General features: G+C 65.6%; 95 protein-coding genes, 1 tRNA gene and 1 pseudogene (2 of these 97 only partly in view). 46 read left to right on the forward strand and 51 right to left on the reverse strand.

Features of this window, described 5'->3' with window-relative positions; all coding sequences use genetic code 11:
* The 6 genes from V5F74_RS01305 to V5F74_RS01330 all read right to left on the reverse strand — a co-directional run.
* Positions 1-239 carry the start of an acyltransferase family protein gene (locus tag V5F74_RS01305; RefSeq protein WP_394005800.1) on the reverse strand. It extends 1846 nt beyond the left edge of the window, so only the first 239 of its 2085 coding nucleotides appear in the window; its start codon is at positions 237-239; its stop codon lies beyond the left edge, outside the window.
* Positions 240-435: 196 nt separating this feature from the next.
* On the reverse strand, positions 436-3585 hold the full coding sequence (locus V5F74_RS01310; RefSeq protein WP_394005802.1) for an efflux RND transporter permease subunit: 3150 nt from the start codon (positions 3583-3585) through the stop codon (positions 436-438).
* A gap of 4 nt (positions 3586-3589) precedes the next feature.
* On the reverse strand, positions 3590-4765 hold the full coding sequence (locus V5F74_RS01315; protein WP_394005804.1) for an efflux RND transporter periplasmic adaptor subunit: 1176 nt from the start codon (positions 4763-4765) through the stop codon (positions 3590-3592).
* A 174-nt stretch (positions 4766-4939) separates the two neighbouring features.
* Positions 4940-6124 carry an aminotransferase gene (locus V5F74_RS01320; RefSeq protein ID WP_394005805.1) on the reverse strand — a complete coding sequence of 395 codons (1185 nt, stop codon included), beginning with the start codon at positions 6122-6124 and terminating at the stop codon, positions 4940-4942.
* A gap of 50 nt (positions 6125-6174) precedes the next feature.
* On the reverse strand, positions 6175-6498 hold the full coding sequence (locus tag V5F74_RS01325) for a hypothetical protein (RefSeq protein WP_394005807.1): 324 nt from the start codon (positions 6496-6498) through the stop codon (positions 6175-6177).
* 104 nt (positions 6499-6602) lie between these two features.
* On the reverse strand, positions 6603-8381 hold the full coding sequence (locus tag V5F74_RS01330) for a potassium/proton antiporter (RefSeq protein ID WP_029558263.1): 1779 nt from the start codon (positions 8379-8381) through the stop codon (positions 6603-6605).
* A gap of 145 nt (positions 8382-8526) precedes the next feature.
* Here V5F74_RS01330 and V5F74_RS01335 point away from each other — a divergent pair, with 145 nt between their 5' ends.
* Positions 8527-8814 carry a hypothetical protein gene (locus tag V5F74_RS01335; RefSeq protein ID WP_029558262.1) on the forward strand — a complete coding sequence of 96 codons (288 nt, stop codon included), beginning with the start codon at positions 8527-8529 and terminating at the stop codon, positions 8812-8814.
* Between the two features lie 10 nt (positions 8815-8824).
* Here V5F74_RS01335 and V5F74_RS01340 read toward each other — a convergent pair whose 3' ends face one another.
* From V5F74_RS01340 to V5F74_RS01360, 5 genes are all read right to left on the reverse strand, one after another.
* Entirely contained in the window at positions 8825-9070 is a 246-nt protein-coding gene (locus V5F74_RS01340; RefSeq protein ID WP_024279321.1) for a hypothetical protein, read from the reverse strand.
* A gap of 25 nt (positions 9071-9095) precedes the next feature.
* Positions 9096-9278: a hypothetical protein gene (locus V5F74_RS01345; protein ID WP_374251095.1), complete on the reverse strand. Its 183-nt coding sequence runs from the start codon at positions 9276-9278 to the stop codon at positions 9096-9098.
* Positions 9279-9379: 101 nt separating this feature from the next.
* On the reverse strand, positions 9380-10351 hold the full coding sequence (egtD, locus tag V5F74_RS01350) for an L-histidine N(alpha)-methyltransferase (RefSeq protein WP_394005810.1): 972 nt from the start codon (positions 10349-10351) through the stop codon (positions 9380-9382).
* Positions 10351-11661: an ergothioneine biosynthesis protein EgtB gene (gene egtB / locus V5F74_RS01355; RefSeq protein WP_394005811.1), complete on the reverse strand. Its 1311-nt coding sequence runs from the start codon at positions 11659-11661 to the stop codon at positions 10351-10353. Before egtB ends, egtD begins: the two co-directional genes overlap by 1 nt.
* Positions 11662-11823: 162 nt before the next feature.
* Positions 11824-12648 (reverse strand): LysR family transcriptional regulator, encoded by an 825-nt coding sequence (locus V5F74_RS01360; RefSeq protein ID WP_394005813.1) that lies wholly within the window; start codon positions 12646-12648, stop codon positions 11824-11826.
* Positions 12649-12737: 89 nt separating this feature from the next.
* Here V5F74_RS01360 and V5F74_RS01365 point away from each other — a divergent pair, with 89 nt between their 5' ends.
* The 4 genes from V5F74_RS01365 to V5F74_RS01380 all read left to right on the forward strand — a co-directional run bounded on the left by V5F74_RS01365 (position 12738) and on the right by V5F74_RS01380 (position 15459).
* Positions 12738-13868 (forward strand): NAD(P)H-dependent flavin oxidoreductase, encoded by a 1131-nt coding sequence (locus tag V5F74_RS01365; RefSeq protein WP_394005815.1) that lies wholly within the window; start codon positions 12738-12740, stop codon positions 13866-13868.
* A 100-nt stretch (positions 13869-13968) separates the two neighbouring features.
* On the forward strand, positions 13969-14928 hold the full coding sequence (locus tag V5F74_RS01370; protein WP_029558256.1) for a PDR/VanB family oxidoreductase: 960 nt from the start codon (positions 13969-13971) through the stop codon (positions 14926-14928).
* A 49-nt stretch (positions 14929-14977) separates the two neighbouring features.
* Positions 14978-15178 carry a hypothetical protein gene (locus V5F74_RS01375; RefSeq protein WP_029558255.1) on the forward strand — a complete coding sequence of 67 codons (201 nt, stop codon included), beginning with the start codon at positions 14978-14980 and terminating at the stop codon, positions 15176-15178.
* Between the two features lie 204 nt (positions 15179-15382).
* A tRNA-His gene (locus V5F74_RS01380) sits at positions 15383-15459 on the forward strand.
* Positions 15460-15720: 261 nt separating this feature from the next.
* Here V5F74_RS01380 and chrA read toward each other — a convergent pair.
* The 4 genes from chrA to V5F74_RS01400 form a co-directional block, all read right to left on the reverse strand.
* Positions 15721-17109: a chromate efflux transporter gene (gene chrA, locus V5F74_RS01385; protein WP_394005817.1), complete on the reverse strand. Its 1389-nt coding sequence runs from the start codon at positions 17107-17109 to the stop codon at positions 15721-15723.
* 10 nt (positions 17110-17119) lie between these two features.
* Complete coding sequence (locus V5F74_RS01390; RefSeq protein WP_394005819.1) at positions 17120-17941, reverse strand: chromate resistance protein ChrB domain-containing protein; 822 nt, start codon at positions 17939-17941, stop codon at positions 17120-17122.
* 128 nt (positions 17942-18069) lie between these two features.
* Positions 18070-19116, reverse strand: a complete 1047-nt coding sequence (locus V5F74_RS01395; RefSeq protein ID WP_229645496.1) for a DMT family transporter — start codon at positions 19114-19116, stop codon at positions 18070-18072.
* A gap of 859 nt (positions 19117-19975) precedes the next feature.
* On the reverse strand, positions 19976-22279 hold the full coding sequence (locus tag V5F74_RS01400; protein ID WP_394005821.1) for a putative bifunctional diguanylate cyclase/phosphodiesterase: 2304 nt from the start codon (positions 22277-22279) through the stop codon (positions 19976-19978).
* A gap of 532 nt (positions 22280-22811) precedes the next feature.
* Here V5F74_RS01400 and V5F74_RS01405 point away from each other — a divergent pair.
* The gene (locus tag V5F74_RS01405) at positions 22812-24305 is read left to right on the forward strand and encodes a sensor domain-containing diguanylate cyclase (RefSeq protein ID WP_394005823.1); all 1494 of its coding nucleotides are present in this window, start codon (positions 22812-22814) and stop codon (positions 24303-24305) included.
* 84 nt (positions 24306-24389) lie between these two features.
* Here the strand turns inward: V5F74_RS01405 and V5F74_RS01410 are convergent, their stop codons facing one another.
* Together V5F74_RS01410 and V5F74_RS01415 are read right to left on the reverse strand one after the other, a co-directional pair.
* The gene (locus V5F74_RS01410) at positions 24390-24680 is read right to left on the reverse strand and encodes a hypothetical protein (protein ID WP_394005825.1); all 291 of its coding nucleotides are present in this window, start codon (positions 24678-24680) and stop codon (positions 24390-24392) included.
* A 143-nt stretch (positions 24681-24823) separates the two neighbouring features.
* Positions 24824-25576, reverse strand: a complete 753-nt coding sequence (locus V5F74_RS01415; RefSeq protein ID WP_394005827.1) for a carbonic anhydrase — start codon at positions 25574-25576, stop codon at positions 24824-24826.
* A 229-nt stretch (positions 25577-25805) separates the two neighbouring features.
* Here V5F74_RS01415 and V5F74_RS01420 point away from each other — a divergent pair, with 229 nt between their 5' ends.
* The 8 genes from V5F74_RS01420 to V5F74_RS01455 all read left to right on the forward strand — a co-directional run bounded on the left by V5F74_RS01420 (position 25806) and on the right by V5F74_RS01455 (position 33948).
* Positions 25806-26048 (forward strand): hypothetical protein, encoded by a 243-nt coding sequence (locus V5F74_RS01420; RefSeq protein ID WP_394005829.1) that lies wholly within the window; start codon positions 25806-25808, stop codon positions 26046-26048.
* 213 nt (positions 26049-26261) lie between these two features.
* On the forward strand, positions 26262-27188 hold the full coding sequence (locus tag V5F74_RS01425) for a hypothetical protein (protein ID WP_394005831.1): 927 nt from the start codon (positions 26262-26264) through the stop codon (positions 27186-27188).
* Between the two features lie 101 nt (positions 27189-27289).
* Positions 27290-28261, forward strand: coding sequence for a c-type cytochrome (locus tag V5F74_RS01430; RefSeq protein ID WP_394005832.1), 972 nt, complete (start codon positions 27290-27292; stop codon positions 28259-28261).
* 23 nt (positions 28262-28284) lie between these two features.
* Entirely contained in the window at positions 28285-28779 is a 495-nt protein-coding gene (locus tag V5F74_RS01435) for a lipocalin-like domain-containing protein (RefSeq protein WP_394005834.1), read from the forward strand.
* A gap of 1139 nt (positions 28780-29918) precedes the next feature.
* The gene (locus tag V5F74_RS01440) at positions 29919-30551 is read left to right on the forward strand and encodes a hypothetical protein (RefSeq protein ID WP_394005836.1); all 633 of its coding nucleotides are present in this window, start codon (positions 29919-29921) and stop codon (positions 30549-30551) included.
* A complete protein-coding gene (locus V5F74_RS01445) occupies positions 30544-30885 on the forward strand; it encodes a hypothetical protein (protein ID WP_394005838.1) in 342 nt (113 codons plus the stop codon). Before V5F74_RS01440 ends, V5F74_RS01445 begins: the two co-directional genes overlap by 8 nt.
* Positions 30882-31856, forward strand: coding sequence for a hypothetical protein (locus V5F74_RS01450; protein ID WP_394005839.1), 975 nt, complete (start codon positions 30882-30884; stop codon positions 31854-31856). Before V5F74_RS01445 ends, V5F74_RS01450 begins: the two co-directional genes overlap by 4 nt.
* Before the next feature lie 562 nt (positions 31857-32418).
* On the forward strand, positions 32419-33948 hold the full coding sequence (locus tag V5F74_RS01455) for a hypothetical protein (RefSeq protein ID WP_394005841.1): 1530 nt from the start codon (positions 32419-32421) through the stop codon (positions 33946-33948).
* A gap of 407 nt (positions 33949-34355) precedes the next feature.
* On the opposite strand, the gene V5F74_RS01460 is transcribed toward V5F74_RS01455, so the two are convergent.
* From V5F74_RS01460 to V5F74_RS01505, 10 genes are all read right to left on the reverse strand, one after another.
* Complete coding sequence (locus tag V5F74_RS01460) at positions 34356-37478, reverse strand: class I SAM-dependent DNA methyltransferase (RefSeq protein WP_394005842.1); 3123 nt, start codon at positions 37476-37478, stop codon at positions 34356-34358.
* Between the two features lie 125 nt (positions 37479-37603).
* Complete coding sequence (locus tag V5F74_RS01465) at positions 37604-38065, reverse strand: hypothetical protein (RefSeq protein ID WP_394005844.1); 462 nt, start codon at positions 38063-38065, stop codon at positions 37604-37606.
* Between the two features lie 10 nt (positions 38066-38075).
* On the reverse strand, positions 38076-38594 hold the full coding sequence (locus V5F74_RS01470; protein ID WP_394005846.1) for a hypothetical protein: 519 nt from the start codon (positions 38592-38594) through the stop codon (positions 38076-38078).
* Positions 38591-38974 carry a helix-turn-helix domain-containing protein gene (locus V5F74_RS01475; protein ID WP_394005848.1) on the reverse strand — a complete coding sequence of 128 codons (384 nt, stop codon included), beginning with the start codon at positions 38972-38974 and terminating at the stop codon, positions 38591-38593. The genes V5F74_RS01470 and V5F74_RS01475 overlap by 4 nt, the downstream gene beginning before the upstream one ends.
* A gap of 47 nt (positions 38975-39021) precedes the next feature.
* Positions 39022-39378 carry a hypothetical protein gene (locus V5F74_RS01480; protein ID WP_394005850.1) on the reverse strand — a complete coding sequence of 119 codons (357 nt, stop codon included), beginning with the start codon at positions 39376-39378 and terminating at the stop codon, positions 39022-39024.
* Positions 39375-41780, reverse strand: coding sequence for a hypothetical protein (locus V5F74_RS01485; RefSeq protein ID WP_394005852.1), 2406 nt, complete (start codon positions 41778-41780; stop codon positions 39375-39377). Before V5F74_RS01485 ends, V5F74_RS01480 begins: the two co-directional genes overlap by 4 nt.
* Positions 41777-44128 carry a hypothetical protein gene (locus V5F74_RS01490; protein WP_394005854.1) on the reverse strand — a complete coding sequence of 784 codons (2352 nt, stop codon included), beginning with the start codon at positions 44126-44128 and terminating at the stop codon, positions 41777-41779. Before V5F74_RS01490 ends, V5F74_RS01485 begins: the two co-directional genes overlap by 4 nt.
* On the reverse strand, positions 44125-47406 hold the full coding sequence (locus V5F74_RS01495; RefSeq protein WP_394005856.1) for a transglycosylase SLT domain-containing protein: 3282 nt from the start codon (positions 47404-47406) through the stop codon (positions 44125-44127). Before V5F74_RS01495 ends, V5F74_RS01490 begins: the two co-directional genes overlap by 4 nt.
* Before the next feature lie 10 nt (positions 47407-47416).
* The gene (locus V5F74_RS01500; protein ID WP_394005858.1) at positions 47417-47869 is read right to left on the reverse strand and encodes a hypothetical protein; all 453 of its coding nucleotides are present in this window, start codon (positions 47867-47869) and stop codon (positions 47417-47419) included.
* Positions 47869-48066: a hypothetical protein gene (locus V5F74_RS01505; RefSeq protein WP_394005859.1), complete on the reverse strand. Its 198-nt coding sequence runs from the start codon at positions 48064-48066 to the stop codon at positions 47869-47871. The genes V5F74_RS01500 and V5F74_RS01505 overlap by 1 nt, the downstream gene beginning before the upstream one ends.
* Before the next feature lie 302 nt (positions 48067-48368).
* Here V5F74_RS01505 and V5F74_RS01510 point away from each other — a divergent pair, with 302 nt between their 5' ends.
* Positions 48369-49463 (forward strand): patatin-like phospholipase family protein, encoded by a 1095-nt coding sequence (locus V5F74_RS01510; RefSeq protein WP_394005861.1) that lies wholly within the window; start codon positions 48369-48371, stop codon positions 49461-49463.
* Positions 49464-49600: 137 nt separating this feature from the next.
* On the opposite strand, the gene V5F74_RS01515 is transcribed toward V5F74_RS01510, so the two are convergent.
* A complete protein-coding gene (locus V5F74_RS01515) occupies positions 49601-49951 on the reverse strand; it encodes a YccF domain-containing protein (protein ID WP_394007451.1) in 351 nt (116 codons plus the stop codon).
* An 18-nt stretch (positions 49952-49969) separates the two neighbouring features.
* Positions 49970-50095, reverse strand: a pseudogene (locus tag V5F74_RS01520) (YccF domain-containing protein); the annotation flags it as partial.
* Positions 50096-50581: 486 nt separating this feature from the next.
* Here V5F74_RS01520 and V5F74_RS01525 point away from each other — a divergent pair.
* Positions 50582-51262 carry a recombinase family protein gene (locus V5F74_RS01525; protein WP_394005863.1) on the forward strand — a complete coding sequence of 227 codons (681 nt, stop codon included), beginning with the start codon at positions 50582-50584 and terminating at the stop codon, positions 51260-51262.
* Positions 51263-51772: 510 nt separating this feature from the next.
* Here the strand turns inward: V5F74_RS01525 and V5F74_RS01530 are convergent.
* From V5F74_RS01530 to V5F74_RS01555, 6 genes are all read right to left on the reverse strand, one after another.
* On the reverse strand, positions 51773-52876 hold the full coding sequence (locus tag V5F74_RS01530) for an AAA family ATPase (protein WP_394005865.1): 1104 nt from the start codon (positions 52874-52876) through the stop codon (positions 51773-51775).
* Positions 52873-53496 carry a hypothetical protein gene (locus V5F74_RS01535; protein WP_394005866.1) on the reverse strand — a complete coding sequence of 208 codons (624 nt, stop codon included), beginning with the start codon at positions 53494-53496 and terminating at the stop codon, positions 52873-52875. The genes V5F74_RS01530 and V5F74_RS01535 overlap by 4 nt, the downstream gene beginning before the upstream one ends.
* Positions 53493-53795 carry a hypothetical protein gene (locus V5F74_RS01540; RefSeq protein WP_394005868.1) on the reverse strand — a complete coding sequence of 101 codons (303 nt, stop codon included), beginning with the start codon at positions 53793-53795 and terminating at the stop codon, positions 53493-53495. Before V5F74_RS01540 ends, V5F74_RS01535 begins: the two co-directional genes overlap by 4 nt.
* Before the next feature lie 347 nt (positions 53796-54142).
* Positions 54143-54355 (reverse strand): helix-turn-helix transcriptional regulator, encoded by a 213-nt coding sequence (locus V5F74_RS01545; protein ID WP_394005870.1) that lies wholly within the window; start codon positions 54353-54355, stop codon positions 54143-54145.
* Positions 54356-54443: 88 nt separating this feature from the next.
* Positions 54444-55436 carry a hypothetical protein gene (locus V5F74_RS01550; RefSeq protein WP_394005872.1) on the reverse strand — a complete coding sequence of 331 codons (993 nt, stop codon included), beginning with the start codon at positions 55434-55436 and terminating at the stop codon, positions 54444-54446.
* Positions 55437-55439: 3 nt separating this feature from the next.
* Positions 55440-56810 carry a tyrosine-type recombinase/integrase gene (locus tag V5F74_RS01555; RefSeq protein ID WP_394005874.1) on the reverse strand — a complete coding sequence of 457 codons (1371 nt, stop codon included), beginning with the start codon at positions 56808-56810 and terminating at the stop codon, positions 55440-55442.
* 377 nt (positions 56811-57187) lie between these two features.
* On the opposite strand from V5F74_RS01555, the gene V5F74_RS01560 reads away from it, so the two are divergent.
* From V5F74_RS01560 to V5F74_RS01610, 11 genes are all read left to right on the forward strand, one after another.
* Positions 57188-58021, forward strand: coding sequence for a transglutaminase-like domain-containing protein (locus tag V5F74_RS01560; RefSeq protein WP_029558254.1), 834 nt, complete (start codon positions 57188-57190; stop codon positions 58019-58021).
* 214 nt (positions 58022-58235) lie between these two features.
* Positions 58236-59057, forward strand: coding sequence for a GntR family transcriptional regulator (locus V5F74_RS01565; RefSeq protein ID WP_081762645.1), 822 nt, complete (start codon positions 58236-58238; stop codon positions 59055-59057).
* 92 nt (positions 59058-59149) lie between these two features.
* Positions 59150-60340, forward strand: coding sequence for an ABC transporter substrate-binding protein (locus tag V5F74_RS01570; protein WP_051679210.1), 1191 nt, complete (start codon positions 59150-59152; stop codon positions 60338-60340).
* Between the two features lie 28 nt (positions 60341-60368).
* The gene (locus tag V5F74_RS01575; RefSeq protein ID WP_394005877.1) at positions 60369-61322 is read left to right on the forward strand and encodes a hypothetical protein; all 954 of its coding nucleotides are present in this window, start codon (positions 60369-60371) and stop codon (positions 61320-61322) included.
* Between the two features lies 1 nt (position 61323).
* Positions 61324-62259: a hypothetical protein gene (locus V5F74_RS01580; protein WP_394005879.1), complete on the forward strand. Its 936-nt coding sequence runs from the start codon at positions 61324-61326 to the stop codon at positions 62257-62259.
* 181 nt (positions 62260-62440) lie between these two features.
* Complete coding sequence (locus V5F74_RS01585; RefSeq protein WP_394005881.1) at positions 62441-63322, forward strand: branched-chain amino acid ABC transporter permease; 882 nt, start codon at positions 62441-62443, stop codon at positions 63320-63322.
* 4 nt (positions 63323-63326) lie between these two features.
* Positions 63327-64328, forward strand: a complete 1002-nt coding sequence (locus tag V5F74_RS01590; RefSeq protein ID WP_394005883.1) for a branched-chain amino acid ABC transporter permease — start codon at positions 63327-63329, stop codon at positions 64326-64328.
* On the forward strand, positions 64325-65116 hold the full coding sequence (locus V5F74_RS01595) for an ABC transporter ATP-binding protein (RefSeq protein WP_394005885.1): 792 nt from the start codon (positions 64325-64327) through the stop codon (positions 65114-65116). Before V5F74_RS01590 ends, V5F74_RS01595 begins: the two co-directional genes overlap by 4 nt.
* Positions 65109-65822 (forward strand): ABC transporter ATP-binding protein, encoded by a 714-nt coding sequence (locus tag V5F74_RS01600; protein ID WP_394005887.1) that lies wholly within the window; start codon positions 65109-65111, stop codon positions 65820-65822. The genes V5F74_RS01595 and V5F74_RS01600 overlap by 8 nt, the downstream gene beginning before the upstream one ends.
* A 15-nt stretch (positions 65823-65837) precedes the next feature.
* A complete protein-coding gene (locus V5F74_RS01605) occupies positions 65838-66683 on the forward strand; it encodes an alpha/beta hydrolase (protein ID WP_394005889.1) in 846 nt (281 codons plus the stop codon).
* The gene (locus V5F74_RS01610; protein WP_394005891.1) at positions 66684-67076 is read left to right on the forward strand and encodes a RidA family protein; all 393 of its coding nucleotides are present in this window, start codon (positions 66684-66686) and stop codon (positions 67074-67076) included.
* A 3-nt stretch (positions 67077-67079) separates the two neighbouring features.
* Here the strand turns inward: V5F74_RS01610 and V5F74_RS01615 are convergent, their stop codons facing one another.
* Entirely contained in the window at positions 67080-67712 is a 633-nt protein-coding gene (locus tag V5F74_RS01615) for a response regulator (RefSeq protein WP_029558244.1), read from the reverse strand.
* A complete protein-coding gene (locus V5F74_RS01620; protein ID WP_394005893.1) occupies positions 67709-69088 on the reverse strand; it encodes a sensor histidine kinase in 1380 nt (459 codons plus the stop codon). The genes V5F74_RS01615 and V5F74_RS01620 overlap by 4 nt, the downstream gene beginning before the upstream one ends.
* A 183-nt stretch (positions 69089-69271) precedes the next feature.
* Here V5F74_RS01620 and V5F74_RS01625 point away from each other — a divergent pair, with 183 nt between their 5' ends.
* Together V5F74_RS01625 and V5F74_RS01630 are read left to right on the forward strand one after the other, a co-directional pair.
* Positions 69272-69775, forward strand: coding sequence for a DUF2380 domain-containing protein (locus tag V5F74_RS01625; RefSeq protein WP_394005895.1), 504 nt, complete (start codon positions 69272-69274; stop codon positions 69773-69775).
* A 124-nt stretch (positions 69776-69899) separates the two neighbouring features.
* Complete coding sequence (locus V5F74_RS01630; RefSeq protein ID WP_394005897.1) at positions 69900-71555, forward strand: DUF1254 domain-containing protein; 1656 nt, start codon at positions 69900-69902, stop codon at positions 71553-71555.
* Positions 71556-71615: 60 nt separating this feature from the next.
* On the opposite strand, the gene V5F74_RS01635 is transcribed toward V5F74_RS01630, so the two are convergent.
* Positions 71616-71942 (reverse strand): hypothetical protein, encoded by a 327-nt coding sequence (locus tag V5F74_RS01635; RefSeq protein WP_250166073.1) that lies wholly within the window; start codon positions 71940-71942, stop codon positions 71616-71618.
* A 229-nt stretch (positions 71943-72171) separates the two neighbouring features.
* Between V5F74_RS01635 and V5F74_RS01640 the strand changes: the two genes are divergently transcribed.
* On the forward strand, positions 72172-73266 hold the full coding sequence (locus V5F74_RS01640) for an HWE histidine kinase domain-containing protein (protein ID WP_245279387.1): 1095 nt from the start codon (positions 72172-72174) through the stop codon (positions 73264-73266).
* Between the two features lie 48 nt (positions 73267-73314).
* On the opposite strand, the gene V5F74_RS01645 is transcribed toward V5F74_RS01640, so the two are convergent.
* A complete protein-coding gene (locus V5F74_RS01645; protein ID WP_029558239.1) occupies positions 73315-73986 on the reverse strand; it encodes a VIT1/CCC1 transporter family protein in 672 nt (223 codons plus the stop codon).
* 230 nt (positions 73987-74216) lie between these two features.
* Here V5F74_RS01645 and V5F74_RS01650 point away from each other — a divergent pair, with 230 nt between their 5' ends.
* From V5F74_RS01650 to V5F74_RS01665, 4 genes are all read left to right on the forward strand, one after another.
* Positions 74217-75260 carry an ABC transporter substrate-binding protein gene (locus V5F74_RS01650; protein ID WP_394007453.1) on the forward strand — a complete coding sequence of 348 codons (1044 nt, stop codon included), beginning with the start codon at positions 74217-74219 and terminating at the stop codon, positions 75258-75260.
* A 119-nt stretch (positions 75261-75379) separates the two neighbouring features.
* Complete coding sequence (locus V5F74_RS01655) at positions 75380-76249, forward strand: ABC transporter ATP-binding protein (RefSeq protein ID WP_245279386.1); 870 nt, start codon at positions 75380-75382, stop codon at positions 76247-76249.
* A gap of 16 nt (positions 76250-76265) precedes the next feature.
* Positions 76266-77150: an ABC transporter permease gene (locus V5F74_RS01660; protein ID WP_394005900.1), complete on the forward strand. Its 885-nt coding sequence runs from the start codon at positions 76266-76268 to the stop codon at positions 77148-77150.
* Between the two features lie 85 nt (positions 77151-77235).
* Entirely contained in the window at positions 77236-77754 is a 519-nt protein-coding gene (locus V5F74_RS01665; RefSeq protein ID WP_156026391.1) for a hypothetical protein, read from the forward strand.
* Between the two features lie 6 nt (positions 77755-77760).
* Here V5F74_RS01665 and V5F74_RS01670 read toward each other — a convergent pair whose 3' ends face one another.
* Together V5F74_RS01670 and V5F74_RS01675 are read right to left on the reverse strand one after the other, a co-directional pair.
* The gene (locus V5F74_RS01670; protein ID WP_394005903.1) at positions 77761-79137 is read right to left on the reverse strand and encodes a sensor histidine kinase; all 1377 of its coding nucleotides are present in this window, start codon (positions 79135-79137) and stop codon (positions 77761-77763) included.
* Positions 79124-79795, reverse strand: coding sequence for a response regulator (locus V5F74_RS01675; protein ID WP_029558234.1), 672 nt, complete (start codon positions 79793-79795; stop codon positions 79124-79126). The genes V5F74_RS01670 and V5F74_RS01675 overlap by 14 nt, the downstream gene beginning before the upstream one ends.
* 252 nt (positions 79796-80047) lie before the next feature.
* Here V5F74_RS01675 and V5F74_RS01680 point away from each other — a divergent pair, with 252 nt between their 5' ends.
* Both V5F74_RS01680 and V5F74_RS01685 read left to right on the forward strand, forming a co-directional pair.
* Positions 80048-85177 carry an autotransporter domain-containing protein gene (locus V5F74_RS01680; protein ID WP_394005905.1) on the forward strand — a complete coding sequence of 1710 codons (5130 nt, stop codon included), beginning with the start codon at positions 80048-80050 and terminating at the stop codon, positions 85175-85177.
* A gap of 3 nt (positions 85178-85180) precedes the next feature.
* Positions 85181-87274 carry a tetratricopeptide repeat-containing sulfotransferase family protein gene (locus V5F74_RS01685; protein WP_394005907.1) on the forward strand — a complete coding sequence of 698 codons (2094 nt, stop codon included), beginning with the start codon at positions 85181-85183 and terminating at the stop codon, positions 87272-87274.
* Between the two features lie 4 nt (positions 87275-87278).
* Here V5F74_RS01685 and V5F74_RS01690 read toward each other — a convergent pair whose 3' ends face one another.
* Entirely contained in the window at positions 87279-88109 is an 831-nt protein-coding gene (locus V5F74_RS01690; protein ID WP_394005909.1) for an SDR family NAD(P)-dependent oxidoreductase, read from the reverse strand.
* A gap of 323 nt (positions 88110-88432) precedes the next feature.
* Between V5F74_RS01690 and V5F74_RS01695 the strand changes: the two genes are divergently transcribed.
* Positions 88433-89485 (forward strand): polysaccharide biosynthesis/export family protein, encoded by a 1053-nt coding sequence (locus V5F74_RS01695; protein WP_245279385.1) that lies wholly within the window; start codon positions 88433-88435, stop codon positions 89483-89485.
* 7 nt (positions 89486-89492) lie between these two features.
* Positions 89493-90821 (forward strand): hypothetical protein, encoded by a 1329-nt coding sequence (locus tag V5F74_RS01700; protein WP_029558226.1) that lies wholly within the window; start codon positions 89493-89495, stop codon positions 90819-90821.
* Positions 90822-90856: 35 nt separating this feature from the next.
* On the opposite strand, the gene V5F74_RS01705 is transcribed toward V5F74_RS01700, so the two are convergent.
* The 6 genes from V5F74_RS01705 to V5F74_RS01730 all read right to left on the reverse strand — a co-directional run bounded on the left by V5F74_RS01705 (position 90857) and on the right by V5F74_RS01730 (position 98018).
* Positions 90857-91948 carry a hypothetical protein gene (locus V5F74_RS01705; protein ID WP_029558225.1) on the reverse strand — a complete coding sequence of 364 codons (1092 nt, stop codon included), beginning with the start codon at positions 91946-91948 and terminating at the stop codon, positions 90857-90859.
* A 44-nt stretch (positions 91949-91992) separates the two neighbouring features.
* Positions 91993-93273 carry a hypothetical protein gene (locus tag V5F74_RS01710; RefSeq protein WP_394005912.1) on the reverse strand — a complete coding sequence of 427 codons (1281 nt, stop codon included), beginning with the start codon at positions 93271-93273 and terminating at the stop codon, positions 91993-91995.
* Positions 93274-93275: 2 nt separating this feature from the next.
* The gene (locus tag V5F74_RS01715) at positions 93276-94124 is read right to left on the reverse strand and encodes a class I SAM-dependent methyltransferase (RefSeq protein ID WP_374251059.1); all 849 of its coding nucleotides are present in this window, start codon (positions 94122-94124) and stop codon (positions 93276-93278) included.
* Positions 94121-95446 (reverse strand): glycosyltransferase family 4 protein, encoded by a 1326-nt coding sequence (locus V5F74_RS01720; RefSeq protein WP_394005914.1) that lies wholly within the window; start codon positions 95444-95446, stop codon positions 94121-94123. Before V5F74_RS01720 ends, V5F74_RS01715 begins: the two co-directional genes overlap by 4 nt.
* A complete protein-coding gene (locus tag V5F74_RS01725; protein ID WP_394005916.1) occupies positions 95371-96366 on the reverse strand; it encodes an NAD-dependent epimerase/dehydratase family protein in 996 nt (331 codons plus the stop codon). Before V5F74_RS01725 ends, V5F74_RS01720 begins: the two co-directional genes overlap by 76 nt.
* Before the next feature lie 209 nt (positions 96367-96575).
* The gene (locus tag V5F74_RS01730; RefSeq protein WP_394005918.1) at positions 96576-98018 is read right to left on the reverse strand and encodes a glycosyltransferase family 4 protein; all 1443 of its coding nucleotides are present in this window, start codon (positions 98016-98018) and stop codon (positions 96576-96578) included.
* A gap of 280 nt (positions 98019-98298) precedes the next feature.
* Here V5F74_RS01730 and V5F74_RS01735 point away from each other — a divergent pair, with 280 nt between their 5' ends.
* The 5 genes from V5F74_RS01735 to V5F74_RS01755 all read left to right on the forward strand — a co-directional run bounded on the left by V5F74_RS01735 (position 98299) and on the right by V5F74_RS01755 (position 103792).
* On the forward strand, positions 98299-99579 hold the full coding sequence (locus V5F74_RS01735) for a hypothetical protein (RefSeq protein WP_156026390.1): 1281 nt from the start codon (positions 98299-98301) through the stop codon (positions 99577-99579).
* A gap of 7 nt (positions 99580-99586) precedes the next feature.
* Positions 99587-100243, forward strand: coding sequence for an ABC transporter ATP-binding protein (locus V5F74_RS01740; RefSeq protein ID WP_029558217.1), 657 nt, complete (start codon positions 99587-99589; stop codon positions 100241-100243).
* 2 nt (positions 100244-100245) lie between these two features.
* Positions 100246-101061, forward strand: coding sequence for an ABC transporter permease (locus V5F74_RS01745; RefSeq protein WP_394005921.1), 816 nt, complete (start codon positions 100246-100248; stop codon positions 101059-101061).
* 214 nt (positions 101062-101275) lie between these two features.
* Positions 101276-102601 carry a glycosyltransferase family 61 protein gene (locus V5F74_RS01750; protein ID WP_394005923.1) on the forward strand — a complete coding sequence of 442 codons (1326 nt, stop codon included), beginning with the start codon at positions 101276-101278 and terminating at the stop codon, positions 102599-102601.
* 60 nt (positions 102602-102661) lie between these two features.
* Complete coding sequence (locus V5F74_RS01755) at positions 102662-103792, forward strand: UDP-galactopyranose/dTDP-fucopyranose mutase family protein (protein ID WP_394005924.1); 1131 nt, start codon at positions 102662-102664, stop codon at positions 103790-103792.
* Positions 103793-103834: 42 nt separating this feature from the next.
* Here the strand turns inward: V5F74_RS01755 and V5F74_RS01760 are convergent, their stop codons facing one another.
* Both V5F74_RS01760 and V5F74_RS01765 read right to left on the reverse strand, forming a co-directional pair.
* Positions 103835-104428 carry a hypothetical protein gene (locus tag V5F74_RS01760; protein ID WP_029558213.1) on the reverse strand — a complete coding sequence of 198 codons (594 nt, stop codon included), beginning with the start codon at positions 104426-104428 and terminating at the stop codon, positions 103835-103837.
* On the reverse strand, positions 104425-106545 hold the full coding sequence (locus tag V5F74_RS01765; RefSeq protein ID WP_051679200.1) for a glycosyltransferase: 2121 nt from the start codon (positions 106543-106545) through the stop codon (positions 104425-104427). Before V5F74_RS01765 ends, V5F74_RS01760 begins: the two co-directional genes overlap by 4 nt.
* 471 nt (positions 106546-107016) lie before the next feature.
* On the opposite strand from V5F74_RS01765, the gene V5F74_RS01770 reads away from it, so the two are divergent.
* Both V5F74_RS01770 and V5F74_RS01775 read left to right on the forward strand, forming a co-directional pair.
* On the forward strand, positions 107017-109119 hold the full coding sequence (locus tag V5F74_RS01770; protein ID WP_029558211.1) for a glycosyltransferase: 2103 nt from the start codon (positions 107017-107019) through the stop codon (positions 109117-109119).
* Between the two features lie 154 nt (positions 109120-109273).
* Positions 109274-110410, forward strand: a complete 1137-nt coding sequence (locus tag V5F74_RS01775; protein WP_029558210.1) for a hypothetical protein — start codon at positions 109274-109276, stop codon at positions 110408-110410.
* A gap of 80 nt (positions 110411-110490) precedes the next feature.
* Here the strand turns inward: V5F74_RS01775 and galE are convergent, their stop codons facing one another.
* Positions 110491-111504 carry a UDP-glucose 4-epimerase GalE gene (gene galE / locus V5F74_RS01780; protein ID WP_029558209.1) on the reverse strand — a complete coding sequence of 338 codons (1014 nt, stop codon included), beginning with the start codon at positions 111502-111504 and terminating at the stop codon, positions 110491-110493.
* A gap of 654 nt (positions 111505-112158) precedes the next feature.
* Between galE and V5F74_RS01785 the strand changes: the two genes are divergently transcribed.
* On the forward strand, positions 112159-115343 hold the 5' portion of the coding sequence (locus V5F74_RS01785; RefSeq protein WP_394005928.1) for an SDR family NAD(P)-dependent oxidoreductase. Its footprint extends 4156 nt past the window's final position; the window shows 3185 of its 7341 coding nt (coding positions 1-3185); it begins with the start codon at positions 112159-112161; its stop codon lies beyond the right edge, outside the window.

Raw genomic sequence — 115343 nt, forward strand, 5'->3', positions numbered from 1 at the left:
ACGAACAGCGCCGGGAAGATGCGCCGGATGCGGCGGTCGTAGAAATCGACGAGCGAGAACTCGCCCTTCATCATGTCATTATAGAGAATTGAGGTAATCAGGTAGCCGGACAGGACGAAGAAGATATCGACGCCGATGAAGCCGCCGCGAAACGGGGGAATGTGGGCGTGAAACAGCAGCGCCACCACGACCGCGACGGCGCGCAAGCCATCGATATCCGGCCGATACTTCAGATTCATGCCCGCCCCCGGATCATGGCGCGCGGCCGCCCGCGCGCAAACCTCGCCTCAGGCGGGATAACAAAGCGGCGACGTTGGGGCAATTCCTCGCAAGGCGAGGAATGGTCACGGTTCCTTAATCATTTTGTCATGGGGCGCAGGTGCAACACCTGGAGGTAGCGCCTACAGGCATACGCGTGGTGGTCGCAGAAGCCCCCTACTCCGCCGCCATCCGCTCCGGCGGCACGGGATGCGCGGGATGGGCCTTCTCCTCGTGCCGGCCGGAGACGGCGTGGTGCACGATGGCGTCCAGCCGGTCGAGATAGAGATAGACCACCGGCGTGATGAAGAGCGTGAGCAGCTGCGACACCAGAAGGCCGCCCACCACCGCGACGCCCAAAGGCTGGCGCAGCTCGGAGCCGGCGCCGGCGCCGAGCGCGATGGGCAGCACGCCGAAGATGGCGGCGAGCGTGGTCATCATGATGGGCCGGAACCGCAGCAGCGCCGCCTCGCGGATGGCGTCCTGCGCTGCCGCACCGGCGCGCCGACGTTCCAGCGCCACGTCGATCATCATGATGGCGTTCTTCTTCACGATGCCCACCAGCATGATGATGCCGATGATGGCGATCACCGACAGCTCCATGCCTGCCGCCATCAGGGTCAGGAGCGCGCCGATGCCGGCGGAGGGCAGGCCCGAGAGAATGGTGATGGGGTGGATGAAGCTCTCATAGAGCACGCCCAGCACGATGTAGATCACCACCACGGCGGCAAGGATCAGCAGCGGCTGGTTGGAGAGCGAATCCTGGAACACCTGCGCGGTGCCCTGGAAGCCGGTGATGACACTGTCCGGCACCCGCGCCTCGGCGGCCGCCGCATTGATCTCCTCCACCGCCTGCCCCAGCGAGGTGCCCGGCGCGAGGTTGAAGGAGATGGTGACGGACGGCTGCTGCTGCTGGTGCTGCACCGAGAGCGGGCCCACCGTGCGCTTGATGTTCGCCACCGTCTCCAGCGGCACCACATTGCCCGAAGTGGTGCGCAGATAGACGCGGCCGAGGTCGCTCGGGTCGCGCTGGAAGATGGGCTGCACCTCGGCGATGATCGCGAACTGGTTGGTGGGCGTGTAGAGCGTCGCGATCTGGCGGGTGCCGAACTGGGTGTAGAGCGCATCCCGCAGCTGCTGCTCGGTGATGCCGAGCGCCGCCGCCTTGTCCTTGTCCAGATCGATGGTGAGCTGGGGATTGGTGATCTGGAGGTCGGAGGTCACGTCCCTGAGGCCCGGAAGCGTCGCGAGGCGCTGCTCCATCTGCTGGGCAAAGGTGTAGAGCGTCTCGGTATCCGGGCTCTGCAGCGTGTACTGGTACTGGCTCTTGGAGGTGACGCCGCCCACGTTGATGTTCTGCACGGGCTGGAAGAAGACGTTGACGCCAGGCACCTGCGCGACGCGCTTCCGCAGGCTCTGGATCACGTCATTGGCCGAGCCCACGCGCTCGCCCGGCCCGTTGCCCTTGGGCTTCAGGGCGATGAACAGGCGGCCCGTATTGGTGGTGCGGCTGCTGCCGGTGGCGCCGGCGGTGGAGACGATATAGTCCACGGCCGGATCGGCGCGCACCACGTCTGCCACCTGCTTCTGGCGCTCAACCATGGCGGCGAAGGAGCTGTCGGTGGCCGCCTCCACCGTGCCGGTGATGAAGCCGTTGTCCTCCTGCGGGAAGAAGCCCTTGGGGATGACGATGTAGAGATAGACCGACAGGCCGATGGTGGCGAACGTCACCACCAGCATGAAGGGCTTGTGCCGCAGCACGAAATCGAGACTCACCCGGTAGGCGTTCAGCCAGCTGTCGAACATCCGCTCAGTGACGCGGAAGAACCAGCCGGGTTTCTTCGTGTGGTCCACCGGCTTCATCACGCGGGCGCACAGCATGGGCGTGAGCGTGAGGGAGACGAAGCCGGAGACGAGGATGGCCACCGAGATGGTCACCGCGAACTCGCGGAACACCCGGCCCACCACGCCGCCCATGAACAGTACGGGGATGAACACCGCCACCAGCGACAGCGTCATGGAGATGATGGTGAAACCGATCTCGCGCGAGCCGCGCAGGGCGGCGCGGAACGGGCTCTCCCCCGCCTCCACGTGGCGATAGATGTTCTCCAGCACGACGATGGCGTCGTCCACCACGAAGCCGACGCACAGGGTGAGCGCCAGCAGCGTCATGTTGTTGATGGAATAGCCGAAGCCCCACATGGCCGCGAAGGTGGCGATGATGGACAAGGGCAGCGCCAGCGATGGGATGATCGTCGCGCGCACATTTCGCAGGAACAGGAAGATCACCAGCACCACGAGGACGATGGCCTCGAACAGGGTCTTCTGCACGTCCGCCACCGCATCGCGCACGGAGACGGAGCGGTCGTTCAGCACCTCGATCCCCACCGAGCCGGGCAGCTGGGCGCGGAACTGGGGCAGGCGATCGCGCACCTCATTCACCACCTGCACGGTGTTGGCGTCGGGCTGGCGGACCACGGCCAGCACCACCGAGCGGCGATCGTTGAACCAGCTGGCGACGCGCTCGTTCTCCACGCCGTCCGAGACGACGGCGATCTCTTCGAGCCGCACCACCGAGCCGTCGCGCGCCTTCACCACCACCCGGCGGAACTGGGAGGCATCCGCCTTGGGCGTGCCCATGTCGATGGTCTGCGCCTGCTTGGGCCCGGACACGATGCCGAGCGGCGTATTGGAGGCCGCAGCTTCCACCGCCCGCTGGATGTCGTCCGGAGAGATGTTGCGCGCGCCCGCGGCAGCGGGATCGACGCGGATGCGCACCGCATATTTCTGCGAGCCGTAGATCTGCACCTGCGCCACGCCGGGCAGCTGGGAGATCTGCTGGCCGATCAGCGTGTCGGCATATTCGTTCACCGCCGAGAGCGGCAGGGTGTCTGAGGAGATGGCGAGCAGGATCACCGGCGCGTCGGCCGGATTCACCTTCCGGAAGCTCGGCGGGGTGGTCATCTCGTCGGGCAGCTGGCGCTGGGCGACGGAGAGGGCCGACTGCACGTCGAGGGCCGCCGCGTCGATGCTGCGGTTCAGGTCGAACTGGACCGTGATGGAGGTGGAGCCCTGGGTGGATGATGAGGTGAGCGAGGAGATGCCGGCGATGGTGGCGAGCTGGCGCTCGATGGGCGTCGCCACCGAAGTGGACATGGTCTCCGGGCTCGCACCCGGCAGGCTGGCGGAGATGTTGATGGTGGGGAAGTCCACCCGCGGCAGCGCCGCGACGGGAAGCTGGCGATAGGCGAACAGGCCCGCCACCACGAGCGACAGCATCAGGAGCGTCGTCATCACCGGGCGGCGGATGCACAGTTCGGAGAACATGGTCTCAGCTCCCGGTGGCGGGTGCGGAGGCGCGGGTGCGCACGTTCACGCGGCCGCCCTCGCGCAGGGAGAGCTGGCCGTCCGTCACCACCGTCTCGCCGCCATCGAGCCCCTTCGCAATGACCGTGCGCCCGTCCACCGTGCGCGCGACGGTCACAGGCCGCACATGGGCGATGCCGTCGTCCACGATGAAGACGAACGGGCCGTCCTGCCCGTTCTGCACCGCCTCGCTCGGCACCGCGACCACGTTGTCCTCGATGCGCAGCGTCACCGTCACCGCGCCGAGGGCGCCCGGCCAAAGGCGCTCGTCGGCATTGGGGAAGATGGCGCGGGCGGTCAGGGTGCCGGTCTGTGGCTCGATGGTGTTGTCGATGACCGCCACGGTGCCGCCGGAGACGGTCTCGCCCGTGCCCTGGAAGGTGAAGGACACCTTGGCATCCTTCGCCGCCCTGAGGCCGGCGATGTAGCGCTCGGGCAGGCCGAAGGCGACATAGATGGGCGCGAGCTGGCGCACCGTCGCCAGCGTGTCGTCCACCCGGATCACCGTGCCGGGGCGCACCGAGGACACGCCGATGCGGCCGGTGGCGGGGGAACGGATCTCGTAATAGCCGCGCTGAACCTTGAGCACCGTCAGGTTGGCCTCGTCCTGCGCCACGGTCGCCTTCTGCACGTCGGCGGTGGTGCGGGCATCGTCCACCTGCACCTGCGAGACCGCGTTGCGGGTGGCAAGGCCCGCGTAGCGCTCCACGTCGCGCAGGTTCTTTTCCAGCTGAACCTTGTCGCGGTTGAGGGTCGCCTCGGCCTGGAGGATCTGCGCGTCGATCACCCGCGGGTCGAGCTGATAGAGGAGGTCGCCCTCCTTCACGGTCGCGCCGTCGGCGAAGCCCACCTTCTCCACCGCGGCGGCGACGCGCGAGCGCACCGGCACCGTGACCATGGATTCCACCGTGCCCAGCGCCTCGACCCGCACCGGCAGGGAGGTGCGCTCCGCCTTGCCGGCAAGCACCGCGATCACGCGCGGCTGCGGCGCCGCCTTCTGGGCGCCCGTGCCGAGCCATGGCTTCTTGTCCCAGACCCACGCACCGCCGCCGAGGACGGCCAGAAGCAGGACTGCGAGGACAACCTTGCGGCCGGCCGATCCGCCGCTCTTCGCGCTACCCGGTGCATTCTCGGCTGGCATGAACGTCCTCGATACTCCGCAGCGTCAGACCCGTCCGCGCCGCGATGCAACAACAATTCAGCGCTCTGGTCCAATTAAGCTTTTGTCACGCCTTGCGCGATGAACGAGAGCGTAATGACGCATTCGTGAACAGCCAAGACCACGCTTGATTGCCGCGCTTGACTTGACCCTGGGTCAGAACTTGCGCGTGAGGTCGGCCAGATGCGCCAGCGCCCGGTCGATGGTGGCGTCGTGCTTGGCGAAGCAGAAGCGCACCACGCTCTTCACCGCATCCTCCGCGTAGAAGGCGGAAACCGGGATCGCCGCGACCTTCCGGGTCTTCACCAGATCGAGGCAGAAGGCCTCGTCGTCGAAGGCGTTGGCGTGGGCGGCAAGGTCGATGGAGAGGAAATAGGTGCCGCGCGAGGGCAGCACCTCGAAGCCCAGCCGCTTCAGCCCCGCCGCGAGGCGATCGCGGGAGCGCTGGAGGCCGGCGCGCATGGTGGTGAAATAATCGTCCGGCTTGCCGAGCCCGTAGGCCACCGCCGCCTGCAGGTTCGGCGGCGTGGTGAAGGTGAGGAACTGGTGCGCCTTGGACAGCACCTTCATGAGCGGAGGCGCGGCGAAGACGAGGCCGACCTTCCAGCCGGTCATGCCGAAGATCTTGCCGGCGGAGGAGATCTTCACCGTGCGCTCGCGCATCCCCGGCAAAGCCATCAGCGGCTCGAACGTGAGGCCGTCGAACACCACGTGCTCCCACACCTCGTCGCACACCGCATAGGCGTTGAAGCGCACGCAATAGTCGGCGAGGAGCTGCATCTGCGCGCGGTCGTAGACGACGCCGGTGGGGTTCTGGGGATTGTTGAACAGGACGAGCTTGGTGCGCTCGGAGAACACCTGGTCGAGCTTTTCCGGCGTCATGGCCCAGGAGGGCGGCTCCAGCCGCACGAGGCGGGGAATGCCCCCTGCCCTCTGCACCAGCGGCAGATAGGCGTCATAGAGCGGCTGGAACAGCACCACCTCGTCGCCCGGCTCGATGAGCGAGAAGAGCGCGCCGGCCAGCGCCTCGGTGGCGCCCGACGTGACCATGATCTCCGCCTCGGGATCAAGTTCCAGCCCCTGCCAGTGGCGATAGTGCGCGGCGGCGGCGCGGCGCAGCTCGGGCAGGCCCATCATGGGCGGATACTGGTTCCAGCCATCCACCACCGCCTCGGCCGCCTTGCGGCGCACGTCCTCGGGGCCGGGATCGTCCGGGAAGCCCTGGCCGAGGTTCACCGCCTCATGGGTGCGGGCGAGCCCTGACATCACCTCGAAGATGGTGGTGGGCAGCCCGGCATAGATGGGATTGAGCGGACGGGGCGTAAATTGCGGGTGGGACATGGGAAATTCGCGATTTAAAGGGAGCGGACAAAGGGTCTGGCCCGCGCCCTTTAGACCCTTCCGTCTTCCTGCGGAAGTCCGGTTGAGACCGCCGTCTCGCCCGGCATCAGCGGTTTCAGGGCCGCAAGCAATGCCTCCGGCGTCACCTGCCCCATGGGCATCAGCACCTTGGCAGCCTCGGTGCGGCGGCCGGGGCGCATCACCAGCACCACCGTCTCGGCTCCGCCGCAGGCCGGATCACCGCAGGAAATCTCGGAGACAGAGACGGTCGCCTCCTCCTCCAGCGACAGGGTGGTGCGCACCAGGTCCGCGAGGGTCCGCGAGGCATCGAGGGCGGGCCCGGCCTCGCCGCGGCGGCGCATGAACAGTCGCATCCAGTGGATCTCCGTGTACCGACGACTTCAACGGCGGCCCTGTTTCGCCCGCGCTCGCGGCATGAACATGACGGCTGCGCGACTTTGGTGGCGCGACTTGGCCCCTATTCGTCGTCCTCGTCCTGCTCCGGGGGAAAGCCGAGCAGGCGTCGGACACGGGCGATGGAGCGCTTCAGCCGGCCCGCCTCCAGCCGCAGCACGGCATAGCTCACCCGCCCGTCCGTCACGCCGCGCACCTCGATCACCGCATGCCCATAGGCGATGCGCATGCCCGGTGCCGGCTGGTCGTCGGAGCGGTCGGCGAAGGCGTCGGCGATGGTGAGGCCGAGTTCGCTGTCGGGCACGGCGAGGCCGTAGAAGCTGGCGAGATCGCCGAGCCGCACCTCGCCGACGAAGGGGAAGGCGGCGCTGTCGTCGAGTGGCGTGGTCTCCTCGGGACGGAACATGCGGTCGAGCTGGTGGACGCGCTTGGGCGGCGCCAGCAGGTAGCCGTAATCGCCGGCCTTGAGCGTGCCGGCCGCTTCCGGCGTCAGCGTCTCGTTGGCCCGGACCACCATGACGAGGCGCGCCCAGGAGGGCAGCTGTGCCTGCCCCACCGCCGGCGTGCCGGCCATCACGGGATAGGCCACCAGCTCCATTTCCGTCTGCCCCGGCAGGTCGATCTCGAAGCGCCGCACGCCGGGATCGGGATCGGACAGGGCCACGTCGAGCCGCCGCGCCGCATAACCCATGGTCCATCCGTGCAGGATCAGCGAGACGACCACCACCGCGAAGGCGACGTTGAAATAGACCTCGGCCATGGGCAGGTGCGCCAGCATGGGGATGGTCGCAAGGAAGATGGAGACCGCGCCGCGCAGGCCCGCCCAGGAGACGAACAGCTTCTCCTTCAGCGAGAAATGGAACGGCGCGAGGCAGGCGAACACCGCCGCCGGCCGCCCGACGAGGATGAGGAACGCCGCCACCCCCAGCGCCGGCAGCGCGTACTGCATGATCTTGTTGGGGGATACCAGCATGCCCAGCATCACGAACATCACGATCTGGCAGAGCCAGGTGATGGTATCGAGAAACGAGGTGATGGAGGCGATGGCGCGCACCGGCCGGTTTCCCACCACCAGCCCGGCGAGATAGACGGCGAGGAAGCCCGAGCCGTGCAGCAGCGAGGTGAGCGCGAACAGCAGCACCGCCACGCCCACCACCATCACCGGATGGAGGCCGCCCGGCAGGTCCACGCGGTTGAGCATCGCCACCAGCGCATAGCCGCCGGCGACGCCAAGCACCGCGCCCACCACCATCTCGCGCAAGGCGCCGAATACCACTGCAAGGCCAGGGTCGGCCATCTGGCTGGTCAGCAGCTCCACCAGCAGCACGGTCAGGAACACCGCGGCGGGATCGTTGGTGGCCGACTCGATCTCGATCACCGAGCCCACCCGCCGGCCGAGGTGCAGCCCCTGCGCCCGCACGAGGAACAGCACGGCCGCGGCGTCGGTGGAGGCGACGATGGCGCCCACCAGCAACGCCTCCATCCAGCCAAGGCCGAGCAGCGGCGCGGCCACCAGAGCCACCAGCACGGCGGTGAAGGCGACGCCCACCGTCGAAAGGCCCACGGCGGGCAGGATCGCGCCGCGCATGGAGGCGACGCGCATCCTGAGGCCGCCGTCGAACAGGATCACCGCCAGCGCGGCGGACCCCACCATGTAGGTAGCCCAGTAGTCGTCGAAATGGATGCCGCCCGGCCCGCCCTCGCCGGCCGCGACGCCCACGGCGAGGAACACCAGCAGGATGGGCGCGCCGAAACGGGCGGCGAGCAGGCTGGAAAGCGTTCCAACAACAACCAGCGCCGCAACCACGAGGAGGACAATATTAGAGACGACAACCGATCCCATGTGCTTCGAAAAGCCCCACCCCCTCGAATCCAGAACGCCACAGTAGCGCGACGATCGTCTAAGGCGTAAGGTTCCTAGTGTCGCGGTGCCGAATTACCAATTCTGTACTACGGACGGACCGATCCGGGGGCGGAAAGGGACGAGAATGACATCCAGCGGCACCCCCAACGCCTATCTGGTCATGGCGATGGTAAACGAGGAGGGGAACCTCCTCCTGCAGAGCGAAACGATCTGTTTCGATCGCGACCTTGCCTTCTCCATCGCGGATGATGAAGGCGACCATTGCACCTGGGTCGGGGTCTATGCCCTCGATGCCGACGGCCGGAGCATCCAGAACGGCGCCCTCTATTCCAGCGGCTCCCTGCACGCCTTCGGCACGTCCAGCCGTGGCTACGGCATGGGCAGCGCGCAATCGGGCATGACGCTCTCTTAAATCGCTTCGATCAGCCGCCGGATCGATCCGCGGCGAGTCGCCCATTGATAAAGGCCACCGCCTCGAACGGCGAGGCCACGCGCACAAGGCGCACGCGCCGGCTGCCGCACAGGTCGCAGCGCAAGGTGTTTCCCCGGATTTCGCTGGTGTCCTCAAGCCGCCCATCCTCGGACCGTGAGGAGAGGATGGAACGGCGGTGGCAGCGGTCGCATTCGGCGCAGATCATCAGCATGGGATAACCGCCGATCACGGTCACATGATGGCCGCATTTGCGAATGCCCTCACAGCAGCGCGCGGACCTCGAAGAAACGCCGCACCTGCTGCTCGGCGAAGGCCACGTCCTCCGGCCGCCCCGCCTCGGCGGCGCCGATCAGTGCCTTGAGGGCGCTGTCCAGCTCCGGGCCTTGCTCGCCCTCTGAGAAGCGCTGGAGCAGCACGCGGCCGCAATCGCCGAGCGTTGCCATCCACGAGCCGTCGTGGAGCCAGATGGGGCGGAGGAGTTGGGTTTCCCAGAAGCGTGCCATGGTGGAGGACTAACGAGGCCGGAGGCCGTTTGTTTCCCGGCTCAGACCGCTTCCAGCACCGCAACGGCGAACCACCCGCGCGGATCGGTCCAGAGCGCCCCCTGCCGCCATCCGGCCGCCTGCGCCATGCCCATCAAACGCGGCGCGGCGTATTTGTAGGAATTCTCCGTGTGGATGGTCTCGCCCGGGACGAAGGTGAAGCGCGCGTCGTCGAGCCGCACCGTCTGCGCCGCACGGCTCTCCAGATGCATCTCGATCCGGCTCTCCGCTTCATTGAACAAGGCGCGATGGTGAAAGGCGGCGAGGTCGAAATCGGCGCCCAGCTCGCGGTTGATGCGCGTCAGCAGATTGAGGTTGAAGGCGGCGGTGACGCCCTGATGGTCGTCATAGGCGGCTTCCAGCACCGCCCGCTCTTTCGGCAGGTCGAAGCCGAGCACCAGCGCCGCCCCCTCCCCCAGCGACTGCCGCGCATGGGTCAGGAACACGCCCGCCTCGCTCGGGGTGAAATTGCCGATGGTCGAGCCGGGAAAGAAGCCGATGCGGCGCCCTCCCTCGCCGAGGTGGGGCAGCTCCAGCGGCCGGGTGAAGTCACCCTCCACCGGCGTCATGGCCACGGTGGGATAGTCCCGTGCCAGAGCGGCGACGGCGGCGCGCATGTGCGGGCCGGAAATGTCGATGGGCACATAGGCGGCCGGCCGCTCCAGCGCATCGAGCAAGAGGCGCACCTTCACGCTCGATCCCGAGCCAAACTCCACAAGGCTGGCGCCCGGCCCGGCGATGGCGGCGATATCGCCGGCATGGGCCTTGAGCACACCGAGTTCGGTGCGGGTGGGATAGTATTCCGGCAGGCGGCAGATGAGATCGAACAGACGTGAGCCGGCCTCGTCATAGAAATACTTGGGCGAAAGCTGCTTGGGGCTGGCGGACAGCCCCTCGATCACGTCGGCGCGGAAGGCCGCGCGCTCGGGCGTCTCGTGGCTCTCAGCGGCGCACAGAAGGGTCGAAGCGCGCATCAGGCATCCTCGGCAAGGCGCAGGCCGGAGAAGGCCCAGCGCTGGTGGGGATAGAAGAAATTGCGGTAGGTGGCCCGGGCATGGCCTTCGGGCGTGGCGCAACAGCCGCCGCGCAGCACCATCTGCGACGACATGAACTTGCCGTTGTATTCACCGAGCGCGCCGGGCGCGGGGCGATAGCCGGGGTAGGCCACATAGGGACTCTGGGTCCATTCCCAGACATCGCCGAACATCTGCGCGGGCAGATCGTCGGTCGCGGCCGGAAGCGGGCGCAGCGCGCCGCTGTCGAGGAAGTTGCCGGCGACGGGAAGTCCGCGCGCGGCCACTTCCCACTCCGCTTCCGTGGGCAGGCGCTTGCCGGCCCAGCGGGCGAAGGCGTCGGCCTCGTAATAGCTCACATGCACCACCGGCGCGGCGGGATCGAGCGGGTTAAGGCCATTGAGCGTAAAGGCCTGCCAGTCCCCGTCGTGGCGTTCCCAATAGAGCGGCGCCTCATATTCCCCCGCCTTCACCCGCGCCCAGCCGTCCGCCAGCCACAGGTCCGGCCGGCGATAGCCGCCGTCCGCGATGAAGGCGAGCCACTCGCCGTTGGTCACGGCGCGGGAGGCGAGGCGGAAGGGGCGCAGCAGCACCTCGTGGCGCGGGCCCTCATTGTCGTAGGAGAAGCCCTCCCCCGCGTGCCCGATCTCGAAGATGCCGCCAGGATAATCGATGAAGGCGAGCGGCCGGGCCTCGGCTGTCATCGCCAGGCGACCCGGCCGATAGGCGGGGCGCAGGGGATTGGCGGCGAACAGGTTCAGGATGTCCATCAGGATCAGCTCCTGATGCTGCTGCTCGTGGTTGAGGCCGATCTCCACCAGCGGCGCGAGGCGGGCGAAGGTCTCCTCGTCCGCGCCAGCCAGAAGATCGGTCATGGCGTCGGTGACATGCCGGCGATAGTCGGCCACCTCGGCCACGGTCGGGCGGGTGATGAGCCCGCGCGCGAAGCGGGCGTGGCGGGGGCCGGCGGCCTCGTAATAGGAATTGAACAGGAAGGCGAAGTCCGCGTTGGCGACTTCGTAGCCCGGCAAGTGAGGCACCAGCAGGAAGGTCTCGAAGAACCACGAGACATGGGCGAGGTGCCATTTGGTGGGGCTGCAATCCGGCATGGATTGCACGGTCTGGTCCTCGGGATGGAGATCCCGCGCCAGCGCTTCGGTCTGTCCCCGCACCTTGAGAAAGCGAGCGATGGCGGCATCCCGCACGTCCGTATCGCTGGCGTCCGATGGGGATGGACGCGCTGCCGCGTGCGGGTTCCAGGGTTTGTTCATCGTTCCTCGCCCAACCTTGCGGCCCGATCCGCCTCCCACATAAACGCCAGGAGTGGGCCTGCGGTTTCTACGGGCATGTTCGGCTTCCGGACGCCAAACGTTACATCCCGCCTCGCGCGGGCCCGCGCACGATGTCGCGAGGCTGATGTCGGGCGGTACCGTTCAGCCGGCAGCGAGGCCGATGAGCGCGTCGATGGAGCGGCGCGACGCGTTCGACGGCCGGAACATCGCCAGCGTGCGGACGCGACCGAGCGTGCCGTCGAGAGGCCGCGTCTCCACCTCCCCCGCCCGGCGCCAGCGCTCCACCGCCGCTTCAGGCAGGAGCGTGCGTCCCAGCCCGGCGGCGACGCAGCCCATGATGCCGTCCAGCGTCCCAAGCTCCAGCACAGGCAGGTCGCCGAACGTCTCGGCGAAGCGCGCGCGGTAGCAGCAGCCCGCCCGGAACACCACGGCCGCCGCCTCCGAAACGCCGCCCACGGGCAGCACCTCCACCAATTCCTCCTCGAACAGCGGCACGCTGGCGAAACGCGCTTCCGCCGCTTCCTCCGCCACGAAGGCGAGATCGATGTCGCCCCGCCCGAGGGCCGCAACCAGCTCGCCGCTGGTGCCGGTGGTGATGGACAGGCGTAGGTCCGGCAGCTTCGCCCGCGCGGCTTTCAGCAGCGGCGGCAGACGCACGGCGGCGGTGGTCTCCATGGTGCCTAGGCGCAGCGGCGGGAAGGCCTCGGCCGCCGAACGCAGCCGCTTCTCCGCCTCTTCCGACAGGCGGACGATCCGCGCGCCATAGTCGAGAGCCATCACACCGGCGGCGGTGGGCACCATGCGCCCGTCGATGCGCTCCACCAGCTTCTGGCCGAGCCGGTCCTCCAGCTTGCGCAGGCGGGTGGTGACGTTGGACTGCACGCAGCCGAGCCGCCCGGCGGCGCGGGTGACGCTGCCGGTCTCGGCCACCGCTTCGAGGAAGCGGAAATCGCGCAGGTCCATCATCAGAAGTGAACGATAATATCAGAATGTTTCAATTTCAATGATTGGTGGAAGCGCGATAATGGCGGCCACCCTGCGGGAGAACCGACGCCATGACAGACACCCTCGATGACGACGCCGCCGCCCGCTGGCCGGACCGGCGCATCCTCGATCTGTTTGGCATCGCCCATCCGATCCTGCTCGGCCCCCTGGCCGGTCCCGGCTCGCCGGAACTGGCGATCGCCGTGGGTTCGGCCGGCGGCCTCGCGTCCCTGCCCTGCGCCATGTATGGGCCGGACGATCTGAAGGCGGCGGTGGCGAAGATCCGCGCGGGGCTGCCGGGCAAGCCGCTTAACCTCAACTTCTTCTGCCACACCCCGCCGCAGGACGACCCGGCGCGGGCGCTGCGCTGGCGGGCGCGCCTCGCCGACTATTATGTCGAGGCCGGGCTGGACCCCGCCGCCACAACACCCTCCCCCACCCGCGCGCCGTTCGACGCCACCTTCTGCGCGGTGGTGGAGGAGGTGCGCCCCGAGGTGGTGAGCTTCCATTTCGGCCTGCCGGCGCCAAACCTCGTGGACCGGGTGAAGGCAACGGGGGCGAAGATCATCTCCTCCGCCACCACGGTGGCCGAAGCCCGCTGGCTGGAGGACCACGGCTGCGACGCCATCATCGCCATGGGCTTCGAGGCCGGCGGCCATCGCGCCCTCTTCCTCGGCGGCGACTATTCGCAGACACCCATCAGCTGGCAGGACGTGGCGCGACAGGTGGGCACCTTCTCCCTCGTGCCGCAGGTGGCGGATGCGGTGAAGGTGCCGGTGATCGCCGCCGGCGGCATCGCCGATGCGCGAGGCATCGTGGCGGCGCTGGCGCTGGGGGCGTCCGCCGTGCAGATCGGCACCGCCTTCCTGTTCTCGCCGGAAGCGAAGGTGCCCGCCGTCCACCGCGCCGCGCTGGAGGCGGCGACGGACGAGAGCACCGCGCTCACCAACATCTTCACCGGCCGCCCGGCGCGCGGCATCATGAACCGCGTGATGCGCGAGATCGGCCCCATCGCGCCGGAGGCGTCGGCCTTCCCCACTTCCGGCGGCGCCCTCGCGCCGCTGCGCGCCAAGGCCGAAGCCGAGGGCCGGGACGATTTCACCAACCTCTGGTGCGGCCAGTCCGCCGCCCTGAGCCCGCGCCTGCCGGCAGCGGACCTCACCCGCAAGCTCGCCGCGGAGGCGCTGGCGCGGCTCGCCTGAGCCGCGCCACGCGGACACCATCTCCCGCACCGCAGCGAAATTGGCCTCCCGTTTGCACCTCCTCCCTCAGCGTTCCTGTGCGGATGGTTTGGAGGATGCGATGTCGGACGATGCCCTGAGCCCGGTGATCGTGGCCAAGAAGACGATCGAGGCCGAAAACATGGCCTCTTTCGAGCTGATCCCCGCCGAGGGCGGCGAGTTGCCCGCCTTCACCGCCGGCTCCCATGTGGATGTGAGCATCCCCGGCGGCCTCGTGCGGCAGTATTCGCTCATCAACAGCGAGAGCGAGCGCCATCGCTACGTGATCGGCGTGTGGAAGGACGCCAACAGCCGCGGTGGCTCCAAGGCCCTGTTCCAGCAGGTGAACGAGGGTGACCGCCTCGCCGTCGGCACCCCGCGCAACCGCTTCGCCGTGCCGCGCGACACCAAGCGCGCGCTGCTGTTCGCCCGCGGCATCGGCGCGACGCCCATCCTCTCCATCGCCGATCATCTCAAGGCGAAGAACATCCCGTTCGAGTTCCATTACCTCTTCGCGGGCGGCTCGCCGGGCGCGTTCAAGTCCACCATCGAGGCGTCCGCCTTCGCCGCCAATACGAGCTTCTATTTCGAGGCCGCCGAGCCGCGCCTCAACGCCGCGAACCTGCTCGCGGACCGGCCGGACGACACGCACCTGTTCCTGTGCGGCGTGGACTGGTGGCTCGACCCCATCATCGCCAGCGCCCAGCAGAAGGGCTTCGGCGTCAACCGCATCCATGTGGAGCGCTTCACCGGCAAGGCGCCGCCCCCGCTGCTCGACAAGGTTTTCGACGTGAAGATCGCCTCCACCGGCAAGGTCATCAAGATCCCCGGCGACCGCTCCGTCTCCACCGCCATGGAAGAAGCCGGCGTGAAGATCCCCACCTCCTGCGAGCAGGGCGCGTGCGGCACCTGCAAGGTGAAGGTGCTGGAGGGCGAGGTGGACCACCGCGACAAGCGCCTCAAGCCCGAGGAGAAGGAACAGGGCTGGTTCCTGGCCTGCGTCTCGCGTGCCAAAGGCGACCTGCTGGTGTTGGATTTGTGACAATTCCGCTTCGCGCTTGCTGCCCCCGGGCGACGGAAGGACGAGACCCATGGTGACCGAGGAAGATGTCTGGCGCACCGCCTTCATCATCGCCGAGCAATACGGGCCGGAGGGCGTCGCCTTCGCCCACCGCATGGCCGAGAGCTTCGAGATGGGCGGCAAGGTGGAGGCGCATCGCACCTGGGTCTCCATCATGACCAAAGTGGAGGAGCTGGTGCAGGACGAGGACACCCCGTCCCGCGCCAACTGACGACAAGCAGCAGGCCTGCGCCGCGGCAAACCCGGCGCAAGCCGGCACCGACGCTCGGTTTCACCCTTCGCACAATGCCGCTGTGGCCAGCGGCTTTCCCCGTCCACAATGCCGCTGTGGCCAGCGGCTTTCGCCCCCTTGAAATTGCGGAGCACCCCGCGTAGGTTCCGCCCTCTCTTCGGCGCCCCGGTGCGCCGGAGCCGTGCAGGTGTAGCTCAGTTGGTTAGAGCGCCGGTCTGTGGAACCGGAGGTCGGTGGTTCGAGCCCACCCACCTGTACCATCGCAAGCCCTTCAGAAATCTAGATAATCCCGCCCAATGCCCGAGCCCGGATGCGGCATCAGAAGCCGCGAGTCGCCACCGAGTCGCCACGCCACCAAATGCCTGTGCCCTCTGCCGATGCGCAGCCTATCCGGCTCCACCTTGAACTCGACGCAATGATTCCCCCTCCCCTACGGCGCCTTCACCACCCGGTTCGGAATCCGGGCACGACGACCGTGACCTGTTCCGTGGACGACGCCGTCGTACAAATAAGCGGCCGCTTCAGCCCCACATCGAGAGCAACATGCCCGCCAACCCGCAGGCCGCGAGCGTGGGGAGCATTCCGAGCCTGAACCGGAACATTGCGATCATCGCCATCGCGGAGAGCGCGGCCGCCTGCCAGTCCATGGAGGAGAGCACGGGCAGGTCCGGCCCGATGCCGTACCAGTCCACGCTCACCACCTGCCGGAAGACGACGTGGATGGCGAACCACAAGGCGAGGTTCAGGATAACGCCCACCACCGCCGCCGTGATCGCGGAAAGAGCTGCCCCGAGCGCGCGGTTGCCGCGGAGCGCCTCCACATAAGGCGCCCCGAGGAAGATCCAGAAGAAACACGGGACGAAAGTCACCCAGAGCGTCAGAACGGCGCCGAGGCATCCCGCCAGCATCGGATTGAGGACGCCGGGCGCACGGTAGGCGGCGAGGAAGCCGACGAACTGGAGCACCATGACGAGCGGGCCGGGCGTGGTCTCGGCCAAGCCGAGGCCGTCGAGCATCTCGCCCGGCGCGAGCCAGCCGAAGCCGTCCACCGCCGCCTGCGCCACATAGGCGAGCACCGCATAGGCCCCGCCGAAGGTGACGACCGCCATCAGGCTGAAGAAGGAGCCGATCTGCGTCCACACGCTCCCACTGCCGAAGGCCAGCCACAGGGCCACAACTGGGCCGAGCCACAGGGGGAGCCAGACCGCGATGATGCCGGCCGCGCGACGCAGCGATGGCTCGGCATGGGCCAACTCCCCCCGCTCGAACATCTGGTCCACCACACCGTGGGTATCGGCCTTGGCGCCGCCGTGGCCCGCGCTCTGGAACAGCTCCGGCGCCGCCCGGCTGCCCACCCATCCGGCGAGGCCGGCGGCGAGGATGATGAGCGGGAACGGGACATGCAGGACGTAGATGGCCAGGAAGGCGAGGCCGGCAATGCCCACCATGAGGCGGTTCTTCAGCGCGCGGCGGCTGATCCGCAGCAGTGCCTCCACCACCACCGCCAGCACGGCCGCCTTCACGCCGAGGAAAGCGGCATCGATGAGCGGCACATGGCGGTACAGCGCATAGAGGATGCTGAGGGCCAGCATCACGACGGCGCCGGGCAGCACGAACAGCAGGCCGGCCACCAGCCCGCCCGCGGTGCGGTGCATGAGCCAGCCGATATAGGTGGCGAGCTGCTGCGCCTCCGGGCCGGGCAAGAGCATGCAGTAGTTCAGGGCGTGCAGAAACCGCTGCTCGCCGATCCAGTGGCGCTCCTCCACGAGTTCCCGGTGCATGAGGGCGATCTGCCCGGCGGGGCCGCCGAAGCTCAGGCAGCCGATCTTGGCCCAGACTTTCACCGCCTCGCGAAAGGTCGGGCGCGCGGGCGCGACGGCGGAGCCGCTCGTTTCGAACGTGATGGCCATGGCGCGCCCCTCACCCCTGCCTCTGCTGGCCGGCGGGCCAGTTGTGGGTTTCCTCCACGGCGTCACGGCACCAGCGATAGAAGGCGTCGTAGAGCAGCATGCCGGCATCGAGCTGCTGCAGGTCTTCCCGATACATGCGGGAGAGGCCAAGAGAGGCAGCGAGGAAGCCGGCTGCCTGCGGCGACAGATCGAGCCGCGCCGTGTCGGCGGCGCGGACAATGACCGCAAGGCGGTCGAGCATGGGTGACCTGAGGCCGAACTCCTCGATCATGGTGTCGAAGGTGCAGCCCTCGCCGCGATGGCTCCAGAAGGCGCCGTCGATATCGAAGGGCGCGGCACCGAAGGCGGCCGCTACACCCTCCACCTCGGAGGCGCCGACGAAGAGGAAGGCGGCGTCGGGATCGATGAAGCGGCGGATCAGCCAGGGGCAGGCGATGCGGTCCACCTTTGGGCGGGCGCGGGTGACCCACACCGTTCGCCCAGCTGCATCGCGCGGCGGCAGGGCTACTTCAGAGAAGAGCAGGCCGCCGCTGTCCCGCCACGCCGCGAAGCCGCCTTCCAGCGTTTCCGCAGCGACGCCTTGCAGCCGCAACCACGCGGCCACGCCCTGGCTGATCTTGTGGCCCTTCTGGCAGACCACGACGACGGACCGCCCCGCCAACGCGGGGCCCCAGTCAGCAACGTTCGCATGGGAGCGTCGGCGACCCGCCGGCAGCATTTGCCTGTCGGCGGCGAAATCGTCTTCGGTGCGCACGTCGATGATGACAGGCGCAGTCGGCAGGCCGACGAGGCGACCGAGCTGCGCCACGGTGATTTCGGTGTTTGAAGGCACGAGCGTCCATCCCTGAGCAGAGGGGAGAAAGGACGCGATTTCAGGCTGGCGCCTCACGGGGCAATCGCGGGAGCCCCTTGCGGACAGATTAGACGGACCGGCGAGGTGCGTGCAACCCCGCAGAACGCTTACGCGCCGTGTCCGTGCCTGTGATGGATGTCCGGGTAGTGCGGATGCCGGTGCACCATCGGCGCGTGCCGGTGCCAGTGGCTGTGTGGCTCGCCGGAAGGCGTGTCCGCATCGTGGACGTGCTGGTGGTGCACGTCGTGGCGGTGGCGGTGCTCGTGCTCCAGGGCCTCGTGGGCGTGCTCGTGCTCATGCTGTTCGGAGAGGTGCAGCCAGAGGCCGAGCGCCATAAGGAGGCCCGCGATCACCAGCTGGGACGTAATGGCCTCGCCGAGCAGAACGATGGCGAGCACCGCGCCCACGAACGGGGCGAGCGAGAAATAGGCGCCCGTGCGTGCGGTACCGAGATGGCGCAGCGCGAGCACGAACAGGGCGAGGCTGACGCCATAGCCGAAGAAGCCGGCAACGGCGGCCGCGGCCACGGCCCCTGCCGAAGGGAAGGTCGCCCCGTGACCGAGCGCGATCACCAGGTTGATGGTTCCGGCGATCAGGCCCTTCAGCATGGCGATCTGCACGGGATCGGCAGAGGAGAGCTTTCGGGTGAGGTTGTTGTCGATGCCCCAGCACAGGCAGGCGCCGGCGATCAGCACGGCGCCGAGGTCGAGTGTTGCCCGGCCCTGCCATGACAGCAGCGCCGCGCCGGCGAGGATGGCGAGCGCGCCCAGAAGGAGGCGCCTGTCCACATTCTCGCGGAAGGCGATCCAGGCGATGGCCATGGTCGCCACACCTTCCAGATTGAGCAGAAGGGAGGCGCTCGCGCCATCGGTCCGGGCGAGGCCGAACATGAGCAGCAGCGGGCCGAGGACGCCGCCGGCGAGGATCACCAGCGCGAGCCAGGGCAAATCGTTCTGCCGCAGCGGCGCCTCCACCGCCGGCAGCCGGAGCGCGGCCCGGGACAGGTGGACGGCGGCGAGGCCCGCACCTGCCCCGAGATAGAGAAGGCCGGCCATCATCCACGGATCGATGGCGCCAAGTAGGAGCTTGGCGAGCGGCGTGCTCGCGCCGAACAGTCCGGCCGAGACCAGAGCGAGGACAATTCCAGTGTTCATGATCGCTCCCTAGGGAGCATCTTTATTCGTTAGAAGTCACATATGAAACAGTAGACCCACCCTCCCGGACGCCCCCGCCAGTGACACGCTGGCGAGTCGGACGTGGCTGCGCAAAGCCGCCGGCTCCTAGTAAGTAGCCTGCGTGTTGCGTCGTCGGCCGGGACGTCTTGAGAGCCGGCTTGCGACGTGCCACCCTAGGTCGAGGCTTGGGAGGCATGCAATGTTCAGGATTGTTTGGGGCGCTTTGGTCGCGGCGATTGTGGTGGGCACTCCTGCGCTCGCACAGAACCTCTACGGCGGCTACGGTAGCAGCGGCACCCACACCTACGGCACAGGCTCCAACCCAAGCTCGACCTATGTTTCGCCGTATGTGCGGAGCGACGGGACTTACGTCTCTGGCCACCACCAGACGACGCCGAATTCTACCCAGATGGATAATTACGGTACCCGGGGGAACTACAATCCTTATACTGGGACTTATGGCACTAGGTCGCCTCGATACTGAGGGGAGGGCCGGACGGCGCAGCAAGGTCCGCCGTCCGGCTGCCTACCCCGTGTGACACTTGGGCCGTGGTAGGCGGGTCACGCTAACGCAACCTGAAGCGGAACGGCAAGAGAGCCGGACGACCTATGGGAGCAGACCGCCCGGCTCCGTCCGCCCCGGTCAGGGCTTGAGGCGAACGCCTTTATTCTACCACGGTCGGCCCCAGGGCGGGCGGCTTTCCTTTCCTTCCGAGAGGCCTGTGTTATGGCTGTCACGTGCTCCGCGGCCTAAGTAGTGTTGACGCTATCGCGGGGTCGAGGAGGTAACTTCGTCAGCGGCGCTGATCTTTTCAAAAGGCTTGCCGAAGGCAGGCATCTAAAGTCTTTCAGGCCGCCCAAAAATGTATCCTTGAATGGCGGTGCAACCATGGGTGCTTAGCCACGCCACTTGGTCATAGGTTTCGACCCCCTCGGCTACGCTCAGGATCGACAGCTTTCCGCACAGATCGATGATATTTTCAACGACATCGCGCGCGCGCCTGCTGGTCACTATCTCATCTATGAAAGTTTTGTCGATTTTAAGCTTGCTGATGGGCAACCGGTTTAGGTAACTGAGGGAAGAGTAGCCCGTGCCGAAATCGTCGATCGCGACCGATACGCCCATCGCCCGCAAGCGTGAAATTTGCTTGGCCGCTAAGGCATGGTCTTCCACCAGCGCCCGTTCGGTAACCTCGATGCACAGACGCTCGGCGGAAAGGCCAGTGTCCTCCATTGCTGCGCGCACCTCGTCCACGAGGTTTCCCACCATCAGCCAGCCAGGAGACATATTGACGGAGATCCAGACGTCGTTGTCCCATTGGGCAGCCTCGGCACATGCTCGCCGTAGCATGTAGGCGTCGAGCGTTGGCCAGAGGCCTGTCGCTTCGGCTCTCGGTATGAAGCTGTTCGGCATGATCAGGCTGCCATCGGGCTGAACCCATCGGACCAGTGCCTCCCGCCCCAGCAGTGCACCATTCGAGGCGGCGCAAATCGGTTGCCAGAACACTGCCAGTTCGTGATTGTCGATGGCTTGGGCAAGCCGGAGGTCGAAGGCTCGTCGCTCGCCCCGCTGGACCTTCAGCTTGAGATTGAAACAGACAACGGCGGCCTCCTTGCCACTTCGGGCTTCTTCGAGCGCAGCCGAGGCCGCGCGAACGACGCTCTCCCAATCGGTGAGGTCGCTGTCGCGCACCACGTATCCCGCATCCGCCCTCATCGGGACGAGCTGTCCAGACAAGCGAAAGGGCCGAGCGACCGCTGCAATGACATCCGCCACGAATGCTTCTGGCGAGCCCGCCAAAGCACTGTCATCGAGATAGATCGTGAATTCGTCATCTCCGGTGCGCGCGACGATGCCCTCTTGGGGCGTCGCATGCCGCAGACGGCGCGCAGCCTCCAAGAGGCGCTCGTCGCCGCCGCTGCTGCCAAAGAGGTCATTGACGAGCTTGCTGCTTCGCAGATCCATCACCATCAGAAGTCCGGAATGGCCGCTGGTCAGATCATCGTCAGCAACAAGGTGACGAAGTCCTTGGCGGTTTGGAAGCCCGGTAAGTGGATCGTGCTCAGCCGCGTGGAGCGCGTGCATTCGGGCTTGTTCCGCCTCTGCCTCTGCTAGCTTGCGGTCAGTAATGTCGATTGCCACGCCTTCGGCAACGGGGCAACCCACCTGATCCGACACCTCCGAATTGATCTGTGACCGCGACTGAATCCAAACGGTTCGTCCATCAGGACGAACAACACGAAACTCGCACACAATCGGATCTTCAGGGTGACTCTGCGCCGTCAGCAACGCCTGCTGGAGAGCATCACGGTCGTCAGGATGAACGTGGGAAAAAAGGACGTTCGCGTCGGCCAGAATCTCTCGTGCGTCGAGCCCAAACAGATCTAGCGCCCGTGGGCTCATGTAGGGAAAAATGGTCTTGCCGGCCCGGTCGGTGCTTCGCTGGTAAAGGACGCCTGGAATGTTGGCGGCAAGGGTCGCGGTTCGCTTCGCCTCAGCCTTAAGCATCCTGTCGATCGTGCGCCGCCGCTTAGCGTCCATGAGGAGCGCCCCTGCCGCGGCCGTCGCCCCGGGCAGCAGCAGGACGTGAAGAATCCAGGTCAGGTTCGTTTCGGCAGGCTCTCCGGGAGGAACGGCGTCCCCGAGAAGGTTGGCAGGCATGGCGGCGATAGCGGTGCCTGCCGCCAGCGCCAGAAGATGGCCTGACCGCATTGGATGCTCGTCCCGGTCGGACATTGGGAGCCGCCAGCCCATCCACCATGCGACCGCGAGCCCAAGGACGGCAGCCAGCCCGACGGACGCCAAGCCGGCTGCGTGCGGGGTGCCAACTATCGCTAACTGGCCGAGCAGAGCGACCACAGCAGCAGTCGCCCCAGCACCGAGTCCAGCGACTGGCGCGGCGAGGATAACGGGAATGACGCGGAGGTCGGCCGTTTGCGTTGGCGATACTGGTAGTGGCAGCGCAATGGCAACCAGCGAGAGGACGCCGAACAAAAGGCCGCAACTGAGTTCGACGAATTTCGGGTGGCAGCGGTCCAGTCGCGGTCTCGCGAACCGCACTGCAACAATGAGCACCACGACTGCGAAGAGGCTTCGCAGGATGCCGTCGACAAGTTCCTGTAGGAAGGATTCCTGATACATGGCATCCGATCTGAAGGCCCTACTAGCATCCCTTTCAAATCCGGCGAAACACACGTTACGCTGAATATTGACTTGGATACCTGCGCGGTCGCCATACGGTTAATGGCAGTGGCCTTGGCCACTCGCCGTCCCACGTCAAAGCCCAGCGGACTATCGTTCAAGGACGAGAACGAAGGGTCAACGAGCGCGGTAATTGGCGCCGGGCGTCGTCTAGGGGAACAGAACGCCAGGCCCCCCTTGAGGACCGACCCAGGGGCCGGACCGCTCGCCCGAGCTGCCGCGGTTCCTGCCTCGCATCCAAGGCGTACCGCCAAACCCTAATGCATGCTCTGGCTTGGCGCTAGCAAGCTACCGCCCCAGTCAGGCGGCAAGCACCACTCAGGGGCGGGCGCGTCCTCAATTAGGCGTCAGTTCGCGAAGCCTCCGCCGATTGCAATTTCACAGACTAATGGGCATGTTTGGCCCTGTCAGGGCATCGTGCGGATTGCTCGCGAGCGGATCGACTATGCGGCGTCTAATAGCCGGGGCGTATGTGCCGCTGATTGTGGCGGCGCTGGTTGCTGTCATTATCCTTGCCCAGGGTCTGACCCTCTGGCGCTCCTATCAGGCGACCTGGCAGCTCGCGGTCCACTCCGCAGAGAACGTCCTGAATACCGTCGCGGCCAACATCGAACGGAACTTGACCGTCATCGATCTCACTCTGCGCGGCGCCGAGGACGCGTTTACCGCGGACGGGGTGAAGGATCTGCCGCCCGGGCTCCGGCGAATGGTGTTGTTCGACCGAGCCGCAAGCGCCCGATACCTCGGCGCGTTGGTAATTCTTGATCGCGATGGAAACCTCATCGAGGAGTCGGGATCACCTCAGCCGCACCAGTTGAATTTGGCAGACCGGGATTATTTCAAAGCGCAGGTAAATGGGAAGACTGGCACGTATGTAAGCACGCCGTTCCAGAGCCGGCTGCGGGACAATGATCCGAGCATTGCCCTGAGCCGGCGCATCTCCGGCCCGGATGGCCAGTTCGAAGGCATCGTAGCAGCGGCGCTCCGCCTCGCCTTTTTCCAGTCGCTCCTCAACGCCATCAATCTCGGCCCGGAAAGTGTAATCGCCATTACGCGGACTGACGGAACGGTGATCCTTCGATCGCCCTCGACCGATGGCAAGGGGAATTCCGGCATTAGCGTCGCTGCCTCTCCCGTTTTTCAAAGGATGATCGCAAAGCCTGGCCAACAATTCAGCGAACGGTCGCGGCTGGATGGCATCGACCGCTATTATCTTCACACGATCATCGGCGACTATCCTCTCCTTCTCTCCGTCGGCATTTCGCCGGCGGCGGCCATGGCTGAATGGACCGAATTTGCTCTGATTTCCTCGGCGCTCACGATCGGGATGTGCATTCTGTTCATTGTGCTGATCCGCGTGCTCCGGCTCGCTCTGCTGCGAAGCCAGGAAGTCGAGGAGCAACTGGAAATCCTGGCTGTCACGGACGAGCTTACGAGTCTGCCCAATCGTCGAGCCTTCGATCTGGCCCTTGCTTCGGAAATGCGCCGCGCCGCGAGGCACCGCACATCCCTTGCGGTGCTGATGCTCGATGTCGATCACTTCAAGCGCGTCAATGACAATTTTGGACACGCGGTGGGTGACGTGGTTCTGGCGCGGATTGCCAAGGAAATCTCGCGGTCCATCCGCCGGCCCGGCGACTTCGCCGCCCGCTACGGCGGAGAAGAGTTCACTGTCATACTTCCTGCGACCGAGACGGGAGGGGCCAGCTTCATCGCCGAGCGGATGCGGCTGGCGATTGCTTCGATGGAGCCCTGTCCGAACGAGCCGGCACTTGGCAAGGTCACTGTGAGCATAGGCATTTCGGTGACGATGGCGGATCCAACGACATCGGGAGCTGACCTCGTCGCGCAGGCGGATCGGGCGCTTTACGAGGCTAAGGGCGCGGGCAGGAACCGCGTCGTGATCTACCAGCCTGACGAATTCGATAACGCCGTCGGGGCAACCGACGTGACACTCGGCGGGTAGATGGATTGTCTGGTGTCCCGCCGGTGCATGACCGATGCACGGGCGACACCGCCCGCGCATCTTTCGGGTGCAGGCAGGATAAGCTTACGGTTTGGATTTAGGGGCGCATTTCGCTTCAGCGTCGGCAGCGATCATTCCGAAACGGGCGTGTTCATGTTTTTCATCCAAGCCGACCCATCTGTCATAATCCCTCCCTCTGATTGAGTCCGAATTTGCCGCACGAAGATGAAGGCACTCGATATAAAAAACTGATTCCTCATGCGTAAGTCCGGACAATATTTCGCTTCCATCCTTGTCAATTGAAAGGCCGTGCATGTCTTTATGAAATGCGCGTTCAGAATCTGTGAGATCGAGCAATCTACTCTGCGGATCCATCTCGCTTCTCCATAAGCTCGCCTAAATGTAGCATGGGCGCTGCTTTAGGTGAACTTCGCCGACCGCGACTAGGGAGGACGCGGCGTCCTCCCCCGTAATTGACGGTCCGCAATGGGTTGGGGCCGTATCAGTGCGCGCTGACCTCAGTTGAGGCGCAGCAAGAAGCGCCGGTTCACCGCCTGCAGCGGGCGGGCGTTCATGGGGAAGATGGCGCGGAAGGCGTCGATGTCCGCCTGCGCCACTTCGATGGGCGCCGCGAACACGTTCCAGTCCACGATTTCCGAGCAAGGTGGGGTGGTCAGCGACCCCTCATAGCGATACGTGCCGCGGGCCGACGGCAGGAAGGCGGCGGGATCGAGCGGGGCGGCCAGCGTCTTGTCTCCTGCCGTGCGCGGAGCGGCGGCCATGAGCGAGGAGAAGGCGGCATTGGCCGCACCTGGCACCATGAACACGCCGGCCACCAGAAGCCCGCCCTCTGGCGCTGCATGGACGAAATGCGCCTCCATGGCGGTGCGCTTACCGTCGATCGCGTGCTCGCTCGGCGCATGGAAGTGGAACTGCTTCAGCGCATAGGTCTTGCCGCCGAGGGTGGCAGTGCCGCCGTCGCCGGTCACGTCCGCCTGGATCGTGTGGCCGTTGTTCACGACCTTGTAGGCGAACGGCTTCCACGCGAGCACGGGGCCGGCGCTCTCCGCCTTGACCGCGCCTTCCAGATTGATGGGTGATTGCTGCGATCCCACCGAGCAGGCCGAGAAGCCCTGTTCGAGGGAACCCCATTCCTGTGGGCCGCCGTGGCCTTCATAGGTCCAGTGGGCACCCTCAGAGGCGCGTGCGGCGCTAGCGCAGACCGGGCAGGCGACGAGGCCCGCAAGAAGCGTGCGGCGATTGATGCTCATGATTTCTCCCCCTTGGGCGGCGGGCGCCTTCAGCATTCGGCCCGCTGAGGCCAAGCTTATCAGGGCCCCTGGGGCGTGCGAAGGCCGGGCCTTTTCCGGAACGGATCAGTCGAGGGCGGTCGGTGCTCCGGAGAGGACGGCGAAGGCGGCTCGGCGTCTGACGTTCCGGCACCGTCGAACGCCGTCTCGGCCGGTGATAGCCTCCCGTCACCACCTGTGGGAGGGAATCATGAAGACGCTCGCAATCGCGTTCGCCCTACTGTCGCTTTCGCCTGCCGCCGCCTCGGCTGATACCTGCGTCGCTAATGCCGACGCGAAGAAGCTCGCCGGTGCGGCGCGCACCAGCTTCCTCACCAAGTGCCAGAAGGACGCTACGACGGCCTGCAACACCCAGGCGGCCGACAAGAAGCTCCACGGCGCAGCACAGACCAGCTTCACTACGAAATGCGTGAAGGATGCCGTGGGACAGTAGCGCGGTCCCGCGCACGTGGTGTGGCCCTACAGCCGGGCTACTGCCTTAGATTGTTGACTTAACGTTACTCATCTCCGACGCCGCCGGCATATCCCTGACGATGCCCCGAGAGGTTGGGGAGGCAGGAAACAATGCTGAGGCTGGGAATTCGCATCGGTGCGGGAAGCCATGTTGCAGGGTGGTATAAGTCCGCTGGGGCGGGTTCCGGTAACCGTGGAAGAGATTGCCGAACATCCCCATTATCTGCGCGCGCGGAAGCTCTATTGCGACAGCTTCCTGGCGCTCTTCGACCGTAACCCCTTCCTCATCCGGCTGCTGACGGATTCCAGCCGTTACCTCGTGTTCACGCTCTCCGTCATCCTCAACGCCAATCACGATGCGGAGCGGCGGGAGACCTGGTTCTCGGTGGGGCGGCTCAAGGAGCAGATGGCGGCCTTCGGCATGACGAGCCCCCGCCATGTGGACCACCTGATCGAGCGGATGCAGGCGGTGGGCTTTGTCGATGTCAGCAATGCCCCGCGCGACCGCCGGGTGAAGCTGCTGCGCCTTACGGACAGGATGCTCGCCCACGACCGGGAATGGATGGCCACGGACTACATCATCCTCGACACGCTGTGCCCCCAACACCGTTATGCCGGCGTCCGGAACCGGGACCCGGCGGTCCACGCCGCGATCCGACGCCAGTCCCTCGCCTTGCTACCCGAGGGCGCGCGGTTGCTCTCGGCGCAGACCGATCTCCTCCTGTTCTTCAGCCGGCCGGGCGGGCTCATGGTGCTGGAGGCGCTGTTCGAGGGCGCGTTGTCCTCGCCCGAGGGGCGGGAGTGCCCGTTCGCCTTCGGCGACGTGGCGGAGCGGTTTGGCCTGTCGCGCTCCCACGTGCGCGGGATGATGCGGGATGCGGAGGCGGCGGGCTTCGTCCGCCTGCATGGCCGGGGTGGGCGCGCGGTGGAGATCCTGCCCCGGCTCTGGCGCAGCGACGCCATCGGCCACGGCGTCGGCGCCCGGCTGCGCGACATCGCCTTCCTGCGCGCCTCCGCCGAGCTCGTAGCCCAATCCGATGTCCCTGGGGAGCCCGCCGAAAACGGTGTGGACGCAGCAGGCGTGATCGGGGACCGAGCAGATGCATCCGCCCGTCAATAGGCGCAAACTTTGCCGTACATCGCCCCCGCGAGCTCGATAATAATCTGCCCGGCGCCGCATCAGGAGCGTGGCTGCCGCTCGCTCAATCATCGGGGCCGCAGATGTTTTCTTCGTGCAGACTGGCGCGGGACGTAATCGTCGCTGCATTCTGCCTCGTCGCGTCTGCCGCCGGTGCGGACGAGCCGCCGCCCGTCTGGGCGTATCCCGTTGCGCCTCCAGACTATGCGCCGCCGAAGGATGACGGCAGCGTCCGGCATGTCCCGGGCAGTAGCCGCGGCTACACCCTCACTGAAATCCGCGACCTCTTCGTCGCCCGCGACTGGTTCCCCGACGCCCATCCGCCCATGCCTGCCGTGGTGGCGCAAGGACGCCACCCGGACACGCGCCCCTGTGGCGTGTGCCACCGCCCGGAGGGCGTCGGCGGGCCGGAGAATGCCAGCCTCGCCGGCCTGCCGGCCGACTACATGCTGCGCCAGATCGACGACTTCCGCTCCGGCGCCCGCTCCACCGGAGTAAAGGAACGGGCCCACGTGTTCCGCATGGTCGCTGCCCTCAGGAACCTGAGCGAGCAGGAGATCGCCGAGGCCGTCGCCTATTACGCAGCGCTGAAGCTGCCGCCGCGCATCACCGTGGTGGAGACCGACACTGTTCCCGCCAGCGACGTCCCCTCGTGGTACTACACGCCAAAAAAGGACGGGGCGCCCGAGCCGCTCGGCGGCCGCATCATCGAGGTGCCGGACGACGAGGAGAATTTCGTCAACCGCGATTTCCACGTCACCTTCACCGCTTATGTCCCGCGCGGCAGCATCGCGCTGGGCGAGACCATCGCCAAGGATGGGCTGGACGCGCGCATACCGGCCTGCGTCGCCTGCCATGGCGAGGGACTGAAGGGCATTGGCGACATCCCGCCGCTCGCCGGCCGCTCGCCATCCTATCTCGTGCGCCAGCTCTACGAGTTCAAGCACGGGCTCAGGGACGGCCCGATGGCGGCGCCCATGCGCGTCACCACCGAAGAGATGAGCCTACCGGAGATGGTAGCGCTCGCCGCCTATGCGGCATCCCTGAAGCCCTGATGGACCGGAAGAGGAGACCCCGCATGCTCATGAGGACGTTCATCACCGCTGCCGTCGCTGCGCTTGCCGTATGCGGTGCCGGTGCGGCCTTCGCCGCGGATACGTTTGGCGCCCGGCTGGTAGGCGCGTGGAAGATCGTGAGCGTGTACGACGAATTCGCCGACGGATCGCGGCGCGACACTTGGGGGGCGGGGGCGCAGGGCCTCGTCGTCTTCACGCCGGGCGGCCAGTTCAGCGCCATCATCGTCGGTCGGGATCGGCCGGCGCGGGCCGGCGGCGTGCCCTCCGAGCCGGTGGGCCCAGCCATTGCCTATGCCGGCACCTATAGCGTCGATGAGGCAGCGCACGCTTTCTCGACCTCGGTCTGGCAATCGACCTTTCCCCAATGGCAGGGCCAGACCCTGGTGCGCACCATCGAGACGCTCGAGGGCGACCACCTGAAGGTCAGGGCGGCCCCCATCACCGACGCCACCGGCCGGCAGTTCGTGCCGCATCTGGAGCTCGATCGCGTGAAGTGACGCGGGGCCTCAGCGGCTCACCGCCGGGCGTCCGCCTGGCTATCAGCGGATCCCACCAGCCAGGCACTGGCGCGACCCTGCCGGGCAATCCTCCGACGGATGGTGGGCAACTGGCGCGGCCGGCCGGAGACCCCCGGACGTAGCGACCTCCCGCCATCCGGCGGCCGCGCCTCTTCTTCCGGCTGTGCCCGCCCATGGCAAGCGGCCGGCGCCTGGCTCCCCCCCGACTCCGGCCGACGCTCGTCAGACCAACTTGATTCGCACCCGATCAAGTGCGTCCCAGGTGAATGTCGCAACCACTTCGGGAAATGATCCAGTGGTTTCGACTTCGCCCCGCCCCAAGTCCACGCACGACGCACGAACCAACGGATAGGACACGCCAGTTCGATCGCGGTGACGGGCGATGGCACGGTGATATGCAGCGAGAACCTGATCTTCAGTGGACATAGCATCAACTCCTTCAGCTAGCTGAGTAGCCTAAGAACGGCTCGTACCCTCAGTGGGTTGAGCCTTCGGAGCGATGCGGGGGGCGAGGCGCACAGGCGGTGCGAAGGACCCGGCTTCCTCAACGTGCTGCCGCACGCAGTCTCAGGAAGCACCGTGACGATACAGCAAGCACGGTGATAGGCAAGGCTGCGTGTGCTTAGCCACACGCAGCCTTGTTCCATCTTTTGTTCTCTACATCGTTCAGTTCATCGTCACGGGGGCACCTCATGCCGAGCGGAGCCACCGGTCGCCTAAGCGCCTGTTCGCGAAGCTGCTCCTCCCCGTCATGCAGAGCGTCAAGTTTGGCCGGGATGATGGTGCTGACCGATCCTTTCATTCTCGCCCCTTCCTCAGCCTCACGCCCGGCCCCTCGCCGTTCTCGGCAACGAAGATCACGCCCGCGGCTTCGAGGGCGGCGCGGATGGCATCTACAGCATCGGAAGAGACGGCTCGTCGGCTTCGCTCGAAGTCAACTATCGTGGACAAGCCGAGTTGGGCGGCCTCCGCCAAGGCCGGCTGGTTCAGGTCAAGGAGAGCGCGCGCGGCGCGGCATTGTGCTGGGGTCATGTCGCTCAACATTTTATGTTGACAGGGGTCCGCGCACGCTTCTAGCGTCTCAACATTAAATGTTGATTACCGCTGGAGCAACACCCATGCCGAACCCTACCGTTCCGGCAGCCGCCCCCGGCTTGCCTGCCGCCGAGAAGCCCGTCGATCCGGTCATTGCGCTGATCGCCCAATGGCGAGAGGCCCGCGCCGAGTTCGCCTCGCGACCGCCGACCAATACCGAAAGCTGGCATGACGCCCGCGGGTGGATGGTCGACGACGATCTGAACCAAGCTCCCTCGGCACAAAGTCTGGAGGGTGCCATCGCGGCACTGGAGTTGGCCCAGATCGAATCCGACTTCGCGCCCGCGCTGGTCCGGTCGGCACTCGGCTTCCTGAAAGCGTTCACCGCTCCGGTCGAGCGGCCGGCGACACGAGCGGAAATGGAGGCCTACCGCGAGTGGCTCGCCATGGAGGGGCGCCTCCTCGGGATGGAACTCTATCCGGAGATGGGAGACGATGCCGATCGCGTTATCCCCTGCAACACCGGCGCCGGCGAGCTCCATCTGCCGCCCTGTGGCTCCTGGAGGAAAATAGCGAAGCCGTCGTCGCGAGCAGTGCGAATACTCACGGCTGTCGGCGCAAACTTCGAGAAGATCGCCCGCTGCGGAGAAAAAGGCGGCGGTATATTGGGACCGGACAAGGCGACCGGATCGGAAGACGAGGCCAGCCATGACTGATCCGATCTTCGCCGCCATCGCAGAACACCAGCGGCGTCGGGCCGAGCATGAGGCTGCGTTCGACGCGGCGGGCGAGGCCGAACTGGCCGATCGCGCTGATGGGCCTCTCGCGGCCCAAGCGGGCGCCCTGCGCGACGCGGCCTCCGAACGGGAGGTCGAGGCCCTGGAGCAGGTGCTGCACACAGTGCCCCTGACGGCCGCCGGCATGCTGGCGTTGCTAGACCACATCAGTGGGCCGGCCGGCTTCGACGGCATCGCCCCACGCGATGAGGACGTGGCGGCAATCTTCGGCACGATGCGCGCCTTTGTGGTCGGGTCGGAGGGCGGCGCATGAGCGTGATCGCCGCTGCCCTGCGCGAGCTGATGGCCGCCGGTCTGACCGGCGACGAGCTGGTCGCTGCCGTCGCCCGCATCGAGGCTGAGATGGCGGTCTCTGCGCCAGGACCTCGTATGAGCGCCGCAGCCGAGCGGAAGCGCGAAGTCGACCGCGAGCGCATGCGTCGGAAGAGAGAGGCCGCCAGGGCGGCGAACGGCCGGGTGGATAATCGGTCAACGTCGCAGGTATCGCGTGAGATCGCTGATTGTCGCGCGACTTCCACGACATCGCACGACGATGGCGAGCCCTCTCCCGAGGAAAAAAGAAAGGCCTCCCCCTGCACCCCCTCTAAAGAAAAAACCCAACCCTCTCCCAATTTCACCCCGTCGGTTCCTAAAGGAACCTCCTCCCCCTCCGCGACGGATTGCGATGCGGCGGATCGTCAGGAGGAACTTGCCGAGGCGCTGGCGGCGTTCAACCGGATGGCGGCCGAGGTCGGCCTGCCCGAAGCGCAGGGAATGAGCCGGAAGCGCCGGCTGGCCCTGAAGGCCCGATTGCGGGACTGCGGAGGGATCGCCGGCTGGCGGATCGCCATGGATCGGGTTCGGGCTTCACCGTTCCTCCGCGGCGACAACGACCGCGGATGGCGGGCGAGCCTGGATTTCCTGCTGAAGCCCGAGAGCTTCGCGAAGCTCATGGAGGGGGCGTACGACCCGGCGCCTGGAGCGAGGCGTCAACGAGCGGAGCCGCGGTCCTCGATGGCCACAGCGATGGCGGAGGTCCTCCTCGAACACCCGGATTCCGAGTTCGGAAAGCGCGCCAGGGCGGCCGGCTTCCGGAGAGGCGATTTCCGCGGCGGCGGCGACGCGATCATCGCCGGCATGGCGCGGGTGGCCGAGCAGAGATTCGGGCAGTGGCCGGGATCATCGGATGGACGGGTGATCGATGGAGCCCCAGATGAGCTCTTCGGCGACTATGCTGACGTTTGATATTGGGTGCTCCATTTCAGATACCGCAGGCGGATACCTGCGGGGCAGGAAGTGGCTGAAGAGTCCTGGAAAGCCAACGAAGAAGTACTCGCCAAAACAAAAGGCGTGGGGCAAGGATGAGGTGGTCAGGCTAATTGTGCTCGCCGTGGCACCAAACCGAGGAGGCGCCATGATACCCCAAGCCTGTACCCGATTTCCTTGTCCGTCCCCAGGCTGCGAACACTGCGACCCGCTCATCATGAGCCTGCCCGTCCCGGATACCGCGCCGCCGCCCTACCGGCCTAACTGGGAATGCCCGCGCTGCCACAAGATCAACGCTCGGGGCGTGACGGCATGCGATTGCCATCCGCGTACAAAAGAAGGCGAGGGATAGTGCCGCGTCCCGCGCAAATGCCCTCGCCGCCGAGCGGCTCTCGCAAGGCGCTCCGATCGCGATGACGGCGAGGTGATCGACGGCGACGACTATGGACTTGTCTGCGATCCGCGCCGGGTATGATCTGATGCGCCGCCCGCGCCAGCGCCGTCGCGGCGGCCTTCAGATCCTCGGCGCCGGGGACAGGCCATGGCGATCAGCCGCCGCTTCGATGACCTTCCGTTGTATGCCGATGATGTCGATATCGCCCGGGCAATTCTAGGGTCCGGTCACACGGACGAATGGAAGGCAATTTCCGTGATCTTGGAGCGTGAGGGACTGCCCCCTCGGGATCCGCTTATGGGCGGCCGTTACTGGCCAGGGGTTCAGGCCTGGTTCGCAAAGCGTCCTGCACCTGCTGCGCCCATCATCACCCCACCGGCGCTTGGCCGCTGGACAACTTTGCCATCGGACAAGGAGGACTCAGACCGCGCACCAGGCCTGTCCTGGCGACCCCGGAAAGATGGAAAGGCAGCTTATTGGGTGGCGCGCGAAGATCTGGTCAAGAAGGGCTTTAGGCCATCGACCGTGCGAATTCACTTTGATCCGACCGACCCTTTTCACCCGGCTAAGATCGCTGCAAAGTGCCGCGTGCTACAGGCCGAGATGCTAACTTGGCAACGCGACGGCGGTGCCCCGCGGGCGGCGGCGTTCGACGGCACCTTTCGATCGCTGATCCGCATCTATGAAACCGAGCGATCGAGCCCATTCCACGATCTGAAAGAGCGGAGCCAAGGGTTCTATCTGTACGGATTGCGGTTGCTCGACCAGGCAATCGGAACCGCGCGGGTGGACGCTGTGAGCGGAGTCGAGCTTCGCCGGCTTTATCAGGATTTGCGTGTTCCCGCGCCGCTCACCGCGAAACAGCGAAAGGCCGGTGATACCAAGGCGCCCGACCGTGCGCGAAGAGCCTATACCGCCATCCAGATGCTCCGTGTTGTCGTGAACTACGGCCGGACCCTGAAGCTCGACGCATGTGACGTGTTGGGCGATATCCTATCCAAAATGGAATTTCAGGGTGTGAGGAGGCGCGAAACCCGGATCACGCACGCCCAGGTGTGCGCCTTCCGCAAGGCCGCGCACGAGGCCGGCCGGCCGTCCATGGCGCTCGGCATCACGCTCCAGTTCGACCTCGGCATGCGCCAGAGGGACGTGATCGGGGAATGGGTGACCGACAAGACCCCGGAACAACCGGGCATCGTTTTCGCTGGGATGCGATGGGCAGACGGCCTCACCTTTGAGCACATCACCGGCACGGTCCTGCGGAAGCGGACCAGCAAGACGGGCAAGGTGGTGGAGCACGATCTGGCCCAGCTCCCCGACGCGCTCGCCGAACTGGAACGCATCCCGCCGCTCCGCCGCATCGGCCCCCTGGTGCTCAACGAGGAGAATGGGTTGCCCTACAAACGGCGCGTCTACACCAAGTGGTTCCGGATAATTGCCCGCAACGCCGGTATCCCGGATGAGGTGTGGAGCATGGACGCGCGGGCCGGCGCTGTGACGGAAGCCCTCGACGCCGGCGCCCAGCCTCTCGACGTGATGAATGCAGCCGGTCATACCCAGCTTTCCACGACGCAGGGGTATGATCGGACCAGCCTCCAGAAGGCTTCGCGGGTCGCCAAACTTCGGGTCGCTAGCAGGAGGAAACCGAATAGCAGTGGGGAAATCGACCCCACCTAACCTCGTCATAGGCTTGCAAGGCGTGGATGCCATGGTGCCCCTCCAAGCCGGAGGAAGAAGCTATGGCACCACGCGCTGAGATGCCCCTGTTCCCGTGTGAAGCCGACATTGCCCGGGCAGTTCTCGGGCCAGGGCGTGTCAGCGAATGGAAGGCCATTGCCATCATCCTGGAGCGGCACGGGCTCCCGATGAAGGACCCCGTGTTCGGCGCCCGGTATTGGCCGTCAGTCAAAGCTTGGTTCGACCGTCGAGCCGGTCTGCACAACCACTTCATTCCCTCGAAGGTGGGGGGCATGGAACGACCGCGTGAACCGCTGGAGCCACCCCGGAAGCCCGGGGCGAAGAAATAGCACTCGCCCGTACTTCTCACCCCGCGCTGAACAGATCGTCGCCGCGCTCGGCGATCATCAACTCGCGCGGCGCCTGCTCCGACGGCGCTTCACAGCGGGCTCTTCCTCTACCGACTGCGGAAGAAATTCGGGGGACTGGAAGTCCGCCTGCTTGCCTGCGTTGCCGGTGATCGGCAGCTTCATGTGGGTCTGGCGCCGCTCGCCGTCGGGCTTCGAAGAGCGCTTCGTCGATCGTGCGGCTAGGCCGGATTCGTCAGCGGCGGCCCGCGCAAGATTGAGCTCGAGCAAGCGGGACAGGGCATCTTCGTCGGAAATGTCCGCCGGCCAGCCATAGGCTGCGGCCACCGCACCATCGAGCTCGCGATGCGCATCGATCAGCCACTGCGGGCGGCGGTTGTAGAGGTTGGTCAGGGTGCGCTCGCGCAGGATCGTCGCAGCGGCCGCGTCTCTCGGAAGAACTCGGTCGGGAAAGCCCGGCGATACCTCACGCTCGATCCGGACCAAGTCAGGAGGGTTTAACCAAGCGTTACGGAGCTCATCGAGGCGTTTTGCAGCGATGGCGATGGCGATGGCGCGAGGATCGCGCTGGAGACGAGCAACCGGAATGTCAGGCGTCAGACCTCCGGGCCAAGGGAAAGTCTCGAAAGTCGTTGTGGGCGTATAACGGGGATCGTTGCCAACGCCGAGCCATGAGCCCATGCGCAGTGACCATAATTCATGGAAGCGAGAGTGTAGAACTCCAAAGGCCGCTTCATCATCACGCGCAAAAGCAATAACAAGATTTTCTGGAACTGTTTTTGAACTAATCCAAACAAAAGTACGATATTTTGAGACCATTGAGGTTCCAATATATCGTGATTTTGAGCCGATTGCTGCGTACATCTCCGGCCTGTGACGTTCATATCTCCACCATATTTCTCTATTTTTCTTAGTTCGACTAGATTGTCTGGCTGGGTACACCACTTCTCTGGCCCAGTGGTAAGGAGATTCATAAAGCGCCGCTATACGCTCTTCCATTTGCCCAAAATCTATTATCCACCGGTCTGTGGGCCGACGAGTGATTTCGATGCCGTTGACCGACCTCTTGACCACATCGGAGTTGGAGCGTCCGTTTGGATTGACCGGAAGCGCGAGAAGGCGACGTGCTTCACTGGAAGGAATATCGAAGGGACCACTTTTAGTGACGCCCATAAATGCAATGCCAATATTTTCCACAAGTCGCCGGGCCTTAGTAAGGTTAGCTGCGCCGGCTGTGAGATCCGCATTGATTTGACCAACCGGCTTGCCATCGAGGTGACAGGTGTCTTCGCTCCCACCGAAGCAAACCAAAGATACCCGCACAGCCGCGCCATCAACCACCCAAGGTTCATCACTCCAGGCCTCGAAGATGCGGCTGCCGCTGATGATCTGATCAAGCACCTTCCGGTTGGCACCACCACGAACGGAATTCGTTGCAACCAGACCGACCCGCTGCGCCCGTCCATCTTTCACGGCGGCCAGCGCTTGCTCGAACCAATAGCAGACGAGGTCCGCCTCTCTCGCAACGCGGTCATCGTAGAGCGTGAAGAGCCTGTCGACTACCTCGTCTCCCAGCCCATGCCGGAGCAGCTTCCCGCCGAGAAATGGAGGATTTCCGACAATGAAGTCCGCGCGAGGCCACGTGGTGACGCGATAGGCGCTCCCGGCTTCGGGACCGGTCAGCAAGTCCATCTGTTCTCCGCGACCAAGTGCAGGGACGCGCTCAATGAGAGCATCCGCGCACTCGATGGAATTCAGCTTTCGAAGGATCGGGACCTCGTGTGTGTGGATCCCGTTCCGCAGGCGCCATTGGATATCGCCGATCCAGATCGTCGTTCGTGCGAGCTCGGCGGCGAGCGCATTGACCTCAATGCCCAGCAGGATTTCGGGGCCGACGGCCGGCCAACGCGACTTCAAGCCCAGCATCTCACAATCAAGGTTTGCGAGGTTCTCGATGTCCTTCACACCTTGCAGCGCGAGATAGAGGAAATTGCCGGAACCACAGGCCGGATCAAGAATCCTCAAGTTGCAAAGCTTCTCGATGAAAGCGGACCGAACCTCTTCAGCGGCCTCATCTCGCGTCATCCGACGCCGCTCTTTCTTCCGCATCGGCGGCGGGCGGCTACCGTCGAGGAGCCCCACAATTTTTTCTTTACTCACCTCCCATTCAGCACGGAGAGGCCGCAAGATCACGGGATCGATGATCCGGCCGATCTTGTCCGCGTCGGTATAGTGCGCGCCAATCTGGGCTCGTTTCTTCGGATCAAGGAAGCGCTCGAACAAGGTGCCGAAGATTGTCGGGTCGATCAGGCTCCAGTCGAGGCTGTCGGCAACAATTAAAAGGCCGATGTCACCTTCATCCAATGGCAGAGCTCGGCGGCCGTCAAACAGTCCGCCGTTGAAATGCATGACGTCCGTGAGCGCGAAGTCGCCGCCCTTCTCCATCGCGTGGAATAGGTCATTAAGATAGCCTCGCGCCTTGCTCGGATATTGGGCGGCACGGCGTAGCAGTTTCGTGAAGATCCCCCCCCGGAGGAGGCCAACGCTCTGCGCGAAGAAGCAGAACACCAGCTGGTTGACGAAGTGCGCAATCTCTTCCGGCGAGCCGCACCCTTGTAGACGCCAGGCGATCGTTGAGAACTTGTCGGCCGCTTCCTTCGTCAGGCCGGCCCGCGTGCGCGTGGGTTTAAGCTTCTCGGGATTGAAGAAGACGTTATGCAGAATCTCACGCTTATCTGGATCCGTGATGTCGTCCAGCGCGATATCGTAGGTAGTGGGGACTGTGTTCGTCCATGCCGTGTGAATACGGAACCGCTTGATATCGCAGACTACGTGAAGTGGCGGATTTTCTAAAGCCGGGGCGTAGCGCATCAATTGGAGAAGCGCGCCGTCCAGGTCGCCATTTTTCTGTTTGTACTCCCAGGCGAAGTGATCACGCTTCCATACGTCGGCAAACCCCCTGCCGCCGCCGACTTTGCTTGCGCCCTTCTCGAACGCAAAGAATTCGCCTGTCGGGTCGTCTTCGGTGGGTGTCGGGTGGCCGACCAAGGCGCAAAGGTCGATGAAGTGCTCTTGCGCAGATTGCCGCTCATTAAGCGAGGCAGACTTCCACTTCTTGACGAAGGCAAGCGGCGACATTTGTGCACGAGCGCCGGCACCCATTTCTGCCCCCGAGGTCGCCGAATTTAACAATTCCTTAAGAAATCAACCTTGGCGTGAGCCAGTCAACAACGCACTATCGTTAACCTTACCGAGGACAGCGATGGCCCTCTGCGGGTGGCCCATCTCTATTCTTCTCCTTCATCCCTGTTATCCGAGAACATGATCTGCGCGCCGCTGCCGAAGGGTTCGGGCTGGAGATAATCACGCGAGATGATCACGACGATGCCAGGTCGAACATCGGATGGCGGCGCGGCATCCGCCTGTTGCGCCAGATCTTCGAGCACTCGGATCGCCTGGACCGCCGCACCCTTAGCCTCGTTCTGATCCCTCAGCTCGGCGAGGCGGTGGACGTTGCGCGGACGCTGCGATGCTTTGAACGCGGCCATCTCCACGTTTAGTGCCGCCCGGAACTTCGGATCCTGCGCGCACATGCGGGCGTTGCGCTCAGTCATCCCGGCCTCGATGGCGGCCTCGGTCAGCTTGAGGCCCCGCCACACCATGCCGTCGATCAAAGCGCGGCGTTTCGGCGTCATCGGGTCCGGTGTGGTCAGCTCGGGAAGATCGTGGTCGTTGGTCTCGTCGGTCATCGTGTACTCCTCAGCGCATCCGGATTTCGGCCAGGGGAGCCGGCGGGCGCGTTGCCGGCGGGGGCGGCATAGCTGGCACAGGCAGGGCCTTCCTCCGCCGCTTCCGCTTGAGCGCCGGCCCGCCTGGCTGGATGGCAGCCTTCAGCAGCGGGGACGCCCGGAAGCGCAGGCTGTATCGCGTCCCGTCGCCAGGCACTTCGCGCAGTAGGGTGTCGGAGAAGCGCACCTGCGCCATTCGCCGCGGCGGCAAGCCTCTGTGGCCGGGGACATTGCCCTGAAGGCCGATCGTCGTTCCGCCGAAGCGGGAATAGAAGGTGCCGAAGCCGGGGATGTGCACGTCGCGGCCGGCCGTCAGCTCGCGGGCGATCACCCGCATGATGATGGTCGGCATGTCGCTGGCGAGGAGCCAGGCGCCCCGCCGGTCGCGGTCGCCCTTTCGGCAGCCGAGCGCGCGGCGCGAGAGCGGCTTCCAGCGCCGGCGAACTTCGGCCCGGATGCGGTTGCGCATACCGTTCTCAGCGACGCTCACTCCGCGGCCTCCCTGATTTCGAGGAGAGCTTCGGCCGCGGCAGTCCCGGCCGCCGCTTTGGCTTCCCGCCTTCGGTTCCGGCCAGGGAGACGGACGAACTCCCCGTCGTGGTGACGGCGCATCCCGCCGCCCTCGAGTGAGAGCCCGAGCTGTGACGGGTCATGCTCAGGCCGTTCGGAAGGAGGGCGGGTTTCAAAGAAGACGAGCCCCACGCCATAGGCGGCGAGCAAGAGGTCGAAGGAGACCGGCCCAAGCCGGCGGCCGCTGTCCCGATCCCACGCCTCCAGCTTGCCGCAATAGCCATCCTGGAGGCCAGCCTTGTCGTCGACTTCGAGCTGAGACAGGCCGAGATCCTTCCGTCGCGCCTTGAGGGCGTTCATCAGGCCGCGGTAATTCCAGCAAAAGGCGAGGGTCTCAGGGTCCGTACTCATGCAGTCCGCACTGCCTTCTCCGCCATGGCGGAAACAGCCCGTGGCGCGGCACAGTCCGGGCACGACAAGACGCTGCCGAGATCCTCCGGCGCGCGTTCAAGATGCTCGGCGGCGAGGTCCGCGAACGCCATGTGCGCGACGACGCGGCAGCTCGGGCACCAGGCTGAGAGCCGGTTGAAGCCGAAGCCGGCCAGATAGGAGAGCGAGATGCCATCCGCGCCGATCGGCGCTCCTGCTGGCGCGGACGCGGGGCGAGGCGCGCGAGGCTTCCGATCGATCGCCGGCAGGGGGCGCGCGAAGCTGGTCTCGGGATCCCAGCGCTTGCGGGGCGCGCACCAGTTCATCCGGGTCATCGCACACCTCGCGGCAGCCCATCGCCCGGCGCCCACCAGTAGGACTGCCCAAAGTCGCGCTGCGCCGCCTTCTCGGCGCGGCGGAACGAGGCGCGATAGTCCGGATCCACGAGCGTCTGGAGTTGGTCGAACAGGAGGCGATCGACGGCGAGGCGCGTGTACCAGAGGCTCGGGTCATAGCGCCGGGCGGTGCGCACGAGCTCGGCGCCCAACGTCGTGTCGTCTCCTTCCATGAGGCGCCGCAGCTGCTGCGAAGACAGGCGGGCGACGTCCTCCGCCGCGCCGATGGCCGGGCCGGCGAGGTCCGAGATGGGGGAGCGGCCGGTGCGCGAGGTGGACGCATTGATCAGGTCGCCATAGACGCCGAGCGAGCCGGATTGCAGCCCGGAGCGCACCCAGAAGCCGGGATTATCCATCGCTTCGGGTGTCTTGCCGTAGAGCACCGCGCGGGCCTGGATCGCCGCGGCGCCGGCAAGCAGGTTGAAGAGCACGAAGGCGGTGCCGTTCCAGATGCGCTTCTCGATCGGCCCTTGCGTCGCGAGGCGCATCATGTGCGTGGCGACCATGGTCATGCTGAACGACTTGAACAGCGTGGCGCTGCGGACCATCTCGCCCCAGAAGGTGCCGGCCGTCGTGCCGCCGGTCATCACGGCACGGATGCGAGCATCGGGTTCGAGGATGGCGAACGCCCGCTCTTCAATGATCGCGCCTACGAGCTTCTCGCGCAGCGTTCGGTCGGCGATGGCCTCGGTGTCGAGGAAGCGCGCGCCCTCCACCTCCAGGGGCGCGCCAGCGCGGATGCTGTCCCAGTCCTTCGCGCTGATCTGGTGGCGGTCGAGGAAGTTGGCAAGCGGCTCGTTCACCCCGCGCAGGGCGTCCAGCGAGTGCCCGGCGTGGTCCGCCAGATTGCCCATGAACTCCATGGTGAAGACGCGCTTCATCATGTCGGTCCACGCCGCCAACCCCTGTGCCCGGATCACGGTGTTGGCCATCGCGCGCAGGATCTGCGGGCCGGATGCCTCCCCGGCGAAGCGGACGAAGCCATGGGCGCTGTCCATTGCAGCGTGGGCGGTGAGCTGGAGGCGCGCCGCGAGAGCCCGGCTCTCCTCACCGCCGCGGCCGATCTCCCGGATGACGCCGGACAGAATACGGCCGGGGTCTATGCCGTTGTAGCTCGCGGCGAGCGCGGTGGTGACACTGTCGCCCGGGATCGCCGAGACGATGGCACCGCCGAGCTTGGAGGAGACGTTCAAGGAGCGCAGCCCGCCGAAGAAGCCCGCCATCAGGGGGCCGTCGACGGCGTTGGCGCGGCCGGTCAGCACGTCATAGGTGCGCTCGGCGATGGACCGGCTCTCCAGCATCCGCAGCGGGTTGAGACGCTGCAGCCGCGACAGGCCGGCCTCTTCCTCCTTGGCCATAGTCAGCGCGGCCCGAACGATGGCCCCATGGTTCGGCCCGACCACTTCGGCGAGGGCGATCTCATTGGCCATCTTGTGCAGGTGGCCCATCAGCAGGCCGAAGACGTTCTCGCCGGCGCCGTACTTCTCTGAGAGGCGCAGCCAGGCCTCCGCGCCATCTGCGCCGCCGCTGAACTGGAATGTGCGCTGTTCGGGCGAGAATGCGGTTGCGGTGCTGTCGCCGACTGTGATGTCCCGATAGGCGCGATCCAGAACGAAGTCCCGTCGGTCCATCTTCGCCGGCGCGCCGGTGTCACGATCCCATAGGGTCAAGGCGCCGCGGTCGACCTCGGCAGCGAAGTCGGCCTTGAACTCCTCCCGCGTGAAGGTTCGGACGCGCAGGGTGTCCCAGAACTGCGGCACCCGCCAATCCTCGCTGGCGGGGAGGTTCCGCCCGGCCGCCGTGACCCGATCCACAGCCTCCTTCTCGGCCGCCTTCCAACCCGCAGCCGCGGCCTTCGCCGTAGCATCCCCAGTCTCGACCCCGAACACCTCCCGCACCAGATTGCGCACGCCGGCGATCTGCTGGCGGGACTGGCCGAAGATCCCCGGGGAATAAGCCTCCAGCGCCTGATCGACCTTGCGCGAGAGCTGGGCCCAGATGACCTCGCCCTTCGTGGCGACGTTCTCTCCGCCAGCTTCCCAGATGTCCCGGGTGAGCATCGACATGACGCCGGCGACGCGGCCCTTCGGATGGCTGAGGATGCGCTCTTCCGCCTTCGCCCAGGCGATGGCCTGCTTCGCGGTGTCGTTCTTCAGGCGCTTGGCCGAGGACTCCAGTGCGCGCGCCGCGGCAAGGCCGGCCGCTGCCTCGGCGCTGGCGGGCCCCATGCTGCGGGAGAACTCGCCGCGGGAGCGCTCGTAGAGGCCGAGGGCCTCGTCGGCGATCTGCCGCGTGATCTGTCCGGTCTTCACCAGCTTGTCGATGCAGTCCACGACGCTCACGGCAGCACCTCCGGAATAAACATGGCGCAGGCGCGGATTTCCGCGGCCGCAGCGATACGGGCATCGGCCTCGTCCAGGAGATCGTCGACCGACCGCATATCGGCGACGCGCTGGCCGGCCTCATCGAGACGCTCGCCAACGGGGATCTGGAGGTCTCGGGTGGCGCGCAGCTTGTCGAGGTCGTGCAGCACCGCCGCCTCGGTCTCCTCAGCCGAGCGGGCGACGACGATCTTCTTCTCCGTTAGCTCGTCGGCCAGTGCGGCCACCTGCTCCGGCCGCACCACAGACGGCGTGGAGGCCGGTCGAAGGGGCTCGCGGGCTGCCGCAGAGCCGGGTAATGCCTCAGCGATGGTGCGCGGCCGAAGCATCACCTCGTCCAGAATGGCGAGAGCTTCGTCCTCGTTGCCCGCGCGCGCCACGGCGGCGGCGACCGTCGCGGCCTCATCGCGCGGCATGTCGTACCCGACCTCGCGGGCGAGCCCCTGGATGCGCTTGCGCGTCTGCTCGGTCCAATGCCCGGCACGCGCCCGCTGCTCGGCGACAGGATCGGCCCGGCCGGCGGCGGGCGTAGATGGCGGTTCGGCGCGGCGCCGGGCCAGGGCACGGTCGACCAGGTCTTCGGTGACCGAGCGGAGCACCTGATCGGCTTCATCATCGCCAGCATCAAGGATGCGACCGGCGATCTGGGCGGCCTCGTCTTGCGAGAGGCGAACGCCATAGCCGTCTTGCGCGAGCCGGGCGATGGTCCGGCGCATCTCGGTGGCGATGGCCTCGCGCCGGCCGGCGGCGCGCTGCTCTCCCGCCGTGATCCGGCGCGGAAGGTCAGCGTCCGCCTTGTCGAGCTTGGCACGGGCCCGCGCGTCGGTCTCCTCGGACCGGGCGAGCGCCTTCTCCTTCCGGGTGAGCGCAGTGCGCAGGCCTTTCGCCTCGGCGGCGAGGCTCGCGGTCGCCCGGGCATCTCCCGGTGCCGTGGCGGCGAGCGTCTCGGTGATGCTGGCGCGCTCCGCCTCCAGCTCCACACGGCGCGCGGTAGGCAGGCCTTCGCCGGCAAGATCCTGCTCGATGGCCGACAGCCGAGCCGCCGTGTCCGGATCGGTCGGCGTTCGCGCACTGGCGAGGCGCTGCTCGGCCGCCGCAAGGTCCGAGCGCAGGCCCTCCACCTCGGTGCGCAGGGCATCGCGATCGGGAGCCCGCGCCTCGATTGCCGTGCGGCGGGAGGCCAGGCTGTCGGCTTCCGCGCGCAGGGACGCGAAGGCTGCGGCGGCTTTCTGATCGAGCGACCGGGCCGAGCCGCGGATTTCGGCGAGCTGAAGCTCGGAGAGCCGCTCCATGGAGGCGGGGAGGCGCGCCGCTTCGCGCTCCAGGGCGAAGGCGGTCTCTTCCGCGGCATTGGCCTTCGATCGCGCCTCCAGCACGGGGGCGAGGCGCTCCCCATAGGCGCGCAGCAGATCGGGCGTGACGTTCTCGGAGACATCTACCGGCCGGCCGGAGACGAGATCATCAATGGCCTTCTGGAGCGCGGTGCGGTGTGCGATCTCCCCTTCGACTGTGGGCACAAGGTTGGTGTCGGCGATCTGACCTTCGCTCGCCACCACGTTGCCGGCGTCCCGAACGGAGCGCGGCCAGGAGCCGGTGCGATACCGCGTCCAGAGCGCCGAAAGCCCCTTCACGCCGCCGCCGAGCACGCCACCTGCGACGCCCGCCATCAGCACGTTTTGTGCCGCCTCGCCGCCGGCGCCATAGCCGGGCTCAACGCGTTCCTTGAAGGGGGCAGCGATCGCTTCAATGCCGATCTGCGTCCCGGCGGTGATGCCCGCGGTGGCGAGCGCGGTGCCGAGGATGCCGAGGGAGGCCGGCGCCGCCAGCGGCACGGTCACGATATTGACGGGGTCGGTCGCACCGGATGCGAGCGAGCCGAGCGCCAGGCCGGCGGCGCCGCCCCATGTGTGCTCGCGCGCCGCGGCCCGCTGGTACACCTGCCGCGCCCGGCGGGCCTTCTCCTCACCGAGGCGGTCGAGGTCCTCCGCGGTCAGCGGCTTCAGATTGAGATCAGGAAAACGCGGTGCGAGCGCCGTCAGCTGACCGTTTAGCTCGGCGAGCGCCGCATCGCCGCCGCCCAGCGCTGGGTTGGTGAGCACCGTGCCGGTTTTCTCGCGGATGCCGTCCAGATAGTCCTGGACGCCCTCCATGCGCGACGTGCTGGCGGAGACCGACTGGCCGAAGAGGAGCCCCTCCCGCCAGGAGGCGTCGAAAGCCTCGCCGAACTCCAGCGGCAGATCCTCGGCCAGGTGCTGCTGCGCGTAGTCCAGGGATTCATTCTGCCCCTTGGTGAAGATCCCGAAGCTCATCGGGCGTCTCCCGGCAGGCCCACAGGATCGCGCCCGAAGTTCGAGGCCGTCCAAGGGATCGTCGCGGACGCCGCGGGAACGCCCCAGGCGCGGGGCGGCGCCGGTTGCTTATCATCGAGGCGGAGGATGAAAGGACGGCCACCATCGCCGACGGCATATTGGGGGGCATCAGCGTTGCGATTGAGCCGGACGAGATAGCGCCCGGGAGCGAAGGACTCGAGGGTGGCGCTGTCCCGAAGATACTGCGCGGTGACCGGCTTGCCGGACGTCGTGCTGGCGCCGGCGAGGTCCGCATCGGTCAGGCCGAGCAGGATGCCGTCGAACGTCGACTGATCCATGCCACGCTTCGGCGCCAGGATGGTTGCGCCGTTCTGGCGGACCGTTCCGCCGGTCACCTCCTGAACGGCGCGATCCAGGCGTTCGCGCTTCAGCACGCCGGACGTGTCGCCGGCGGCGGCTGAGAGATCGGCATACCGGGCGCGCACGGCGCCGCGCATGGTGGCATAAGCCTCGCGCTCGTCGACGCGGTGCCCGATCGAGAAGGCGGACGCCGGAAGCGCGGAATCGAGGGCCTCCGTGTAAGCCTGCGCTTCGGAATCCTTGTGCGGCACAAAGCGCGGCTCGGCATTGAGTGCATCCCGACCACGCACGATGCTCGCCGCGATATCGGGCGCATCCTTCGCGAGACCGCCGGCAAAGGCCAGAACCGAGCCCTTCGGCCCGGTCTCGTGAAGCTTGCCGAACGTGGCTTCCCGCACGCCGGGCGGCAACGTGGCCAGGGCGCCGAGGATGCGCACCTTCCCGCTGGTGTCGGCCGCATCGAGCGCGCTGGTGAGGGATCGGAGATCCTCGCCCTCGAAAGCCGAGATCGGCCTCTTCAGCTGATTGGTGACCACCATCGCAGCCTTGGCATGCGCCTGGAGCGCGGCCTGCACCTGATCATCGGACCCCTGCCACGGCACCGGCGGCGGGGGCTTGATCCAGCCGGCACGCACGCCGCGCAGGAGTGGCGTCTCCTGCTCCATGCGCTGAAGTGTGGCGAACCGCTCCTCGTCGTCGAGCAAAGCAGCTCGGGCCGCATGGTTGCCACCGGCCGCAGCCTCCTCCAGGCTGTTCCGCAGAACCTGCCGCGCATCCGGTGACAGGTCGAGCAAGGCGCCCGAGCGTTCCGCATCGCCAAGAAACTCGACGGCCTGCCGCTTCCGCTTCTCGTCGAGGAACGGGAACACCCGGCCTGAGAGGAAGGCGACATCGTCCTCGCCGATGTGCCACTTGCCGATGGACTTCTTCGCGTCGGCCAGCATGCCGTCGAACGTGGTACCTGCCCAATGGCGTAGGCCTGCGATCTGAGATGGCGGTAGGCCCGCCAAACCGCCCCCATACTGTTGCGCCTGCTGCTGATGCAGCGCCTGCGCATAGGCCGTCGCGTTCTCGGGAGTGTCGAACTTGCCGAGGTGTTTGCCGGACTGCCGATACAGCGCTATCGCATCCTCGTCGGACAGGGTTTTCCCATCCGGCGAGATGGTGGGAATGAGCACCTCGCGCCCGTCCTCTCCGATAGAGATCGAGCGAACGGTGCTGATGGAGCCGTCGGCGTTCTTCACCACCGGACGATTGCCGAGGTCGACGTTGCCCGCCTCCAACAGGCCGGCCGGCGGGCGGGAGGGGACCGGGTCAGCCGCCCCGGCGCCGCGCTCCGCCATCTTCTGGCTGGTCCACCGGATGAAATCGCCGTTGGTCTTGATCCCGGCAAGCCAGGGGTTCGCGTCGATCACCTTCTGGCCGACGGTCGCGCGGAAGTCGCCCTCCGGGTTCTGAAGGATCTTCGGCCCGGCGCCTTCGCCCTGATAGTACACCGCGTAGAACTCGCCGGGCGTGGGCTCGCGTCCGACAGCCGCCTTCGCCGTTGCATAGACGGACTGCATCTTGCGGATGCCGGCGGGGATCTGCGCGTCCGGATCGGGCGTGTCGCCAATGCCAGAGGCATCGCGCTCTGCCTTCAGCAGCTGGAAGATGCCGAACGCCGACGAGAGGGCCTTTCCGTCCTTCCCGATCGGCCGGCGCGCGGGATCGAATCCGCTCTCCTGCGCGATGATGGGCATGACGATGTTGAGCGGCAGCCCCGCCGCCTGGGCGGCCATCGCCACCTTCTGGCCGATGGGCGAGTTTGCGCCAGGCACCGCGGAGCTCCGCGACCAATCCGCCGTCGGCAGCGCGAACTGGCCGCGCTTTCCGCGGCCATATTCCATCGCATAGGTGACCCGCGCCGCACCGATGGTGTCGCCGAGGCTGAGCATCTTCTGGCGGAGCAGGTCGCCGTCCGCCTCCAGGTCCACACCATCCCGCAGCGCCGTGATGGTGGGTTCGGCCAAGGCACGGATTTCGCGGATGTCTTCGGTCGCCTCGGCCTTGCGCGCCGAAATATGCGCCTTGACCATGTTGAAGCGGGATTGGCGCTCCGCCTCATCCATCTGCAGGTGAGGGTCGAAGATCGCCGTCTCGGCCTGCTTCAGGGCCTCATGGGGGCCGACGCGGTCATAGGTGGCATCAACGCTCGACAGGACGGCAGCCGCGCGGCCGCGATCTTCGAGGCGGCGCAGGCGATCGTCCACCACGGCCGGATTGTAGCCCCAGCGCGGATTCTTGCCGAGCTCGCTGAGGATCGAACGTGCGTTCGCGACCTGGGCCAGGTATTCGCCGCTGTCCACCCCGCCTTTGCGGGCGAGGGCGACGATGTTATCGGCCACGGTGTTGTACTGGGTCTCCAGCGCCGTCTTGGCATTGGCCTGCGCGACAGCGAAATCACGCTCCGACAGGTCGAGATAGTGGCCGAGCCGCAGCTTATCGAGGGCGGCGGACACCGCCGGCCGCAATGCGGGCTCAGCCCGGTTCACAAGATCCTTGTTGTAGAGCTTCGCCATATCGTCGAACCGCTTCGGGTCCGCCTCATATTGCTGCCGAAGCTCCAGCATCTTCTCGGCCGCGTTCGTCTGCAGCTGGGCGAAGTAATGTGCGCGGGCACCACGCTGGTAGGCCTGCCCTAGGACGCCGAGCGTCGCCATCTCGGTGATTTCGGGGGTGCCGTCGGGACCGATGGTGACGGCCTCGGCACCGCGGGCTTCCGCCTGCTCGATGGCGATTGGCTTCACCACCTCCGCGGCATTGTCCATGGCGTGCGCGAACATGGCATAGGGCGCGGCGATGTCCGCGGCCGTGATGCCGGGACGAGGCGCCTCGGTGAGCGCAAGGCGGTGGGGGACTTCGGGAAGATCAACCATTGCCGCCTCCTCAGGAACTGGTCGAGCCGGGCGACTTCATGCTGCCGAAGCCGATCTTCGCCATGCCGGTGACGGCATCGAGCCCACCTCCGACCAACGCCATGTTGGCGGCCGAGCGCCGGAACGCGGCCTCATCCCGCTTCGCGTTCGCCTGGATGTTCAGGTTCTCGACGCGCGTGCGCCGCTCGCGATCCGACACCCGCTGCTGCTCGTCCATGATTGCCTGCGTCGTGGGGCTATCGAGGCCCACATTGGCGGAGGCGCGAATGGTGCCGATGCGCGCGAGGGTGCGGTTCAGCTCCTCGCGCAGGGCGGTGTCGGTCTGCGCCGCCTGCGTCTTTGCCACCATGGCGTCGCGCTCGGCCACGGCCGCCTGATAGCTCTGGGCTTGGGATTCGCCGTAGGCCTTGAAGCCGGCGGAGGCTCCGGTGAGCGCCATCATCGTGGCAGATGCCGGATCCATCAGATGCTCTCCTGCGGCGCACTGAGGCGACCGATGTTGGCGAGGACGCGGTTCAGCTCTTCAACCAGCGTCTCCTCGCGCGGCGGCGCCACCTGGGCATCGGCGAAACGGGGGAGATTGCTGGGGCGGGCGAGGTGCGCCGGGAACGGTGCGATGGTCGCGGCGGAGGCAGTTACCTTGGAGAGCGCGTCACGCATGATGGATCCTCTCGGTGCCGGCGCTGCCAAGCCCCAGCGCGCGGGTGTCGTATTCGACCGCCGGCACCGAGAAGGATTTCGGAAATTCGGTTGCCGCGCCCCGGGTGGCAGCCCGGTTGTGAGGAGAGGCTAGGCGCCCCGGAATTTGCGGCAACGCACCGGGGCTCGCGGCGCCTGAACGCGACGTGCGGAGCTGGCGTGTGGCGCGAATTCGGGGGACCAAACGGCTATGCCGACGGACGTGGTGGTATTAGTTTCCACCACGCGGGGGCCAATTCAGCCGTCGAGACAAGGGGATCGAAATGCTGTCTCGCAGAAATCTGTTCGGCCTGACCGCAGGTCTGGCGGCCGCCAGCGTGGCAAACCCCTTCACGCGCGCGGTGCGCGCCGCAGAAGCTGAGGTGCCCGCAACGGAAGCTGCACGGCTGGCGGCCTCCATTTCGGATCGGCTGTTCGACGGCGATGGTCTGGCGCGAGCTGTCCCTGATACCCCAACGGTTTCTGACTTTGCCCACGGTCTTGACCGGACCCTCGTGCTCGGCGGAGGCGGCGAATATTACGTCGCTTGGTACTGCGGATTTTTCCACGGACTGATGGAGCGCGGCGTGGATCTCACCGCCGCCGAGATGGTGGTGGGGACGTCCGCCGGCTCCTATGCCGGCTCCTCACTGCTGTCGGGCCGCTTTGGCCAGTTGCGAACGGAGTTCGAGTTCTTCGGCCATTTCCCGTCCTTGTTCGCAAAGATGGCGCCGGTCAGTGCCCCGAACGCGAGCCAGAAGCGCGCGCAGGAGATCAATTTCTCGGTGAAGGACGGCAGCCCGGCGTCGATCCGGGCCATCGGGCACGCGGCGCTCGCCGCCGACAATCATCTCAATGGCAACGGGGTCGAGCGTCTGGCCTGGCTGCTGACGGGCGACAGCCGGACAGGATGGCCCGCAGCAAAGATGTTCACCACTGCCAACGACTGCTACACGGGCGAGCGCATCGTGGTGCACCAAGATGTCGCCAAGAGGAACGGCATCCCCCTCGCCCATGCGGCGGCTGCAAGCTCGTCACTGCCGGGCGTCATCGGGCCGACGCAGCTCGGCCAGCGCTTCTGCATGGACGGGGGAATCTCGAAGACCTGGGCGCACACCGATCTGGTCGCCGGCTCGAAACGCGCCGTCGTCATTACCTTGACCAACGGCTACGAGGGCTCCCTTCTCAGCGGCATTCCGCACGACATTCACAAGGAGCTCGCCGCGCTGGAGGCGGTCGGCACCAAGGCGATGCTCATCATCGCCGGCACCCCGCCAGGCGTAAACCTCCTCGATCCAAAGCAGATCGCCCCAGCCTTGCGCGCGGGATATGAGCGTGCCGCGACCGAAGCGCCGAAGATCAAGACCTTTTGGGCCTGACCGCGAAGAGCTGTCGTTCTCGCGCACCGGGGGGCGCCAGCGCCATATCGCCCTGTCGGTAGGCGGGCGCCGTGGAATCCCCCGAAGATCGAGGTGCCGTATGCGGCCCTCGCGCCTCCTAGGATCGACCGCCGCGTTTAGCGCTGGCCGATCCTGCGAGCGTCTCGGCCGTTTTCAATAGAAACGTAACTGCTTCCGCCTTTGGGTTGGCGATAAGCGGCGAGCTGATCCTGAGCATTGGCCACGCGCGCGGCTTCCCTCAGTTCCTTGGTCACGACGCGCTTCCCTACGGGGAAGAGCGAAATGCCTGCGAGCTTGATGTCTTGGAGCCCAAGCGGGATGCCTATGATGGTGATGAACATGAGAACCGCATGCGCCAAGTGCGCAACGGCCAGCACGAGCCCGAGTGGCAGCCAGATAATATTCGCTATGAGCCGGAATGCCTTCAGGCCAGCGCTGCTCTGCCCGGTCAGCTCAGCATGAGACACAACATCACGACCGAAGGGCGCGAGGCTGAGAAGTCCGATTTCCCAGCATGCCCGTGTCCAAGGAAGGCCGATAATCGAAACGGCCATGATGGCGGCTGCGAGCCACCACATCAGGGCAAGTGCCCAGCCACCGAGCAAAAACCAAAGAACATTCGCACCAGTGCGCATTTCCAGCCCCCCCAACCGTAGGCTGCACATTAGATCGGGATTGGAGTGGCTGTCGATCGTTCTGGATTTTCGTCGCGACATAAATGACAGCTGCGCTCGCAGCGATTTCACGAGGGGTGCGAATTTGTCTCCGGATGTTTTCGGATAGGAAAATTTCCGACTCGGGAGCTTTTGGGGCTCAGTTGCGTGGGTGAAGCAGGAGCCCGCACGGCGCGCCCGGTTTTTGCCCCCCACCCCCTCCCGCGCGTTCCCGCGTGCGATGGCCCCCGGGGGTGGGGGTACCTCGCCGGCGGGCCCAGTGCCGAGCCGGAACAAGGGTGCCTGGTCGGCTGGCCTGCCATCGCCGGAGAAACACGCGGGAAAACGTGCGAGCCTATGCAAATAAAGGACTTGCGAGCCTTTGCGGCGCGTGTATCGTAATCATCAACGAAGGACGATGTTTGCGATACAGGGACCGGAACAATGGCTGATGGACGGTTCGTCTCCTATTTGAGGGTGTCCACCGACCGGCAAGGCAGGTCGGGGCTTGGCCTTGAGGCCCAGCGCCAGGCCGTCGCCGACTTCCTGAACGGTGGCCGCTGGAAGCTGCTGGCCGAGGTGGTGGAGGTCGAGAGCGGGAAGCGTGACGATCGGCCGGAACTGGCGCGGGCGTTGGCGTTGTGCAAGGCGAAGCGGGCGACGCTGGTGGTCGCGAAGCTCGACCGTCTCGCTCGCGATGCCCACTTCCTGCTGGGCCTCCAAAAGGCCGGCGTGGAGTTCGTCGCCTGCGACCTGCCCTCAGCGAACCGGCTCACCATCGGCATCTTGGCGATGGTGGCCGAGGAGGAGCGCCGCATGATCGGTGCCCGGACGAAGGCAGCGCTGGCCGCTGCAAAGGCACGCGGCGTCAAGCTCGGCGGGGATCGCGGCTATGTTGGCCGGGCGGAGGATCTGGCGAAGGCTCGCGAGGCGCGCCAGCAGAACGCCGACGAGCGTGCACGAGCCCTGGCCCCGATCCTCTCTCGCCTCGATCCCGACGGCAGCCTGTCCCTCCGCGCCGTCGCCGCAGCGCTGGAAGCCGAGGGTGTCCCGACCGTCACCGGCGCCGACGGCTGGACCGCCGCCGGCGTCGCCCGGCTCCGGAAGCGCCTGGCTGCGGGCTGAGCCCGGCGCGGCATCGCCGACCGCCCACCCGCACCTCTCCCTGATGATCCGCCGCACTGCTCTGCGTCCCGGGCACTTCCTGCCGGCGCACGGAGGATGGCGCTCACGCCTCGCGCCGGCTCGGAGGACGGGCGGTCGGTGCACGGTCAGAAGAGGGTGCCGGACGCGTCGCGCGGCGAACCTACCTGATCCGCACCCCATCCATCCCTCCATCTTCCTCGGTAGGCTTCAACAATCCACACCTTATCCCCGGACATTCTGGTGAAGGGTGCCGTATGGAGAGCCTTTCCATCTCTGGCTCTTGATGTGACTGATCTATCTCTCGGTAAGATCGATAAGAAAGTAAGAAGCGAGGATTTTCATATTAATTATCAGGTAGTTGGTTGTTCTCTGTTTCTTATCGGGGGACAGAGGCGCTCGACGGGAGGCGCACTTATCGCGCTTCTGGTGCCCGAATAAGAAACGCGCTGAAGCCAAGTAATTGATTTTAATGCGGAAAACGAAGATATCTTATTTCTTATCGTTCTTACTGCGCTCTGGGCCCACGAGGTCGGCACGCGCGGTGTGGGCGTAGAAGCCCCGGCGCGGCCTCACCACCAGCCCCTCCTTCCCCAGCTTGAGCAACATCTGGTCCACAGAGTTGCGCTTGCGATTGACCGCAATGGCGATCTCGGCCGGCGTCATCAACTCGGAGGCATCCTGCAGCACATTCAGGATCTCTTCCTGCTCTTTCGACCGCCGGACCTCATGGACTTCACCCTGAACCTTCCATCGACACATCATCTTGTCGAAGATCACCGAGGATTCGACCTCTTCCATATCTCTGCCTCGGCCATAAAGGGTCGTTCCTGCGGCGTCGCGATCCAGAATAAGAACGCTATCAGCGGCGCCGGAAAGGCCGAGCGTGCCAGACACCTTCTCGAACGGATCTGCCTCGCCCGCGCCTTTGCGAAGATGGAGAACAATGATGACGGTGATGCCAAGCTCGGCCGATAATTCCTGCAGAACCTTCACTGCAGCATAGTCAGCTTCATATGGGGACTCGTGTCGGCCTCGTGGCGGACGGACCATGTTCAGCACATCGACGATGACTAGGCGGGCATCCGAGTTGGCCTGAACCCAACTCCGGATTTCCGCCACACCTCCTTCGTTGGTTCGTGGCCAAACCGTCGAATAGTGCAGACGCGCCGGAGCATCCTCACCAGCGAACAACAACTTGCGCAAACGGCGCTGGAGACGTCGCTCATTGTCCTCGAGCGCGAGATAGAGGACGCTACCCGATGCACATTCGATGCCCCCGAGGCAGGTCCCCCCGGAGGCCACGCCAATGCCGATCTCTGTCACAAGCCAGGATTTCCCGATCTTTGGCCGACCTGCGAGCAGGACGCAGCCTTCGGAGATGTAACCCGGCACCAGCTCTTTCGGAGGAGGAAACTCCTTCGCCATCAACGCCGCCGCGCTGATGATCGATGGGCGACTGGGAGCTTGGCCCGAGGCCCCATTTTTTGCGGGAGGCCTGCCATAGTCACGTGTACGGCGCTCCGCGGTCGCGCGTTGCAGCCGTTCCCGCCGATCCAGTTCGTCAGCCTCGTCGAGCGACACGTCGTGGGTCACGCGGCCCCCCGGTGAATAGAGGAAGCCGGGACGCGGATTCGGCTTGTCGGAAACGCCCGGCCCATGAGCCGGTGGAGCTCGCGAGCGTGGGCCAGATCCTCGGCCAGCAAGTTGCCCAGCGCAGCGGCCAGCCGGGCACCGGCGCGGCGCTCGTCAAGCACGACGACGCCGCAGCAGCCAGCGCGGAGCCAGGAAAGCGGGTGCCGGTGAACGCGGAGCGGCCGCCCACCGTAGAACGATGCCAGATTGTCAATCTGATCGGCTCCGAGCAAATCGGTGCGGCCCGCCGCCGTCGCGAACTCGGACGGCCGATCGTTGGGCCACGCGACGTGATCAACGATCCAGCGTTCGCCGTGCTCGATCTCCAGCGCTTCGACAACCACGGCCAGATCACCCGCCGGATCCAAGTGGAAACGCCGGGGCGGCGGGGAGAACGCGCACCGAGCCAAGGTCAGTGAACCGGCGAATGTCTCGACGAGCCGTAGGTCGAGCGCCTCATGGGCGATGAAGTCGCGAAGCTGCTCGAAATCGTCAGCCGCGGCCCCGCCGACACCACAGCCGGCGAGGATGAGGTCTCCGAGGTCTCGAGCAATCGCGCGGTCGGGATGGGCGGCCGTCATGCCTGCCCTCCCTGGGTCCGCCAGGCTGCACAGAGCCGGTTGAACTCGCGAAGGGACAGGAGACCAACGTAGTCGCGAAAGCGCTCCACGAAGGGCTCGTCATCCAAGGTGCTGGCAGGAAGAAGCTGGACTGCTCCGCCACGAACGCAGGCCAGGGCGTGCTCACCAAGTTCCCGATCGCATAGCTTCGGCGCGCGCTCGTTTCCATGAAGGCATAGCCCAAGCAGCCACACCGCGGAATTGCGGGCGTAGCGGCTCGCCAGCTCGGCGTGGTCGGCGAATTCCGGCGGGGCGATCATGACCCGCCTCCCGTCCGGTCGACCACGAGCCAGCCGGCCCTCTGGTATTGCAGGGCGAGCCATTGAAGATCGCGAAGCGAAAAGGAATCTGCGACGACGGCAGTCTCGCCGCTCTCGTTCGTCGCCTCGAGCCAATACAGGCGGCGACCGCGGATACCGGCGTCGGGACCAGCCACGATCCCGCTATCCAGCACCAGTCGCGGTCGGACGGGCCGGCGCGGAGGCGCAGTGCGTTGAGACAGGGAAGTGGAAGATGGAAGCTCCTGGTCGCCGTTCGCCCGAACCGCATTCCCAAGAGCCCCGCGCCGATCCCACCCCGGCGCGGGGTTTTTCGTTGCGGCCATCGCTCAAGCCGCCCGGCCGGCGTCCGAGGTGGAGGAGCGCTTTCGGCTGTCCAGCCACCTCCCAAGATCGCCTGGGTCATAGACGACCCTTTTGCCAATCTTGGCGAACATCGGGCCGCCGCCGGTGAGGCGGAGCTTGTTGAGGGTGCTCACGCTCACCCCCGCGACCTTAGCCGCCTCCTCGACCTGAAGCATTCGGCGAAGCTCTGCCGACATCTTGCAACCTCCTCACACCGCCAACAATTGGCGGACAGTGAGGAAATCGTGGACGCTAGAGCGCCAAACTTCCACGGACACAAATGAGCTACTTAGGTTCCTTTTGTCGGCGCAGCTTCGCACGCGCTATCGCCTTCTCGATGCCTTCATGGGAAAGGTGGCGGAGTTTCAAAGGCTTGCAGCAGGCACTGTTGAACTCCCAGCGACCTCCGGCCATCTTCCCGTCGTGCGCAGCCAGGAAGATGTCATCGAATTTCGCACGGAGGTCGGCTTGCTGATCCAATGGACGGCCGCGTAGCTCTCTGGCGACAGGCAGGTTGTCCAGAGCAACATTGTTGTCAATTTGAAACTTGATAAGCGATTTATGTAGATCGAACGTAGAAAAATGCAGCTTTTTCTCATATATAGATTTGCTACACTCCCTTTTCTCCAATAATTCAACTTGAACTTCCTGCGGTAGGCTTCGAAAGTGGTCTTCTTGTCTCTGTGATCGAGGAGCCGAAGGCGGCGCGAGATGACGATGAGCCTCGGTTGAAAGAGCAGCTATTGCCGCATCCAGCTCGCGCACGGCGGCTCGAAGTCGGATGAGTTCTCCCGCTGGATCTGATTTTGCAGGTAAATGTCGCTTTGTTTTTTGTTTCAACAAAAATATTCGCGCTAAATATACTATATCAAAAGCGGCATTAATCCTCTTATTTTTTGGAACGTTAGATATAATACATCCGAAGTCTAGGGGAGAATATGGCCACGGAAATCGTTCGTAGAATGACTCACGGCTTATGAGTTTGTCGATCGCATAGGCGGGAACGGTGTCGATAGCCATTCGATCGAACGGCGCGAACCAATCTCTGTGTTCGTCGGTGCCATCTTCCGGCGGAGGTAGGGGCACGGCCCCTTCAAAGCGCGTTCGACGCTTCATTTTTGGTGAGGCGTTGACTTGTGGAGCCTCATTACGACCCTCATCGACAACGTCGATTTTAACTCGCGACTGCGTCCTTCGCGATGGCTCGCTGTCCACCGCGCCGATGAGGCGCCGTCGCTCCCACGTTGGGATTTGCTTCGGCCGCTTTGCCCTTGGCATCGGTCAGGCTCCGCCGTCGCGATTGGATATTTTACTGGCGGGTTCGCCCATCGCTGCAGCGATCGCCCGCCCGATCTGATCCGACGCCCTGCGGAGCGGGTCCGCGTCGAGGTGCGCATAGCGCTGGGTGGTGGAAGCCTGCGTATGGCCGAGCAGCTTTCCGATTACCGGCAGGCCCAGGCCTGCGCCGGCTCCGATCGAAGCATGGGTGTGGCGGAGGTCATGGAGGCGAACCGTTGGCCGCTCTGTGAGCTTTGGCTTCCCCTTGGCATCAAGGTCAGGCTCACCATTTGCGGTCAGAACGGGCGTCATCTCGAAAAAGCCGGCCCGGCGGGACACGAGCGCCCAAGGACGCTGCAAGTCCGCTCGCGGCTTCTCCCCGGCGGTGCCGGCCGACGCGCCTGCGATCACAAAGGCGCCGGCACGAGGCAGTTCGGTGAGCAACGCCATTGCTGGGCCATTCAGGACGATGGTTTTCTTTCCCGTCTTGCTGTCGGGCAAAAAGAGCAGGCCTCGTTCCAGGTCGACGTGATCCCACCGGAGGTGCAGAATTTCCCGGAGGCGACCACCCGTGAGCAGCAGCAGCCGAAGTGCCGCTGCGGCGTAGGGATCGATCTGCGTGCGACGGTTCTCAACCTTCGGCGCATGCTTCGACTTCTTGGTCGGATCCGGATCCCACGGGATGCCCACCGTCTCCGCCTCTCGGATCGCATCGCCCAGGCGGGAAAGTTGCTCCGTGCTCAAAAAGGCTTCTCGCCGTTCCTCGCGGAACTTGTTGATGCCTTGGCAGGGATTGTGGCCTTTCGGAACGATGCGCTCACGTTGGGCCCACGTGAACACGGCTGATAATGCCGCCACGGCTCGGTTTGCCGCCACGGGAGCCTTTGCACCGATGCGGCGATGCATGAGCGCGACGTCAGGTTCGCTGACCTGCTCCGCTTTCCTCGTGCCCAGAGCCGGAAGGATATGGTTCCGGAGGAGTTCAGCGTAGCCGTCCGCCGTCCGAGGCTTCTTTTTCGGCTTGGCTTCCTCTTCCAGGAAGCGCTCGGCCATTTCGTCAACTGTAGGCGCCGCCCTCTTTGCGGCTCGCTCTCCGGCGGGATCCCCTCCCCGCCTAACGTCGGCCAACGCGTCACGGGCCATGGTTCTCGCCTGATCCGGCGTCAACTCTCCATAAGTCCCGAGCTTGATCCTCCGTTTGGAAACGCCCCGTCCTCCACCACCTGGGCGATATTCGAGGACGAAGGTCTTCAACCCGGTCGGAGTAACCCTCACGCCGAAGCCTTTGAGATCTGAATCGAAGAAGACGCGGTCGCGATCTACCTCCGGCAGCTGATCAATCACCCGCTTCGTCAGCCGCACCGCCTGCGCCATCGTTGTCGCCCCTCCTCTTCACGAGTCGCCACCGAGTCGCCACCGAAAACGAAAACCCGAGGACACGATAGGAAAGACCGTATCGGTCAAATGGCCGATTTTCAATGTGTTTGGGATACTGTAGGAAAGATCGGGAGCCTCAGGGCCAGCCGGATTACCCGTCTGTGGAACCGGAGGTCGGTGGTTCGAGCCCACCCACCTGTACCATCGCAAGCCCATCCAGATGACGGCGTGAAGGACGGATGCCCGTGCGGGCGTCCGAGGTCATGCGGCGGCGCGATGACAGATGAAGCCATTGACTGACGCCAGGGAACCAAAGCGTTGCCTTGGGCGTCCTCCTCGCGGCTCTCTGCCGGCCAAACCCACAGGGGAAGGACATGCGCTTCGCCGTGCGATCAAGCCTCGACTACGAGGTGAAGTCTCCAACCGTGTTTATCCTGAATGTCGAAGCTGCCGCGCTGCACCGCCAGCGCATCATCGTCGAAAGCCTCAACCTCAATCCGAACTTCCCCATCGAGCGCTTCGCCGATGACGAGGGCGGAAGCCGGTTTATCCGCGTGAATGCGGAGCCCGGCCCGTTCCATGTCGACTATCACGGCATTGTCGAAATGGACATGATCGAGAAGGCGCCGGAGACCATTCCCGAAATGCCGGTCGGCGAACTGCCGCTCGACATCATGCACTATCTCTACCCGAGCCGGTTCTGCCAGTCGGACCTGCTCGGCCGCTTCGCGCGCCGCGAGTTCGGCGAGCTGGAGCCGGGCCACACCCGCGTCACCGCCATCTGCAACTGGATCCATGATCACGTCGACTATGTGAGCGGCTCCAGCGATTCCCAGACATCGGCCTATGACACGATGGTGCTGCGCGCGGGCGTGTGCCGGGATTTCGCGCATCTCGGCATCACCTTCTGTCGCGCCCTCAACATCCCCGCGCGCTTCGCCAGCGGCTATGCTTGGCAGCTCGATCCGCCGGATTTCCACGCGGTGTTCGAGGCGTATCTGGGGGGCGAGTGGTATCTGTTCGATCCGACGCGCCAGTCGGCCCTGCAGGGTCTCGTGCGCATCGGCGTTGGTCGTGATGCGTCAGACGCCGCCTTTTCGACCATGTATGGCGAGGCCGAGTTCAAGGGCATGTCGGTGAGCATCGACGCCATCGACGAAAGCGCCGCGGACAAAGAACCCACGACGCAGGCCGTCGCCGTCGGATAACGTCTCGATAGGCTCGCCCCTCGCGACATGGTCAGTCCGACGCCGCACGGGTCTTCACTCCGGGACGGCGCGCGACCGCAATGGGCGTGGTGAAGTCTGCCGCGAAGAAAGCTGTTGCGTGAAATGTATGCTTGATCCTACATTCATATAAAGCCGGCCTGAAGCACGCTTCGGACGGGTTCCAGCGCCAATGTTCGCGCCAGGGTTACGCCCCATGTCCGAGACGTTGACCAGCGTTGCTGCACTGGACGCCGAAGGGCCTTTCCCGCCCCTCGATCGCGCCTCCCCTTTGCCGCTCTACGCCCAGATCAAGCAGCGGCTCATCGGCCTGATCCTCAAGTGGGACCAGGGCGACCGGCGCTTCTTTTCGGATGAGCAGCTCTGCGCCATGTTCTCGGTCAGCCGGGACACCGCGCGGCAGGCGGTGGCGGAGCTGGTGCAGGAGGGCCTGCTCACCCGCAGCCGCGGCCTCGGCACGTTCGTCTCCGTGCGCAAGCTGGAAGAGCGCTTCAATCCGGGCATGGATTTCCTGAACCAGTGGGCCGCCACCGGCATGCCCATGCAGGCGACCGTGCTGGCCTTCGAGCGCATCGCGGCGGACGAGACCATCGCCGCGAGCCTTGAGACCGAAGTCGGCGCGCCGGTCCTATTCATCAAGCGCCTGCGTGCGGCGGCGCGCGTGCCGCTCGCCATCGACTATCGCTATCTGCCGGCCGACCTCACCGCCGACTGGACGGAAGAGGCGGTGCATGGCTCGCCGCTCCACCGCCTGTGGCAGAGCGTCGATCTCAAGGCGGGCGACTTCACCATCGAGGCCGGCGTCGCCGGGCCGGAGGAGGTGGAGTATCTGCACCTCTCCAAGGGCGCGCCGGTGCTGATCCGCACCCTGAGCTATCGCGACGCCACCGGGCGCCTCGCTTTGTCCGGCCACACGGTGCATCGCGCCGATCTCGTGCGCTATTCGCTGAGCGTTCCCCTTTCGCGCGACGGCGCGCCGCCGGCCGAAATGGACCGCAGCGGCGTCCACGACGACTGACCGCCGCGCCTGCCGCCGTTTCCGCTCCGGGCATGGCGTCCGGGGCACCGTGAACAAGGCGCGAATAAGCGCCCTTCCAGAGGAGGCCAGAAGTGCAGTTCGGACGACGCAGCTTCCTGAAGATGGTGCCCGCCGCCGCCCTCGCGGCAACCGGCACCGGGACCGTGGCAGGCCTCTGGAGCAGCGCCGCCCGCGCCGCCGAGCCGCTGCGCGTGGGCTCCATCCTTTCCGTGACCGGGCCGGCGGCCTTCCTCGGCGAGGACATGAAGGCGGGCCTCGAACTCGCGGTGGACGAGTTCAATGCCGCCGGCGGCATGGGCGGCCGCAAGATCGAGTGGACCTATTACGACGCCGAGAGCCAGACCCAGAAGGGCATCACTGCCACGCGCCGGCTCATCAGCCAGGACAAGGTGGAAGTGATCCTGAGCGGCGGCAACATGAGCGGCATCGCCCTCGCGATGGCGCCCATCACCAACGCCGCCAAGGTACCCTTCATCTCGTCGGAGGGCGCGCTCGCCATCGTCACGCCGGTGGCGGAGCGCCAGTATGTGTTCAAGAGCACGGTGGACGACGGCGACGTGCTGGAGCGCATCGCCGACTATCTCGACAAGAAGAAGATCAAGAAGGTGGCGCTCATCGCCGATACGTCGGGCTTCGGCCAGGGCGCGGTGGGGCAGATGAAGATCGTCGGGCCGAAGCGCGGCCTCGACGTGATGTACGAATCCTTCGCCCCCTCCGACACCGACATGATGCCCCAGTTGACCCGCATCCGCGATGCCGGCGCGGAGGCCATCATCTGCTGGACGGTGACGCCCGCCGGCGTCGTCTTCCTCAAGCAGGCGCAGCAATTGGGCCTCGACAAGAAGACGCTGATCCACAGCTACGGCTTCGTCTCGGCGGACTACATGAAGCTCGCCGGCGACGCCGCGAACACGCTCCTCCTCGCCAGCCTCAAGCTGCCCGTGGGCGACCAGCTGCCGGACAGCGATCCGCTCAAGGCCGGCATCCTCAAGCTGATGAAGGCCTATGAGGCCCGCTTCAAGCGTCCCGCCAGCATCTATGCGGCGGAATCCTACGACGCGGCGCTGCTCGCCCGCGAGGCGCTGAAGAAGGTGGGAGGCGATGTCTCCAAGCTCACCCAGGGCATGGAGCAGATCAAGGATTTCCCCGGCATCTCCGGCGTCTTCACCTTCTCGGCGGAGCGCCATTCGGGGCTCTCGAAGCAGGACATCGTGCTGGTCAACTGGCGGGACGGCCGCTTCAACCTCGCCGACTACGCCTGACGGGAAACACCAACGGGAGGAAACAGCCATGGCCCTTTCGCGAGACATGTCCGCCGAGCAGGCGTTCGAGGTGGTCCAGACGCTGCTGGACGCCCCCGAGGACCGCTTTCCGCTGACCTTCAATTCCGACCTGCCGCGCATCCGCGAGCTGTTCCACGCGGCGACGCGGAACCAGTGGGACCCCAAGACCGACGTGGACTGGGACCAGCTCGATCCGTCCAAGTACACGGAAGAGCAGCGCTACGCCGCGCGGCTCTACTGGAGCCGGCGGGCGTGGAGCGAGTACGGCGCCATCTCCGAAAGCCCGGCGCTGCAGGTGCGCTTCGGGGTGGAGAACCGCCCCTCCGACATGCAGCTCTTCTTCACCATCCGCTCGCAGGAGGAGGCGCGCCACGCCGAGGCCTGCCACGCCATGGCCGAGAAGCTGGGCGGCTATATCGAGAAGCCGGTGCAGCAGCTGTTCGAGGGCTCGGTCTCCACCCACGGCGTGCGCCGCGCCGCGCTCAACGCAGACGTGCCGCTGGAAGGCATCATCGCCGCCCTCGTCTGCACGGCGGAGGAGATCGCCTTCGACGTGTTCAAGCACCTGAACGACGTCACCCATGATCCCGTCGCCAAGCAGATCGTGCGCTACATCATGCGCGACGAGAGCCGGCACTGCGCCTTCGGCTGGTATTTCCTCGAAGCCATCTGCGAGCAGCTCACCCCCGAGCAGAAGAAGATGATCGAGGATGCGGTCATCACCATGATGGAGAAGGTGGAGCTGAACGGCTACCACAGCGCGTGGCTGGCGCCGGAAAACCCGGCCTCCAACGCCGAGGTGGAAGCCGATCGCATCACCTACGAGGCGGGCCTCGGCTCCACCGTGGAAGAGGTGGAGAAGCCGGTGTTCATCGCCACCGTGCAGCGCATCCGCGACCAGATGCGCGCCCTCGGCATCGAGCTGCCCCCGTTCACGCATCCCAAGCTCGGGACCATCTGACATGCCGCTCCACGCCACGCGGGCCGAGCCCTCCCTGCCGCCGGTGCGGCTGCTGGTCGAGCGGCGCTTTCCGCTCGAGATGAACGTTACGCTGCCGGACATCCGCGCCCTCTACGACACGGGCAAGGCCGGCCGCTGGAACCCGCACCGCGACGTGGACTGGAGCGCGCTCAAGCCGGAGAGCTATCCGGACGCGGTGCGCACCGCCGCCCGCCGCACCTGGAGCCGGCGGGTCTGGACCGAAGCCACCGGCCTCACCGAGACCCCCGCCCTCATCGTGCGCTTCTGCATGGAAGTGGGGCGGGAGATCGATCCGAAATTCTATCTCACCACCCGCAACACCGAAGAGGCGTGGCACGTCGAGTGCTACGACCGGATCGCGGAGGGCTTCGGCGGTCGCCTCGCCCGCCCCGCGGCCAAGGCCTATGAGGCGGTGTTCAATCGCCACCTGCATCGGCGGGTGATGGATGCGGGCCAGTTGCTCGATGCCTATGTGGCGGCCCATGCCGCCTTCGAGGATGGGCTGGAACTGGAACTGGCCAAGGCCTGGCGCGCGGCGGCGACCAACCCGGCCGTGCAGTCCGTGCTCGACCATGTCATCGCCGACAAGGAGCGCCACGCCGCCTTCGGCTGGCTCTATCTCGCCGCGAAGGCGGAGGGCTGGAGCAAGGAGGCGCGCGAGACCATCGCCACCGAGCTGTCCGACTATGTGCGGGACGTGGTGCTGAAGGGCTATCACTGCCCCTGGCTCGCACCGGAGCACGCCGCGGCCGAGGCGGAAGCCGACGCGATCACCGCCGAGGCCGGCCTCGGCGGCGCGCCGCGCGGGGCGGAGGAGGATGCGCTCGCCACTTTCGCCGGCAACGCCCGTGCCCGCCTCGCGGAACTCGGGGTGATGGTGCCCCTGTTCGAGACCAACCGCATGCGCAGTTTCTGATCCCTCGGACGTCTCGTTCCGAGGAAACGGGCGGGCCTTGTGCCTGACCCGGACCTGTCCCGGCCGTCCGCGCCCATCGGGGGGAAGCCCTGATCCTTCCGGAGCGCGGCGGCCGGGATCTTCATCCCCTCCCCGGAGGGATAGTCACCCAGAGAGCTGCCAAAGGCCGCCCTTCACAGCCATGCAGACCACAACCGCCCTCCTCCAGGTCCTGTCATCCGGCATCGGCACGGGCGCCGTCTATGCGCTGGTGGCGCTCGGCTTCAACGTGGTCTTCAAGAGCACGGGCGCGATGAATTTCGCGCAAGGCGAATGGGTGGTGATGGGCGGCATGGTCACGGCCCTCCTCATCGGCACCTTTTCCAGCGTCGGTCTCGCGGTGGTGGCGGCGGTGGTGCTGGTGGGCGTGGTGGGCCTCCTCTCCGAGCGGCTCACGGTGCAGCCGCTGAAGAAGCCGGATGCCCTCGTCATCACCCTCGTCACCATCGGCCTCTCCATCGTCAGCCGCAGCCTCGTGATGCTGGTGCTGGGCAAGAAGCCGGTGGGCTATGCCGGCTTCTCCGGCAACACCGCGCTCTCCTTCGGCGGGGTGAGCATCCAGAGCCAGACGCTGTGGATCATCGCCATCACCCTCGCCTTCCTCGTGGTGATGCACGCCTTCTTCGAGCGCACCATCCTCGGCAAGGCGCTGCGCGCGGCGGCGGCGGACCGGGAGGCGGCGGCCATCGTGGGCGTGAATGTGGGAAGCACCGTGCTGCTCTCCTTCGGCATCGCGGCGCTGGCGGGAGCGCTCGCCGGGGCCATCGTCACGCCCCTCACCCTCGCTTCCTACGACCAGGGCGCCATATTCGGCTTCAAGGGCTTCAGCGCCGCCATGCTGGGCGGGCTCGGCAGCCTGCCGGGCGCCGTGGTGGGTGGGCTGGCGCTGGGGCTCCTGGAGGCGTTCGGCAGCTTCTACATCTCGTCCGATTTCAAGGATGCCATCGCATTTGCCGTGCTGCTGCTCATCCTGTTCGTGCGCCCCTCCGGCCTGCTCGGCCGGGCCGACATCGTGAAGGTGTGAGGCCATGGCGAGCATCGAGGCGAAGACCGGACCGATGACCCACAGCCGCCTGCCCCAGCGCGGCCTCTCCCGCCATGCCCGCCTCGCCTTGGTGTGGCTGGCGCTGGCGGCGGTGCCCTTCGTGGTGCCCAATGCCTACTGGATCTCGCTCGCCAACCTCGCCCTCATCAATCTGGTGCTGATCGCCTCCCTCAACCTGCTGATGGGCTATGGCGGCCAGATCTCCCTCGCCCACGCCGGCTTCTTCGGCCTGGGAGCCTATGCGAGCGGCATCCTGAATGTGCGCTACGGCGTGCCACCCTGGGCCGGGCTGCCGGCGGCCGCCGTCGTCGCCGGCCTTGGTGCGCTTCTCATCGGCATTCCGGCGTTGCGGCTGCGCGGGCACTATCTCGCCATGGCGACGCTGGGGTGGAACGCCATCCTCGTCGTCTTTTTCACCCAATTGGTGGGGTTCACCGGCGGGCCCAACGGCCTCCTCGGAGTCGAGCCTTTCTCGATCTTCGGCCATGCGCTGGACACCGAGGCGAAGGCCTTCCCGCTGGCGTGGGCAGTGGCCTTCTTCGTGATGCTCGCCATCTCCAATCTTCTCGCCTCGCGCATCGGCCGCAGCATTCGCGCGGTGGCGACCAACGAGCTGGGCGCGCAATCGCTGGGCATCGACAGCTTCCGGACCAAGCTCGCCGTGTTCGTGCTCAGCGCTGGCATGGCCGGCATCGCCGGCAGCCTCTATGTCCACATCAACCAGTATGCCTCGCCGGAAACCTTCGGCATCGCCCCCTCCATCATGCTGCTGGTTATGGTCGCCATCGGCGGCGCGGGCACCTTCTACGGGCCGATGCTGGGCGCGCTGATCTACACCGCCGTGCCGCAGATCCTGCTCGATTACGAGGATGTCGAGCTGATGCTGTTCGGCCTCGGCCTTCTGGTGGTGCTGATCCTCTTCCCGCGCGGCCTCGCAGGGATCCCCGCGGCGCTGGCCGGCCTTGTGCGCAGGAGGCGGGCATGAACACGCCGCGCAACACCGGCGATCTCCTGGAGGTGGAAAACCTCACCTGCCGCTTCGCCGGCGTCACCGCCGTCGATGATCTGTCCTTCCGCGTGAAGGCCGGGGAGATCAAGGCGGTGATCGGCCCCAACGGCGCCGGCAAGTCCACGCTGTTCAACATGATCGCCGGCGTCACCCGCCCCACCGACGGCGCCATCAAGTTCGACGGCGCGCGCATCGACCGCCTGCCAACCCACGAGCGGGCCCGCCGGGGCATCGCCCGCACCTTCCAGAACCTGCAGATCTTCCGCGAGATGAGCGTGCTGGAAAACGTGATGGTCGGCCGCCATCTGCGCGGACGCGCCACCACCCTGTCGGCTCTTCTCCACGTCCCGTCCGTGGGCGCCGAGGAACGGGCGATGGAGACCACCGCCATGGCCCTGCTGGAGCGCTTCGGCCTCGCCGCCAAGGCCCATGCGCTGGCGGGATCGCTGGCGTTCGGGCAGATGAAGGTGCTGGAGCTGGCCCGCGCCCTAGCCTCCGAGCCGCGCCTGCTGCTGCTGGACGAGCCCGCCGCCGGCCTGCCCCACGCCGAGGCGGACAAGATGGCCGAGACCATCCGCGACCTGAACCGCGACGGCATGACCGTGCTGCTGGTGGAGCACAACATGCGCATGGTCATGTCGCTCTCCCACGACATTCTGGTGCTCAACAACGGCCGGCGCATCGCCGAGGGCACGGCGGAAGACGTCCGTCGCCATCCGGAGGTGCTCTCCGCCTATCTCGGCGAGGAGGCAGCCGATGCTTGAGGTGGAAGGCCTCGTCGCCGGCTATGGCGGCACCGAAGTTCTGCACGCGGTTTCCCTGAAGGTGGCGCGCGGGCAGTCCGTCTGCCTCATCGGCGCCAACGGCGCGGGCAAGACCACGCTGCTGCGCACCCTCGCCGGCCTCATCCGACCCACGGCGGGGCGCATCTTCTTCGACGGGGCGGACATCACCAACCTCTCCACCTCGGCCCGGCTCTCGCGCGGGCTGGCGCTGGTGCCGGAGGGGCGGCGGGTGTTCGCGCCCATGACGGTGGAGGAAAACCTGGAGATGGGCGCCTTCCGCCGGCTGTGGCCGCGCCGGGCGCAGGGCGTCGCCGGCGACCGCGACATGGTGTTCGCGCTCTTCCCGCGCCTCGCCGAGCGGCGGCGGCAGGCGGCGGGGCTGCTCTCCGGCGGCGAGCAGCAGATGCTCGCCATCGGCCGCGCCCTCATGGGCCGCCCGCGCCTCCTGCTGTTGGACGAGCCCTCCATGGGCCTCTCCCCCAAGGTGGTGCAGGAGATCTTCGCCACCATCCGTCGCCTCAATGCCGAGGGCATGTCCCTCCTCATCGCCGAGCAGAATGCGAGCATGGCCCTGCGCAGCGCCGCCCACGGCTACGTCCTCGCCGAGGGGGCCGTCGTGCGCGACGGCGCGGGCGCCGACCTGCTCCATGACGACGGCGTGCGCGCCGCCTATCTCGGCCTGTGAGTTTTCGGAAATCCCATGCCGCATACCCTCATCGATCCCGCGCTCGAAGCCGAATACGCCCTGCGCCGCCGGCATCCCGAGCGCGAGAGCGTCTATGACGGCCATCGCCGCCTCGGCGCGGCGCTGCGCGCCACCGGCGGCTGGCGGCTCGACCAGCGTTACGGGCCGGGGCCGCGCTGCCTGCTGGATGTGTTCCCGGCGGGCGAAGGGGCGCCGGTGCTGTTCTTCATCCATGGCGGCTACTGGCGGGCGCTGGACAAGTCCGATGTCTCCTTCATCGCCGGCCCCTGCCTGGCCCCAGGTGTGACGCTGGTGGCGCCGGGCTATGACCTCGCGCCCGGCGTGCGCGTCGCCGACATCGTGGACGAGATGCGGCTCGCTCTGAGCTGGGTGGTGGAGAACCTCGCCCCCTCCCGCATCGTGGTCGCCGGCCATTCGGCGGGCGGGCAGCTCGCCGCCATGCTGGCGCTCGATCAGGCGGCGCGGGGCGACGGCCCCATCTGCGCCCTCGCCGGACTGTCCGGCGTGTATGACCTGCGCCCTCTGCGTCACACCTCCATCAATGCCGACCTCCGCCTCTCGGCACCGGAAGCGGCGGCGATGAGCCCGCTGCTGCGCCTCGGCGACCTTCCACCCGGCGCGCGGCTGATGCCGCTCCTCTGCGCCGTGGGCGGAGACGAGACGGACGGCTTCAAGCGATGGAGCCGCGATTTCGCCGAGCTGTGGGGCGCGCGCGGTGGCGCCGTGCAGCGCATGGAGCCGGCGCGCCGCAACCATTTCACCCTGCTCGATCCCCTGGCCGATGGCGCCGATCCGCTCACCCGCGCGATCCTCGCCCTCGCCCGCCCTCCGGAGGCCTGAATGCCCGCCCTTTCCGCCGTGCTCGCCACCCCCGCCGACGCCGCTCTGCCCTACAGCCCCGCCGTGCTGGCGAGCGGCCCGATGCGCACGCTCTATATCTCGGGACAGGTGGGTATCGATGCCTCCGGGCAGGTGCCGGCGGATTTCGAGGGGCAGGTGCGCGCCGCCTTCGCCAATCTGGAGGCGGTGCTCGCGGCGGCCGGCATGGGGCTCGGCGACCTCGCCAAGGTCACGGCCTATCTCACCGATCCCGCCGACTATGCCGGCTACGGGGCGCTGCGCACGGAGCTGCTCAAGGGCCACAAGCCCGCCTCGACCCTGGTCATCGCCGCAGCGCTTGCCCGCCCCGAATGGCGTTTCGAGATCGAGGCCGTAGCGGTGGCTGCCGCCTGACCGTCAGGCCGAAATCCCCTGCCGCAGCGCCAGGAGCGTCAGTGCGATATCCGACTGGACGCCGAGCTTGGCGCGGATCTGGGAGCGGATGTTGGCCACCGTCTTGGGGCTGAGGTTCAAGGTCTCGGCGATGTCGTCCGTGCCCTTGTCGGCAAGGAGCAGGCGCAGCACCTCGAACTCGCGCGGGCTCAGCACCTCGGCGACGCTCGGAGTCTCCTTCAGGCGGGAGAGCGCGAGCTCGTGGTCGATATCAGGGCTCAGCGCCATACGGCCGGCGAGCACGTCCCGCACCGCGCCGATCAGCACCTCGGGCGGGCTGCTCTTGGTGACGTAGCCCAGCGCCCCGGCGCGGATGGCCTGCACGGCGAAGGCGGCATTCTGGTGCATGGTGAAGACGAGGATGCGCGCCGTCCCGTCCCATTGCCGGATGCGCCGGATGGCCTCCACGCCGCCGAAGCCGGGCAGGGACAGATCCATCACCACCAGATCAGGCCGCGCCTGCTTGAACAGCCGGTAGGCCTCGGCCCCCTCCCCCGCCTCCGCGACCACGGCGAGGCCGGGCTGGCGGTCCAGAAGGGCGCGGTAGCCTTCGCGCACCACGGCGTGGTCGTCCACCAGCATGATGCGCTGGGTCATGATGCTGCCTCCCCGGCCGGGAGCGGGAGCCTCGCCCGCAGCAGGAGGCCACCGGCGGGCGCGGTCCCGATGGAGAGTTCGCCCCCCATGACGGCCACGCGCTCGCGCATGCCGAGCAGGCCGAACCCGTCCGCCGCCGGTGCCGGCGCGCCCCGGCCGTCGTCCTCCACGGTGAGCATGACGACATCGCCCGCCGGACCCGTCTCACGCGCAAGGAGCAGCCGCACGTTGGAGGCGCCAGCGTGTTTCGCGGCATTGGTGATGGCCTCCTGCGCGATGCGGTAGAGGCCGGCAGCGAAGGCCGGCTCCAGCGGATCGAGCTGGCCGGTCACATCCAGACTGAAGCGGGTGGCTGCGCCGAGCCGGCCGTTCCAGCCCGTAACCAGCCCTTCGAGGCTGGCGACGAGGCCCAGTTCCTCCACCTCCGGTGGCCGCAGGCGCAGGAGCGCGCCGCGCAGGGCCTGCATCATGGACTGGGCGGTGCGGCCGATGCTTTGACACTCGGGAACCAGCGCCGGGCAATCGCGCGCCGCCGTCTGGCCGGCGAGTGCCGCCACCGCGCCGATGGCGGCGAGGCTCTGGCCGAATTCATCGTGCAGCTCGCGGGCGAGGGACCGCCGCTCCTCGTCCTGCACCGCGATCAGCCGGCGGGTGAGGCTCCGGCTCTCGTCAAGCGCCGCCTGAAGCCGCGCCGCCAGCGCATTGAACACCTGTCCCACCGCCGACAGCTCGGCGAGATCGAAAGCCGGCATGCGGGCGGAGAGGTCGCCGCGCGTCAGGCGATCGAGCCCTTCGCCGATGATGCGGGTGGGCCTGAGCGCCCGCGCCAGAGCGAGATAGACCAGCGCGCACAGCACCAGCAGCATGGCCGCGACCAATACGGCGAGGCGGCTTACCTCGCGCCACGCCCGCCCCGCCTGCGTTTCCGGGGCGAGGGTGACGGTGACAACGCCTTCCGCCGCCCCGCCCACCGCCACCATGCGCTCAGCCGTGCCCCGCGCTCCGAACAAGCCGTCATAAAGGCGCTGAAACAGCTCCGGCGTGCGCCCGTCGTCCGGCTCGGCACCGCTGCACAGGCGCTGCAAGCCCTCGGCGCCGGCAGGGCGGAAGGCGATGCACAGGCCGGGCGCCATCAAGGCCGGCGCAAGGCGCTGGAGATCGGGAAACACGCCGGGCGCGCCGCGCACCCACTGCATCTGCTGGCGCTGGAACGCGAGATCGCGGGCCATCAGATCGGCGATGCGGGCCACCTGCACCTCGCCCGCACGCACGCCATCAAGGAGCAGCCAGCCCACCGCCCCGACTAGGCACAGCGCCATCAGCGCGGCGATCTGGAGGGTCAGCCGGAGCTTGAGGTCGAGCCGGGAACGGGTCATCGGTTCACTCGCAGGCGGGCACCGGGCGGCCACGATGCCGGTCAGGACCTTAGGGACGTGGGCGCGCCGGCGGAAGATCGCCGCCGCACGTCGGGAAATCTTCCCGGCTCCCGGCGTGAACCCGTCTCTGGCCGGAGGGCGATAGCGGCGGCACGCTCAGGCCATCAGACCGGAGACACGACCATGGCGCTGCGCCCCTTCCCGCTCCTGCCCGCTCTCGCCGTTCTCGGCACACTCGCGAGCGCCGCCGCCGCTGGCAGCGAGGCGCGAGGCGTGGCGATCATCGATTTCACCTACAGCGACTCCTCCGGCGAGCCGCGCGACCAGACCGCCGAGCATCAGGCGCGGGTGAAGGCCTTCATGGCCGCCCTCGCCACCGACCTGGCCGCCGGCGGGCGCCTGCGCGTGGTGACGCCGGACTGCGATCCCGCACCCTGCACGCTCACGGCCGGCGCGGTGCCGGAGCTGGCCGAGGCGGCGAAGCAGGCCGGCGCCGACCTGCTCGTGGTCGGCGGCATCCACAAGATGAGCACGCTGGTGCAGATGGCCAAGGTGGAGGTGGTCGCGGTGAACGCCGGCCGCGTGGTGTTCCAGAAGCTCTACACCTTCCGGGGCGACAATGACGAAGCGTGGCGCCGCGCGGAATCCTTCATCGCCGGCCAGATCCTTACCGTGTCGCAGGATTGATCCAGGCTCCCGGATGGCCCCGGCAGCCGTCCTTTGCGGCACGCGCCATGCTGCTCGGGCAGGAGATGTTCAAGCAGTGCCTTGACCACTAATGTCCGCGGCTCTGCATTGGGAGGAGCCGATCGTGGAACTCAGACCGTTCAATTACAGCCTTCCACCTTCGCTTCGCACCTCGGCCGTGGCGGGTGCTTTGGTAGCGGCCGCGCTGCTTGTCTCGGCGGTGGCGCAGGCCGAGGTGCCGGCCAAGGTCGTCGAACAGCTCGGCGCGCCGGCGTCGATCAGCACGGGCTTCGGGCCGCTGACCTTCAAGGACGGCGTGCCGACGGCCGAGACGGCCGAGAAGACCTACGACATCCTCGATTTCAACCAGGCGCTCGCCGCCTACAACAACAGCTTTCGCGGCGCCTCGGCGCTGGCCCTCGTCAAGGGCTTCGAGAGCATCGGCGCCAAGCCCGGCGATGTGGTCATCTTCTCGAAGCTGATGGATTCCCATTCGCTGTTCCTGACGGCCAACGCCGACACGGTCTACTACCTGACCGGACTCGACCTGAGCAAAGGCCCGGTCGTGGTCGAGCAGCCCTCCGACGCGGTGGGCACCATCAACGACATGTGGTTCTCGTGGATCATCGACATCGGCGGGCCGGGGCCGGATCGCGGGCTCGGCGGCAAGTACCTGATCGTCGGGCCGGACTATGATGGGCCCCTGCCGGAAGGCGGCTATTTCATCGGGCGCTCGAAGACCAACTTCGCGCTCTATGCAGCGCGGGCCTACCTTAAGGACAACGATCCCAAGCCCGCTGTCGAGAACATCAGGAAGACCATGAAGGTCTATCCCTACCAGCCGGGCGCCTACGGTTCGAGCCTCGCGCAGGCATTGGACGGGAAGGTCCGCATCGCCCCCGAGCCCAAGATCCCCGAGACCAAGTTCATCGAGGGCAGCGGCCTGTCGTTCAACACGATCCCGCCCAGCGACATCGGCTTCTTCGAGCTGATCAACGAGAACGTCCAGATGCAGCCGGCGACCAGCTACGACGTGGAGCTGGCCGGCCAGCTCGCCGCCATCGGCATCGTCCACGGCAAGCCGTTCAATCCCGATGCGCGGATGAAGAAAATCCTGTCGGACGCGGCGGCCTTCGGGCAGGCGACCGGGCGGGCACTCAACTGGCGCTATGCGATGAAGCACCCGGACTGGGCCTATTACAAGGACTCCAGATGGGGCAGCATGCTGTGGCAGGGCGGCGCCTTCTTCGAGACGCCCCCGCCCGTCTTCGAGGCGGGCGTATTCAAGCCCCTGCCGCCGACCGGCGCGCGGACGCTCGATTCCCGCACAGCCTTCTATTACGGCTACACGCTTGATTCCCCCGGCATGATCATGCGCGTGCCGGGCATCGGCTCGCAGTATCTGATGAGCTTCCTCGATCCCGAGGGGAATCCCTTCGACGGCGCGAAGACCTACAAGGTGGTGCTGCCGCCGCACATCCCGGCGGCGGCCTTCTGGTCGCTCACGCTCTACGACAACCAGACCCGCTCGATGCTGCAGACGCCCCAGAACTATCCCCGCGCCGGCAGCCAGGGCTATCCCTCCCCAGCGGCCGAGGCGGCGGCGGACGGCACGACCACCATCTGGTTCGGGCCGACCCAGCCCCAGGGCGTCGCGCGCGCCAACTGGATCCAGACCATGCCCGGCAAGGGCTGGTTCACCATCCTGCGTCTCTACAGCCCGCTGCCGTCCTTCTTCGACAAGAGCTGGCGGGTGGGCGAGATCGAAACCGTGAAGTAGCGGCTTCCGGCCCGGAGGCGCGTCCTGCGCTCCCGGGCCGGTTTCCAACCCATGGCGGTCTCAGCGCCCGCGCTGGTCCCAGCGGCCGCCCATGGTGTTCACGAGGTGGACGTAGTCGAACAGGTCGCTCAGCATGAAGTGCCGGTTTTCGATGGTGGTCATGTGCGCCACCGTGTGCGGATCGCCTTCGAGATAGCGGAAGGCCGTGGCGCGGAACTGCTCCGGCAGGGCCAGATTGAACGGCGAGGGCTGGGTCAGCATGCGACAGATCTGGTCGAACAGCAGGCGGAAGCGCTCGTCCTCGGGGTCCATGTAGACATCCCCGAAGTCCGCCTTGTAGCGCCCGAAGAGCGCGAGATAGTCGTCGGCGTCCGGCTTTTGCTGCATCGGGCTTCCTCCCTTGGCTCCTCCGCCAGGGCGCAAACAAGTTCGATGCCAGACGCCACCGCTTCGCACGCGAGGGACACCAGGTCGCGGCCTCTCGCGTACCTGTCGCGTACCTGTCGCGGGCCCCTGCCCCGCTCCGCGCATTCGGGGACTTGGGTGAAAAGCGCTATGCTCCCCTGCGAGAAAATGCCATTGAGGATCAACCTGTCGGCAAGCTCGGGATGCGCCTTTGAATACCGCGTTGAGGGAGAGTGAGCGGCTCAAGGCGCTAGCCAGCTTCAACATGCTGGACAGCCCGAGGGAGCGGGATTTCGACGAGATCGCCGAATTGACCTCGCGCATCTGCGAAACGCCGATCGCCGTCGTGAACTTCATCTCCGACCATCGTCAGTTCTTCAAGGCCGAGGTGGGCCTGGGGGTCCGCGAGACGCCCCTGGACAGCTCGTTCTGCGCCAAGGCGATCCTGGAACAAGAGTTTCTTCTCGTTCCTGATGCGACCCAGGACCCGCGCTTTGCCTGCAATCCCCTGGTCACGGGGGAGCCGAACCTGCGGTTCTATGCAGGCGCGTTGCTGAAGACCACCGAAGGCCATGCCATCGGCACCCTGTGCGTCTTGGATTACCGGCCCCGGCAGCTTTCCCAGCTTCAGCAGGACACCCTCAAGGTGCTCGCCCGTCAGGTGATGCGGCAGCTGGAGCTCCGGCAGGCCCTGCGCGAGCGTGACGAAGCGCAGAAGCAGCAGGCCGTCCTGAATGCCGAGATCACCCACCGGATGAAGAATACGCTGGCCATGGTTCAGGCCATTGCGACCCAGACGCTCCGGGGCGTGCAGGAGCGCGATGCCGTCGAGGCCCTCTGCCGGCGGATCGCGGCCATGGGCATCGCGCACGACCAGTTGCTCCAGCAGGACTGGATGGCCGCCTCCATGATGAGCGTCGTGCGACCGATGCTCGAACTCCATGGGGACGACGGCCGCATCGCGACATCCGGCCCCGACATCGAACTCGGTCCGAAGACCACGCTCTCGCTCTCTTTGCTCCTTCACGAGCTGGCGACGAACGCGGCCAAGCATGGGGCGCTGTCCGTACCCGGCGGCAAGGTCGACCTGTCGTGGACGATCGACGAAGAGGCCGGCGAGCCGACGCTTCGGATGACCTGGCAGGAGTCGGGTGGCCCGATGGTGAACGAGCCCGGCCGGCGAAGCTTCGGATCTCTTCTGATCGAGATGGGACTGCTCGGGAAGGGCGGCGTCGTGAAGGAGTGGATGCCGTCCGGGCTGGTGGCGCGGTTCGAAGCGCGCATGGCGGACGTTCAAAGACGCTGAGACCGCCCGCGGACGAGTCGAGGCCGCGACGCGGCCGCCGCCTGAGCCTTACGAGAGCAACCGCCCCACCAGCACACCAGCTGCCGCAGCGGAAGCGGCGATGGTCAGCGTCTCCGCCGTGGCGCGCACGATGGAGCGCTTGCCCACGATGCCGCGCCCGACACCCAGCGCCACCAGCAGCGCCGTCGTCAGCAGCAGCGAGACGATCCGCGCCTGATCCATGGGCAGGAAGGCGAAGGGCAGCACCGGGGTGAATCCGGCGAACAGGTCCGAGACGAACATCCAGAAGGCATGCGAGGTCGGGCTGGCGCCGTCATCCGCCTCGTCGAGCTCGGAGCGCAGGCCGAGGGTGGCGCGCGGCGCACGCTTCAGCGCCTCCGCCACCTGCGCCACGTCCGCCGCCGCCATGCCGCCGCGGGTGAGGGCCGCCGCGACGGTCTCCACCTGCGCTGCGGCCTCCGTCGCATCCACCGGCCCGTTGCGCCGGGCGCGGCGGGCGTCACGCACCGATTCCGCATCGAGATAGCTGCCCGCCATCATGGAGACGGCTGCTGCCGCCGCACCAGTGGCGCCAGCGATCAGCACCGCGCGGGGATCGTTGGTGCTCATGGCCACGCCGAAGACGAGGCCGAAGATGGAGACGGTGCCGTCCTCCATGCCGAACACCACATCGCCGATGGACGCCTTGAGCGAGGCAACGACGCGCGACGGCAGCGACATGATGCGTTTCTCCAGCCCGATCCTGACAGCCTCGCTGCTCATGACACGGCCGGCAAGCTGACGAAAGGGCATTCCAATTCCTTGGGCATTCCTTTCCGGAATGAAAGCCGACTGAAAGCTGAAAGGGTTTATCCGTGTTGGTGTGGAGAAGCCGGCCGTCTCATAAGCGCCGCAGGTCCACCACCAGGAAACGCGGGCGCAGGGCGCCCTCACGGGAAGGGCATCACATGCTGAAATCCTCTGCTCGCATCCTTGCGCGCGGCCGCCTGAAGGCGCTCGCCGGTGCGGCCGCTATCGCCGCGAGCCTGCTCGGCCCGGCTGCCGCCCATGCCGAGAAGCTGACCATCATCGTCGGCGGCATGGAAAAGCAGATCTACCTGCCCGCCGCCCTCACCAATGCGCTCGGCTACTTCAAGGATGAAGGGCTTGAGGTGGAGCTCATCAACTCCCGCGCCGGTGTCGAGGCGGAAAACGAACTGCTCGCCGGCGCCGTGCAGGGCGTGGTGGGCTTCTACGACCACACCATCGATCTTCAGGCCAAGGGCAAGTTCATCACCTCCGTGGTGCAGTTCAGCCAGGCGCCCGGCGAAGTGCAGATGGTGGCGACCAAATACGCCGACCAGATCAAGTCGCCGGCCGACTTCAAGGGCCATACGCTGGGCGTGACTGGCCTCGGCTCCTCCACGGACTTCCTCACCCGCTATCTCGCCTTCAAGGGCGGCCTGAAGCCGGGCGACTATTCCCTGCTGCCGGTGGGCGCGGGCAATACCTTCATCGCCGCCATGAAGCAGGACCAGATCCAGTCCGGCATGACCACCGAGCCGACCATCGGCCAGCTGGTGAAGATGGGCGTCGCCAAGATCCTCATCGACATGCGCACGCCGGAGAAGACCGTTGCGGCCCTCGGCGGCCTCTATCCGGCCGCCTCCTTCTACGTGCAGGCGAGCTGGCTGGAGAGCCATCCCGCCGAGGCGCAGAAGCTCGCCAATGCCTTCGTGCGCACCATGCGCTTCATCGCCAGCCACTCGGCGGCGGAGATCGCGGAGAAGATGCCGAAGGACTATTACGTCGGCGACAAGGACCTCTACATTCAGGGTCTGGCCGAGGGTAAGGCGCAATTCACGCCGGACGGCCGCATGCCCGCCGGTGGTCCCGAGACGGTACTGAAGGTGCTGCAGGCCTTCTCCAAGAACGTGCAGGGCAAGGCCATCGACCTGTCCAAGACCTACACCACCACCTACGTGGACAACGCCGCCAAAACGCTCGGCAACTGAGCCTCGGCACCTGACGCTCGTCTGCTGACCCCGGCGCTGCGGCCTCGTCGCGGCGCCCCTCATCACACCCCGAAAGAATTGAGGTCGCCGCGCCCCGCGCCGGCGGCGGGAGGAAACGCATGTCCCTTCAGACCCTCGATCCCGCCCGCCCGGCGGTGATCCCCGGCGCGATCGCTGCCGCCGGCCTCGGCCCGGCCATCGAGCTCGACAACGTCACCCGCCGGTTCCTGACGCCCGACGGCAAGTCCATGACGGCGCTGCGGGACTTCAACATGAGCGTGGACCGCGGCGAGTTCGCCTGCGTGGTCGGCCCCACCGGCTGCGGCAAGTCCACCACGCTCAACCTCGTCACCGGCCTCGCCAAGCCCAGCGCCGGCGAGGTGCGGGTGATGGGCCAGCCGGTCAACGGCATCCACAAGGACGTGGGCTTCGTGTTCCAGGCGGATGCGCTGTTCCCCTGGCGCTCGGTGCTCGACAACGTGGCCGCCGGCCCGCTCTATCGCGGCCTGCCCAAGTCCGTGGCCTACGAGAAGGCGCGCGACTGGATCGCCCGCGTGGGCCTCGCCCGCTTCGAGAGCCATTATCCGCACCAGCTTTCCGGTGGCATGAGGAAGCGCGTGGCGCTGGCGCAGACCTTCATCAACGAGCCGAAGATCCTGCTGATGGACGAGCCCTTCTCGGCACTCGACGTGCAGACCCGCACCAACATGCAGGACGAGTTGCTCACCCTGTGGTCCGGCTCCGGCGCGTCCGTGGTGTTCGTCACCCACGACCTCGAAGAGGCCGTTGCCCTCGCCGACAAGGTGTATGTGCTCACCGCCGGCCCGGCCACGGTGAAGAGCGTCTACACCATCGACCTGCCGCGCCCGCGGGTGATGGCGGAAATCCGCTACGACGCCGCCTTCGTCGAACGCTGCCGCACCATCTGGGACGATCTGCGCGAAGAAGTGCAGATCGGCCAGCAGCGCACCCTCGACACCGGCCACTGAACGGGAGGAACGACCAATGACCATGCAGGCAGACGCCGCTTCCGCCCCCTTCGCCGCCGCCCGCGCGGTGCCCACCGAAGCCGAGATCGAGGCCAAGGCCCGCGCCCGGCGGAAGGCCCGCCGCGCCCTCGTCATCTCGCTGCGTATCGCCATTCTCGTCGCCGTGCTCGGCATCTGGGAAATCGGCGCCCTCACCGGCTTCATCGATCCGTTCTTCTTCGCCAGCCCCTCCGGCATCGCCGAGCAGATCTGGGTGTGGATGACGGAAGGCACCTCGCAGGGCCCGCTCTGGGTGCAGATCATGGTGACGCTGGAGGAAACCATCCTCGGCTTCTTCATCGGCGCCGTGGGCGGCATCGTGTGCGGCATCGTTCTCGGTCGCAACAAGCTCTTGGCGGACGTGTTCTCCATCTACATCAAGATCGCCAATTCCATCCCGCGCGTGGTGCTGGGCTCGATCTTCATCATCGCGCTGGGCCTCGGCATGGCGTCCAAGGTGGCGCTGGCGGTGGTGATGGTGTTCTTCGTGGTGTTCGCCAATGCCTTCCAGGGCGTGCGCGAGGCCGACCGCGCCATGATCGCCAACGCCCAGATCCTCGGCGCCTCGCCCTTCCAGATCACCACTTCGGTCATCATCCCCTCGGCCATGAGCTGGATCCTGGCCTCGCTCCACGTCTCCTTCGGCTTCGCGCTGGTGGGCGCGGTGGTGGGCGAATTCCTCGGCGCCAAACAGGGCGTGGGTCTCCTGATCGCCACCGCGCAGGGCGCGTTCAACGCCAACGGCGTGTTCGCGGCCATGATCATCCTCGCGGTGGTGGCGCTGGTGATGGAATTCCTCATCACGCTGGTGGAGAACCGTCTCGTGAAGTGGCGCCCGGTGCCCTACAGCGAGCAGAACTGAGGAAAAAGGCGAGAGACAGTGATTCAGTTGCTGGACACGTAGACGATGCTGCCATTCTGATCCCGCATGGACTATATATCGTGAAATGGAGCGTCAAATTTACGATAGCCATGCGGGGTTGGCAGTGGACAATCCGGAGTTATATATCAAAAATGCGTCAAAATTGGCACTTTCTGACGCTGCTTATTTCCTGTTAAAGTTCTGTCAAAACACCTACATATCGACTATAAATCGAAAAAAACTATCAACTATAGAATATAATAATAAATTATCCGTATCAAAATATCGCCGTTTTGCGAATTATATCACCAATTTTGCCATTGAATCTATTTTAGGCAGACAGAATAGGGATATCGCTAATACAGATATGGTTTTCGATTGGCTCAAACGAGCCCACCCTACCGAAAATTTTTCCACCCTGCAGGCAGCCATTCGTTCGGCGGTGAATTTTGATCGGGACTGCACCAGATGTTTTGAATATAAAAGTGGGAGCCTCACCATCGATGCAGAAAGTGCCGTTGAGAAAGCCGCCCAGCTGAATCCGGGGTTTGGCGAGGAGACGTTTCGCCTCGCAGTGCATTGGACGTGTATTGCCATGAAATAGTGGCGATCATCCCCCCGCCACCGGCAGCCGCATCTCCACCCTCAGCCCGCCGGCCGCCGCCGTGCCGAGCAAGAGCCTTCCGCCTGCCCCGTCCACCACCTCGCGCACGATGGAGAGGCCGATGCCGGAGCCCTCGCCCGGCGTGCCCGGCACCCGGTAGAAGCGCTCGAACACCTTGTCGCGCTCTTCCGGCGGAATACCCGGCCCCGAATCCTCCACCACCAGCACAGCCTCCTCCGCCGTCCCCTCCACAGTAACAGTCACGGTGCCGCCCTTCGGCGTGTAGCGCAAAGCGTTCTCCACGAGGTTCACCACCGCCTCGCGCATCATGGCGCCGTCGCCGCGCGTGACGGCGGGGGCGTTCACGTCGAGGCCGAGGTCGATGTCCCGCTCCACCGCGAGATAGGCGAGCCCCTCCAGCACCTGCCGGGCCGACTGGGCGAGGTCGATGTCTTCGTCGCGCGGGCGACGGCTGCCCGGCTCGGCGCGGGACAAGGTGAGGAGTTGGGCGGCGAGGCGTGCGAGGCGGCGGGTGCTCTCCTCCGCCCCGGCCAATGCCTCCGCGCGCTCGGCGGCCTCCCCGGTGCGGCGGGCGAAGGCCACCTGCGTCGAGAGCAGCGCCAGCGGCGTGCGCAACTGGTGCGCGGCATTGGCGACGAAACGGCGCTGCGCCGCCATCTGCCCGGCGACGCGGCCCATATAGGTGTTGAGCGCGGCCACCAGCGGGCGCAACTCGCTCTGCACGGCATGGTCCGGCAAAGGGGAGAGATCGTCCCGCCCCTTCTCCATCACCGCCTCGCGCAGGCGCATCAGCGGCGCCAGCCCCCGCCCGAGGCCGATGATGACCAGCACGCCGGCCGCCACCAGCAGGATGAGCTGCTGGCCGAAATTGCCCACCCATAATTCCCGCACCATGGCCGCATGTCCGGCAAGCGTGACACCCACCACGACCGTCACCCGCGCGCCATCGGTGGCGCCAACCAGCGGATAGGACAGGGCCGCGAGCCGGAGGTCGCTGCCGCGATAGCTGCCGGTGAAATGCACCGGCGCGCTCGCCTGCGGCGGCGGCTCGGGCAGCGGCAGATCGGGATAGCCGGTGAGCAGGCGGCCGGCGGCGGTGTCCACCCGGTAGAACACCCGGTCCCGGTGGCCGGTGTCGAACATCTCCAGCGCCACGGGCGGGACGATGGCGTCGATGACGCCCCGGTCGATGCGCACGTCCTCGGCGATGGCGCGGACGGAGGCATCGAGGGTGCGGTCGGTGACGAGATCGGCGGTGGCGCTCGCCTGCCGCCAGCTGGTGAAGACGTTCACCGCCACGAGGCCCGCCAGCGGCAGCAGTAGCCACCGCAGAAGCTGGAGGCGGAGGCTATCCATGCGCATGCTGCAACAGATAGCCGAGCCCGCGCAGGGTCACGATCCGCACGTCGGCCCCCTCCAGCTTCTTGCGCAGGCGGTGGACATAAATCTCGATGGCGCTGGGGTCGGCGAGATCGTCGAGGCCGAAGATGCTTTGTGAAAGCTGCGCCTTGCTCACCGTCTGCCCGGCCTTGATGAGCAGGGCCTCCAGCACCGCATGCTCGCGCGGAGTCAGCGCCAAAGGCTCCGCGCCGAGGCGGAACAGGCGGGTGTTGGTGTCGAAGGCGAGCGTGCCGCAGGTGATGACCGGGTCCGGCCGGCGCGCCGAGCGGCGGAGTTGCACGCGGATGCGCGCTTCCAGCTCGGCGATGTCGAAGGGCTTGGCGAGATAGTCATCCGCCCCCTCATCCAGCCCCGCCACCCGCCCGTCGAGGCTGGCATTGGCGGTGAGGATGATGACCGGCACCGCATTGGCGCGGCTGCGCAGGCGCTTCAGAAGCTGCATCCCGCCCATGCCGGGCAGGCCGAGGTCGAGGATGACGAGATCGTAGGTCTCCAGCGCCAGCGCCTGGTCCGCCGCCTCCCCGTCATTGAGCACGTCCACGACGAAATTGTCCCGCCGCAGGATCTTGGCGAGCCAGTCGGCAAGCTCGTGATTGTCCTCGACCAGCAGGAGACGCATGAAACGGGAGCCCGGCCGCCCCGGCGGCGACGTCCCAGTCTCGCCGTGCGGCTGGGGGCGATCAAGTGCGCGGCAGCAGCATTTCCTGTGTGCACTGCAACACCTTAACCAAGGCGGCGAACGCATCGGAATGGTGGCCGACAACCGCCAGCTAAGCGTTGCGCTTAGGCCGAATCGGGAGGTAACTTCCGCAAGGTTTTCACTCGTCCGTCCTGCAACCAAAGCTGCCCCGCCGTTCCGGGAGAGGTGCGCATGTCCCGCCTGCTTGCGACCAGCCTGCTCGCCTCGACCTCTCTGCTGGCGCTCGCGCTGGCCGGCCCGGTGGCCCGTGCCGGTGACTATGTGATCCCCTCGGGCACGGTGGTGGCCGCCCCGGTGGTGGTGAGCACCTCGACGCCCGGCGCGCCCTTCGGCAGCGTTATCAACCAGGGCGGCATCGTCTATTCCGAGACAGCGAAGAATTCGTCCTTCGCGCTGACCGTGGACGCCCCCTCGCTGACGAACGGCATCCTCAATGCCGGTACCATCAGCGTCACGCAATCCCTCACCAAGCTGAGCGTCGCCGCTGGCAGCACCCAGCCCAGCACCAGTGCCGAAACCAAGGGCATCCTGATTTACCCGGCTCCCTCGCCCACCCCGCTGTCCGGCAGCATCGAGAACAGCGGCAGCATCCAGGCGAGCCGCATCATCAATGCCGCTCCGGTCATCGGTAACGGCGACGTCGCCGTCAACGAATATGCCCAAGGCATTCACGTCGCGACGTATTTCGCCGGCGGCATCGTTAACACCAATAGCGGCGTTCTCGACATCTCCAACGATGTCACCGCCGTCTACAGCCCGGTCGCCGGCAATAGCTCGATGACGCTCACCACGAACGTCTCGGCGATCGGGGTGTTGTCGGTGAGCAGCGCCGCGGCAAACAGCATCGACAACGCCGGAACCATATCCGTCCGGGCGCGCGGGGGCATCACCGAGAAACTGGTGACATCCTCGGCTGCCTGGCTGCTGGCGGCCGCCACCGCCCGCGCCATCGGCGTCCAGATGAGCCAGCTCGGCGCCAACATGCCGCCCGGCGTCTCGGGTGCCACGCTGGCGAACTCCGGCATCATCGATGTGGTGGCCTCCATCACCCACACCACCAACTTCACGGTCGCCACCACCCTGAACATCCACCCGGCTCGGCTGGTGGAATCGAGCGCGGTCGTGCTCGCCTCGGGGATCAGCACCACAGAGGCGCAGATCACGAGCTTTCAGAACACCGGCACCATTACCGTCGAAGGCTCGGCCCTGAGCGTCTCGAAGGCGAGCGTCGCCGCCTACAACACCGCGGCCCTGCTCAACTACAATGATCCCAAGACCCCGCAGACCAACCCGGAAATGGGCTCGGTGGGCGGCTCGGTGACGGCCTATGGCGTCTCCTTCGCCAACGGCAGCCTGGGCGATCTCACCAACAGCGGCAGCATCGACGTGACCGGCGTGGCCGACACCACCACGAGCGCGTCCGCCTCCGCACTCGACAAGACCCGAGTCGCGCAGCAGAATTTCGCGGCCGTCACCCTCACCGGCATCAATGTGGCCGTCGACACCCTCACCGGCCCCATCGTGAACAGCGGCGTGGTGAACCTCTCGGCCACGGCCTCGCTCCAGAGCCAGTCGACAGCCAGCTCCGACGGAGCGCCGACGAAGAAAAAGGCCGAGGTGGCGGCGAGCGGCTATCTCTACACCCACCTCGCCGGCATCAGCGTGGTCGCCAGCGGATACGCCGCCAGCGACTACAGCGCCACGGTGCGCAATTCGGGCGTCATCAAGCTGACCTCGAAAGCCACCGGCTCGCAGTCCGGCCTCGCTTTGTCGGAGCGGGAGGCGGAAGCCAACGTCACCTACAGCGCCGGCGCGAACTTCCTCTCCGGCGCCCTGCTCTTCGCCACCAATTCCGCCGCGGGCGTCTATATCAGCGCGCCGAACGTGGCCGAGGTGACGAACTCCGGCGTCATCGACGTCTCCTCCACCTATGCCTCCAACCTTTCCGCCACCGCGGGCGGCGGCAGCAAGACGGCGACGGCAACGGCCACCTCCGGCCCCTCCTCCTTCAACAGCTTCGGCCTCAACATCACCGAGGTGGCGGGCGGCCCCTCCACCGGCACGGTCGCGACCACGGGCATCACCAATTCCGGCACCATCGCCCTCGCCTCCGCCGTGGCGCTGACCAACGTCGCCGCGGCGAACGCAAGTTCCTCCGACGGCGCGGCGGTGGCCTCGGCGCTCAGCCAGTCCACGGCGCTCAGCACCGTGCCCGGGCTCGACGGCGCCATCGCCGCCAGCTACGGCATCTATGCGAGCCTCGACGGGCTTGCCGGCAACCTCACCAATTCCGGCGTGATCTCGGTCGATCAGGCGCTCACCATCACCACCGTCGGCTCGGCCGCCGGCGCGAGCGCACAGGCCACCTCCGTCGCGGACGGGCTGTCGCTGGCCATGGGCATCCTCGCCTTGCCCGGCCAGGTCAGCGGATCGCTGGTGAATTCCGGCGCCATCACCGCCGTCGCTTCCGGCACATTCGGGGCGGTCGCGAGCACAACGGCGGGAAGTGGCGAGGCCGAGGCGAAGGCGGACGCCACGGGCATCGTGCTCGCCAGCGGCATCGTCGCGTCGACGGACGGATTGGCAGGATTTTCCAACAGCGCGACGGTGCTTTCCCAGGCGAGCGCCACCACCTCGGTCTCCGCCGTCTCCAGCGGCACCGGAGAGGTGAAGACATCGGCCCACGGCGTCGGCTCGGCGCTGGCGCTGGGCGTCATGCTGTCGGGCACGCAGAAGATCTCCGGCGACGTCACCAACACCTCCATCATCGGCGCGACCGCGCTGTCCAATGTCACGGCATCGGGCAAGGGCGGCACGGTTTCCAAGGACGCGACGGCCGTCTCCTCCGCCTTCGGCCTCTTCACCGCGGCCGGCGCGGGCATCGGCGGCGATCTCGTCAACACGGGCACCATCGGCGGCAGCGCCACCGCGAACGCCACCGCCAGCGGCGGCACGGCGGATGCCTCCGCCTTCGCCTATGGCCTTGCCCTCGATGCCACCGGCGGCGTCGGCGGCAGCATCGTCAATTCCGGCATCGTGGTCGCCACCGCATCGGCCGGAGCCACCGGGGCCAGCACCAGCGCAAAGGCCGTCGCCGTGGGCCTCCAGATCGCCTCCGGCACGGTGGGTGGCGCGCTCGCCAACACCGGCGCCATCGCCGCACAGGCGACGGGCACCGACGCCACCGCCATCGGCATCGCCATCGGTTCCACGATCGACGGCATGGCCCTGGGCGCGGCGCAGGTGACGACCCTCGACACCCTCAAGGTGGACACCGCCCTCGCCACCGCCGGTGCGGTGACGCTCACCGGCGGCCTCGTGAATACGGGCGGCATCACCGCCACCACCGGCGCCACGGGCAGCGCCACCGCCATCAAGGTGGCGGGCGGCAGCAACATCGGCACGCTCACCAATCGCGGCGGCATCTACGCCATCGAGGGCAACAACGCCGGCATCGCCATCGACCTGACCGGTGAGGGCTCCGCCACCCGCGTCCTGCTGCAGGATGGAACTGTTTTCGGCGACCTCGCGCTCTCCTCCACCTATGCCGACGCCATCACCTGGAGCGGCGGCACGCTGAACGGCGATGTGCTCGGCGGCGGGCTCGGCAGCCTCACGGTGCTGGCCGGGGCGGATACGAGCTTCGTCTACTCCGGCACGCTGGAGAGCCTCGCGAGCGTCAACGTCGGCGGCGACGGCACGCCGGTGAGCCTCGCCTTCATCGGCACGGCGGTGGGCATCGGCACCTTCGCCGTGAAGGATCAGGGCACGCTGATCCTCACCGCCGACAGCGCCATCGAAACCAAGTCCTACACCCAGGCCGCCGGCGGCACGCTGGGCCTCTACCTCTCCCCGCAATGGACCGCCGCGCCCATCGTCGCGACGAGTGCCGAACTCGACGGCACGGTGGCCGTGCTGGGCGCCACCGGCATCCGGGCGAAGACCACGAGCTACGATCTCGTCTCCTCGTCCGACATCTCCGGCTCCTTCGCCGACGTGACCACCCCCAACAGCCTGCTCTCCGCCGCCGTCACCTATGATGCGGACGGGGCGACGCTGGTGCTCACCCGCAACGCCACCACCTCCCTCGCCGGCCTCTCCCTCGCGGGTCGCTCGCTCGCGGCGGGCATCGATCTCAACTACCAGCGGCTCTCGCTCTCCTCGCCGCTGAGCCCGGTGCTGGACAGCTTCTATGTCGGCACCGACGGGCAGGTGGCGAACCTCCTCAACCAGATGTCCGGCGCGCCCTTGGCCGATGCGAAGACGGCCGGCATGGCGACCTTCGGCACCATCAACGGGCAGATCAGCCAGCAGCTCGCCGCCACCCGCGGCACCGGCGCCCTGCCCAGCGGCGGCAGCGCGCTCCTCTCCTATGGCGCGGGCGAGGTGAACCTCTCCGGCAACGCCTATGCCGCGACCGGTTCCGCGTCCGGAGCCTCCAGCCCCTGGACATCCCTTGCAGCGGCCGCACCGGCGCCGCAGAACGGCGTGTGGCTGCGCCCGTTCGGCAACTGGGGCAGCACTGACACCGGCAACGGCACGGTCTCCAGCTCCGGCGGCGGCGTGCTCGGCGGGATCGAGCGGGCGTTCGGCGACGATGCACGTGGCGGCGCCGTCTTCAGCTACCAGACGGCCAACCTGGGCTTCACCACCCCGGCCTCGGGCTCGGTGGACCAGTGGACCGCCTCGCTCTATGCGGAAAAGCAGTGGGGCGCCTTCTACGCCAATCTGTTCGGCACCTACGGCTACCAGACCTACGACATGAGCCGCTCCATCGCGTACGGCGGCACGCTCTTCACCGCGCGCTCGAACTTTTCGGGCAATGCGGGCGCGGTGGTGGGCGAGGCAGGCTATGACTATGCCTACGCCCCCGGCGCCAAGCTTGAGCCCTATCTGCGCCTCGCCTATGCGGCGCTGGGCACCGACACCTTCGCCGAGCGCGGAGCCGGCGTGTTCAATCTGAACGTCGCCGCCGACACCACCCAGTCGCTGCAATCCACCCTCGGCCTGCGCGTCATCCAGCCTCTGTCGCTCTCGACCCTGCCGGTGACGCTGCGGCTGGAGGCGGGCTGGCAGCACGAATATCTCGACACGGGCGCGAGCCTCGGCGCCGCCTTCCTGTCCGACAGCACCATCGCCTTTAACATCCTGTCGGGCGGGCCGAGCGATCTGGCCCTCGCCGCGGCGGGCCTCTCCTTCGCGCTCACGGCCAATATCGACGGCTACCTCGAATATCGCGGCAGCTTCGGCGACGGCTATTCCAACAGCACGGCCTCGGCACAGCTTCGGCTGCGGTTCTGAAGCATGGTCGCGGATCGCGGCGGGCCTCTGCCGACGCTCGAGCGGGCGTGGGAACTCTACCGCGCCAGCGACCTAGCCGGTGCGGAGGCGGTGGCGCGGGCCATCGTCCAGCGCGCCGTGCTTGGGCAGCAGGCGGCATTGGCCGAGGCGGCGCACCTCGTCGGCGTCATCCTCGCGCAGACTGGGCGGACGGAAGAGGCCGTCAGCTTTATGGCGCGGGCGGCCGATGCCGATCCCGGCCGGGCCTCCTACCACAGCAACCTGTGCGAGATGCGCCGCCAGACCGGCGACCGGGCCGGCGCCGTCGCCGCCGGGCGCGCGGCGGTGGCGGCCGATCCCGCCTATGCGGCCGGGCACAACAATCTCGGCATCGCCCTGTTCGAGACCGGCGCGCTGGAAGAAGCCCTCGCCTGCTACGGCCGGGCCATCGGCCTGCGCCCCACCTTCGCCGAGGCCCACAACAACCTCGGCAACGCTTTGCGTGCCAAGGGCCTGCCGGGCGAGGCCATCGCCGCCTTCCGTGCCGCCCTGGCCCAGCGCGGGCATTATCCGGAAGCCTGGAACAACCTCGGCAACGTGCTGCGCGAGACGGGCGATTTCCGCGAGGCGGACGCCGCCTTCCACACCGCCATCGCCCAGCGGCGGGACTATGTGGAGCCCTACAATTCCCTCGCCCTCTCCCTGTTCGCGCAGGAGCGCAGCGAGGAGGCCTTCGCGGTGCTGGCGCTGGCCATTTCGGCGGCGCCCGAGCGGCCGGAGCCGGCCTTCTATCTGGCGCAGGGCCTGCTCAACGAGCGCAAGGCGGAGGGCGCGCGCTCGGCCTGCCAGCGGGCGCTGCGCGCCAACCCGCACCATGTGCCAACGCTGGTCCTCCTCGCCCGCATCCTGCGAGATCTGGAGCGCGGCGACGAGGCGATCGACGCCGCCCGCCGGGCGCTGGCGCTCGCCCCGGATGATCTCGACGCGCTGAACGTGCTCGGCCTGCTGCTGATGGAAACCGGCGACCTGCGCGGCGCCTGCGCCCTGTTCGAGCGGGCGCTGGCGAACGATCCCGCCTCGGTCAACAGCCGCATCAACCTCGTCGCGGCCCGCAAGGTGCGGCCGGACGAGGATATGGTGACGGCGCTGGAGAGTGCACTCTCAGCCGAGACCGGCGAAGCCGAGCGCATCCCGCTCCATTATGCCCTCGGCAAGGCCTATGACGACCTCGGCCGCCACGCCGAGGCCATGGACCAGTTCATCGCCGGCGCCCGGCTGAAGCGCGCGCAGCTGACCTATGACGAGCCCGCCGCGCTGGCCACCTTCGACCGCATCCGCGCCATCTTCACCCCAGCCTTCCTCGCCGAGCGGGCCGGCATGGGGGATGCGCACGCGCGGCCGATCTTCATCGTCGGCATGCCGCGCTCGGGCAGCACGCTGGTGGAGCAGATTCTCGCCAGCCATCCCGCCATCCAGGGTGGCGGCGAGATGGACCTGTTCCACCGCGCGGTGAACCGCATCGACCAGACCTTCGGTGGCATGGTCCATTATCCCGAGCTGATGCATCTCATCGAGCGGCCGGAGATGGCCGAGATCACCTCCGCCTATCTCGACGCCCTCCCCGCCCGCGCGCCCGGCAAGCGGCTGATGGCGGACAAGATGCTGAACAACTACTTCTACCTCGGCCTCATCCACCTCCTGTTCCCGCGCGCCGTCATCATCCATTGCCGGCGCGATCCGGTGGACACGGCCATCTCCTGCTTCTCCAAGCTGTTCCGCGACGACCTGCCCTACAGCTACGATTTCGCCGAGCTCGCCCGCCACCATGCCGCCTATGCCGGGCTGATGGCACACTGGGACGAGGTGCTGCCGGAAGGCACCATCCTGCCCATGGACTACGAGGCGGTGGTGGCCGACATCGAGGGCGCGGCACGGCGCCTCATCGCCACCTGCGGGGAGGCATGGGACCCGACCTGCCTGAAATTCCACGAGACGGAGCGGCCGGTGCGCACGGCCAGCATCACCCAGGTGCGCGAGCCGCTCTATGCCACCTCGGTCGGCCGCTGGCGGCGCTACGGTCCCGCCATCCAGCCGCTGCTGGATGCGCTGGGGCGCTGAGACTTCAAGGCTTGTTCCGGCGCAGGAGCCGCATCTGCACCTGGGCGAGAACGCCGGAGGCGAGGCCCTGCAGGCGCGCGATGGCGGCAAGCTGCGCGGTCGGCGCGGACATGAAGCCCCCGCGCTCGGCGGTGCGGATGAGATGCGCCGCCACCACCTGCGGCGCCAGCGGCTGGCCGGAGCCGGCGAATGGCGCGATGGCGGCGGGACGCCGCGGACGCTCCTGGGCGAGCTGCGGCGTGTCCGTATCCGGCGGCACAGAGACCGTCACGCTGACGCCGGCTGCGGCCAGCTCGATGCGCAGCGCCTCGGCGAATCCGCGCACCGCGAACTTGGACGCGCAATAGCCGGCATAGCCCGCGACCCCGAACAGCCCGGCGGCGGAGGCGACCAGGGCGATGTGCCCCTGCCCCTCCGTCACCATGGATGGCGCTGCGGAACGCACCAGATTCGCGGTGCCGAGGAAATTGGTCTCCATCTGCGCGTGCGTGGCGGCCACGTCCTGCTCCAGGAAGAAGCCGGGCTCGACGATACCGGCGCTCGCCACAACCCAGAGCGGCGTTCCGTGCGCGGCGAGAAGGGCATCCACCAGCGTGGTACAGGCCGCAAAGTCGCGCACATCGAGCGCGTGCGCGACCACGGCGATTCCCTGCGCTTCCAGTTTCTCCCGCGCCCGGGCGAGGCGCGCCGGATCACGGCCGAGAATCGCAACCGTGCAATCGCGGCTTCCCAGGATTTCCGCAATGCAAAAGCCGATGCCGCTCGACCCGCCGCTGATGATGGCGAGGGGCCGGTGCGTGCGGACCACCCCTGCTGCGACCAAGTGTTCCGACATGGAGAGCTTACCTTGTTACCATATTCCCTTAGGTCGCCGACAACACCGACGGCAGCGAGACACCTTGCAACTGCACGTCCCAACTGCGCAATTTTGCGGAACAACAATGACGTGTTGCAGTACCGCAACGCTCCCTTAAACGTTGTATGGCTAGGTCGCTGTGCAGAGCGAGGGGATGTATAACAGCCCTGCTCCTCCAGCGGCGGGACCGTAGCGCGTCAATGTTGTCGGCAAATAAATTTTTCGCCTCGCTGCTGCTCGCAGCCGCAACTTGCGGCTGCACGGCACTGCCTTCCTCCGGACCGTCCCGCGTCGAGATCGAGATGGCGCAGCCATCCGACGACCAGCGGTATCTGCTGGTAGACGTCGACGACCGCACCCTTTCGCTTCTGGCGCAGGAGCGCCCCGCCACCTTGGGTGGCCGCTTTGGCGATTATCGTCCCCCCACCCGCTACGTGGTCGGCGTCGGCGACGTCATCTCCGTCACCATCTGGGAGGCGGCGGCCGGCGGCCTGTTCTCCGGCCCGGTCATCGACCGGCTCGGCACCGGCTCGCGCAGCGCGGCCATCCCCGAACAGCAGGTGGCGCAGGACGGCTCCATCACCGTGCCCTATGCCGGGCGCATCCCGGTGGCCGGGCGCACCACGGCGCAGATCGAGGCCGCAGTTGTCGAAAAGCTGAGCGGCAAGGCCATCGAGCCGCAGGTGGTGGTGGTGGTCACGCGCAGCGTCAGCAACGCCGCGACCGTGCTTGGCGAGGCAACCACCGGCGCCATCGTCCCGCTCTCCCCGCGTGGCGATCGCGTGATGGACGTGATCGCGGCGGCCGGCGGCATCAAGATTCCCGCCCATGAGGTGTTCGTGCGCCTCAGCCGCGGCGGCAACACCGTGACCGTGCCCATGCAGGCGCTGCTCAACGATCCCAAGGAGGACGTCTACGTCCGCCCGCTGGACAAGATCGTGCTGATCCGCGACCCTCAGACCTTCACCGTGTTCGGCGCCGCCGGAAACCCGACCATCGTGCCGTTCGACGCGGTGGGCATCACGCTGGAAGAAGCGGTCGCCCGAGTCGGCGGCCTGATCGATTCCCGTGCCGATCCGTCCGGCGTCTACCTGATGCGCATCGAGCCGGCGCGCTTCGCCGCCCGCCTGCGGCCGGATTCCCAGCCCTTGGAGAGCAACGGCTATGTCCGCGTGATCTACCGCTGGAACATGCGCGATCCGAACTTCGTCTTCCTCGCCCGCAGCTTCAACATCCGCAACAAGGATGCGATCTACGTCGCCAACGCGCCGCTGGCGGACCTGCAGAAGGTCACCTCGCTGTTCAACTCCGTAGCCCAGCCCGTGGTCAGCACGGTCTCGGTGGCGGCGCAATAGGGCCGGCATGGTCTCCCCGGCGCATGCAACCCGGGAGAGCGGGCACCTGGACCGGCAGAATGGCTCCATTTTGTCCCGCGGGATGCTGCACGTCCGACCCGGACCGGCGCTGAAGACCCTTGTGAAGCGATTGGCACCGGGGCTGCAGCGGCGCGAAACCGCCGTTGCAGCCCCGCGTACCGGCTTGGTCCAGCCGCAGCCCGAAAGCGCCCTAGACCGGACGACAATCCTTCAGGCGCGGCTATCGCGCGGTCAGTTCGCCGCCCTGGGCTTCCTCGTCGGCGTTTTCGTGCCCACGCTGATCGCATTTGCCTATCTGTCGATCTTCGCGGTGCCGCAGTTCCTGTCCGAGGCGCGCCTCGTCGTCCGCGGGAACCTCGAGCAGGTGGCCGGCGGTGGTTCTCCGATCGGCGGCGTTCCGCAAGTTCCGAACAGTCAGGAAGCACAGGTTATCGTTGACTACCTGCGCAGCCGCACCCTGGTCGGCATCCTGCAACAACAGATGGATCTGCGCCGCATCTTCGCCTCCGCCGACCATGATCCCATATTCGGCCTGTCCCGTACGGCCAGCGAGGATCAGCTCGTCACTTACTGGAACCGGCAGGTCAAGGTGGCGCTCGAATCGACCTCGGGCGTCATCACCGTGAAGGTGAGCGCCTTCAGTCCCCAGAGCGCTGCCATGTTGGCCGCAGCCGTCATCCGGCAGGCCGAACAGGCTGCCAATGACCTCACCATCCGCAATCGCGGCGACCGGGTCGTCCAGGCTGGTATCGAGGAGCGCGCCGCATTCACGGATCTGGCTGTCGTGCGCAGCGAACTCGAAGCCTTCAGGAACACCCAGGGTACCCTCGACCCCCTGCGCAGCGCCGTTCAGTCCTATTCCGTGATCGCCCGCCTCAGGGACCAGCGGTCCGAGATCAATACCGACCTCAGTGCGGCTCGTATGCGCCTCGATGAGAACTCGCCGGTCGTGCGAGCCCTCAAGGAGCGGCTCAGGACGGTCGATGAGCAGATTAAGACGCTCGATTCCGAACTCCTGGGTTCCTCGTCCAGTGACGCCGGATCGACGGCGAACCTGATCGCCGGAGCTGAACTGGAGGTGCACCGCCGCTTGGCTGAGCAACGGCTTCGGCAGGCGGAACTGGAACTTATGGAAGCGCGGACCCAGGAAGCCCAGAAGCAGGTCTACATCCTGACATTCATGGCCCCCACCATGCCGGACGAGAAAATCTTCCCCTCGCCCCTGCTCCAGGCCAGCATCGTGTTCGCTGTCCTCGCCACGGCCTGGGCCGTGATTTCGCTCTACGTCGGCAGCATCTACGCCCGCACCCGGTGAGCCCTCTGCCAGTCCCGCCCGGCCGGATGGGACGATCAGGTTCCTGGCGGATCCGCCGATATCACCTCTGCGGGCGCTTCCTCAACGACGTCATCGGCGCGCCGAAAAGCGTCGCCGACGTCGGCATAGACCTCGGCATCCATGGCCAGAAGCTCCTGGGCGCTCGGCCAGTCGCGCACCAGATCGGCGAGTTCCCCCACCTGGCGTGACCAGACGAGCTGTGGAGGCGGCGGCAGGGCCACTCCCAACACGGCAGCGAGCGTCTCCCAATAGACATCGACCTCGTCAGAATGACCGACCACATCTATTTCTGACAGCGTCTGCAGAGCCTTTTCGACGGCTGACGGCTCCAGCTGATCGTCTGATGTCAGACATGTCAGCAAGCGCGTGAGAGGGCTGACCAAGAGCTTGCGCTGGGCCGATGTCAGTGTCCCAAGCCAGGTCTCCAGGTCGCTCATCTCCTCGACCGTCGCACCCGCCAGGCTGTCGAGCAGCGGACGCATGGCCTCCGTGAGCACGGAATAGGCAAGGTTGGGAGTCTTTACCGCCCAACGCAGCACGAGCAATTGTTCGGCAAGCTCCTCGAACGGATCACGGATCAGCACCGAGCAGGTGAAATTGACATGCCGGAGCAATGGCTCGTAGGAGCGGAAGAAGAGCCTGCCGGTGCAATAGACCGATGACGAGAAGGGCAGCGCGATGATTGATCGCGCGGCCTCCTCGGGCGTCCGTTCCAGCCGTGTGAACACCATGTGGAACAGGTTCTGCAGCGGCTCGTTGAGCGCCGCTTGCGGCAACAGACGGGTTTCGAGCCGGAACAGCTTGCCCTCGGCAGTCGCGCTCTTCGGACGGCGGCGATAGATACGGACGTTTGTGGCCTCGTCATGCAACTCCACATCGGGAATCTGCGCGAGCCCCGGAACATGCTGCTCGTCGATGTAGAAACCGCAGATGCCCGTGTCATGCAGCCCATGCTCACGTAACAGAGGCCGCAACACGGTCGCCGGGACAACGCGGCGCATTTCGCCCCCGGTGAAGATCTTCACATGGGGCGTGGCCGAAGGATGGTCGGGCATGATCCATCCCACGATGTGGGTACCGGCATCCTCGTCGATGCTGAAGCGCAAAATTCCACTCCGGATTGGACGTACCGCGCGGAAGACCGCGCCCTTCAGCGGCGATGATCGCGAACGACTGCGACAAGAATCATGACGTTGATCCAGATAATCCCGCAGAAGACGAACACGAAGAAGCCGGTCTGCCACCAGATCGGGCCGGCCGACGTCTCCGGCAGGCTTGGCGCGATGTAGACATTGATGAACGTACTCTGTGCCCGAGCCCGGCGTTCCGCCTCCTGCAGGCCTGCGAGGGTTATGGATTGCAGGGTCTCGGCAAACCGCACATCAAGTTCCGATTCCTCGTACGCGGCGAGCGCCGCCACGGCCGTGCTGCTGCCCCCTCCGGAAAGATTCGCCTTGAAGGTGGCGATCTCGCTTTCGATGGCACGGACCCGGTCCCGCAGGACCCCGAGCGTCGGTCCGTTGGGCACTGAGAGGCGCTCAAGCGCCCGGATCTCCCGGTCCGCAGCGATACGCTCCTGCTCAAGCCGGAGCAGGCTGATGCTCAAGGCATCCGCGGCCTGGGCGGGATCGACGGCCCGACGCTTGAGGCGCCATTGCTGCTGCCGCACCAGAGCCTCGGTATAGCGCTTCGTCGCGGCATCGAGCTGTTCCTTCGCGCGGAGAACCGCATCCATCCGCGACTGCGCCGCGAGCTTGTTCAGAACACCCTCGCCGTCCAGGAGAATACGGGCCGCCAAAGTTTGCGCGGCCTCCGGGCTGAACGCCTGGACGCGCAGCAGCACGACTTCCGACCGCCGGTCGACCGTCGCGGTAACATGCTTGCCCCAATAGCGCGCCAATTGCTCCACAGTTGCGTTGCTCCGGAGTGCCGACCAGAAATCGATATCCGGGCCGGTGAAGAACTGCCGCAGCCATCCATCAGCGTCGAGCTTCGCCACATAGTCGAGGCTCGTGACGTAATTGGCGAAAACAAACGGTCCCTGTGCCCGCGAGGCCCCGCCCAGGCCGCCGAGAAGCGCCGATAGGCCGCGCGCGACACTCGCGGCCGCCCCCTTCGCCTCATTGGTGTCCAGGCCATCATAGACCGGCGTGCCAAGGGATTCCCGAATGGCAAGCCGCGCCTCAGAGACGTAGACCGGACTGGCGATGATCGTGCAGTAGACCATGCTCGCCGCGGCTGGGACGATGACCATCACGAAGAAGGTCAGGCGCAGCAGCGCAAACCACCGCGACGAGGCCGTGGCCCCACTACCATACGTCCGTGGAAGTCTACGCCAGCGCAGCCCAGGCTTGATAAACGGGCGCACCGCAAGGGCCCGGCTGCGCTCGATCAGCGCCCGGATCGGCGGTGCCGCAGGCAATCCAGCCATCCTTACCTCGCCCTGAGCACCACAACGTCCTGAAAGTCATGCAGCGCTCCGGTCCCAATATCCACGAGGTCGAAGTGCCGTGTCCATTCCGCCCTTATGTAAGGCTCGGAGATGAATGTGATGCCGTAGTCATACGTGGCGCTCGACAAGTGCCCGCTCTGGCGAATGAATCCATAGCAGGGTCCGTTTGCGAACCGGCGCTCCACCTCCTCGAGGCTGGGACGCGGGATGCACAGCATATCGAAAATCATCTCCTCGCCGAGTGCCCGATCCAGAGCGCGCTGGCCATGGATCGACAACATCAGGATGGCCCCGGGCGCGCACACCCTGGCCAGTTCGCCCAGATAGAAGCGGTGATCCGCTTCGGCAAGATGGCTGAAGACGGAGATGGAAATCACAGCGTCGAAACTGTTGTCGGCGAGCGGCAATCGCTGGCGCGGCTCGGTCTTGATGGCCTTCACATGCCCAAGATGGCCGTTCAGCCAGGCAACCAGATCGGCATCGATATCCACGCCCACATAGGTTCCCCGGAACCCATGAAACATCCGCGCAATACGACCCGCCCCGACGCCGAAATCCAGAACCGCACGGAAATCCTTCAGGGGAACCGGGCTCAGGGCGCTGAGCGAACGCAGGAAATGCACGCCATGGCTGGCGAAACCGAACGGATCGGTCAACCCGGAGGTCCGGTACATCAAAGGCTCCGGAGGGCACGGGGCGATGGTGCCCTCTGGCGCCCAGATACCATCGACGGGGAGGTTGAGGGCAAGCCAGCTTTCCAGATCGCCGTTGATGCCTTCGCTGCTCGGCGAACCCGCCGCGACCCTGTCGCCCTCAATCGAGATAGTCATGTGGCTTGCCTCTTCGCCTGGACGCTCTCGTAGAAGCGCACAACGTCGGCGGCCATATGGCGTGACGTGCGTTCATATTGCGTCAAGGCACTCATTGCCCGTGCCAGCCCCGGCTCCGCGGCAAAGCGGCCGATGACGCGGGTCAGAGCCGCGTCCGAACCTTGGGTGAACCCGAATCCGTTGCGCCCCTCCTCGATGAACTCGTTCATTCCCTCGACGTCCGAGATCACCACCGGCGTGTGGGTGGCGAGCGCCTGGAGAAGGATCAGCGGACTGTTCTCGACCCAGGTCGATGGGATGACGAGCACATCCATGGCGGCAAGCACCTCGGCGGTCCGCTCGACTGGAAATGTCCCGCGAAAGACGACCTCCAAGCCCTCTGCGAGCTGTCGAACCTCGCGCGCATAGGCGGGGTCCATGGTCTCGTCGCCATAGACGTCCAGTGAAAACTGATTGGAATCAAGGCGCCTCATGGCGCGCAAAAGGAGGTGGAGCCCCTTGTGCCGGGCCAGTTGGCCGATGAAGCCAAGCCGAGTGCGGCCGGATGGGCCTGGGGGCTTGTCCGAGCGGTCGATATCGATCCCAAAGCGGCTAAGCTCCAGCGGCACCGTGAGGCCGCTGGCCCGGTAAGCGTTCATCAGGAAACGGGTCGGCGTCAGCGCCCCCGCGTAGGCGCCATAGGCAGCCGAAAGGTGCCCCGGCCGCTCCTTCAATGCCGCGACGTTGGCGCGCCAGTTCGCGGGAGCAAGGCGAGGCATCCGAGCCACCGTCTCTGAAACGGCTATGCGCGCGATGCGGCGCCCAAAACCCGCCCGCGCTCCATCATGCGAGAAATAGGCGCAGGCCACGCAATTGGAGCGGCTGCGGTTCGGTCCAGCACAGCGCGTGCCGTCCACCGTGCTCAGCTTGTTGTTGAAGCAAAAGCCGAAAAAGTCCGTGAAGGTGGCAACGACTGGCTTTCCCGCGCCTCTCGCGACATCAAGCAAGGCGGATGTGTGGTTGAGCAGGTGACACACATGGATGATGTCCGGCTGGATCTCATCCAGGAGCGTACGGTGTACCGTGGCCAGGTCGGGCAGGTGAAAAGTGTCCCGCAGTCCCCGATCTGGAAAACGATTGCGATCGAACCGGATCACTCTGACGCCATCGATCGCGTAACGCTGGATGAAATCCTCTTGCCGCGGCTCCCCCGCAAAGGTCGCCGTGACGACCACCGGCTCATGGCCGAGTGCCAGAAGCTCCCGCGCTAGAGTTCGGGTATAGCTTTCTGTCCCGTAGAAATGTTCTGGGTAGTAGCAATGGACGAATAGGGCGATCCGCATTCCAGTTCCAGATCTGCGCGAAGCTCCGCCAGTACAAGATCAATACCCAGATCCAGGTCGATCCTCGGCACCCAGCCGAGACGCTCGCTGGCACGGTGGATGTCGAGCGTGGAGGTGGAGACATCAAAGTGGCGCGGGGCCACGTGCTGCACCTCAAGGGTCCGGTTCAGCTTCTTCTCGAGTTTGCCAATGACCTCTTTGAGCGAGTGCCCCCTGCCCGACCCCACATTGATCGGACCCGTCACCCGCCGCGCGGTTCCCGCCGCGATGAGCGCACTTACGACGTCGTCGAGATGGACGTAATCACGAACGACCTCGCCACTTCCATAGAGCTGCAGCGCCTTCCCGCTCAACGCGGCGCGCGCAAACAGGGTGACTGCGCCGAGGCCCCTGCTCTCATGCTGGCGGGCCCCATAACAGTTGCCGATCCGTACCGACATGCCATCGACGCCGTACAGATCCCGATACATCTCGATGTAACGTTCCACCGTCAGCTTGGAGACGCCATAGGCGCTGATGGGCCGGGTGGGATGATCTTCGCTGATGGGAAGGTGCTCGGGGGTGCCATAGACGCTGCCACCCGACGAAGCGAACACGATACGAAGGCCAGGCACACCACGTGCCGCCTCCAACATCCTGACGGTGCCCACCACGTTCTCCAGAACGTCCCGCGCGGGGTCGAGCACCGCGGTGGATGGAATGGACGACCAAGCCAGATGATAAAGGGTGGAAACCCCTTTCAGCAGGTCTCCCCAGCCATCGAAGGTGGCAAGGTCGACGCTCTTCCAAGACACGCCTCGCACGTTCGGCGCGTCCGCCACGCTTCGCGATGTGGCGATGATCTGCGTTTCACGTCTTGCAAGTTCCTGACACAGCCGGCGGCCGATCAGCCCCCCGCCTCCTACAACCAATGCCCCCATCACTGCCTCGCGGCGAGGCGCACCGCGCCTCGCAAATCGTGCGGAACGAAACGCTCCGACAACGCTAGTCCAGATGGGCGGACAGCAGAACCCGCGTGCGTCAGCCGCAGCTCTTCCCTCATCGACCCGCTGCCTTTTCACAACATTAGCGGGCACCACCACCACCCGCAACTCACAAAATCACCCACCAGGGTAAAGAGCGGGTAAAGCTACGCGCGGGGGGTAACTCGGCTGGCTTGAAGCGCTTCCGCATACACGGTGCCATAGGCTTCGACCATGGTTTCGACGGCGAAGACGCCCGCCCTTTCACGGTTTCGGGCACCAAGCGCATCGACCTCCGCAGGATCGTTCAGCAGCCGAAGCAGGATGTCGGCGAGTTCGGCCCTGTCGGCACCAAGGGTCTGTGAGCCGCCGAGGATTTCCGGCAACGCGCCCACCTTAAAGCCGGCCACCGCATGCCCCATCGCCATGGCGAAGGGAGAGACCTGTCCAAAGCTCTCTCGCACAACGGGGGCTACGAAAATCCGGAACCGGCTGTAGATCTCTGGCAGGTCCCCATAGGGAACCGTGCCGGTGAACTCGAAATTCTGGCGAACGCCAGCATCAATGACGCGACGGAGGAAAACCGGGAGCAGATCGCCGTTGCCGACGACGAGGATACGGGTGCGCGGCCGTCTGCGGGCGACGTCGATCATCGGGTCAAGGGAGTCTTCGCTCAGTTTGTCCCGGGTCAGCCGGTACACCATGCCGATCGTATCTTCCGCTTCTGGCGCGAAACGGCGGGGCGCGAAACGATCGAGATCAATGCCTGGATGAATCACCTTCCCATTGGTCACGTCTGGAGCGAAGGTGGCGCGGATATAATTCGACACGAAGAGATACTGCCCCACCCGCGGATCACGCAGCGGCTCGACGGGCGTGTTCACGTTCTGGACGAGGGCAGCCTGCGTCGCGCGGGCCGCGGCCAGCGCGCTGAGATACCAGGGCCGATCGCTCTCGCCCCAATAATGAATGTGGATGATGTCAGGCCGCACCCGCGCGTAGGCCGCGGCAAAGTCCTCCGCCGGCGATCCGAGCGGGACGACGTCCACCTCCATCCCCTCGTGCCGGCCGTGGGGCGGCAGGGCAGCGGTGAGAACCCGCATGTCGAACCTGTGGCCGAGCCTTTCCATCAGGTCCACGACGAGCTGGGTTGAACCGCCCACGAAAACATTCGGGATGACATGCAGCACCCGGGGCCGGTCAGGCAGGGCGGGTTGTTGCAGGCGCACGCGATAGACGACGGATCGCTGTCCGAAGACCAGGCGGGAAAAGTCCCGCATCAGGTTCCGGCCGGCCTTCCCCCAGCGGACTTGCGGCTGCCAGTGGCCCGCTTCATCCCGCCGCAGTTCCGTTCCCGTGGCAACGGCGAGCGTGCCCATCTCCTTCAGGAAGGCAAGGGATGGCCCCGGCTCGAAGATAAGCGTTCCGAGCCGCGCCAGCGGCAGCGGCAGGACCGGCGTCCGCTCCTGCCGGGCCTGCAATTGCTCGATCAAGTGCAAGAGCTGGTCAGAACGGACCTGCATGTCGGCCAGCTGCTGTCGGAGGTCGGCAATCTCTTTCGCGAGGCCGCCCGCTTCTTCTGCCGCAGCCTCGCCCTCCTGACCGGCCACGGTCGCTGGTACTCCTGTGGCAAGATCCATGGCGGCGGGCGGAACGGACAGGCATGGTTTCATAGCAGACGACGGGGTCCGATCGGTATGGCAATGTGTTTGGCGCGGGCAGCATCGCGGGGGAGCGACCTCGCAGGCGCGACATCCTATGGCACCGCTGGAGCACGCGCGCGCCATAAGGTAAGATAGACATGGCAAGCATCGGAATGCTAGTAGCGGCTCTGAAGCGCACTTGAAAGTTGAAGCTCCGACGGAGCGTTACCAGAGGGAGGAAGAGGCGGTGAGCCAACCCGTCTCGCCTACACAGAATTTATCTGTACGCGACGAGCTGACCGAATCGCTGGTGAAGCGCAATGCGCGGGTACGCGAGGAGTTGCGCCAGCGGGCTCGCGAGGCACGAAGGCGACAGCCTGTGGTGCGGCGGGCGGATGCCGGCTTCTGGGGCATCGAGGCGCTTGCCGCCATCCCCCAGCGACTGCCCCTGTGGCCGAGCTTCATCGTCCTCGTGCTTGTACCCACACTGCTCGCCAGCATCTATTTCGTCTTTATCGCCTCGCGACAGTACGTCTCGGAGGCGCGATTTGCGGTGCGCACCTCGGAGCATTCCGGGCTGGAGGGAATCGGCGGATTGTCCGCCCTGCAAGGACTGGCCGAGGTTCAGGATTCGCTGATCATCTCCAACTTCGTGAAAAGCCTCGCCATGGTGGAGGCACTCGACGAGAAGGTCGGCCTGCGCCAATTGCTATCCAAGCCGGACATCGACTGGTTTTCCCGCTTCAATCCGTCTCGTCCTGTGGAGCGCTTGGAGCGCGCCTGGCGGGCACAGATGGACACCAGCATCGAGGGTACGTCCGGCATCATCACGGTGCGCGTCTGGGCATTCAGTCCCGAGGATACGCTTCGCATCACCCGGGCCATCGTGAGCCTGTCGGAAGACATGGTGAACAAGCTCGGAGAACGCACCCGGAAGGACGCCATCGCCCAGAACCAAGCGGAATTGGAACGGGCGCAGGAGCGGCTGCGCAAGGCGCGTGCCGCCATGCGCGACCTGCGCAACGAGGTCGGCGTCATAGATCCGGTGCGGACCAATGAAGGTGTAGACAAGCTCATCAGCGAGCTTGAGAGCGACCTTACGCTCGTGGACCAGCAGATCGGCACCGCGCGGCGTACCCTGAGTCCCGACGCGCCGCAGTTCACCCTGCTGGATGCACGGCGCCAGGCGATCAAGGACAACATCACAACGCTGAAGGCGCGGCTGACCACCCGCACCGGTGCCGCCGGCGATACGCTCTCTGCCGTCATGACCCGCTACGACACGCTGGAGCTGGAACGGCAGATCGCCGAACGCCAGTACACGACCGCCGCCGAGGCGCTGGAGCAGGCGCGGGTGAACGCGGAACGTCGCGGCATGTATCTGGCAGCCTTCGTCAATCCGGTTCTCGCCCAGGAGGCCGACTACCCCAACCGCTTCTGGATGCCGGTGGCAGCAGCCGCGCTGTTCTGTGTGATCTGGCTCGTGATCCTCGCCGGGTTCGAGCTGGCGCGCCAGCTGAGGAGCTAGGCGGGACATGATCGTCATCGATCGCCTCACCAAAACCTATTGGACCCACTTTCAGCGCAAGACGGTGTTCTCGAACATCTCGGTTCGCCTCAACTCCAAGCTCAGCTACGGCCTGCTGGGACAGAACGGCGCGGGAAAGTCCACATTCCTCAAGATCATCGCGGGCACCGAGGCGCCCACCTCGGGTCGGGTCTATCGCTCGGTCCGCATGTCGTGGCCGCTGGGGTTCGCGGGCGGCTTCCATCCGATGATGACGGGGCGCGAGAACATCCGCTTCCTCGCCCGCGTCTATGATGCGGACATCACCGAGGTAACCGACTTCGTGGAGGATTTCTCGGAGCTGGGGCGCGACCTCGACCTGCCGGTGAAGACCTATTCCTCGGGCATGACCTCGCGCCTTGCCTTCGCCGTCTCCATGGCCATCGAGTTCGAATTCTATCTGGTGGACGAGATCACCGCGGTGGGCGACGCGCGCTTTCAGCTGAAATGCTCTCGCGCCTTCGCCGAGCGCCGGGCGCGGGCGGGCATGATCATGGCGTCCCATTCCACCGGTACCATCAAGGACTACTGCAATGCCGGGCTGGTCTTGCAACGCGGACGGCTGATGATGTTCGAGGACATCAACGACGCCATCGAGGTCCATCGCCAGCAGATGGAAGCCTGACCATGAGCGAAACGCAGGCCCGCCTCACGCGCTTTGCCGGCGAGAGCTGGTCCACCGCGCTTTCAATGCATGCGCGCGTGGTGGGCGCCCTCGTCATGCGCGACCTTCAGACGCGGTTCGGCTCCGGCTATGCCGGCTTCCTGCTCAGTCTGGTGATGCCCCTCGGTCATCTCGGCATCGCGCTGGCGATCCTGACGGTCATCGGCCGGATCCCCCCCATCGGCGGACGTCCCCTGACCTTCCTGATGACGGGCATCCTGCCTTTCGTGCTATGGTTCTACTGCCACAAGCAGATGATGCTTTCAATCATTCAGAATCGTCCGCTCCTATACTTTCCCGGCGTAGACTTTTTTGACATCCTTTTCGCACGCGGCATTGTAGAAGTGGTAACAGGATCCCTTATCGTAGCTTCAATTCTTACTACTATTTCAATTTTAGGGTACGATATAATTCCATCAAATGTACACTTATTTACTTACAGCTTGATAACTGCGTGGTTTTTCGGATTTGCGACAGGTCTAATTTTTGGCTCTCTTGGACTTTTATGGGCACCTCTTATTATGCTCGGCTCACTCCTAGGGCCACTGTTCTGGATATCTTCTGGTATTTTGTATCTACCCACGAGCCTTCCAGATCGCCTACAGGAGATGCTTCAATTTTTTCCTTTATGTCAGATTGTGGATATGGTGCGGGTCGCTTATTTCAATGAATATCAGAGCACATTCTCTGACCCCTTCCTGCTATTTTGCATCATTATCGGGATGATCCTTTTCGGCCTTTCCGCTGTGGTCGTCGCAAGGAAGATTGGCGGAGCCTAACCAGCTGAAAATACTCAACATTCAAACTGAACCCCTCTTGACTCAAGATTGACGTCGAGCCATAAACAGCGCCACTAAGTGGCCGCGTGCGTGAGGATAGAATGGCCAGCACCGCAGAGCAGCATCTGGGCGCGCATCTCCTTTGCCGGGGCAATGCCGAGACCCCCCTCTACCCCCTTTTTTTTTGCCCGGCGGCGGGATTGCAAAAGGTAGCGTGAACGAGAGGAGTTGGGTAGCAGACGGGAGTCTTCTATCAGTTTTCTCGCGGGCAGATCAGCCGACGTTCAATTTTGCCACCCAAGACATGGCAGGAACGTACCCAGGTGAATTTCTGCCGGATCAAACCCCACACATATTGCGACCGCTAGGCAATTTCGCACCTTTTATGCGAGGGCCCCTCGCAAATTCGACATCAAGCTACGACGAATTAAAGACCGCCACCAACAGGGGCGAAGACTTTTCGTTTATTGTTGCTCCACAAACCACAGTTGTTACTCCGTCACGGGGCCTTTGGCTTGACGGCTGCACCAATCTCCCCGGAAGGGCGCAACTTTTTCTTGCAGATAATTACGTTGGAGACGAAGTTTTTTTTCACGTCTTATTTGACGCCGTACTCTACAATGGGATGCTCGTTCAATCGAGCGGTGGCGAGGCAGTTTACGAAACCTGCTACCAAACCGAACTTCGATCGAGGTATTTAAAATATGCCGCCTTTGAGAATGATTCCGGCGTATTTCTTCCTCGCTTTGACGACGTCAAAAACAAGTCCGGGGCATGGTTTTTGCTCAACAATATGCTGGGAAATTTCGGACACTTTCATATTCAGAGTCTTTCTACGATTGGCATGCTCGATCAATGTAGAACCTTGTTTGGATCGGATCTGGCTGGCATCATCTCGACATCCCGGCCGGGACACCCACCGGAGGATCACGAAGAACCTTTTCGTATGAGCGCCTACGAAAGGTTTGGCGTGGACAAGTCTCTGATTTGGAACCCCCTTCTTGAGGAAGGAGTGGCATTCAAATTCGATGTTTTGATTGTACCCTCTACTCACCGGATTGATGAGAGATTAGCTTTTCACCCCTACCAAACCAACGTGATACGTTCCCACCTAGTTCACGACAAACCTATCACTCCAGGCAAACGGATCCTTCTCAGCCGGGCGGACATGGGTAACAAGCGTTCTGTCGCGAACTTTGACGATCTTGAAGCAGCTCTGCGCCCCCTTGGATTTGAAACGTTGGTCATTGGATCCATGCCTTACTCCGAGCAGCTTGTGACCTTGTCGGATGCAGAAGCGGTTGTTGGTGCGCATGGGGGAAACTTGACTAACATTATGTCACATCCGGGAAAATTGAAAATTCTTGAGCTCTTCCACACTTCCCAAATCAATGGATGGTTCAAACACGTCGCAGCTCTCTGTAACGCCGACTATTACGCTTACTGCGTTGATCCCATCGAACCCAATTGGTATTCGAGCTTCGTCGTCGACCCAGCGCTTGTTGCGAAGTGCGCCTCAACAATGCTTAGGCAGGGCTAAGATGGAAGAAAGTGGGAGTTGGATTCGTTACTTCAGTTTGCGGTTTTGAGGAAAGTTATTATGGCGAAGGTCCTGATTGTAGGTGCAGGCTTTGCGGGCGCTGTTCATGCGCGCGAGATTGCTGAAGCTGGCCACTCCGTCGAGGTCATCGACACGCGGCCCCATATCGGCGGCAATTGCTTCGACAGCGTCGATGAGACCGGTGTGCGCATCCACCGCTACGGGCCGCATCTTTTCCACACCTCCAACCAGCGGGTCGTGGACTGGCTCTCGCGCTTCACCGAATGGCTGACCTACGAACATCGCGTCGTCGCCCGCCTTCCAGATGGCCGGCTCGTGCCCATGCCGGTCAATCTCGATACCGTCAACGCGCTGTTCGGCCTCTCACTCTCCACCCCCGAGGAAGTCGCCGCCCAGCTTGCCGCCGTGAGCGTTCCGCGCGATCCGGTGGTGAATGCGGAAGACCACCTCTTCTCCACGATCGGGCCCGAGCTGACCAACCTCTTCTTCCGCCCTTACACCAAGAAGATGTGGGACATGGACCTGACGGAGATGGACGCCGCCGTGGTCCGCCGGCTGCAGATCCGCACCACCCGCGAGGCTGGCTATTTCACCAACGACACCTTCCAGGCCATGCCGAAAGACGGCTACACCGCCATCTTCGAGCGCATCCTTGATCATCCGGCCATCACCGTGAGGCTCGGCGTGCCCTTCAGCCACGCCATGCTGGACGGCTACGATCATTGCTTCAACAGCATGGCGATCGATGAATTCTTCGGCTTCGCCCATGGCGAGTTGCCGTATCGCTCCATTCGCTTCCACACCACCAGCATTCCGACCGCCGAGGCATCGCCTCACGTCACCATCAATTATACGGATGCCGGTCCCTATACCCGCGAGACGTGGTGGCACAACATTCCGGGCCATCTGGAGGCCTCCGGCCCGCGCGTGCTGCGCACCGTCGAAGAGCCGTGCGACTACCACGACAACAATCACGAGCGCTATTATCCGGTGAAGACTCACGATGGCCGCTTCGATCGGCTCTATCGCGAGTACGAGGCCGAGGCGTCCAAGCTGCCCCACGTCACCTTCATCGGCCGCTGCGGCACCTACCAGTATTTGGACATGCACCAGGTCATCAACCAGTCGCTCCTCAGCGCGGGCCGGTGGATCGCCGCGCAGCCGGCATAGGGGTTAGGTTCCTCGCTGACCCGGCGCGCCAAATTTGGCGCGTCAGCCCGCTGTCCGGGAGAGGTGGCCGAGGCACTTCACCGGCCGGTCTCCGAGCAGGATCCAACAAGCGCTGTCAACGGACGGTACGTCCGCCGCCGGCAGCACAGCGGAAAACCCCCAGCCGATAGTCGGATCAAGACCGAACGTGCCGGCCACGTCTGCGCGGGGAAACCTCTCGCAGGCGATCGTTCGCGTCCCAACTCGGAGGAAAGCGGCCCCACCCATTGCCGCTGGCCCCTTGAGCCAACCTCGCAGCTCAATCGCGCCCCCCAAGGGTGTGACCCGATACACGCCGTCCGCATGGGTGGCGCCCGAGACGATCTCCAGTCGGGCATCCACCTCCTCGTCACGGGTCGGATGATGCAGCCCAAGCAGAATCTTGATCAGCGTGAGGCGCGACGACAGCCGGCTCTCAAGCACATGCACCCTGTTGCCGAGAATTGCCGCGTCGAAACGGGCGCGATCGACTTCCGCCGCCACCTCGCTTTTCTCGCGGGCGGCAACCCGAACGCGATCATTCAGGTTGCGGATGAGCACACCATACTCGATCAGCCGCCGCCGGAACGCACGGATCGTTGCATCATGACCGTTCATTGCGCTGCCGCCTCGATCTGACCCGGCTCTTCGACGCCGAACAGCCGCAGCACAGCTCCCCGGTGCACCTCCGCCGCATGTTTCTGCCGCAGTCGCTCCTGAGCAGCGAGTGCCAGCCTGCGCCGCCGCTCCGGCTCCTCCGCCAGCGCGATCAGCGCATCGGCATACTCTGCCGCCAGCGCCGCATCGTCGGGCCCCGATGGCAGAAGAATGCCGGTTTCGCCGTCGACCACGAACTCCGCAATGCCCCCGACGTGCGGAGCGACGGAAGGCAGGCCCCAGGCTGCGGCCTCCAGCAGGACGTTTGGAAGTCCGTCGAACACGCTGGTGTAGAGAAAGGCGAAATGCTCGGAATTCACCACATCCGCGAAGCGCGCGAACGGGCCCCCATAAGCGATGTTGGGCCTGCCGGCGAACATCGCGGCATCAAAATCAGTCCCGTCGCCACGGACGTCGATCACGATGTCCGATGCCCGAGCGGCAAGCGAATCCGCGATGGCGGCGATCAATTCCGGCCGCTTCTGCGCCACGAGTCGCGAAGCCCAGAGCACCCTCCGACCCACGCCAGCCCGCGGTTCCGACCGAACCGGCTGGGGTGCATAGATCACCGCATAGCGATCGGCGTAGGCGCCGAGCCTGCGCACATCGGCTTCGACCACGCTGCCATTGTCGCTGACGATGCGGAAGAGATGCTCGACATGCGCATCGACGAAGGAAAAGCCCCAGGGCGCCGTCACCTGTTCGCCCTTCACATAGGAGCACTCGTCACAGAAGCGGTAGAAGATCGTTCTGCGTCCGCCGAGAACGGGCGCATAGGCTGAGAAAAAACGCTCCGCATAAACCGACTGGCGCAGATGGATCGTGGCATCGCCATAGGCTTCGATCAGACGCAGGGTTATGAGATCGACGAAGCGGTCTTCAAGATCAGGCCAGATGGCCTTGAAATCGACCACCTCGCACTCAGGCGGCAGGCACTCCATGTTCAGATTGGGGTCAGCCTCCCCGAGCAGCACCAGAATTTTCCGCGCCGGATCGCCTTCGAGAAGCGCCCGCATCACATCCCCAATGTACTTCTCCGCCCCGCCATGGCGCAGGAAGGGAAACAGGAAGATATCGGTGAACGTGGCCGCTCCGATGAGACGGCAAATTTCGAAGTATGCGGCCCCGACCTCGGCGTTGGACCACTCAAGGGCAGTGAAATAGGCGGACTGGTCAATCACGGAAGGATTGACAGCCGGCTCGATGGCATTGGCGGCGAGGATGAATTCGCAGAAGACGGGATTGTCGCTCAGGGGCAGGTGGATCGCCGGACGCAAGGCCGGACGCCTGTCCGCGGCACAATATGTGTCGTAGGCGCCCGCCATCACGTCGAGGAACACGTCCGGGCGAAAGAGCAGTGTCGGCGGTGTCTGGCGTACCGATTTCGCATTCGCCTCATTGAGAAGGCTCCCCCTCCTCTTCCGGTAAAACAGCGCTGTATTGCGAACGACATGGAGGTCCATTCCCCGCGCCACCGCTTCGGCGTTGAAATGCCAGTCCTCGTAGGCATAGCCGCTGCTCACGCGCGCATCTGCATAAGGATGCGCGAGGAAATAGGAGCGCGGACCGAATACGCGCGACACGTAAGGATGGGCGGCAAGGAAAGTTAGCTTGATCTCATCGTCCAACGAATAATACTGGCCGATAAAATCCTGTGCACCAAAGCCGATGAGCAACTCAGGGAACATCAGCGTTCGCTCGCCCGCCACGCTCGCCTGGGCCAGCATCTCGGACAGCATGTTGATCGAAACGAGATCGTCGCCATCAGCCGTGGCAATGAAGGTTCCATGTGCGGCACGGACGCCTGAATTGCGTGCCGGACCGAGCGAACGATGCTCCGTCACCACATGCTCGATGGCCACGAACCCCTTGAATGGATAGGTCCGCGCGATCGTGCTCGTCAGTGGATCGGTCTCGTCATGCACGACGACGAGTTCGCAGCGATACCCGAGATCGCCGGCGTAGAGGGCAGCTGCATCGAGCGAGGCTAGGCTGCGCGTCAACAGATGGCGCTCGCCATGCACAGTCAACACGATGGAGCAATCGAACGGCGCGACGCCCTCCCGGAGAAAGCTCATATGACCCGGCCCCCGACCACACCCCAACCAACCCTGTTGATTGACCGTTGGTCACCATACGAGGCGCCCAACGTACAACTCGGGAGAGATATACCGGTGAGGTTGCAGCCGCAATCAACCAGCAGCCTCCGACATCCCCGCGCGGGGCGCGGCGACGGTCTTCCCGACCGCTGGACGTGCCTGCCCATGAGGCGCATTGCGTGGTAGCATGCTGCGCCCATCCGCCGCAGATCATTCCGTCGCCTTGACGGAACGGGCGAAACCTAAGAAGTCTACAACCCCATTCCGAGACCGGTTCGTCGATGACGCAAGTTGCCGTGCAAGCATAGCGCTGATGCAAGTGCCCAGAGGATGTCTGATAGTTCGGACATGTGTAGAGGCAAAAAGACGCCAGGTTGCAACAGTTATAATTTTGCCAAACAACCATGCGACGGTGAGGTCATTCCAGAGATCTGAAGCGGGGATATTACATTGAACGCCTGGTACTTCACTTTCGAATATCCGCCCGATTTTGGAGGCGGCCTTTCGGAATACATGCGCCAGATTACAAATCTATATCTCAAGAACGAGACCCATTCCCTCGCAATATTTGCCATTTCCCATTCGATCGATGGACTTTATCAAGAGGAATGGCTAGCCGACAACATTATCCTGATTCGCATCAATCCCAGGAAGTCGTGGCATGGGGATGAGATTGGCGAATGGGTTTCGACCTCGCTTCAGTTCTCCCGGATAGCCGAACTTCTCGCCTCCCGGGCGGGCGGTCTGTTCGCGCGCCTCGGACGTCCGTCGTTTCTCGAATTCGCCGACGGCTTCGGCATCGGCTACGTCACGATCCAAAATCGGCTGTGCCTCAACAGATATCTCAAAGACATCCCGATTGTCGTCACGGCGCACACACCGACCTATTTCATCGACCGACTCGATCAAAGGCCGATCTATCGCCTGCCTGCCTATTGGCACGGCACCATGGAGCGATGGTGCATGCTTGCGTGTGACGGGCTCGTCTCACCCTCGCAGGCTCTGCTCGATGAATTGAAGCCCGATCTGCTCACCGACTTGCCTCGGCATACGGTGATTCCCAATCCATATGAGCTCCCGCCGCCCGGGGCCGCCCCCGGCCCCAGGATAGAATACGATCACGTCTATATCGCCTCGCGCCTGACCTACTGGAAGGGCATCGAACATGCGATTCGCGGCATGTCCCTGCTCTGGGACCAGGGCGTTCGCACGCCGCTGAAGATCTACGGATCAGACACCCATTTCAGTCCGTCTGGTGGGTCCTATCTCACTTTCCTGCAGTCCCGTTTCTCCCGATATTTTTCGGACGGGCTGATCATTTACGAAGGGCTGCGACCGCGATCCTATATTGAGCAGCAGGCGCGCACCGCCTATGCCCAATTGCACCCTTCGGTATTCGATAATTTCCCTTATTCCCTGCTTCAGGCCATGGGGGCCGGGCAAGTCTGCATCGCCGGCAAGCGCGGCGGCATTCGCGAAATTGCGCAGGACAGGAAGTCAATCTACCTCTGCGATGTGGAGAACCCGCGCAGTGTGGCCGACGCCGTCTCCCAAGTGATCAAGCTTAAGCCCGCGGCGAGGGCCGCCGTTGGCGCTGCCGCAAGGGCAGCAGTCGCCGAGCATTGCGACCCCCAGAAATTCTTCGCTGCCAAGAGCGCCTTCGTCGAGACACTCTCGACGAGCCGCACACACTTCCCGTTCTCGCTGCCGTCAGATGTATCCGGGCGTGCGAGCCACAGCCAGATTGAAGGGGACGGCCCGCGACTGTCGGTTGTCATCCCCTATTTCAACATGCACGAGTTCATCGACGAGACCATTGCCAGCATCCGGAAAAGCCATCTTGAGGATTGCGAGATCATTCTCGTGAATGACGGCAGCACCAGCCCCGACGCGCTCGCCAAGCTTGACGGCCTCCATCGGCGCCACGGGCTCGGACCCGAAGTCCTCCGCATCTTCAACGTTCCCAACGGCGGCGTCGCGGCGGCCCGCAATTTTGGCGCAGGCCACGCCAAGGGCCGCTACCTGACGCTGCTGGACGCTGACGATCTCGTTTCGCCCGCCTACTACGAGCAAGCGACTGCAATCCTCGACCATTACGAGAACGTCGCATTCGTGGGATGTTGGATCGAGGATTTCAATGAGTCCGGCAGGATCCGGCATTGGGCCACATCGAATGCCGAGCCGCCCCTTCAAATCGTGATGAATCAGACGAACTGCCAATCTCTTGTCTATCGTCGGGAAGTCTTCATCGAATTCGGGCAGCATGACCCGGATTTGAGAATGTTCCTTGATGACTGGGAAGGCGTAATCAAGCTGATCGCCAACGGCCAGTACGGAATAATGATCCCGAAGGCCCTGTTTGAATACCGCATCCGGAGCAATTCGATCTTCCGGACCAAGGTCAATCTGTGGGACCTCAATTTCGAGAAAATCACCTCGAAACACAAGGCTCTCTACGACCGCTGGGGCGCCGAGCTGGTCGCCTTTCTCAATGCGAACGGTCCCAACAATTTCTACCATGTCGCTGGCAAGCCCAGCACGCTCCAAAAGTGATCCAGGCCCTTGCGGCCCGGGGGGATCGGGGCACGGGACCAAGCCCCCTTCCTGCCTTGTCGCTTAATTCGGGTGCCCGGCATGTCCCGGCCCCTCTCATCCGGACCCGATACGGGACATCCGAGCCAGCATGAATATTGGAAGGAAAGCTTCCGTGAGTGCGATTGACGCCAAGACCCTGTTCGCCGCCTCCTTTATGAACGGGCTCGCCCTGGTCGGGGACAAGCCTCGCTTTTTCCGTCAAGGGATCGATCTCACCCCTAACGTCCGGGTTGAGTTCGACGCCCAGCCGGGCCGCGAATCGGGCATCCTGATCTCGCGCAAGTCCTTCAATGGCAACGTGTTCATTGAGATCGAGCCCCGCAAGCTGGAAGACGCGAACTGGCTGACGATCGAAATCACCCTCGATATCGACGATGTTCGGGAGACTTCGACTTTCGTCTCAATCCTGGATGCCTTCTCCGTCAAATCCGTTTCGGTCTTTTCCGTCCTGAGAGTCACATATCCCGATGGGCGGTGGGTGGATTTCTCTTCCGCCGAGCTGGAGTTCAATGCCACATCCACGACCCACGCCTTCCCGGTCGTTCTCTCCCAGAAGATTCAGGACGCCCTGGCAGGAGCGTCCGGCGCAAAGCTGATCTTCTTCATCGAGAGCCGCTCGACCGTATTCGGCATCTCCGAGGTTAGAACGATAGGCATCCTGCGGGACGCGAAGCTGCTCGCGATGAGAGCGAGCAGCGATTTGTTGACCCAGCTAGAGAACCGGACGCTTGAAGGTGCCCATCGGGCGGAGCTTTCGACCGAAGCCTTGACGATAGATGCCGCAACCCGGCGCGAGGTCGCGTGCTACGCCGAAGTCGCCCCGAATGTCTGCTTCAGCTTCGGCCCTGCCGCGGAGGAGGCAGTTGCCCTCTTGAAGATGGACGACAACATCGTCGTCGATCTGACGGGATGCGCGGATTCGGACTGGCGGACGATCGAGTTCCTGTTCCATCCGACGTCCGTCGGTGCCTGCAGGGGGCTCTTGATTGATATCCAGTCCAGCTATCTTCCGCAGCCTTCGGAGGCCATCCTCGAGGGGGTCTTCCGGATATTCGTCGAGGATGGCTACCAAGATATCAGCCTTGGAGGCATAGCCATCGACACGAATGGCACAAGGACGCAACAGGCCTACCCGCTCGATCTCACGGCCTTCCAATCCAACAGGTGCCGCCTGATCCTGTTCGTGCCCCCCACGTACGCCAGCCTCCTTTTCAAGTCCCTTGCCGTGACCCTGTTGCAGGTCAAGTGACAGACACGCGGAGGCTTGAAGCGGAAATCCGCAAGCCTCCGCCTGATGGCATCAGCAATCCGACCAGAAAGGCGCCCCGTTCAGACGGTCGCCACCTGAGGGGATTGCTGCGCCTTCCCCCGTCCGAGCCGCCGCTCCCAGGCGAGTGCGTGGCGAACGATGGTGGGCAAATCGTCAAGCAGAGGCTCCCAGCCCAGTTCGTCACGAATGCGCTGCGCGCCTGCTACAAGCGTCGCCGGATCGCCGGAGCGCCGTGGAGAGATCTTCACGGGGAAATCCACCCCGGACACCTGCTTGACCACTTCAACGACGTCCCGCACCGAATAACCGCGGCCGTAGCCGCAATTAAGCGTCAGGTTTTGCCCCCCCGCGCGCAGCGCATTGAGCGCGGCCACATGGGCGCGGGCCAGGTCCGAAACATGGATGTAGTCCCTGATGCAGGTTCCATCGGGCGTGGCATAGTCGGTGCCGAATATCTCCAGCCCGGCCCGCTCGCCAGTTGCCACCTGGCTCGCCACCTTGATGAGGTGGGTGGCCTGGCGGGAGGACTGGCCGGCGCGGCCCTCCGGGTCAGCCCCCGCGACGTTGAAATAGCGAAGCACCGTGTATTGGAGGCCGTGGGCCCGGGCGGTGTCTGCCAGCATCCACTCGCTCATCAGCTTCGAGCGTCCGTAGGGATTGATGGGGGCTGCCGGATGATCCTCCGAAATCACACCCGCGCCAGGGTCGCCATAGACCGCAGCCGTAGATGAGAAAATAATGCGCTTCACCCCAGCGGCCACAGCGGCTGCGAACAGGCTGCGGGTCTTGGCCGTGTTGCCGAGATAATAGCCAAGCGGATCGGAAACCGAATCTGGAACGACGATCTTTGCCGCAAAATGAATGATTTCCGTGATTCCGTATTCGGCGACGAGGCGCGCAACGAGCGCAGCATCACTCACGTCGCCCACCACCAGCCGGGCGGCTGGATGCAAGGAATCTGCGAAGCCGGTCGAGAGATCGTCGAGAACGACGACGTCCTCGGCACGGTCGACCAAAGCGAGGACGACATGGCTTCCGATATAACCGGCTCCGCCGGTAACAAGAATGGACATTCCTAACCCACAGCACCAAGGATCAACCAACGCGCGCATTCTTGCCCGACTCACGCTGGGTCGCAAGGAGGGCTCCCATGCCAGCGTCCTTGTAGCGGTTTTCCCAGCACCCAGCACCACCGACCGCCGTCATATCAACCGGTGGCAATGCGTTAATCTCCTGTCCCACGGCTTTGGACGACAGATGACACGAAGGGAGCGGGAGAGAATTTTTATGTCTCCTACGTATAAAGTGGGATATGGATTTTCTTTTTCCATTAAAAATCGGAACATACAGAAGTATTTCTTGAATTTTGACCCACTATTTCGTCATTTTTAATTATCACACAAAACTAAAATAAGGATGAAAAGGCTGGATTCACGAACGTTGCAGCCCAACCTGGCACGTCAGATCGCCCTCATTGATTGCATCCGGTTTTTTCTCGACCTGACGGGCTTCGCACGTTATAGCTGACCCACGGGCGATGCGAGGGAGTTCATGCTCAGGTCAGGGCAGAGTACTTCGGCGTCACACGAGGCCGCATCGGGCGGAGCCGCAAGAGACAAGGCTGCATCGGGGCTATTCGCGCCGAAGCGCCGGAGTGCGCGCACCAAACCGGTGGTTCTGTCGTCTGTGGAAAATTGCATCTCCATGACGCTGGAATCTGCCCAAGCATGGCTGCGTACCCGAGCCCTCAGACCGTTTTTGACCTTTCGATAATTGGGCATGCCTGCCGCCTCCCCGGGGCCAATGACATGGCAGCGCTCTGGTCGCAGTTGATGGCCGGCACGTCCGCCGTCAGCGACCTTCCCCAAGGTCGCTGGCCAGTGGACCGGGGACAGCACCCCCGCAAGAGCGAGCCGGGTTTCTCCTATACGTTCGCCGGCGGCTATATCGACGATCCGTTCGCTTTCGACCCCAGCGTCTTCGGCATCTCCCCACGCGAAGCACAGCAGATCGATCCGCAGCAGCGTCTTCTGCTCGAAGTTGTGTGGGAAGCCCTGGAAGATGCCGGGCTCTCACCTTCCGCAACGGCACGTGAGCCCATCGGCGTTTATGTGGGCGCGTCGAACGTCGACTACCAGACGGCCGCATCGGGCGATCCCGCGGCCATGGAAAGCCATTTCATGACAGGGAATTCCCTGTCCATCATCTCTAACCGCGTCTCCTACATCTTCGATTGGCGAGGCCCGAGCTTCACCGTCGATTCGGCATGCTCGTCCTCCTTCGTCGCCCTTGCCCAGGCGGCCAAGGCGCTGCGTGCGGGAGAGATCGATACGGCCGTCGTGGCAGGTGTGAACCTGCTGCTGTCGCCGGCGCCCTATATCGGCTTCTCCCGTGCATCCATGCTGTCGCCCACGGGGCGCTGCCGCCCCTTTTCCGCAGGAGCGGACGGCTATGTGCGCTCGGAAGGCGCCATCGCCATCGTGCTGCGCCGATCAGACGTCGCGCGGGCCGCGGGCAACCGTTCCCATGCCACCATCGTCGGGGCGGGTGTCAATTCGGACGGCCGCACGTCTGGCATCTCGTTGCCTTCGGTCGAAGGCCAGAGGAGCCTGATCGCCCGCATCTATGAAGACCTCGGCATCGACGGCAGTGCGCTGGCGTTCGTCGAGGCCCATGGTACGGGCACGCCTGTCGGCGACCCCATCGAGGCGGAAGCCATCGGCAGCGCCCTGCGTCATGGCCGTTCCACGCCCCTGCCCGTCGGCTCGGTGAAGTCCAATATCGGCCACCTCGAATGCGTGTCGGGCCTCGCCGGCCTGGCCAAGGCGACGCTGGCGGTCAAGCATGGCCTGTATCCGCGCACGCTCCATCTCGATGGGCTCAATCCCAATATCGCATTCGACGCCCTGAACCTTGCGCCGGCTGCGGCGCACGTGCCGCTCGACCTGCAGAAAACGCCCTTTGCCGGTGTCTGCAACTACGGCTTCGGCGGCACCAACGCTCACGTCGTCCTCAAGGCAGCGGCTCCGGCGCCAGCGCCATCCGAACCCGCATCCGACGCGCGACTTCTTGTGGTCTCCGCCAAGTCCCAGGAAGCCCTTCGTGCCCTTGCGGAAAGCTATGCGTCGCTCCTCGATCAGGAGACCGCGCCGGCTGCCACCATCGCCGGCGGTGCACGCTATCAGAGAGAGTTGTTCGACACCCGCTTGGCCGTCCCCGTCGGCCCGGGACCGGACGTGGCGACCCAACTGCGCAGCTTCGCGCGCGGCGAAAAGACAGAGATCGCGGTCGGCAAGGCGCCCGCGCGGTCCGGCAAGGTGGCGTTCCTCTATAGCGGCAATGGCAGCCAGTGGGTCGGCATGGGCCGCGCGGCCCATGCCCGAAACGACGCCTTCCGCACGCACTTCGCGGCTGTCGATGCGGCCTATCAAAAGGTCGCTGGCTGGTCGCTGGCGGAAACCCTGGCCTCGCCTGCCCTCGCCACACAGATCGAGAAGACCTCGGTCGCCCAGCCCCTGATCTTCGCCATCCAGATTGCCCTTACGGCAGCCCTTGGCGAAGAAGGCATCAAGCCGGACGTCGTGCTCGGTCACAGCGTGGGCGAGGTGGCGGCGGCCATGGTCTCGGGCGCTCTCGATCTTGAAGCGGCGATCCATCTCATTCACCACCGCAGCCTGCGGCAGGAGATGGTCGCAGGTCGCGGCCGGATGCTCGCGCTCGCGACGTGCGAGGAGCAGGCCGAGGCGTTCCTCGCCTCCCTCGGCCGCCAGGATCTGAACATCGCCGCCGTCAATGGCCCCCGCTCCGTCACCCTGTCCGGCACCACCGAGGCCATTGCGCTGGCGGAAAAGTCCGCGCGCCTGCAGCGGATCGCGACCGTCTCCATCGGCGTGGATTATCCGTTCCATTCGGTGCTGCTCGATGTGGCGCAGCAGGGCATTCTCGATGACCTAAAGTCGTTGAGGCCCGGCGAGACGCGCACGGATTTCGTCTCTACCGTCACAGGTGGCCCGTTGGCCGGCACCGCCCTCGATGCCACCTATTGGTGGCATAATATCCGGGAGCCGGTGCGCTTCTCGGATGCGGTGGTCGCAGCCGGCCGGCTCGGCGCCACGCATTTCATCGAGATCGGCCCGCGCCCCATCCTCACCGGCGCAGCCACAGAGACGCTCCGGCAGGCGGAACTGCCGTCTGAGTGCATCTCCAGCCTGTCCGAGCGCGACGACACCGCTGCGGGCGATCCGGTGCGCGCCATCGCGGCGCAGGCCTTCGTGCGCGGCATGGAGATCGACTCCGCGCGGGCGTTCGGACCACCGACCGCCACGCCCCTGCCGTTGCCGCATTACCCCTGGCAGCGTCAGCGCTTCGTGATGGCCAACACCACGGAAGCGCTTGAGCTTTACGGCCGCATGTTCGGCGCGGCCCCGTCTCATCCGTTGCTCGGGCGCCGCGTGAGCCAGAACGTGCCGGAATGGCGCGGCTTCGCCGACCACGAGATCGCCCCGTATCTCGCCGACCATCGCGTGGAAGGCGAGGTGGTGGTCCCGGCGGCCGCCATCGCGGAGATGATGCTGTCCGTGGGACGCGAAATCCACGGCGACGTGCCGATGGAGCTGCGCGACTTCGACGTGCTGCGCGCCCTCTCCGTGCCCGAGGGCACGATGCGCGAGATTTCCACCCGCTTCGACGAGACCACGCAGACCTGCTCGGTGTGGGCGCGCCGTCGTCTCAGCGGCGCGGAGTTCCTGCTGCACGCCATCGGGCGGGTGGTGCCGGCCACCGGAACGCCGGTGCTCCAGCCAGACCCCGACCCGGCCCGCCTTCGTTACTCCGACGCCGCTGATGTCTACGCGGCCGCGACCAGCTGCGGCCTCAACTACGGGCCGAGCTTCCAGCGCGCCGTGGCGGTGGA

It is taken from the genome of Xanthobacter aminoxidans (genome assembly GCF_043193615.1).
GTDB lineage: Bacteria > Pseudomonadota > Alphaproteobacteria > Rhizobiales > Xanthobacteraceae > Xanthobacter > Xanthobacter aminoxidans.

What these genes read in the sequence shown, in the direction of transcription:
- V5F74_RS01745 (WP_394005921.1), top strand. Translation starts at nt 100,246, where the DNA reads ATGAGCGAAACGCAGGCCCGCCTCACGCGCTTTGCCGGCGAGAGCTGG.
- V5F74_RS01335 (WP_029558262.1), top strand. Translation starts at nt 8,527, where the DNA reads ATGACATCCAGCGGCACCCCCAACGCCTATCTGGTCATGGCGATGGTA.
- V5F74_RS01475 (WP_394005848.1), bottom strand. Translation starts at nt 38,974, where the DNA reads ATGAACGCCCTCAAGGCGCGACGGAAGGATCTCGGCCTGTCTCAGCTC.
- chrA (WP_394005817.1), bottom strand. Translation starts at nt 17,109, where the DNA reads ATGGCCATCACGTTCGAAACGAGCGGCTCCGCCGTCGCGCCCGCGCGC.
- V5F74_RS01625 (WP_394005895.1), top strand. Translation starts at nt 69,272, where the DNA reads ATGGCGCTGCGCCCCTTCCCGCTCCTGCCCGCTCTCGCCGTTCTCGGC.
- V5F74_RS01710 (WP_394005912.1), bottom strand. Translation starts at nt 93,273, where the DNA reads ATGGCTGGATTGCCTGCGGCACCGCCGATCCGGGCGCTGATCGAGCGC.
- V5F74_RS01480 (WP_394005850.1), bottom strand. Translation starts at nt 39,378, where the DNA reads ATGACCCGGATGAACTGGTGCGCGCCCCGCAAGCGCTGGGATCCCGAG.
- V5F74_RS01360 (WP_394005813.1), bottom strand. Translation starts at nt 12,648, where the DNA reads ATGATGGACCTGCGCGATTTCCGCTTCCTCGAAGCGGTGGCCGAGACC.
- V5F74_RS01690 (WP_394005909.1), bottom strand. Translation starts at nt 88,109, where the DNA reads ATGTCGGAACACTTGGTCGCAGCAGGGGTGGTCCGCACGCACCGGCCC.
- egtB (WP_394005811.1), bottom strand. Translation starts at nt 11,661, where the DNA reads ATGAACAAACCCTGGAACCCGCACGCGGCAGCGCGTCCATCCCCATCG.
- V5F74_RS01450 (WP_394005839.1), top strand. Translation starts at nt 30,882, where the DNA reads ATGAGCGTGATCGCCGCTGCCCTGCGCGAGCTGATGGCCGCCGGTCTG.
- V5F74_RS01660 (WP_394005900.1), top strand. Translation starts at nt 76,266, where the DNA reads ATGACCATGCAGGCAGACGCCGCTTCCGCCCCCTTCGCCGCCGCCCGC.
- V5F74_RS01400 (WP_394005821.1), bottom strand. Translation starts at nt 22,279, where the DNA reads ATGTATCAGGAATCCTTCCTACAGGAACTTGTCGACGGCATCCTGCGA.
- V5F74_RS01445 (WP_394005838.1), top strand. Translation starts at nt 30,544, where the DNA reads ATGACTGATCCGATCTTCGCCGCCATCGCAGAACACCAGCGGCGTCGG.
- V5F74_RS01525 (WP_394005863.1), top strand. Translation starts at nt 50,582, where the DNA reads ATGGCTGATGGACGGTTCGTCTCCTATTTGAGGGTGTCCACCGACCGG.
- V5F74_RS01535 (WP_394005866.1), bottom strand. Translation starts at nt 53,496, where the DNA reads ATGACGGCCGCCCATCCCGACCGCGCGATTGCTCGAGACCTCGGAGAC.
- V5F74_RS01725 (WP_394005916.1), bottom strand. Translation starts at nt 96,366, where the DNA reads ATGGGGGCATTGGTTGTAGGAGGCGGGGGGCTGATCGGCCGCCGGCTG.
- V5F74_RS01565 (WP_081762645.1), top strand. Translation starts at nt 58,236, where the DNA reads ATGTCCGAGACGTTGACCAGCGTTGCTGCACTGGACGCCGAAGGGCCT.
- V5F74_RS01395 (WP_229645496.1), bottom strand. Translation starts at nt 19,116, where the DNA reads ATGAACACTGGAATTGTCCTCGCTCTGGTCTCGGCCGGACTGTTCGGC.
- V5F74_RS01550 (WP_394005872.1), bottom strand. Translation starts at nt 55,436, where the DNA reads ATGCCAAGGGCAAAGCGGCCGAAGCAAATCCCAACGTGGGAGCGACGG.
- V5F74_RS01620 (WP_394005893.1), bottom strand. Translation starts at nt 69,088, where the DNA reads ATGACCCGTTCCCGGCTCGACCTCAAGCTCCGGCTGACCCTCCAGATC.
- V5F74_RS01685 (WP_394005907.1), top strand. Translation starts at nt 85,181, where the DNA reads ATGGTCGCGGATCGCGGCGGGCCTCTGCCGACGCTCGAGCGGGCGTGG.
- V5F74_RS01755 (WP_394005924.1), top strand. Translation starts at nt 102,662, where the DNA reads ATGGCGAAGGTCCTGATTGTAGGTGCAGGCTTTGCGGGCGCTGTTCAT.
- V5F74_RS01505 (WP_394005859.1), bottom strand. Translation starts at nt 48,066, where the DNA reads ATGCGTGACGCGCTCTCCAAGGTAACTGCCTCCGCCGCGACCATCGCA.
- V5F74_RS01370 (WP_029558256.1), top strand. Translation starts at nt 13,969, where the DNA reads ATGTCGGACGATGCCCTGAGCCCGGTGATCGTGGCCAAGAAGACGATC.
- V5F74_RS01415 (WP_394005827.1), bottom strand. Translation starts at nt 25,576, where the DNA reads ATGAGCATCAATCGCCGCACGCTTCTTGCGGGCCTCGTCGCCTGCCCG.
- V5F74_RS01320 (WP_394005805.1), bottom strand. Translation starts at nt 6,124, where the DNA reads ATGTCCCACCCGCAATTTACGCCCCGTCCGCTCAATCCCATCTATGCC.
- V5F74_RS01545 (WP_394005870.1), bottom strand. Translation starts at nt 54,355, where the DNA reads ATGTCGGCAGAGCTTCGCCGAATGCTTCAGGTCGAGGAGGCGGCTAAG.
- V5F74_RS01585 (WP_394005881.1), top strand. Translation starts at nt 62,441, where the DNA reads ATGCAGACCACAACCGCCCTCCTCCAGGTCCTGTCATCCGGCATCGGC.
- V5F74_RS01615 (WP_029558244.1), bottom strand. Translation starts at nt 67,712, where the DNA reads ATGACCCAGCGCATCATGCTGGTGGACGACCACGCCGTGGTGCGCGAA.
- V5F74_RS01430 (WP_394005832.1), top strand. Translation starts at nt 27,290, where the DNA reads ATGTTTTCTTCGTGCAGACTGGCGCGGGACGTAATCGTCGCTGCATTC.
- V5F74_RS01610 (WP_394005891.1), top strand. Translation starts at nt 66,684, where the DNA reads ATGCCCGCCCTTTCCGCCGTGCTCGCCACCCCCGCCGACGCCGCTCTG.
- V5F74_RS01675 (WP_029558234.1), bottom strand. Translation starts at nt 79,795, where the DNA reads ATGCGTCTCCTGCTGGTCGAGGACAATCACGAGCTTGCCGACTGGCTC.
- V5F74_RS01465 (WP_394005844.1), bottom strand. Translation starts at nt 38,065, where the DNA reads ATGACCGACGAGACCAACGACCACGATCTTCCCGAGCTGACCACACCG.
- egtD (WP_394005810.1), bottom strand. Translation starts at nt 10,351, where the DNA reads ATGCGCGCTTCGACCCTTCTGTGCGCCGCTGAGAGCCACGAGACGCCC.
- V5F74_RS01720 (WP_394005914.1), bottom strand. Translation starts at nt 95,446, where the DNA reads ATGCGGATCGCCCTATTCGTCCATTGCTACTACCCAGAACATTTCTAC.
- V5F74_RS01635 (WP_250166073.1), bottom strand. Translation starts at nt 71,942, where the DNA reads ATGCAGCAAAAGCCGGACGCCGACGACTATCTCGCGCTCTTCGGGCGC.
- V5F74_RS01455 (WP_394005841.1), top strand. Translation starts at nt 32,419, where the DNA reads ATGGCGATCAGCCGCCGCTTCGATGACCTTCCGTTGTATGCCGATGAT.
- V5F74_RS01700 (WP_029558226.1), top strand. Translation starts at nt 89,493, where the DNA reads ATGGTCTCCCCGGCGCATGCAACCCGGGAGAGCGGGCACCTGGACCGG.
- V5F74_RS01605 (WP_394005889.1), top strand. Translation starts at nt 65,838, where the DNA reads ATGCCGCATACCCTCATCGATCCCGCGCTCGAAGCCGAATACGCCCTG.
- V5F74_RS01600 (WP_394005887.1), top strand. Translation starts at nt 65,109, where the DNA reads ATGCTTGAGGTGGAAGGCCTCGTCGCCGGCTATGGCGGCACCGAAGTT.
- V5F74_RS01435 (WP_394005834.1), top strand. Translation starts at nt 28,285, where the DNA reads ATGCTCATGAGGACGTTCATCACCGCTGCCGTCGCTGCGCTTGCCGTA.
- V5F74_RS01680 (WP_394005905.1), top strand. Translation starts at nt 80,048, where the DNA reads ATGTCCCGCCTGCTTGCGACCAGCCTGCTCGCCTCGACCTCTCTGCTG.
- V5F74_RS01715 (WP_374251059.1), bottom strand. Translation starts at nt 94,124, where the DNA reads ATGACTATCTCGATTGAGGGCGACAGGGTCGCGGCGGGTTCGCCGAGC.
- V5F74_RS01560 (WP_029558254.1), top strand. Translation starts at nt 57,188, where the DNA reads ATGCGCTTCGCCGTGCGATCAAGCCTCGACTACGAGGTGAAGTCTCCA.
- V5F74_RS01665 (WP_156026391.1), top strand. Translation starts at nt 77,236, where the DNA reads ATGGAGCGTCAAATTTACGATAGCCATGCGGGGTTGGCAGTGGACAAT.
- V5F74_RS01420 (WP_394005829.1), top strand. Translation starts at nt 25,806, where the DNA reads ATGAAGACGCTCGCAATCGCGTTCGCCCTACTGTCGCTTTCGCCTGCC.
- V5F74_RS01330 (WP_029558263.1), bottom strand. Translation starts at nt 8,381, where the DNA reads ATGGGATCGGTTGTCGTCTCTAATATTGTCCTCCTCGTGGTTGCGGCG.
- V5F74_RS01655 (WP_245279386.1), top strand. Translation starts at nt 75,380, where the DNA reads ATGTCCCTTCAGACCCTCGATCCCGCCCGCCCGGCGGTGATCCCCGGC.
- V5F74_RS01575 (WP_394005877.1), top strand. Translation starts at nt 60,369, where the DNA reads ATGGCCCTTTCGCGAGACATGTCCGCCGAGCAGGCGTTCGAGGTGGTC.
- V5F74_RS01460 (WP_394005842.1), bottom strand. Translation starts at nt 37,478, where the DNA reads ATGGGTGCCGGCGCTCGTGCACAAATGTCGCCGCTTGCCTTCGTCAAG.
- V5F74_RS01645 (WP_029558239.1), bottom strand. Translation starts at nt 73,986, where the DNA reads ATGTCGCTGCCGTCGCGCGTCGTTGCCTCGCTCAAGGCGTCCATCGGC.
- V5F74_RS01500 (WP_394005858.1), bottom strand. Translation starts at nt 47,869, where the DNA reads ATGGATCCGGCATCTGCCACGATGATGGCGCTCACCGGAGCCTCCGCC.
- V5F74_RS01740 (WP_029558217.1), top strand. Translation starts at nt 99,587, where the DNA reads ATGATCGTCATCGATCGCCTCACCAAAACCTATTGGACCCACTTTCAG.
- V5F74_RS01490 (WP_394005854.1), bottom strand. Translation starts at nt 44,128, where the DNA reads ATGAGCTTCGGGATCTTCACCAAGGGGCAGAATGAATCCCTGGACTAC.
- V5F74_RS01345 (WP_374251095.1), bottom strand. Translation starts at nt 9,278, where the DNA reads ATGGCAACGCTCGGCGATTGCGGCCGCGTGCTGCTCCAGCGCTTCTCA.
- V5F74_RS01540 (WP_394005868.1), bottom strand. Translation starts at nt 53,795, where the DNA reads ATGATCGCCCCGCCGGAATTCGCCGACCACGCCGAGCTGGCGAGCCGC.
- V5F74_RS01410 (WP_394005825.1), bottom strand. Translation starts at nt 24,680, where the DNA reads ATGGATCCGCAGAGTAGATTGCTCGATCTCACAGATTCTGAACGCGCA.
- V5F74_RS01760 (WP_029558213.1), bottom strand. Translation starts at nt 104,428, where the DNA reads ATGAACGGTCATGATGCAACGATCCGTGCGTTCCGGCGGCGGCTGATC.
- V5F74_RS01495 (WP_394005856.1), bottom strand. Translation starts at nt 47,406, where the DNA reads ATGGTTGATCTTCCCGAAGTCCCCCACCGCCTTGCGCTCACCGAGGCG.
- V5F74_RS01670 (WP_394005903.1), bottom strand. Translation starts at nt 79,137, where the DNA reads ATGCGCATGGATAGCCTCCGCCTCCAGCTTCTGCGGTGGCTACTGCTG.
- V5F74_RS01555 (WP_394005874.1), bottom strand. Translation starts at nt 56,810, where the DNA reads ATGGCGCAGGCGGTGCGGCTGACGAAGCGGGTGATTGATCAGCTGCCG.
- V5F74_RS01595 (WP_394005885.1), top strand. Translation starts at nt 64,325, where the DNA reads ATGAACACGCCGCGCAACACCGGCGATCTCCTGGAGGTGGAAAACCTC.
- V5F74_RS01310 (WP_394005802.1), bottom strand. Translation starts at nt 3,585, where the DNA reads ATGTTCTCCGAACTGTGCATCCGCCGCCCGGTGATGACGACGCTCCTG.
- V5F74_RS01315 (WP_394005804.1), bottom strand. Translation starts at nt 4,765, where the DNA reads ATGCCAGCCGAGAATGCACCGGGTAGCGCGAAGAGCGGCGGATCGGCC.
- V5F74_RS01375 (WP_029558255.1), top strand. Translation starts at nt 14,978, where the DNA reads ATGGTGACCGAGGAAGATGTCTGGCGCACCGCCTTCATCATCGCCGAG.
- V5F74_RS01365 (WP_394005815.1), top strand. Translation starts at nt 12,738, where the DNA reads ATGACAGACACCCTCGATGACGACGCCGCCGCCCGCTGGCCGGACCGG.
- V5F74_RS01325 (WP_394005807.1), bottom strand. Translation starts at nt 6,498, where the DNA reads ATGCGACTGTTCATGCGCCGCCGCGGCGAGGCCGGGCCCGCCCTCGAT.
- V5F74_RS01440 (WP_394005836.1), top strand. Translation starts at nt 29,919, where the DNA reads ATGCCGAACCCTACCGTTCCGGCAGCCGCCCCCGGCTTGCCTGCCGCC.
- V5F74_RS01580 (WP_394005879.1), top strand. Translation starts at nt 61,324, where the DNA reads ATGCCGCTCCACGCCACGCGGGCCGAGCCCTCCCTGCCGCCGGTGCGG.
- V5F74_RS01765 (WP_051679200.1), bottom strand. Translation starts at nt 106,545, where the DNA reads ATGAGCTTTCTCCGGGAGGGCGTCGCGCCGTTCGATTGCTCCATCGTG.
- V5F74_RS01510 (WP_394005861.1), top strand. Translation starts at nt 48,369, where the DNA reads ATGCTGTCTCGCAGAAATCTGTTCGGCCTGACCGCAGGTCTGGCGGCC.
- V5F74_RS01590 (WP_394005883.1), top strand. Translation starts at nt 63,327, where the DNA reads ATGGCGAGCATCGAGGCGAAGACCGGACCGATGACCCACAGCCGCCTG.
- galE (WP_029558209.1), bottom strand. Translation starts at nt 111,504, where the DNA reads ATGTCCATTCTTGTTACCGGCGGAGCCGGTTATATCGGAAGCCATGTC.
- V5F74_RS01695 (WP_245279385.1), top strand. Translation starts at nt 88,433, where the DNA reads ATGGCGCAGCCATCCGACGACCAGCGGTATCTGCTGGTAGACGTCGAC.